The sequence below is a fragment of the Haloarcula salina genome (assembly GCF_049603855.1).
Taxonomy (GTDB): Archaea; Halobacteriota; Halobacteria; order Halobacteriales; family Haloarculaceae; genus Haloarcula; species Haloarcula salina_A.
Genome location: NZ_CP187149.1, coordinates 1 through 114,373 on the forward strand (window position 1 = coordinate 1; position 114,373 = coordinate 114,373).

Consider the following 114,373-nt stretch of genomic DNA (forward strand, 5'->3'; position numbering starts at 1 on the left):
TAGGTGATGTGACTATCCAGATGACGCAGAAGACAATTGGACAGAACACCGGCCAATCGGGCCGGGTGAATCTGTCGGGACCAGAACTCGATAAGTTCGATGCGGAGGTTGGAGACGCTATCAAGGTCGATGTCGCCGAGTCGAAGGGGATCGCCAAGGCGATCATCGAGAACAGCACGGAGTGTGAATTCGTAATAGTCTCGAAACCAGAAGCTGATTCCTCACCCACGGAGGAAATCGATGAGTAGTGAGTATCCCTCTCTCTTCGAGAGCTGCCAGCCCCGAGACGATGTCTTAGACGGCTCGCTCCAGGAGGAACAGTTCGCTGCGAAACTCTCGACTGTGGTCCACAACCCTGAGAAGGCAGCACCAGTCTATCGAGACCCCGACTCGTTCTACGATATGACCTATCCCACGGAAGGTCTCCGCACGCTGCTCTCCAATCTCACGGGGCGTTTCTTGGCGACCACAAAGTACGACCCCGGCTCGTATACTTCGAGCATTCTCTGTCTCGACACACGGTTCGGTGGTGGGAAAACGCACGACCTCATCGCCTCTTACCATCTTGCTGAGAACCCGGCAGATATTGACGACCTCTCACACTACCTGCTGGACGGCGACGAGGAGCTTGCGGCCGACTATCAAGATGCGGTGGCAGATGGCCTCGATATTGCGACGGGAGTCTTCATCGGAACGAAGGCTGATAGCAAGGATGCCCGCCATGCCGACGATGACCCGAATGCTCCGAACACTCGGACGATGTGGGGGGAGCTCGCGTACCAGCTCTACGGACTTGAGGGCTACGAGTATCTCAAGGACTACGATCAAGACCAGGACGCACCCGGTGAAGGGACGCTCTCGAAACTCTTCGCTCAGTACGACCAGCCGGCTCTCATTCTGATCGACGAAATCGCCGACTACATGAACAAGGCCGCGGGCACGCCTGTCGGCGACAAGACACTCGCCGATCAGACGCTTTCGTTCGTGATGGCGCTCCTCGAAGCGGCTGCCGAATCGGAGCACGTCACGGTCGTCTACTCTATCGCGGATACGGCCTTTGGTGAGCAGGCTGACCGGGTTCGTGATGGCGTCCGTGACCATATCGAGGAGGTCAATGAGATTGGCCGGCGGCAGCACAAGACGGTCACGCCGACCGACGAAAACGAGATCGGACAAGTCCTTCAGCACCGACTCTTCTCGGAAGTTCCAGAAAACGCCGCGCACGAAGCCGCCGACTCATACTTCCAATTCTATGACCAGGAAGACCGGCAGTATCCACAGGAAGCCACCGACGCTGGCTACGTGGATGTCCTCGCTCGCGAATACCCCTTCCATCCCTCCTTAATTGACGCTCTCACGGACAAGATCGATACGATCCCTCGATTCCAGCGCACGCGTGATGCCCTCCGCTTGCTTGCTCGAGCCGTCTACTACCTCTGGAATCACCAGCCCGACAGTTACGACCGCCACTGGATTCGGATCTACGACCTCACAGTCGCTGATGACGATCCTGGCGGTGGGATTCAGACGATCCTTCGTGAGCGCCTATTCGACTTCGTCGATCTCGGTCCCGCAGTGACTGCCGACATCTACGACGACGACGGTACCGCGCACGCCCAGCTTGAGGACCGAAAATGGACCGAAAACGGTCTCCCGCCCCTTGGAACCCATCTGACAACGACAGTTCTCTGGCACAGCCTCGCATATGGTGAACAGGCCGCTGGCCTAACTCACGCCGATTTGAACCTCGCCATCGGTCATCCCGATCTGAACTTCGACGACTACGATGCCGCACTATCCGCCCTCCGAGGCGACGATATGGACGTCGCGTGTTACTTCCTCTACGAAGAAGAGCGCCTCCGGTTCAAACAAGAACCAAACCTGATCCGAATCATCGACCAGCGGATCGAATCTACCCCCGAAGCGAGCGCTCATTCGCGTTTCGAGAACCGCCTCACCTCGAAGGAAATTGGGGATGGTGGCTTCCAGCCAGTGGAGTTCCCTGAATCGCCGGCGGATTTACCGGATACACCGGACACGCCGAAGCTTGCGGTAATGCATCCGGACACCGCTGCTGTCGAAGACGGCGGCGATACGCCGCCGAACCGGGTAACTCAGCTCTACGAGCAGCAAGCCGCAAAACACGACGGAGAGACTGAGACGCGAATCTACAAGAACTACGCTCTGTTCCTCGCCCCTGACGCTGATCGAATGGATGCAGCGATCGACGAGGCTCGGCGTCTCGAGGCCATCGAGGCCCTGCTTGATAGCCCTGAGCAGAAAGCCGACCTCTCCTCAGAACAAATCGAGGAGCTTCGAGAACGGAGCGACGAGGCACAGTTGATGCTCGGAGAGCTCGTTCGGAACGTCTACCGGCACCTCTACTACCCAGACCGGGACGGGCTTACCCACATCACCATCGGTGCGACCGAATCAAACGGCGGGACGACACTGGTCGACGCTGTCCAGACAACGCTCGAGGATAAGATCGTGAAACGCGACGCCGGCGCTCGTGGGTCCGCTCACGTCCAACAGAAACTCTGGCAGCAGACCCAGGACGCTATGTCCACCGAAGCGCTGGTCAACCAATACGCGAAGAAGCCGGGGCTGGACTACCTCTTCAGCACAAAACCGATTCGAGAGACTGTCTCCTCCCTCGTTAGTGACCACGGGTACGCATACTGGGATGGCGAGTCTGGGACAGCGTACTGGGTCGGGACAACGGAGCCTGAAACGTGGCCGCATCCGGAACCATTCGCGAAATCCCCCGATGTCGACACCTCGATTCGGGACAGCGATGTCCAAATCGGGAGTGCCTTCGTCGTTTATCGAGATATCGACGCGCTCGTCGACGATCACCTCGACGAAATCGACCGGCCAGAACAGACGGTTGCTACCTGTGCCGAGTGTGGGGCGGAGGTTGAAAACCCAGAAGGCAGCGAACCCTACTACTGTGAGGAACACCAGTCCGATACGACCTGTAGCTCCTGCGGAAAAGAGGTCGCTAGCGAGCAGTTGCTGGACGCACGCGGACGCTGCGAGGAGTGCCAGCCCGACGAGTCCTGGGAGGCGAGTAAGAAGATGATGTCTGCCTCACGGGCGTTCTCGGAGGTCCGTCGCGAGGCGGAATCGAAGGCCGGGACTGACCGGACGCCGCTGATCGAAGAAGTGACAATCCAAGTCGGTGGAGAGGATCCCTTCCAGGCGGCCAAGTTCGTCAGCCAGCGCCCCGGATTCAAAGCCCGTGAGGACGCGGTGACGGTCCGAATGCAGTACGAAACCCGAACTGACGACGGGACGTACAGCGCAGAATTCACAGGCTCACCGAGCCGATTCCGGAATGTGATCGACCAGCCCGGCTCGTTCGGCGATGATCGAGAGACCATCCAGTTCCGCTTCCAGTTTGACGAGCCCGAACCAATTACTGACGAGGGTGATGACCTCCTCGCTGCCCTCGATAACGACCTTGATGCGGGCAACATCGACGTCCGGGTCGAAGGGCGTGGCCCGATCCGGTCGAGTTCGGAGGTGACGGTCTGATGGCGAGTCGCGGTTCGAAATTTGAGACCTCACCCGGCGAGGGAACAGAGGAGGACCGGCTGGTTCGCTACGGGACGAGTATGTTCGGTGGACGCCCAACGTTCACGCTCGTCCGACGAGAGACCGACGGTGGCGGAGAGTGGACACTCCATGAACTACTCCCTCGCGAACAGGCTGAAGCCCGCCGTGATCGCTTGGAGCGGGATGGTCGTTCGTTGAGTATCACACCAGTTGAGGATCTCGTCTCGGACATCGCTGGGGACGACCTCCTTTCCAAGCTCGATGGCTGGACGTGGGATGAGTGGGCCGGCGCAAAGGTCGCACGGCTTGACCCGACCCGCGTCCGTGCGCTCCAGGATGTCGTCCGGGAGGCGATTGAAGGCACACCAGGAGATTCATCAGAAGTTCTCACTGGGGGGGCTGGGTTCGTGTTCCTACCCGAAACGGCAGGCGTCCGGCTTGCTGTTGCGTTCCGTGGCGTGAAGCCGATCCAGCGTATCGACCGGATGCGGTCGCTGGCTCGAGGCGTTGCACGGATGAGCGATGAGGAGTGTTACTACTGGTACGCAAAGTGTCGGTCTCCGTCGAGTCCGAACGGCGAAAAGGCCCTTCGAGTGTTGCTGACGGACCACATCAAATAGAACAATGAACGAGAACGAGTCTAACCCGGATGCTATTGAAGGACAGAATCTTGCAATAGAGGGGAAACTCCCGCTGAAAGCCGTAGGGATAGAGAACCTGAAGGAGGCAAATCCCAAACATATGCCTCCCCATCGCTACCTTCACCCTTGGTTTGCCCGTCGCCCTACACCTGCGGCTAGGTTAGCGACTTTGGCCTCAATCCTCCCAGAAGATGTTGATTCTGATCAAATACTTAGCTGGATTCAAATTGGCCCCAAAGAAGGAATTGAAGGGGATATCTCGGAGTACGTTGAACAAAAGAAAGCTAGTGAGGGCGATAGAAGCGGTTCTCTGGGCGACCATTACGGTTATCCACGTCCATTTACACAATCTCCGAATAAAAAAGAGAGAGATGAAATCCATGAAATACTGGAAGAGACGTGGGATGGTGAACTTCCAACCGTCTTAGACCCTTGTGCGGGTGGAGGTGTAATTCCATACGAGGCGATCAGATACGGTTTGCCGACTAAAGCTAACGAGCTAAACCCCGTTCCATCGGTAATATTACAGGTATTGTTGAATTACGCACCAAGCGTTGGGTCATTAAAGGACGATTTAGAGCGGTGGAGCCAGCGTATTGATAATCTCGCGGAGGAGAAACTGGAACAGTATTTCCCCTCGGAAGGAGAGCATGACTCCGTTGATTCTTATGTCTGCGCTCATGTCGTTACTTGTCCCGATTGTGGGACAGACATACCGTTAGTTTCGAAATGGTCCATTCGTACCCGAAGGAGTGCAGATACGGTTATCTCTGTTCCTGAAGTGGATGAAGATGGCTCGATCGAGTACGATTGTATCATTGAGCCGACGGAGGAGGAACTAGACGGATTTGATCATAAACAGGGGACAGTTTCTCGAGGTGGTGATGCTGAGTGTCTAAATTGTGGGATAGTCACTGAATCGGAGGATATCGTAGATATGCATCAAGACGGGGAGTTCAGTTATGACATTATCTGTGTCCGTTATATGGACTCCTCTGGTAACTACAGCTTCCGAGCACCTAATGAAGCTGATTATCAAGCTTTAGAGAGCGCTGAAGAACGTATTGAGTCTGATTTTGATCTTGCGTCCTTCTTGACTACTCCTCTCCCAGAAGGCGAAAAGACTCGGGAACCACGGGAACATGGGATTCATGAATGGAGAGATATGTTCACTCCACGCCAGCTGGTTTCTCACTACGAGTATTATAGGGCGTTTGAAGATAGGAAAGACGAAATTCAAGAAGAGCATCCGGAAGATGAAGCAGAGGCGCTTCTGACTGTTCTCTCCTTAGTCCCGGGTAAACTCGTTGACTATAATTCCCGCTTTTCACCGTGGCATACTGGGAAAGGATATCCCTCAAACGCAATGGGGGGCAAACACCTGTCCCTTGCTAAATCGTTTGCAGATATCAATATGTCAGTCGGTGGTATGGGGAGCTATCAATCTGCTATTGGGAAAATAATTGAATCTTATGAAGAACTAGTATCTTATCTTCCCGATGATGCTTCTCCCGCGGAACTATCTACGGGGGATGCTGCGAATCTACCTTATCCGGATAACGAGATCGAGGCAGTTGTGATAGACCCTCCCTATTATAGCAGTATCATGTACGCTGAATTATCGGATATGTTCTACGTCTGGATGAAGGAATATTTGGACGACGTCTATCCTGACCAGTTCCAGTCAGATCTCACAAACAAGGATGACGAAGCGGTCGCGAATCCCAGCCGATTTGAAGGTATTGCTGGCGGCTCTGATTCTAAGCGAGAACTAGCAAATAATGAATATGAGCAGAAAATGAGTGAGATATTCTCAGAACTATACCGCGTTCTCGAGCCTGGTGGAGTAATGACCGTGATGTTCACTCATAAAGAAACAGATGCTTGGGACACCCTCACTAAGTCCTTAATCAACTCTGGGTTCACAATAACATCAACACACCCGATTTCTAGTGAAATGCCGGCTAGAATCGACACTCAGGATAGCGGATCGGCTGATAGTACTCTGTTGCTTACTGGACGGAAGACTACCCAGGGCTCATCCCCACTTGATAGCGATGTGCCGACTCTTTGGAGCGATGTGCGCGCCGACACAAGGTTAGCCGCGAAAGACGCTGCACGAGACCTTCTTGATTCAGGCCTCTCTCTCACGAAGACTGATGTTATCATTTCTGCATTCGGGCCAACTCTAAAAGTGTACGCTGATGCCTATCCTGTTGTTGATGATCAAGATGAACCAGTACCACCGCGGCGTGCATTAGAGGAAGCGCGTGAAGCGGTGACACAGATTCTTGTCGATGAGTATCTAGAGGGAGAAGGTCTTGGTGAATTGGACGACATTACAGAGTGGTATGTCCTCTCGTGGCTTGTTCACGAGTCAGACACATTCAACTACGACGAGGGGCACCAATTAGGACTCGGGATTGGGGTTGATATCGACGATATCAAGCGATCAACCAAACTCTGGCGAAAGCGCCGAGGAGACATCAAATTGCGCGGTTACGACGATCGAGTTCAGGATATAACTCTCCCAAAAGAGGACCGGTCTAGCCGGAAACCAGTCGATCCAGATGCTATCTCATTCACAATTGCACTGGATGCGGTTCACGCGGCGATGCATGTTTACGAGAAGCAAGGTGAAGACGTTGCAATTGATTGGCTCAAGGAACGGAATTTCGATACGGATGCTCCGTTCAAAGCCACTTTAAAAGCACTCTTGCAGGTACTCCCCCAGGATCACTCTGAATGGGAAGCTGCTCGCGACCTGGCCTTAGGCCGGACCCACGATGCGCTTGGTCTGGAATTCACCCCCACCGATTTCACTGACCCCTCGGAAAACACCCTAGAACAGAGCGAACTCGGTGACCACGCCTAACTCGAAACCCCTCCAGTATGACTAATCTGCGTGACCGCGAGTGGCAGTCGATCTACGAGAGCAAGCCCGAGCAGGGGCGAGCCCACTTAGTCAAGGACTTCTACGAGCCCGCACTGGAACGCAGCCAGCAATACGACCGGATTGCGGGCTACTTCTCCAGTACGGCACTCGCGGCTGCTGCCAACGGCATTCATGCCCTCGTCGAGAACGATGGTGAAATGCGTCTCATCGTCGGCACCGAACTCTACGAGTCAGACCGTCCGGTTCTAGAGACGCTCACCGACCGTCTCGAGGAAAATCTTGAGGACCTCGATGACGAACGCCTGGATGCGAACCTCCGTATTCTCGCGCGTCTCCTCCGCGAGGGACGGATCCACATCAAGGTCGCCTATCCACGCTCTCCCTCTCACGACTGGGAGATCTTCCATCCGAAAGTTGGACTCTTCCACGATAGCGACGGAAACACGATTTCGTTCGAGGGCAGCGTCAACGAGACGGTCGGCGGCTGGGCTCGCAACTACGAGCGGTTCAAAGTCCACCGTTCGTGGGTTCCTGAACAGGCGGACTACGTCGCCGGCGACGAGGAGACCTTCGAGCGACTGTGGAGTGATGAACACCCCTTTGTCGAAGTGTATGACCTCCCCGAGGCGATCGAAGAGGACATCATCGACTGGAAAGCCCCAGATACCGAGAGCGATCTCCAGGAAGCGATTCAGATCGCGAACGGTACAGCTCCGCCGACCGAGCGCGACAAAGCGAACATCATTCAGGATGGACCACTCTCGCCCGGTGGGCTCGCACTGGCCGAGGAAGCGAGCACGATCACGCCGTGGCCGCATCAACGAGTTGTCTCGGACACACTCGTCAATACGTATCCACAGAGCTTCTTGCTGTGTGATGAGGTGGGACTCGGGAAGACGATCGAGGCCGGCCTGACGCTCTCCCGGCTTGGACTCACCGGCGAGCTTGAAACCGGGTTGTTGCTGGTTCCGGCGAGTCTGCAGCGGCAGTGGCAGGAAGAGCTCTGGGAGAAGTTCAACATCAACGCCGTCCGATTCGACCGGGATACAGCGGGCGATCACGTATTCCGGGACGTCCGCGGTCGCGACCACTATCCACCATCGGCAACGGACCTCGACCTCACTGGGAAGCGCGGATGGGCGGACAGCCCCATCTGGCGGTTCCTCTACGAACAGCAGTCGACTGATGCCGATGCATCGTCGCCGCTGGATGGGCCGACGGTCGTCATAATGTCCTGGCACACGGCTCGTCTCGACGACCGGTGGGATCAGGTCGCTCCCTTAGACCGGGTATCCGACCGGTCTCGGGACGTCATCCCGGCAAGCTGTCGCGGACGCGACCACGATACGGAAGACCGGATGGGCGTGTGGGACGCCGTCATCGTCGACGAGGCGCACAACGCTCGGCGTGGCAGTAATTTCTACGCTCTTCTCGAACAGCTTCGCGATTATACGCACGCCTACTACCTCCTGACGGCTACCCCGATGCAATTGCACTCTGGCGAACTCTACGATCTGATGCAATTGCTAGATATTCCGGGTGGTTGGGATAACCGAGATACCTTCATGGAGTTCTTCGAAACCCGAGACGGGCTGTCGCGGGCCCTCAACGAGGTTCTCGACAACCCCAGTTCAGAGTCCGACGAAGCGGAGGCTTCCTGGGACACGCAAGCCACGCTCGATGGACTGGAACACCAAGACCGGCTCCCGACGGACCGATCATTCTCCTCAAAAGTCTTCCAGCACCTTGCAGACGAGCTCGAGATCAATGAGGACAGACAGGACCGTGCCATTGCCAAAGAGCGTGTGCTGACCGCGTGCCGGCTCGCACGAGCCTATGGAGACGCCTACGACGGCTATCTCGACCATGTCGACGACGCGATGGCAGATTATGACATCGACCGCTTCGAGGCGAGCGAGGATACGAAACTCAAACGGCTCCTCTATCCTGAAGACGCCGACGAGTGGTTGATGGCGTCCCGCAGCGACCGACAGGACGCACTTGACGAACTTTCCCCGGGCGGTTGGCGAGTCATCCGCGATGTTCTCGCAGAGTCCACGCCCGTCGACGCGCTCATCCACCGGAATACACGGGATACACTCCGGAAGTACGAGGCGGTCGGTCTCCTCGATACGACCGTTCCGAACCGAAATCCCGAACAACGGAAAATCGAACTCACCGAGGAGACACGGGCGGTCTACGACCAGATCGACGAGTACACACGTGAATTCTACAAGCGAGCCCAACAGACTGACGAAGCCCAAACACGCGCCATCGGGTTCGTGATGACCACGTACCGACAGCGACTCACGTCGAGTGTCTATGCGATCAGTCAGAGCCTGAAACACCGGCTTGAGACGCTTCGGGCTCAACGAACCGTGCTTGCCGGACGGGAACGCGCTCGTGATCGGGACTATGGTGATGCGGAGCAGGTCGTCCTCGAAACGCTACAAAACGCGGACCTCGACGACGGGGACGTTCTGGATGAACTCGACGCTAGTAGCGACGACCTGGACCTCTCTGAACTCATCCCGAGCGTGACTGAAGAGGGGAAACAGCTTATCGAGGAAGAAATCGAGGCCCTGGAAGCGTTCGTCAACGACTTAGACTTGGTTGATACAGACCCGAAGATTCAGCAGCTGTACAACGACCTCGACGAGCTGGACCGTGCTGGCCACAACCGGGTGATTGTCTTCACGCAGTACGCGGACACAATGGACTTCATCCGGGACAGTCTCGCAGACCTTCTTGGTGCAACAATCGCGACGTACTCTGGTCGTGGCGGCGAGCTGTACGACCCCGATTCTGAAACGTGGGAGCACGTCGGGAAAGAGCGCGTGAAGCGTGAATTCTCACGTGATGATGGGCAGGTCGATATCCTCGTCTGTACCGACTCCGCGAGTGAGGGGCTAAACCTCCAGGAGTGTGGGGCGCTCATCAACTACGACCTGCCGTGGAACCCGATGCGAGTTGAACAGCGTATCGGTCGGATTGACCGTATCGGCCAACGATTCGACGAGATTCGCATTCTCAACTACAGCTACGAGGATACGGTTGAGACGGACATCTACGATCGACTTGACGACCGGATTGGCCTCTTCGAAAACGTCGTCGGTGAGATGCAACCCATACTCTCCGGCGTCAGCCAACAGATTCGGGATGCGACCTTGAACGCGGACAGCGCTGACGACCAGTCTGCGGTCGAATCAGCTGACCGCGAGTTCTCTGAAGAACTCGAAGAACGCGATCAGGGCGACCGCGTCGATGTCGGAGAGTCACTCGAGGACGTCGACGACCTCGTCGCTCAGGACGTCGTCGACGAAGCAAAACTTGATGCGTGGCAGTCCTACAGTCACCCGGATCTCGTCGACGTCGGCGAGGAGGAGTACGAGTATCAACCCCCGTTCGAGACACCGAGTCTTCAGTCAGTGTTGGTCGATAACGATGCGCTTGCCGAGGCCGGTGTTGAATTCACCCCGGTTCACGAGATTGACTTCGAGTACGATGACGGGGACTTCGACTTTGCGGACAGTACATATCGCCTCTCAGTAGGTGATGCACCGATTGAGGTCCCAGCCGGGGATGGGGAACAGACGATTGCACAGGCTATTGCGACTGCTGATGATGAAGTCGCGGTGACGTTCTCGGCTGTGTGTGCTGACGAGTTCCCATCGGTTCAGCATCTTGCACCAGGTCATCCACTTCTAGGACAGCTCCTCACAGTACTGCAGGATGTGAGTGAGGATACGTCGCGACTCCAACACCGAATCGTGACACGACCCGACCAAGAACAAGAGCCAGTCGTGTGTGCGTGGGGGCGGGACGGCGTGTTTACCCGGATTGCAGGCGATGGGACTGTGACTGAAAATGGACCGATGGATTCCCTTCCGACGTGGTGTGATCAATTCCTCGATAACCGAGAGAAGTCAACAAAGCAGCCACAGTAGCTGGGTAGTTTTGTAAGCATGGACTTCCCAGATGAACCAATAGATGCCAAATACTGCTCTTGAAGCAAATCTCCGCGCTATCGGGGATGGTGCGAGACTGGAACAGTTAGCTGTTGACTTGCTTGGTCGAGAAGGATACGACGTCGATCCAACTGGCGTGAGGGGTCCGGATGGCGGGAGGGATGCACTTCTTGAGCGTTCGGGAAAATCTGGCGTGCTCCATTAGCTATCTCTTTGTGGCTCCGATTAGACTCGGACAATATGCCGAAGCCGGATATTGAAGTCCTCGACGACGGCGACGCCTATCCATATTCATCGCATATCAGCGTAGACGGTACAGAACTCCAGCTGGGCGATCTTCTCCTCGTGTTTGATTCTCCCGACGACAATAGTGTCAGCTTCTTCGAGCGTGTCTATGGGTTTACTTGGCCGGGAGTTATCACTCACGTCGTCGATGGGCCGGTTCCCGCTGAGTTCCACAATTTCGAGGACTTTGCTGCGGATCTCGACAGCGGGAAGATCGCGGTCGCCAGCAAACGCGAACAAACGAGCTTCTTCGTCGACGAAGACACCGTCCGCACGATCACCCTCTACCGATACCAGTACCAGGGCGGGTGGCAGCCGATCGTGATTGATGAGCGACGAGATCCACTGGAAAACACCCCCTTCAATGAATCAATTACTCTCTGTGAAGATGGAGAGCAGGTAATTGAAGAACTACTCGGGACGAGTTCCCCTGAGGAGAAGCAGGAGGTTGAGCATATCTGCGAATTTCTGCGGTCTGCTGGTTATCAGCTAGATCCAATCTCTGATTCAGACGAATAAGCCTCTCACTCACCGATTCACATATAGTAGAAATACTGTGGCCGAACCTCTGAAATGGACTCCGTATCTACCTCGGAGAGGATTGTACCGACACGCTTTGCAACACTCACGGTTGCGGGCATCCGAATTGCGTAGTCCGATGTATTCCAGTCGAGTTTTGTGAAAAAGAGAATCTCCTTACAGATCTCTAACGAGGGTGTCTCACAGATCTCGTCAGGTCGGATCTCAATCGGTGATGGTACTCCACTCCCCTGATAGGTCGTCTCTTCCGGGACATATCCGGATGTGTAGAGATAGTGGACGTCGTCATCAGGGACGCTCAGGAGGGTTCCCCGCATGGCGGGATAATCCGTAGGCGGGAACAACCTGACCTTTGGCCGCCTACGAACCCAGACTAGATCTAAATCGCGAACACCGTCTGTGGCATCAAGCAACCCTTCACGTTCTTCTTCCCAGAAGACAGATGGCTTATGTAGGACGAACCGGCTGGGACGTGTCCCTTTCTGAGCTTCGTAATATTCCAGAATCTGCTCACCTACCTGCCTAGCCGCCTCATATGAGAGGTGGGGAGATCCATTCTCGTCCTCGGTGATATCCGGGAGTGGATCGCTCTGGAGGATAATATGGTCCCGTCCGTGAAAGACGTGAGCAAGAGCAGCTCGAATTACATCATCTCCTTCGTCTCGCTCTCTGTAGAACGAGAGTCCTGCGTAGCAGTGCCCATCTTCGATCTGCCGAGTTTTCCAGGGATGCCCTCGTTGTGACTTGTATAGAAGTCCAACTGTGAGATTCCAGGCCCGAGATGCTCGCTGTCGGTCAGTACGGATTGCAAGTGTGGATGGCTTAATCAGCTGTGTGGGGATTCGAGCCTCCATCCCGATCAGCTTGATTCGATTTCGCAGGTCAGAACCTTCCGACTGGATTCGCGCATGGTCCTGGTTCTCAGGAGTACACGCGTCCATCACTTCTTGCGGAATACAGACGATGATTGCGTTCGGCTGAACCGAATCCCGTTCGATTATCTCTATGTCTTTCCGCACTAGCTTCAGGAATCGCTCCATCCGATCTCTGGGGGTCGATTTACTCGTAACAGATTGGATGTCTCGTCGGCGAATTTGGCGTCTCCAACCCTTCTTTGCATTGATGGAGAGATTGAGCGGGGAACTCTTACCAAGGCCGGGATACGGAACCTGCCACGGATTATCACTCGTTCCTGGATGGATCCCGACCTCCATATCGTGAAGTAGTTCGGTCAACCGGCGGATCGAATCTCGATCGCCGATAATCCCGAGTTTGATTGTGTGGTGTCCTTCTTCATAGAGCCGTGGACCATATCTGATAAGGCCACGTTTGGGAGAGGTTTCAGTACCTCCTTCAAACTGAATCTCTGGCTCCTCGAGGTGACGAAGCGTGAACGGGGAATCTTCAGGCGTCATTGTTCAATTCCACCTGTGTTTTCGAGATCAGACGCTGACTCGATGAGCTCATCACGTTCGTCTCCGTCTTTGGGCGGGCGGACATTGAGGGACAACGAGTCAACTCTGGTCACTTCGAGTTCCTTTACGACGGGTATCTTTCCACCCATAAATCGATCAAGCTGGGTCTGATCCGACATCAGCAACTCTTCCCAGACACGCAGCTGGCGGTCGTACTTACTATTCTGGGCGTGGAAACGATTTGGCGAGAAGTCGTTTTGGAGCCGCGATTTACGCTCGCCTGTTACAGGCCGACGACCGTCAGAAGTGAAGACTTGTGTGGGTAGCAGAACGTAGTAGTACTCTTCCGCATAGCGCCGCACTCGTACTTTGACACCACGATGGATGACATCGGGGTAGGAGTCTAACTCCTTTGCAACCCACGATCGACCTAGTTTTCGCTTGGAACCGTGCTGTCTGCGGTTTAGTTCCGGGTATACAGTTGTTCCCTTCTCACGGTCGATGAGACAATCGTTATCTCTCGCAACGAGAGTGAAAATTCCCCTGAGAAGCGATCTTACGATGTTTTCACGCTCCTCTTCTTGAGCCCGCGTTCGGAGGAACTCCTCGAACTCTCGTGTTTCGAAACGGTCCTCATGTATGTAATGACGAGTAGACCCCGGAAGATGGTCCGGATGAACGAGCGAATATAATTTCCGCTCGTGAAGCTTGATGGGGAACGCTTCGTTGTTGTAATTATAGACGCGAGCAGATTCGGCTTCCTCCGTCGTATCTATGATGTACAGTGTCTCAGGGTAGCGGGTTACCTGAAACAGATTCGTCGCATATTCTGTTTCCTCTGAAACTGGTTCGTACGAGTGAAGATATGGTTCGTACTGGAACCGTTCTGTTTTCTCGAGTTGATGAGCTTGTTGACGGAGATCATCGTATGTACCGACGAAAACATGGGTATCGATAGCAAAATCCCGGAACTCATCTACATCAGTATCATCTAGCCGATCTACGACCTCATCGTTAACGCTGTCTTTGAGTTTTTCGTAGAAGTCGACCAGTTTCTGATTATCGGTGACATCACGATCGAACAGGGCTTTCCAGAGCTGGTCATTAGAAAGTGTCTCCGTAAAAATATAGAAGTCAAACCGGTGGGGTTGGGGTTGTTTGATATATTCGAGGAAATACCGGGCCAATTCGTCTCTAAAATCGTTCGGGCTGAGGCCTGTGGAATACGCTTTTGCCTCGGCTACCACTTTATCGCCCGTAGCTTTGTTTACAAACTGAATATCGTCAAGCGTAGAGTGGAAGGCTGAATCCCGCTCAACCATGTAATTCAGCCCTTCCATGTACTCGATGACGACTTCCTTATAGTCCTCCCCGCGTCGCGCCGTCCCTTCCCGCTCTTTATATAGATTGTAGATGGGCACGTTGTACCTCGTTACAAGGAAGTCTCGTGTGAATTACTTTTCCCTCAGTCGTTGGATAGTCTACTGGGATCCGACGGTACTTCTATAATCCGAGCGGTATATATTGGGGATAATGAACCGCGGGGACTTGGGAACGACTCTGCGCCTCCTCAATCATGAACGAGGGGCCGCGGATGCGCTGCCGAAAAAGTCGCTTCACAAGCTCCTCTATCGTATTGACGTCAAATCTACAGAGCAAGATTTGGACATCGAGATTCCGTATTATTGGTATCTCTTTGGTACTGTCTCCCCAGCAACGCCTTCGACTGTCCCCTCAGCCAGTATTAACGAGCCCGGACTTGAAGATCGCCTACGTTCTGTTGTCTCAGAGGCTCTCGCTGAATATTACGAACATGGATTAGAATGGCTCACAGACCGAATGTATGATGATGCACCGTATCAGGTTCAGCGGGATTTTCGGGAGTTAGATAAGAAGATACGAACGTTACATACGGAGTATCACGATTTCTTTGAGGTTGACCCAAGCAGAGAATCGGTACTCCGCTCCGTCCACGACACTTTTGAATCATTTCCAAACGACCGATTTCCGGAGTATGATCGACCACTAATCAAGTGGTATAACGCGGTCACTCGAGAACTCCATTCGCATTCTCCTGACCCCTCCAGATTGATGACGGTGAATGTAACGTTCTGGCGTATCTTTGCACTCGAGCTTGCTCAACGGCATGCCCAGGGAATGTCTCCGGAAGAGGTCCGTGGGAACCTCGGTATAACCTCGTTTGAGGAGGCTCGGAGTTCTGCGATCCAGAAACTTGACGAATTCGAAGAGGAAGACCTTGATGCGAAATTTTCTGGATTAGCGACCGAACTCGAATCTGAACGGAGTGCAGCTGACGAACTTGTTGCTCCGATTCTTGAACGCCGGGGAATTGCGCACGAAGATCTCCATCCGGGCCAATGACTCGATACTTCGTAGACACTAACGTCCTCATTGGACTCACGTTTTCTCACGACCGGTGGGCCGTAGAAGCAGAGCGTATCCTAGACGGTCATAACACGCTCTTCACGAGTGAGTTTGTGATCTACGAGTATTGCAGCCGTCCACAAGGAGCGCCTCGAGTTGTGTCCGACCCCGATCAGCTACAGGTTGACCCTGACGATACCGATGGCGTGTTCGGGACCGTTCTTGAAGACTTTCAAGAGAATGTCGAGGATAATATCCCAATGTACAACCGAGAAATCGATTTGCAGCGCTACGATGGGCTTTCCTTTGAGAGGACCTTAGAGATTTTCTTCGATAATATTGAGGTTCGAAGTCAGGCCAAGCCACACTTTGTTCGGCACTTCCAGAACTACTTCTCCTCGCGCGAAATCACCCCACGGAATGCGAAACGGTGTGTCGAAGATCTTCGAGATCGTATTCTCCACGACGCAAAGGAGCGGAAAGACGCACTAATGGATGCTGTCCACGTCATGTCGTCAACTTATGACGATCAGGAGCGCGCTCGCAGTCTAGTCAAGGAGCACATCGGAATTCGAGAGTCTCGGATCCCTCCAGTAGACTCTCAGTGGCTTCTTGACGCAATAGGGCTTGCAGAACGCGATGTGCTTCAGCGTGTTGTGACCGGAGATAAGAAAGACATCGTCCGATATCAGCAACAACTGACGTCATTATTTGATGTTTCAATCCTCTATATTTTGGATGAGTTCCATACTCGTTCCCAAGTCGGTCAGGATTCACACGAAATCTTCTGATTACGCAACGACTGGTTAGAAGGTACACTGTCGCTGGAGCTGAGGTCCACTCTGACATGAAGTACTTATGGGTGCCCTCCGGACGAAGCGTATGGGACTCTTTGAGACCTTATTTAGCTCATCCACCGGGGATACTGATCCTCAGGCACAGCAACCGAGTCAGCACGAAATCTTCCCCGAGGACAAGTACAATGTCGCATATGCTGTAGCCGCTCGGCGTGAAGAAATTCGGGCGTTAGAACACCTTCTAGAAGCGGATCAGACCTCACCTACCGCCTTGGAGGCTGAGCCTTTCCTTCAGGATATAATCGAAGATATGGAGCGGGATCGGGAATACTCCCTCCGCCTTCGCACCTCCGGGGAGGAGCTCGTCGACGATATTCGTGAACTCATAGAGCATTGGGATAATCAGGTAGATGAGCAGATAGGGACGATTTGGTGGCCTATCGGAGCAGATACGACGTTCAGGTTGTACCTCCATTATCTGGAACTCCGTGCTGACGCGGAGGATGACCAATTTTCGTTCCCGGAGTCTGCTGGACAGGTTCACACTCTCGTCCAGCGTGGTCTTAGTACAATGGAAGATGATGACGACTCGAAGCTCGCTGTAGTCCACAAGCGAGACATTCCTTGGGAAGAACCAGCTGAGGACAGCTGATCCAGTTCGCTCCTTCTCAAAGAGACCGATTAATTGTATCCAGTATCAAAACCCAGCTATGGTAGAAATCTCAGACTCCCTGTGTTCGCTGTTCACTGCGAAAATTAAGGAGGAGGATGGCACATTCGTCATCGAGATTCCTCCGAGTGAGATCAAGCATGGTGCGCTGACAGTTGATGAAACCTACCGCATCGCTCTTCTTGATTCATCCTCCGAAGCTGAATCAACATCTCCACAGGCCCCACGGCATCCCGCCTCTCAGGGGAGCACGAGCCATGATTCATCTGGTCCTCCTGTTGATGAGGGAGAAGTGCGCGACGTGACAATCGAAACCGTCGGTGATCAAGGAGACGGTATTGCGAAAGTCGAACGGGGGTACGTCGTGATCGTTCCCGGCGCTCAGCCCGGCGACGAGCCAACAGTCGAAATCGAACAAGTTCAGGAGAACGTCGCGTTTGCGAGCATTGTCGATAGCGATCCGCGAGCACTCTAACCTGTTGTCCCTTCTGTGGATCGGTCTTCTTCTCGGTAAACCATCGGTGTGAGAAGGCTCCGTTCGAGTTTGTCTGATGGAGGTGGTTCTGAAAGTCACGTCACGTTGTCTTCACGCGTTCGCGATGGCACAACCTTCCAAGGCCGAAATTCAATCTATGACAAAGGAACCGATTGAGGTACTCGACGACCTGGCCGACCAGGTCGCCGATGAGTTCGAGGGGTATAGACAGCCGGACGAATTCAAGGATGTCTCGCTCGTGATTGAGAACAGCGACAAGGAGCGTCCGACGCTGATCGTCCACGTCGATAGGGAGGATGCGGAGGCCCTTGCCGACCGTATTGATGAGTTCCTCCGCGAGCACGGTGTTCGTACTGAACGGGAACGACACTCAGCTACGGATGTCCGTGTGTTAGCGACGGTCGACTGACACCGCCCTCCAATTTTTTGACTGACTGCAAGCACCGCTGAAGGACCCTATCTTCACTTCCGATCAAGGGGGTCCCGACCGCTTCAGCTCAGGTGGTTAATCTGTGCAGACAGATACTCTTGGAGAGCGGTGACCGTTTCTTCTGAGACTGCTGAGGCCCCGAAGTCACTCCGATACCCGTGCTTGAGTTCATCGCTCTCTATGATCTCCAGTCCACGCTCAAGCTGCTCCCGTAGCGCATCGTCGTCCCCTCGCCGAAGGTGAGGCGTGACAGCGTCGAGATCGATTTCTTCTGCTACTGCCAGGACGTCCCGGAGGTCTGTTTCACGGCCGCTATGGAGCTTTGCCGCGACGAGGACTGCCCCATCGATGACTCTGGCTGTGGTCGTCACTGTACCTCCGCTCACCTCCTGTTGGTGGCTGTGGTCGTACAGGTAGTCGAACGACCACTGTGCCTCCGTCTGGCGACACCCGAGTCCGTTTACCAGGAGATCGAAGCCGATCGGCTGCTGCGGCGTGAGCCGCTTCTCGTACTCGATTACTTCGGTGTCGTAGAACCATTTCTTGGCGTGACTGTCTGTTTCCTCGAATCCCTGCTGTTGGAGGAACTCGACGAAGTCAGCCTTGGAGTCCGGCGCGACGACGATATCGAGGTCCGTGGAGAAGCGAGCATTGAACGCTGAGACAGCGTAGCCGCCAACAAGAACGTACTCGTGACCCTGTTGGGTGAGCTCCTCGAGCAGTTCGATGAGCGCGTCACTTCGGTTGGTGAAGCTCATGGCTGTGCCCGTTCGGTCTCCCGATACGTGACGCCGAGGTCGAGGTCCTCGTACATCCGGTCGAGCATCGCCAGCCCCGACTGGAACTGGGCGTAGTTCTCACGCATATACTCGATTGTCTCTGCCCTCGGGATCACCGGGTACCCTTCGACGTGCTCGATATCGAGTGACGCGCGTGGCTCGAGGACGATCTGCAGCGGTCCGTCCAACTCGTCTCGGGGCTGTCGTTCGAATGCGGTCGGGAGGTCGAACCACTCGAAAAATGTCTCCCAGGCGTCGACGTCCTGCTCACGAACAGCAAGGAACAGTGGATAGTCGTCGGGCTCGCGACCGACCTGGTAGCCGCCCTGAGTCCACACGTAGACGGCGTCGATCCGCGTGAACGCGAACGGCCAGTCACTGAACTGTGGGATGACGTACGTTTCCTCGATGGAGGGTGGACTGACGCCGGCGCTGGCAGCGACGAGCTCGAGCGCTGCGTCGTGTACGCGCTCGTCGACTACAGTGAGGCCGTCGTCATAGGAAACGTAGCCTGCGTCTTCCAGCCGATTGACGGCCTGTCTCACTGTCTCGTAGGGCGTGTGGAGGTGTTGGGCGACACGGCGGATGGAGTCACCACTCTCGATGGCGAGGATAGTCTGTGCCGCCGTGTCGTCGAGAACCTCATACATCTGGTGGTTACCAATAATCCGGTAACAGTTAAAAGTCTTACTCGACTGGCCGTAAAGCACGATCTCCCCACTTGTTTCGAAGGTAGTCCAGATCCCCGCTGAAAACACGCGGAACGACTATAACGAATTCAACGAGCAAAACGAACAGAACGAGAAAAATGAATGGATTGAACGCATTCTGAGGAACGAACTGGTTGAGGATGAGCTGGCCGGCTTCTACTCGATGAACAGAACGGGTGAAACGAACGTAACGAATAGAACGAATGCATTGATGGCAACGATAGTGTTTGCCTCAACGAGCGAAACGAACAATTGGTTTTAACATCGTAGTATTCCTCTCACCGAGTGAAACACCCTCACCGAACCAAACGAACAGAACGACCAAAACGAACGGAACGAACACAACGAGGTAAACGAAAGAAATGACCGACACCAACACCGCACGAATCACCGTGGCGAATCAGAAGGGAGGCGCGGGGAAGACAACCGACGTCATTCATACTGGCGGCGCACTCGCCGCCCGAGGCCACGACGTCCTCCTGGTCGATATCGACTACCACGGGGGGCTCACCTGCTCGCTTGGCTACAACGATCTGTACTACGACACCGACCGTACAACGCTGTTCGACGTCCTCGACTTCGACCAGATGGAGTCGGTGAACGACATTATCGTCGAGCACGAGGAATTCGATATCCTCCCCGCGAGCGAGAAGCTCGCGAACAACAAGAACATCCAGACGCTGCTTGAGGCACCGAAGAGTCGCGAGCGGTTGGAGATGACTCTCGACGAACTCGAGAAGGACTACGACTACATAATCGTCGACACGCCGCCATCCCTGAACGTCCTCACCGACAACGCCCTCGTCGCGACCGGCAACGTCGTCATCCCTGTCATTCCCGAGAAGCTTAACGCCAACAGCCTCCAAATTTTCGCAAAGCAGCTGAGCTCCCTCGAACAGGCGTACGGAGACATCAATCGGCTTGCGATTGTCTGTAACCGTGTCGAGCAGAACGCCGAGCATCGCGACACTATCGAGGAGATCAAGTCGGCGTACTCTCTCCCAGTGTTCGAGATCCCGAAGCGGACTGACCTCTCCCAGTCGATCGGCGAGGGGGTGTCCGTCTTCGGCTTCGGCAAGGAGAACCAGCGCGTCGAGGATGCACGCGACTTGTTCAACGAGATCGCCGACCTGTTCGACGAGACGTTCGAGAAGACCGCGCATGAGGAGGTGAAAGCATGAGCGACGGCTGGGGCGATGCTTCCGGCATCGAGGGCAATTACGAAGAGGAGGACGATGAGGTCGATTCCGGTGAAACGAGTGAGGTGAGTGAAACGGTGGAAACTAGTTCATCGACCGAAACGACCGAACCGACTTCAACGAGTGAAACGAACAAAACGAGCAAAACGAAGACGAACATCAAGGACGAGTGGAATGGGCGGACGATCTACATTCCCGACGATGTCCTCGACGAGATGGAGGACACTTACCTCGAGTCCCAACTGAAGCTCCGCAAGGCGGGCCAGGACGAGTTCAAGAAGAACCGCCACTTCTACCCGCTACTCGTTCAGTTCGGTGTTGAGGCGCTCTCTGAGGCGAATGCCGAGGAAATCAAGGCTCGGCTTTCGGAACTCGGCGACGAATGACCTCGTGCAGAGCGAGGCCTGAGAGTAGTTGAGACTGGCACTCTCAATGCATATGACTTAAGCTCCTGTCTGCTCAGTACTTCAGAGTGCGTCGATTCTGATATTTCTATTAATAATTGTTATTTTTATGTAAAATGGTATAACCCTAAGCATTCAAGAATCATATTTAATACCAGTCAGAAATAATATGGAAATGCGTTGTCGAAAAGCTGAGATGGCTGAACCAATAAGGGTAAAGGATCCAATATGAAAGAAACCATCAACGATTCGCAAAATTCAACGAGACGGACTGTGATAAAGAATATCGGTCTCAGCGCCGCATCAGTTTCAATTCTTGGAACTGGAATATCATCTGCTACAGGAACTTCTCCAGAGGAGGATGGCAGTAGAAACGAAACTAAGATTGGGGGCAGTGATGCCGAAGTGGAGCCTGAGGCTATTACCAATGCCCAGGCTAGTTTCTCCCCGTATACGGTCGAAACAGGAGAGAATACAACTCTCAGCTGCTCATGGGATTTCCAAGCCATAATCCCACCAGCCAATTGGTATCAGATTGATATTCTTGTTGAAAAGGGTAAAACCTCTCAGCCTGAGACGGTGTCGCAGAACATTGGTGAAGCTGACGTCACTAAAGACTGGGTGTCCGCGGAGGACACGCCCGTCGGAGATGCTTGGCACTGGCAAGGCAAGTTCTGGACCGCAGATATTCTCGGTACACATGCAGCTGTTGATGCAGAAATGGAAGCAGAGGAAACTGGGGAAGTGGAGGCGAAGGCAGGTACCTACCATCCTCTACAGGCTTGGTCAACCACCACACTCGATATTGAATAAGGAACCTCATCTCTACAGGCTGAAGTAGGAACACGACTTGAAAAATACTTAGAGGAGTGGTATCGGCTACGTTCGGTTCCTTTCGTCTACAGGCATTTTTACGGATTCAAGTTGTTCTATCCGGCACAGAGCATCCTACAAGGGCCAATGCCCCGTTCGCTCTATGCTTTACGTACGTGATTTATTCAGTTTCGTTACAGTAGAGTTCTTACTTCCAATACAATAGCAGGAATATAGATAGGAGAACAAAAGAAATGCCGCCAAACGTTACTCCTCTTACTACGGCATTGAGAGGTGGGTCCCCATCAAGTAAAAATGCTCCTACAGTAGCCAACATCAGCGCTGCTGCTAGTGTTTGTAATATTTTCAAGCGGCGTTGCTCTATGTTCAATGGTGCCATACATTCCAAATCTGAATTCTAAATACATATTCTTTTTGATATTCCCGGAATTTCACGTTGAAGGGGGTATGGGAACGGTAGTGGGGGACATGAGACTAATCACGAACTTTACAAATCAAATCTCCGGCGGTTATTCTCCGTTGTATTCAGCAACGGCAATAACTGTTCTCTCAACCGAATCCAAAAATCATGCCAACTGTTCGATGATACCCTCGAATACAGGCTAAGTCCACCTAGCGTCACTCACCTGTTGTTTCTGCTTGAAGTCCACCGCATATTTTTCAAGTATTGGCGACAAAAAAGTGATGCGGTAATGTTCGACTACTTTGTGTGACCAACTCAAAGATGCGAAGGCCGAGTATGAGATCCGTTGAGCTCCTCAATATCAGTTAGACGGATTTTTGGGCGTATCGTGGCCAGTCTATCGCAGTGGTTGCGAGTTGTGACTTTCAACGCACTGTCTTTCGGCGAATCGCACTACAATCATTCGCTGAATGGCCAGCATATGATTCGACGCCACTCTATGACCGGAGTTCTCTCGCCGGCCTGAAAGAAGACATCCGTACCGTTGCGTCCACGTGGTTCGACCACCAGGCTCACCACTCCGTCGACGAGTTCGTATCTCACTGCCCAGTTGCGTATGTCGAGTTTCGATCACACGACTGGTATTCGGGAGCTACTCAGTACGAGATGGCCCAACTGTTCCGACTGTTTCTGCTCAAAGAAATTCACGGCTGGACCCACGAGACGGCACTCCTCACGTATCTCACTCACCATCCTGAACTCCGTGAACAACTAGACATAGAGACGGTCCCAGACCAGTCGACGCTGTGGCGAAGCTGGCACGAACGATTCACTACAGAGCTTCGCGAGACAATTGAGGCAGCTGCGCGGACGATTCTAATCAAGGCTCAGAACGCAGGCGTTGCTGTTCCGCGCGAGCCAGAACGTAGCTTTCCATCGCAAGATGACGAAGAAGAACCAGTCCCAGAAGATCAAGCCGTCCTCGACGAAGCGGCATCAATTACGAACCACATCAGTCACGTCGTTTTTCCGGCATTCTCACTGAATCGCGACAATGGCTGTGAGATCCACGAGAACGCCTACTGGGACTTACAAACATATCTCGGACTTCGTGAGCGGTTAGCTGCCAATGAAGGAGCCCGCAGTTTCGTCTATGAATCGAATCGGGATCGGACGCCATTGGGCCACGCCCATCGCGATCAGATTCGTGACCTCTCTATTGAGCAGATTCGGGAGATGTACCGGCAGGCTGTGACTCGACTGTTGGAGGAAGCAGCGGAGACGGAGGAGTTCTTCCGAGCAGGAATCATCGCTATCGATATTACTGAAGCAGACCCGTTCACAGGCGACAGAACCGGACACGAAGATGAGATTATTGGGACAAAGGAGAAGACCGATGAGTACGCCTATCAGTGGGCTACGGTCCAGTTGGTCGGCAATGCGGTTCCGATTGTCCTCGATGCCCGTCCTGTACGAAGAGGTGAATCACGGAAAGAGATAGTGGAGGATCTGCTGGATTCAGCCCAAGACGCCGTTCACGTCGATAATGTGCTGATGGACCGGGAGTTCGACAGCCAGCACATTCTGGAGATGCTCAGCCAACGAGGGCTTTCGTATGTCGTCCCGAAACGGATGCAGACGAGCGAGAAAGCCCAAGCAAAGCGACTCTTGCAGCGAGGCCAGGGTCGGTACGAGACCGACAGGAAGCTCCACCTCGGGAAGAACGAGTGGCACGAGACGACACTGATCTACCGCCGGAAAGAAGACTCTGAGCACGGGGACTATCGACAATACTCGGTATTCATGACGAATACCAGCAGTGCCTTTCTCACCGAGTATGGGTATCGCTGGGAGATTGAGAGCGGCTATAGGTCGATCAAGCGGTTCATGGCTGCCACCACGTCAAAAGATTTCGGGCTTAGATTCTTTTATTTCGCGTTTGCGTGCCTGCTGTACTCGATTTGGCGAGCAGTGGATCTGCTCGTGCAGGTCGAGTTGACTGGTGAGTACGAACACTCGCCAATTGTGACAGCCGACAACACGCTGACGTTGTTGAAAAAGGAGACAGGAATCGGGTAGCAGGGTGCTTGATTCGGGTTAGCGCGGTGTTTGAGTGGCTACACTGCTGGAAGTCTCGAAAATTTGCCCATTTGACTGGCAATGTACCAAGAATAGCCATCTGGAGAGTAATTTGAGCCAGTTCCCGATCACTGAAACAGCCGAAAACACGCATTACAGTCCCGCTAAACCCCCTGTAGTCTCAACTCACAAGGCCTGAGATTTTGTATATCGATATACGATATATAATATCCTGTGGTGCGGAATTCCGGGGGTAAGAGGCTCCAGTTGCCGGTATTCTCCTGATGGGGCGAATACAGCAAGTGGTCCTGATTATGCTCGTAATCACGACCACTTTGAAGTACCCCGCCGCCGTCGGTGAAGCACGAATGCTGCAACCGCCTCACAACGGCACTTCCCCCAGGGTAGAGGCACCGAGACCGGGCCCGCAGGACGGTGGAGGGCCGGTGGATGCCTGACCGCGCGCTTTCGACGCCGCTCGACGACAGCTTCGAGCGCTACCTCCAGGACAAGGGGAAAGGCCGCGGTGGCGACGGTGGGAACTACCGACGTAACGCTGGACGCGAGCTCGAACGGTTCGCTGAGTGGGCTGCCGGCGACCGCGGTGCCGACGACTGGACCGGGATCGGCCCCGACGACGTCGACCGAGAGCCGACCTTCGACGATCTCGACGAACGCGTGTTCCGGGAATATGCCCGGCATCTTGGTGGCGACCGAGGACTCAAGCAGAACACGGTACAAACCTATTACCGCTATATCTCTGCCTGGTGCGGGTGGTGTGTCAACGAGGGGTATCTCGAAGCGCATGACGCGCAGCGGGCGAGTGCGATGGCGCCGCTGCCGGAGGACGACGGCCGCAAGCCGGGCGACCAGCAGGCTTGGACGTCCGAACACCGCCACGCCCTCACCCGCCACGTCGACGAACGGGCCCGCGACGCCGTCGAGGCGTACACGACACTTCCGGAGGGTACTGACCCCCTCGACAAGCAGCGAGCACGCTACGCGACGCTGAAGGCGGCTCGTGACCGGGCGCTGGTGTTCGTTCTCGCGTACACAGCTGTCCGCGTCGGGGAACTGCTCCGGGATCCGAACGACCCGCGCCGGCGCGGCATCCGCTGGGAGGACCTCTCCCTTTACGACGGGAGTATGGATGTCTACCGAAAGAAACAGCAATGGGACGCCGCCAGTCTTCCCGATCCGGTGATCTCGCCGCTGCGGAGCTACCGTAAGCTGATGGACCCACCAACGGAGCGCTGGCCTGTGTTTCCGACATTCGACCAACGGACGCTGGCAACGCTCGTACAAGACGAACTAACCGATCGAGGGGATCAGCCCGATGTAATCGACGAGCGACGTAACGAGTACGCTCGCGACCTTCTGCTGGCGCTCGATGAGGATATCCGGCCGCCGTCGATTACGACGGACGGCGCACGGTCGATCCTCCAACGGCTCTCGGAGGCCGCAGAAATCGACATCGCCAATCCGAAACACGATTATCTTGCCCCACATGGTGGTCGACGCGGGATGGGTGAGGTCCTCGTCCGCGCGTTCGGGTACACGGTCGCAGCTCGGTATCTCGACAACTCGGAGGAGATGGTCCGGGAACGGTACTCCCACATTGAGGCAGGGGAACTTGGCGACGTGGCCACCGAGGCCCTCTCGGAAATCGACGGATAGCTGGTCCCGGAATCAATCGGACCGTGGGTAGGTCGGTGATTCAGCGGTCACAGCGCGGAGAGGACGCTCAAAGCGATTGTTCACGTCGGCCTGCCCCTCATGGCGACGGCGACTAGCAATTGAGACGATCAGCAGGATGATTTATGACCTATCCCTAATTTCGTGTCACTATGGATAGTAGAAGTGTAGGGGTCTCGATCGGCGCGGGAATCACGGTCTTCTTGGTTGTCGCAGTCACGGTCATTGAGCTATTAAATGTCGAGTTTTCTGCGCTCGTCGGTTTACCCGTAGGACTGCTCGCCGGCGTCGCTGTCACTATCGTCGTCGCGATACGGTACGACGTGCTCGGCGGTCCAGCGCGGTATGCAGTAGACGCCGCGGCTGGATTCGGGTTCGCAGTTGTCGCCCTCCTTGCGGTCAGTTACGTGGATCTTGCTGGTCTCCGGTCTGAACTCTCGACGGACGTAACCGTCGGTATTGCACTTCTCGCGGCAGCATCCGCAGCACTTGTGTCTTGGCGTATCGCCTCATAACTAACCAACCTCATACTAATGCCGACAGGAATATCGGTACTCCTGATTGGTGCCCCCTATCACTATTTGAGGGCCGGCTGATTGCCACGTATACACGTATGTTTCTTCACTCGTCGAGCAGCACCGTCCTACACGAAGGGCACGTAACATGACGGTTGCGCGATCGTCGGTATTCCTCGCTATCGCAGTTGCGGCGACGGCCGTCGTCGCCGCCCTGCCAATTCCAGGGCTGTCCGAGGCCGGGTCGTTCGCGCTCGCAACGATGGCGTTCGCGGCCGTCCTCTGGGTGACCGAGGGGCTGCCGCTGCCCGTGACCGCGCTGTGCGTGCCGATCCTCCTGACGGTGTTCGGCGTGTTCCCGACGATGGCGAGCGCGCTCCAGGGGTTCGCCGACCCCATCATCTTCCTGTTGCTGGCGGGGTTCGTGCTCGCGGAGGCCCTCCAGAAGCACGGCGTCGACCGCCGCATCGCCTACCACTTGATCGCCGCGCTGGGCACGTCGCCGCAACGGCTCGTACTAGCGATTATGGCCGCGACGGCGGGCCTCTCGATGGTCGTCTCGAACTCAGCGACGACCGCGATGATGGTCCCCATCGCACTCGGCGTCGCCCGCGAAATCGCCGGGGAGTCGATCGCGGCCGAACCCGGCGAGCGAGGGCCATCGAACCTCGAAATATCGTTATTGCTGGGGACAGCGTACGCCGCGAGCCTCGGCGGCGTCGGCACGCTCATCGGGACGCCCGCCAACGCCATTGTCGTCTCCCAGCTGGACGCCCACCTCGGCTACACCGTCGGCTTCCTCGACTGGCTCGTCGTCGGACTGCCGCTGGTCGCGGTCAGCCTCCCCGTCGCGTGGTACCTGCTCATCCGGCTGTACCCGCCAGAGGCGACGGACGTTGCGGGTGCGCGCGACCACGCTGAACAGACTCTCTCCGAACTGGGGCCGCTGTCGTCAGCTGGCAGACGTACGCTCGCGGTCACCGCGCTCACCGCGGGCCTCTGGATTCTCGGCGGCCTCGACTTCGCCTTCGAGGCCGTGCTCCCGCCGGTGTACTACCACACGCTGTTCGGCGGCGCCGGCAGCATCGTCGGCACGCCCCACCAGGGTGTGCTCTACTATGTGCTCGTCGGGCTGGCGGCTGTGCCCGCGCTGGTCGCGGGCGGCTGCGTCGACTGGGACGATGTCCAGAACATCGACTGGGGGACGCTCGTCCTCCTGGGCGGCGGGCTCGCACTCGCGGACGGCCTAGCCGCGACAGACGCCACGCGGTGGCTCGCTGACGCTACGTTCGGGAATCTCGCCGGCGCGTCGATTCTCCTCGTCGTCCTTGCGGTGGTCGCAGTCACAGTGCTGTTGAGTGAACTCGCGTCGAACACTGCCGTGGTCGCCATTTTCGCACCCGTGCTCATCACCATCGGCCCGCAGTACGCCGGCGCGCTCGGCACCACCGGTGAGGGCGCGGCGGTCTTCCTCGCGATTACGGGTGCGGTCGCTGCGAGCTTCGGGTTCGCGCTCCCCGTCGCCACGCCGCCGAACGCCATCGCGTTCGGCACTGGCGCTGTCGACCGCGAACACATGTTGCGCGCGGGCTGGCGGCTTGACGTCGTGATGGCCGTGCTCGCGACCGTCGCGATGCTGGTGACGTTCCGGGTCGCGTGGCCGCTCGTGTTCTGACCGTCAGTGCGCGGTCCAACCGCCGTCGACGGGAATGTTCGCGCCGGTGATGTAGGACGCCTCTTCGGACGCGAGGAACGCGACGATGCCGCTGATCTCGTCGGGTTCGGCAACCCGGCCCATCGGTGTCTGCCCGCGGACGAACTCGTAGAACTGTTCCTCGCCGAGGTAGACGTCGGTCATCGGCGTCTCCACGAACCCGGGACAGACGCTGTTGACGCGGACGCCCTCACCCGCGTAGTCGACGGCAAGTTCCCGTGTGAGGTTCACAACGCCGCCCTTCGCGGCCGAGTACGCCGGCGCACCGGGGCCGCCGACGAGTCCAAAGATCGACGCCACATTCACGATACAGCCATCAGACTCCCGGAGATGTGGCATCGCCGCCCGCGACCCGTACATAACCCCTGAGAGGTTGACGTCGAGGACGGTCTGCCACTCCTCGACGGACATCTCCTCGATCGATCCGGACTGGCCGATGCCCGCGTTGTTCACCACGATGTTGAGCCCGCCGAATTCCTCGACGGTCGCGTCGACGAGCGCCTTGACTTGGTCGTAGTCGGAGACATCGCACTGCACGAACTCGCAGCCTAGTTCTTCCGCCGTCTCGTGGCCCGCAGCTTCCGACCGTGCTGCGATGACGACGTTGGCACCATTTTCGATGAACTTCGCAGCGATTGCCTTCCCGATGCCTGTGGAACCCCCCGTAACGATTGCTGTCTTGTCGGTCAGCATACGTACCTGAATTGGATGGTCGGATTATAAACTATCCCGCCGGCCTACTGAAGGAATCCATCGATTGTGACTTCCGCTCTTCACTCAGATGCGAGTGTACGAACGCCATCGATCACTAACCTGTCGAGTGAGTGTCAAATTCCGGCCAGCGCTTGGCGACGGTGATGGCGCGGTAGGTGTTCTGGCGGTTCGACCGCTTGATGAACATGCTCTTGACCTTCGATTGGCGGCAGTTCGCGAAGAAGTCCAGCGGCGAACTGCTGGGCTCGATGCCCTCGGGCAACTGTTCGGCGTCTTCCTGGTGGTCGCTATCGGCTTCGAGCTGATGGGCTTTGGCGATGGCACTTTTCGCGACGTCGTGGGTCGTCTCTTGCTGCGTTTCAAGCTCGTCGAGACGCTGGTCGTTCGTCGCGGCGTTGCCGACCGCCGTGGTGGCAACGTCATGGGTCTGTTCGAGATCTGCCTCCAGGTCATCGACGCGTTCCTGGAGGTCCTCGATGGTCGCGACCAGCAGCTCAAGAACACTCGAAACGGGGGGTGACACCTCGTAACCGAGGTCACTGACGAGCGACTGGAGGGCGTCGATGGCTACCCATCTTGGCCGATATCCATGCCGAGTTCATCGGCGAGCGCCTGGTCGGTGGCTGTGCTGTCGGTCCCGCTGTCGGCGGGGGTGGTCTGTTGGGACATTGTGCCCTCAGTTCCCGTGCGCGGAATCGAACCGGGCAGTGCCGACCATGGCACGGGCTATCGGTGACGCGGCTGGCGCTATCGGGGTTCGAGTGCCGTTGCTTCGTGGCAAGCCGACGCTGGCTGGTGGGTCTACCTCGTGGCAACAGGCTGGACGCGACCACTAGCCGCCATGGCGCACTGCTCTCCGGTCGTGCTACTCCGGAGCCATGGACCCGCCCATGCGGGCGCTGAGTCGCCGTCAGTCCTGTGGCGACTGATTGAATGGGTCATCACTGGCCTCCCTCCTCGAACGGCCCAGGGCGGTTGCTATCACGTTCGTCACGCCGACACTCCGTGACCGGCACCTCGAACGTGGGAAGCGACGCTGCTTCCTGAATCGCCGTGGCGAGTTCGGCGCGGCGCTCGTGATCGTCCACGGACTGTTCGAGTCGCTGGAGGGTGGCTGCTGCGAGATCAGCCAGCAACACGCCGCTGACGTGGTCATCAGTGATGCGACAGACCAGCAGTGGCGGCTCGCTTTCAACGTCGGTGAGGGTAACGACCTCGCCAGGGTCAGGGCGGGTCATCGGATCCCCTCTGCTGGGCAGTGAGTGGGGTCGGTCTTGGCCAACGGTGCGAGCTGGCTCTGTGGGTCGCTGTCTGGTTCGCGATGAGTGGCGACAAGATGTTCAGAAATAGTGATATACAATCCCCAAAATCGGGTGGCGAAAAGCTTACAATAACTTATTGGAAAATTAATACTGGGCCGCGGGCGACTATGCTGCTGGCGCTCTGGGAATCTCTTCACCCCGACACCCACCACCCCCTTTCGCAGTCTCCCACCGGCGTTGGTGGCCCCGGTCCACTGTTTCGTACTGGCCTGAATCTTCCGTCGAGCGCTGCGGTCGATATTTGCGACTCTGTTGTGGGTGGGTCGAACAATATCGCAACAACTTTGATATGCTATCAATGAATTGCTAAGCGAGTTCAGGACCCTGGTTCGCTCCCAACTGACCCACGGTTGATTACCTACCCCCCGGGGATCCGGAACTCGTTGTCTTGAATGACTCACGCGACTGGTGGCCATCATTCCGTTCCCCCCAGGTGGCCACCAGTGGTGTGTGGACACTCCTGATCGAGATGCACGGCCAGTGAGGTCTGTTCTGGGAGTGGGGCCTCACAGAACGGGCAGGCCGTCGCAACGACAGTACGGAAGTCGTTGCGATGGTCCAACGCCATCTTACTGCACCCCCTGATTTGAAAGGTATGCTATCAGTTGTGGAGTTAATATCAATCGATAATTACATTTACATGGAATCCTATCCTTGAAACTGCCAGAACAGGGCTGGTTGCTTTGTCCTGGTAATCTGTCAGAGGCACACGAGAACAGCCCCCGTCGCTTTCGGCGGCGGGCTGTATCTTGGCCCAAACCGGCTATATAGCCACCATAGCAACGATTATCAGGGAGTCCCTCATAGTTCCTCATAGGGCAACAGTCGGTCTTCACCTGCCCAGTGAACACGTGCCTCTGACAGCATTGACCGACTGTGCCCCCGTTTCTGATCGGCGAGCGGCGGTACTGCATGGGTGTGATGGCCATCACTGGTCACCTCCATCGAGTTCGCCGGTGACCTGGAACGCGACGTTGTGCGTGGGGTAGTCGTAGTAGTCGGCGGGTCGGGATGCTGGCGAACGCCGAGTTACTGCCCAGGAAAGAGAACACAGTCACGCTCGATCACTCCCAAACGGACAACTTCGGAAATCCTGTGCCCGACGTCTCATGGAACCTCAGGTCACACGTTCGCGAGACGATGTCCTACGCTCGGGAGATACAGCGGGACATCATGGACGAACTGGACGCGACGATTACCGCAGAGAGTGACCTCGCGAATCCACGACAGGCCTCGCACAAACTGGGGACGACCGCATGGGGGCCGACCCGAGTGAGAGTGTCGTAGATCCGACGCTCCGGACGCACAATCTGAGGAATTTGTACGTCGCATCCGGCAGCGTCTTCGGTACCGGCGGCGCGACGCATCCGACACTGACGATTGCCGCGCTCGCACTGAAGGCTGCCGATCACGTCGATAAGAGGCTGTGACTATCCGATTTTCGTTGGTCGTTTCTATGGTAAGCTCCGTGCCGTTGTCGTCGTAAATCCATAGATTCGATGCGACGTCAGCGTCTACGTCCGTGTCCGCGGGAAACGAGAGATGGAACGTGGCATTTTCGATCGTCGTATTCGTGCTGATAGTTGGGGTAGTTCACTCGGCAGGGTCCGAATCAGCTTCCGGTGAGAGACCGGCGTCTTGGGGGGTCGGCGGGTCCCGATTCGCGAGGCGATCAGCACCGTAGACGACGACTAGGAGAATCGCGACCAACACGAGGGGAAGTGCGCCGGTGACCTCAGCGAGCAGATTAAGCCAGGGATCTGGTACACCGTCAGGGACGAGCGCGTCCGGGTCGGCGGGGTGGAAAATGCCCATGGAGTTGATGCCGGCGTGGAACACAGCGACGGCGAGGACACTCCCGCCGGTGCTGTTGTACATCCACGTCCAAAGAATGGATCCGGCGAGGATGGAGACCATCCACAGAAGTTGCTGGGAGAGCGGCCAGCCGCCGTGGGTGGTCGTGGCATTCAGGAACAGCGGGAGGTGCCACCCGGCCCAGACGATTCCTACGATGGCACTCGAAGTCAGCGCGCTGTAGGAGTCTTGCAGGATCGGGAGCATGAAACCACGCCACCCGAGATCTTCCTGGCCGCCACCCCAGACGGTCCCCCACGCCATCGCGAACAGGTAAATGAACGGTGACCCTAAATCGGAGAGGTTGACCGGGCCACCGGCGACGACGAACATGAGGACGCCGAGCGAGAGGATGATGAACGGAAGGCCAAGCGCGAGTGCCCACCATTTCGCCCCGATTCGCCACTTGAACATCTGGCCGATCCAAGTGCGGAGGCTGCCACCGGAGGCCAGATGACGACCGCCGCGCCGATCGGCGGACCGAACCCGCCGAAGCCGATCAGGATCGAGTGCGTCCAAGACGCTTCCATGCCCGAATACGCGAGTCCTCCCTGAATCGTCCAGGTGAACGCGTACGCGATCGCGACGAAACTCAGTAAACGATGACGATCGACCCACGCTCGAACACTGCGGCCCATTGTCAACTTCCGTGAAAGAGCCGTCACGTAATTATAATTCTGCCGAACCGAGCCTGAACCTGCTGGCCATGACGATTAGGATGAGAGTGGGGAGTAGCTATTTGACAACGTGTTGTGTTATCGAGACGTATGTCGGGGTCCGCAGGGTCGGTAAAGCGGCGGGTGCTGGAATTTTTCGCCTTGACGTTCGTCGTGTCGTGGGCGCTCTGGGGACTGGGGGCCATTTTTGGGACGGACTCGGGAATATGGCCGATTCTCAGTACGCTCGCCGGATTCGGCCCACTCGTTGCCAGTGGCGTATTGAGCTGGCGTGATGGAAACGTCCGTTCCTGGGCGCAACAGGCGATCCGGTGGCGAACTGGACTTCGGTGGTGGGCCGTCGCGCTAGTCGTCGCTCCCGTACTGTCGCTCGTCGGGTACGGTGTCTATCTAGCATTAACGGGTGCTTCGCTCGGGCTAACCGACGATCCGATCGTTGTCGTCTATCCGATGCTCTTCTTCTACATTTTGTTCCTTCGGGGCGGATTCGGTGAAGAGATGGGTTGGAGAGGCTACGCGCTCCCACACCTACTGAAGCAGTATAATACGACGATCGCCGCCCTCCTGATCGGCATCGGGTGGGCCGCTTGGCATCTTCCGCTCTTTTTCATTCAGGGAACGCGTCAGAGCGGCTTATTCGCCCTCTATCTGGTCGGTGTTATCGGCCTTTCCGTCATTATCGCGTGGCTCTATACTCGATCGCGTGGGAGTGTCCTGCTCACGACAGTCTTCCACGCACAGTGGAACGTCTTCGATAGTGGCGCGCTTTTCTCCGTCGGCGGTGATGCTGCCCTCGTGGGTCCGGGTGCATCGGCGCTCGTTATCTGGCTATTTGCAGGAGTGTTGATCGTCGCAGACAGCGAAACAATGCGCTCGGTGCATCCCAGTCTCTCTCCGTTCACCGAATCATCAGCTAGGACGTAGTGGTCCGCTATCCCGTCGAGAGCTGTCACCACCCCGTACGATTTGCGATTTCCCAAGAGAACATCGAGAGTTGTCGTCCGGATCCGCACGGAAGACAGAGTCACTGGCACCAGGTCGGAGTGGTGAGTCAAACGTCGGGCGGAGACTGTTGCCAGGACACAACCAGGATGGTTACCACGAGCGTGACACCGAGGAGGTTGAACGGTTGCATCTCGGGGGCGAGCCCGATCACCAGGCCAGTGAAGTTCATCATCCCGTGGAACAGGAGGACCGCCAGGATACTCCGCCGTGTGTTGTTGTACACCCAGACGATGAGTATCGTCTGGACCACGATAGACGGGAGCCACCACCAGAGCTCCGGCGAAAAGGTCAGATCGGCGTAGTACCCGGGAAACCAGACGAATGGGGTATGCCAGATTGCCCACGTCCCGCCGTTGATGACACCAGCGATCGTCGGATCGAAGCGGTCCTGTAACTCGTCGAGATAGTAGCCACGCAGTCCGATCTCCTCGACAAGCGGGAAGACGAACGACAACACCAGTGCAAATCCCATCGCTCTAGGATCGGTCAGGAGGGTCAGATCGATGGTGATCGGATGATCGCTCACGTTCAAGAGGACGGCAACACCTGCCATCAGAAGGTCGAATACGAGCCAGAATCCGAGCACGATAGCCCACCACTTCGGTGCGATCCGGCCGACATCGACGATCCGATGCCAGAGATCGCGTACTCGCTCTGGCCCGCCGGCGACATACGCCATCGCGACGCCCGCGAGTAACGGACTCGCCCCGCCGACGAGGAAGAAGAGAACCTTGGGAAACGACCAGACCGACGCCTCGGAACCGAAGATGGGGAGCCAGAACAGGTACGCCCATCCGAGATAGATGATTGGAAACCCCCACGGTGTCATCGACCGTCCGAGTGATCGTATTCGGCTGAGTGCCACCATATCTCTCAGTGTTTTGGAGACGATCACCTGCTGAGATAAGTTCTTCTTCTGTGACTCTCTCCCTTGAGAACGGGGCATTAGAGCCTGATTGTTAGGTAACCGAAGAGCTAGCTTGGCAGGGCGTTATCCAGCCAGCGCTTGTCCGTGCAGGGGGGGATACTGTCCGTATCCTCGTCACAGCCATCGTCATCACAGCCAAGCATACACTTCTAGACGTCTCTATTGCTCGTGTGCCGACGGTACTCGTATCGGCGCTTGTTCTCGGATTTGGTTCGCCATCGCTGGGGGACGATAGCGAGCACGGTCGTTCACGCGGTTGTCTATCTCACGAGCGTCGGTCTCCTCGAAATCTACGTACCTCTGAACGGACCCCGTCTGCCTAATTTCCGTGGATAGACGAAGGATGTCTCGGCTACAAAGATTCGATAGTGAACAGCGAGTTGTCGCTGAGGACGACTTGTACGCGACGATGCCAGGCGTCAACGAAGGCTTCCCGTTGCTGGTCGCTCGCCGACCCGTCGAGGATCCCTTGGAGGTTCCCGATTGCGGGTCCACCGTCAGGAACGTCGCTGACTTGGTAGGTCACTTCGACGGTCTCGTCCGTGTCGGTTCGCCGGAACCGGAACGTCGGATCCGCCGTGTCCGGGTCGAACGCGTCGAAGACGAGGAGGTCGCGGCGACCACCGTAGCCGCCGGCGAGCCCGCTGAATCCGTCGTCTTCGGTCGCGCCAGTAACGTACGAGATGATGCGGCTCATCACGCCATACGCAGCATCGTCCTGCGGGCCGGCCGCCTGCATCTCGATTTCGCTCCGGACTGGATAGTCGTCGGGATACAGGTCGTCGAGCCCCAACTGGACGATCCGGTAGGCGCCCGAGGCAGTCGGACAGGAGTGTCCCGCCTCTTTCACCGCGTCTCTATAGGTGATGACGAACGGGTCGCCCGGTTCGAGGACGCCGAGGGCCTCCGCGACAGGGTCGCGAATTTCGATCGGATCGGCGTCGTAGTCTACCTCCCAATTGGTTCTAGTCTGGGTCTCGGCAGTCGCAGTCGAGTTCGATGTCATGAGTGGTGGTGATGATCGTATCTAGTGGTCAGTGGCGAAGCAGTCGCATCCCGTTGAGGATGACCGCGAGGACGCTGGCTTCGTGGATCAACATTCCCGCGGCGAGGGTGACGTAGCTGGTGAGCACGCCCGCGAGCAGGACGGTCACGGTCAGCACTGCGAGCCCGACGTTCTCGAGGACGTTCCAGCGCGTCGCCTTGCTGAGTTTGACCGCGTACGGGATCCGTTCGAGGTCGTCCGCCATCAGCGCCATGTCCGCCGTTTCGATGGCGGTGTCCGTCCCGGCGGCACCCATCGCGATGCCGACGTCAGCGGTCGCCAGTGACGGCGCGTCGTTGATGCCGTCGCCGACCATCGCGACGACGTGTCCGTCGGCTTGGTAGGCCTCGATGACGGTCTGCTTGTTCTCGGGGAGGAGTTCGGCGCGGTACTTGTCGATGCCGACCTCCTCGGCAACGGCGGCGGCCGTCCGCTCGTTGTCGCCGGTGAGCATCACCGTCTCGATGCCGACCTCCTGAAGCGCCGCGACGACGTTAGGAGCTGCCTCCCGGACCTCGTCCCGCAGTGCGATTGCGCCGATGATGTCCCCATCGCGGATGACGTGGACGACCGTTTCGCCGCGTTCCTCACGCTCGCGGACGTAGTCGGCGATTCGACTAGGGACGTTGATGTCGCGGTCCTCCAGCAGTGCGCGGTTGCCGACAACAACTTCGGTGCCACCGGTATGGGCGATAACGCCCTTACCAGCGACCACGTCGAAATCGTCCGGATCGGGAATCGACTGGAGGCTGGCGTCCGTATCGTCCGCCAGGGTGACCGCCGCCCCACCGTCCGTCGCAGCAGTCGGGCGCTCGCGGGCTGCGTCGACGATGGCGTCGGCGAGGTGGTGTTCGCTCTTCTTCTCGGCGGTCGCCGCGAGCGTGAGGACCTCGTCATCGGCGATACCGAAACCTTCGATGTCGGCCACGGTGGTCTCGCCCTTCGTGAGGGTGCCGGTCTTGTCGAAGGCGACGAGGTCGATCTTGCCGGCGCGTTCGAGGTGTTCGCCGCCCTTCATCAGCACGCCCGATCGGGCGGCGTTGCCGATGGCCGAGACGATGCTGACTGGCGGCCCGATCACCAGCGCGCCCGGACAGCCGATGACCAACAGCGTCAGCGACAGGATCGCGTTCTGCGTGACGGTATATGCGCCGATGGCCAGCACGATGACGGCCGGCGTGTAGTACTTCGCGAACCGGTCGATGAGACTCTCCGTGGGCGACTGGACCTCTTGGGCCTCCTCGACGCGACGGATGATACGTTCGAGCGTCGTGTCCGAGCCCGCACCCGTCGTCCGGATTTCTAGCGCGCCCTCCTGGTTGACCGTCCCGGCGTAGACTTCGTCGCCGTCGGCCTTGTGGACGGGCGCGCTCTCGCCGGTGACCGGCGCCTGGTTGACGGCGCTTTCGCCGTCGACGACCTCGCCATCGACCGGAATCTTCCCACCCGGCTTCACGACGACGACCTCGCCCTCTTCGACCTCCCGGGCAGGAACCTCTTGGAGTTCCCCGTCGCGACGGACGGTCGCCGTGTCTGGCGTCATCTCCAGGAGCTCCTGGAGGGCCGTCCGGGTCTTCCGCATGGTCCGGCCCTCGAGGTAGCTGCCGAGGCTGAACAGGAAGACGACGGCGGCAGCCTCCCAGTACTCTCCGATGACGATGGCACCGATAGCGGCCAGCGTCACCAGCGTCTTGATGCCGAGTGTCCGGTTCGTGACCTCGTGGTAGGCGGTCTTGGCGATGTCGTAGCCACCCACGATCGTCGCGAGGACGAGGATGGCGGTGCTTGCCATCTCGAAACTCGTGAGGTAGCCCAGACTCCAACCACCGCTGTACAGCAGGCCGCTCGTCGCCGTGACGATGGCCTTCCGGTGTTTCCGGTAGTACTGCGTGATCGATTGTTTGTTCATTGTGTTAGGCGAGCTGGGGCGTGTAACCCTGGTTTTCGATGGTCTGTGCAAAGGCGTCGCGGTCAGCGACGCTGTCGTCGTACTCGATTTCGACGCGGCCGGTCGTGTAGTGGACTTCGACGTGCTGGACACCGTCGACGTTCGATAGGGCGCGTTCGACGGTGCTCGCACAGGTCGGGCAGTCGAAGTCGAGGACACGGAACTGGGTTGTGTCGCTCATAACAGTTTGAGGTAGTGCCCGTACCTCAATAAGTATTTTTTAGATGATATGTTTGAATACGGATATAGGTGATTGGAACAGTCAAACGGGTTGTCTAGGGCTTTCGGTATCGCGAACCCAGCGACCTGAGTTCTAAGCAGCGTCCCGCTAGCTTTTCCCGCCTGCTCATACTCAGTTCTCGTATGAGTAGTTCCAGCACCGACCACCGGCTTGAGGACATCGCGGTGCGAGACACGCGGGTTTCGGACGCCATCGACGAACCGATGCGGGCGATGATCCTCGACATCCTCTCTGAGGAGGCACTGACCGCAACTGAGGTCCACGACCGTTTAGAGGACCGCGGCGTCGACCGCACGGAGAACACGGTCCGTCATCACATCAACGAGTTACGGGATGCCGGTCTCGTCGACGTCGTCCGCTTCGAAGAAGGGCGCGGTGGGACGACGAAGTACTACCACGCGAATACGATCGTCCTCTCGTACTCGCTGCCGGAGTCAGCCGATGACGCTGTCGAGGAGCTGATCGAGGCCGTTCAGCCCCAGATCAGGGACTCACTCGATACTCTCACAGAAGACCACGACGACGCGATAGCGGAGATCGTCGCAGATATGCAGCCGTGTGAGCACTGTCAGACCCAGAAGTACGAAACCTACGTGCTCCTGACTGTCCTCCGCCGGGCGTTCGTTCGTGCGCACCTAGAGTCCTAAGCGACAAAACCCGGGGTTGTTGGGCTGCATCAATAAGGCCACAATACGAAATAACCGGTCGCTGAAGGCTGTGCATGGACTGAGATCACCGATCAGCAACAAGTGGTGTCGTCGGGAGCCCACTCGCACATTCCCAGTAGTGAGGTCGTTCTCGTCGATATATGCGGAGAGGCAGGCGTAGATACAGAAATACGTTGGTGAGCCACAGTCGTTCTCGCAATCGCGGACGCAGATCGGCTCGTGGTCGAAAATCCGGGATTCACAGTACATACATGTCTCGTCTGCGCCGGGTGTGGAGACTGTCGTTGACATACTTGTGCTGAGGGACTCTGACAGAAAACGTTTCTTCGGGCTGTGATACGTGAGCGATCTCGATCACCCATTCTCCAGTCAGCAGTATTCTCATCGCGATTTCTAGCATCGCTGAAAACGGCCAGCTGCTACAATTCCTCAGCCCCGGCGTCGCGACATCCGTCGATAGCCTTCGTACAGGGCGGGTAATCCGAGTGGAAGTGCGAGTAACCCAAACCCAAGAAGGGCATATCGGTCTGTATCCTGGTATCGGACGACGAGGATCGTCGCGACGATGCCGAATAGCGCAATAACGTATGCGGTGTTGCTCCAGAGCACGTCGTAAGTTGAACAGTACAGCCAGCAAACGAACGTGTAGGCCGGGGCGTTCCAGGTCGGTGGATGGAGCTTCGACCAGAAGAACCGGCAGTAGGTGGTCCAGCCCAACATCGCCAGGGTCGGCAACCCGACGAGCCACACCGCTGCCCCTCGGTTCCCGTCACCGTATCGCCGGTATCCAGCGAGGAAGAGGGCGGGAAAGCAGAAGACCCACAGCCAGATGCCGATAGTGTAGGTCACCGGCCAGTGCTCGATTCGGGGCTGTACAATCGGTAATCGTAGAGACTCGGGCAGAGTCGCCCACGGGAACGAGGGGTCGGGGACGGGATTCGTGAGGAACGCGACCAGACAGAGTCCCGTCCCGACGAGGAGTCCGTATACTCCCAGCGTCGTGTATCGGTCGAGCCACGCTGGAAGCTCCGGCCGCGTCGACTGTTGACGGTGGTCGGGGAAGTCGGTCATCGTTCAAGTTTGCCGGACGGGAATCAGGTATCTCGTTCGAGTGCTTCGCGGCGCTGTTCGTATTCCTCGTCGGTCAGCTCACCGCGGGCGTAGGCGAGCCCGTGCTCCTCGAGGGCTTGGTCTGAACTACGCTCACTTCCCGTAATCGCACGGTAGATGAGGTAGCCACCGCCGACGAGGGCGGCGAGGAACAGTAACTGCATCACGACGCCGACGATGAACATCCAGCCAGGCATCGTCCCGTCACCCCACATCCCGCCCATCATTGGGCCGAACCCCATCATCCCGAAGCCCATGAAGAACAGCGGGAAGATGAATACGGCACCGATGATAACGAGGGGGAGCGTAACAAGTCGCGTATCGTCTGAATTTGTCGGCATAGGCCCTGTTGAAACCCTCTTCACGTCTTGCGGTTTCGTATACGGATGAGTTTCAGCCGCTTTGCTCGTGAACGGCGAAGAGACCATTTCTACTGAATGTCAGCAACGAAGGGTTTCAACAAGGCCGAAATTCGGTAGTTCCCATCGAGTCAGCAGATAGTCACAACTGACAAGGTTAGATTCTCAGGAAGCGTCTAGATGGGTGTTTTGAATTTTCTTTACCATCCAGACACTGTTCTTACAGCTTCTGACCTTGAAACGTTAGCCGCGTGACTTCTCGCAGAGATACCAATCCCCGGAGTCGAAGCCGCAGCCTTCGACTCCGGGATTGTCCGGTAGACACTTCTCCAAGCCACCGTTGATCAGAAGTCTATCAAGGCCGTCACCGATACCACTCGTGGAACGTATTCTGACGACTACACGCTCGCACAGCTTCATACCGTCCCATCTGATGACCTCGAAGTCATCGTCAACGATCTTCTCGTCGAACAGACGGCGATGATCCTCGGCCCCGGCCCGAGGATCATCTGACTCGACTTCGTCGACATCCACTACCACGGCTGTCCACACGCTAACGCTGGTGAACTCTGCCACACGAAACCCCGCGATGGGACCTCTCAGTGCCATCGCTACCTCGCTGGATTCGTCCTTTGTCGAGCCAAGCCACTCGTTGTCGCAGTCACATCCGTCCGTGGTGATGAATCGAAAAGCGACGCGGTCGAGCGATTGCTCGACCACGACGCGGCCCTTCCATTCGATATCTCTGGCCTGATTGCTGACCGCGGATTCTACGACAGAACGTCGATTGAGCGACTGGATGCAATTGCCCCAGTCGCTCTTCCGATCATCTGCCGTGGGAAACAGATGGCGGAGAAACTGGACACGACAGTCTCCTACTGGACGGAGTACGTGATGTACGAGGGAAGCGAGCGGGAGCTGCGCTTCCCGCTCGCGGTGTGTGTGTCTCCTACCAGCAGGGCAACCGCGGGAAACATGGCCTGCTTCTTCCGTGCGTGGCGTGCGATCTGTCAGATCGCACGCCGAAGGAAGTCGAAGCTCTCTACCAGAAACGCTCAGCCATCGAGACAGCCTTCCGGACGATGCGTGAAGCACGTGCTCGCACGAGTACAACTGATCCAGTCGTTCGGTTGCTGTTCATCCTTGTGAGCTTCCTGTTGCGGAATCTCTGAATGATCGTTCGATGGGGCGTGCTCGCCACGCCGCGACGCGGCGGGCGAGCACTGCCCGTCTGGTTCCGTTTTGAGGTATTCCGGGAGTGGATCGATCACGCCCTCGACGACACGTTGTGACGGAAGTGGGAAGCACCGACCAACGGTGTCGGTATCCCAGCGACCTACAGCGAGCTGGACGCGGGCTGAGGCCGCCCGCGTCCAGCGGCAGCCCTGTACGTGAGCGACAGCTTCGCCTCCTATCTGGACTGACGGCGCTCTCACGCCAGTGAGAACGCCGTCTTTGTTCGACTCGATGAATCGGTCGCTCTGATCTCGTTCATGTCTCTCCAGAAATTGAGTCAGCAATCAGAAATGATGAGAACTACCGATTTTCGCTCGGTGCGTGCGGTAGACCTCAACTATTTGAATCTTCTGTGTGATGACGTTGTCGGATCCATCCTGACACTAATGGGTCAGGTATTCTCCTCGATTCTGTAGACTTCACTATTGGGCCGCCCGCTTTTTTTATATCGCGTTTGATTGTGTTCGATATGGATGATGAGTCTTCGGATCATGTAACCCAAGAAACGGCGGGTGATACTACGCAGGAGGGATCCGGCGACGTCGAGACGGAACTCTCCCGGGATATGAGTCTCTTCGACATTACGTTCATCGGCGTCGGTGCGATGATCGGCGCCGGTGTCTTCGCCCTCACGGGCTTCGCTGCGGGACTCGCCGGGCCCGCATTGATTCTCGCGTTCGCTCTCAATGGGTTCGTTGCGCTGTTTACCGCTGTTTCCTACGCCGAACTCGGAGCCGCGTTCCCGGAGGCAGGTGGGGGCTATCTGTGGGTAAAAGAAGCACTCGTCGATCCAAACGGCTTCTACGCAGGTTGGATGAGTTGGTTCGCCCATGCCGTCGCCTGTTCGCTATACGCGGTGACGTTCGGCGTGTTCCTCACCGAGTTTCTGGTCTACGGTGGTGTTCTCGCAGAAGAATTCCAGCTCCTCGGATTCATCGGTCGTGGACTTCTCGATAAGATTCTGGCAGTCCTGATGATTTCTCTGTTCGCCTACATCAACTACCGTGGCGCCGAGGAAACCGGCAAGGCCGGCGTCATCGTGACGTTCATCAAGGTCGCTATCCTTGGCGTTTTCGTCGCGTTCGGCATTCTGGCGACGATTCAGACACCAAACTGGCCCGCAAAATTCCTCAATAGTCCTCGGTTCGCACCGAACGGTATCGTCGGTATCATTGGCGCGATGGGCTTCACGTACATCGCCTTCGAGGGGTACGAGATTATTGTCCAGTCTGGCGAGGAGGTCGTCGATCCGGGAAAGAACGTCCCGAAGGCGGTCTTCTACTCACTGGCAATCGTCGTGCCGATCTACATTCTCGTCGCCTTCGCTGCGATTGGTGGGATTGAGACGATCCCCGAACTGGCCGAACGGGCGGGCGTCCCAGCCGGTGCGCCCACGTGGCAATTGCTCGGGAATCTGGGTGAACTCGGCATCATCGAGGCAGCCGGCCAGTTCGTCCCTTACGGCGTCCCGCTACTCCTGGTCGCTGGCCTGACGGCAACGATGAGTGCACTGAACGCGACTGTCTACTCCTCGTCACGCGTCTCGTTTGCAATGGGGCGTGACAGAGCGCTTCCCGAACTATTCAGTGAGGTCCACCACGAGAAGCGAACACCTCACTGGGCGATTTTCCTCTCGGCCGTGCTCATCGCACTGATGGCGGTCGCACTCCCCATCGAATCGGTTGCGGCGTCGGCGGACATTATGTTCATCCTGCTGTTCGTGCAGGTCAACTGGACTGTCATCAAGATGCGCAAAACCCACCCTGACCTGCCACGCACGTACGAAGTCCCGTATATGCCGTGGCCCCCGCTCATCGGAATCGTCCTCCAGTTCCTGTTGACGCCGTTCCTCCTGTCGGCGCTGGGCATGGAAATCGGGGTGGGACCGGACTCGCACGGGTTCATCGCCCTTGTGACGACCGCTATCTGGATGGGGCTGGGACTCCTCCTGTATTACGGCTACTCCCAGCGGAAGGAGGAGGAAAAAATCGAAGAGGAGACACCGACTGTCACGACCGAGCAGGCGCCCGCCGAAAGACGACGGGGACGCGAGCAGCGGATTCTCGTCCCAGTGGCGAACCCGGCGACCGTCGAGCAGTTGATGCGAACAGCACTGGATCTCGCCGAAGAGCGAGACGCCGAGATAGAAGTGGTGAGCGTCGCCACAGTTCCGCAACAAACGCCGCTTTCGGAGGGTCGCCAGTTCGTCGGTGAGGAACACGCTGTGATCAACCAGGCGATCGACTTTGCGGACGAAGCGCGCCCGGACGTCCCGGTGAGTGGCAAAATCCGCATCGGCCACGACGTGTCCCAGGCAATCCTCAATACGATCGAACAGGACGACATAGACCTCGTGCTGATGGGCTGGCGGAGCCGTCCTCGCCGTCGTGACCTCGTCCTAGGGAGTAACGTGGACGAGGTGGTGACCAAGGCCCGTTGTGACATGCTGGTCGAACGGGTCGGCCCTGCCGCTGACAGCGAGTCTGTCGGGAGCGTAGACTCAATCCTCGTGCCGACTGCTGGCGGTCCGCACGCCGAATTTGCAACGGAGATTGGTCGTGCTGTTGCCAGGCGCAACGATGCTCATATCAAGGTGATTTACGTCCGGTCGAATGACTCAGACCGTGACGGCGATGCGCAATCGATTCTCGATTCGACCGCCGCGGAACTAGAGAACATTGAGGCAACGACGGAGATCATCGATGGGACAGAGATCGCTGATGCCATCGTCGAAGAATCGGCCAACCACGACCTCACTATCATCGGGGCGTCCCGAGAAGGACTCCTCCAGCAAGTCGTGTTCGGGGCCATTCCTGAAGAGGTCGGTCAGCGAGCACAAAGTACGGTCATCATGGCAAAACGGGACCTCGGAATCACGTCACGCGTGACTCGATGGTTCAAAAATCGCCGCATGTAAAACGGAATCGTGAGAGAAGGGGTCGGTATCCCTCCCACATCTCTCCCGAGAACTCCATAGTGAGTGTATCCTAGAGTGCTCACGCACCCCGAGAAGTACATTAGAGCCAGCTCGACAGAAACGCGAGACTATGCGGGAGAAGAAATCGTAATGCAGCCGCTCCAGATCCGAGCCCAATATAGCTCATCAGGAGAACAAGCTGTGACTGTTCGCCGTCGAAGCCGGCAAGGAAATGAAACAGGATAAGTGACGTGGTTGCCTGCACGACGAATAGCGATACGAGGGACCCTGTCATGACGAATCTGGGGTCACCCGTCAGGGAGAGGTATTCTGATGGGGCCCACGGACTCTCGAGTACTGTAAGAACCCACCCAAGCACAACGTACCCCACAAAGAAAATAGCGCTGATGAGCATTCCCCGGATACTCCAAATAGCCGACAACCGAAGCCAGCGCTCGAGGAATCCAGCCATGCGGGCTCGGTTCGAACGCGGGGGTCGCTCACTGGTCATCTGTTGAGGTCGGTGATTCCTCCTGTATCCCTTGATACAGAGTGTACGTGACGAATACGGCGAGATATACGATCGCGAGGGCCTCAGTGAATAGCGACCGACCAAGAACGACGATCAACCCAATGACGAGTGGCCCAACGAGAAGGAGTGAGTCGAAGATCCGGTCATCCGCACCAACCTCGAACACGTAAGTGATGACTGGGATGTCACGGAGTTTCATCGGTAGATCCCCCCACGCTTGAAGATCGTTCGGAGCATCACGAGAACCGGGATGATTTCAAGCCGCCCGATCCACATGTGAAAGAGGAACGCGATCTTCCCTATTGCCGGGAGTGACTCGGGGCCCGTAATCCCCGACGAAAGTCCCACGTTCCCTTGGGCGCTAGCAACCTCGAACACGACGTTGGCGAGTGAGTACTTCTCGGACGGAAGTATGAGCAGCAACAGGAAGGTACCGACGATCAGGAACGTAATCCAGAGGACGACGATGATCGCCGCTTCCATGAATTCGCGACTCGCCTCTTCCTCGTTCAGTCGGCGGCCGTTGATTTCCAGTCGCCGGACGGCAGTCTTGGGATAGAACACGTCCGCGATTTGGTGCCGAATCCCCTTTGCGAGCGTCAGCCCTCGGATGAGTTTGATGCCACCCGCCGTCGACCCAGCCGCCCCGCCGACGAACATGCCGAACGTTACCGTCAGCTGGGCGTACGACGGCCACCGGCCGAGTGCGACGTTCGTCGTGTCGACGGCCGTCTGGAATCCGGTACAAGTGGCAGCCGAGACGAACTGGAACAGGCCGTAGCGCAGAGCAGCAAAGGGTGTCTCGTAAGGGCCAGCGAAGTAGAGGAATGCCCACAGAAGCAGCGAGCCAATTCCCATGTAGCCGAACACCCATCGGGTCTGGAGATCCGAGTAGAAGTTCCGCAGGTCACCCTGCAGGATGAGGTAGTGAACGGGGAACGCGATGCTCCCTAGCAGCATGACCGGGATCAACACGAAGTCTATTGCGACGCTATCGTAGGTGGCAATCGAGTTGTCCGTGATCGAGAACCCGCCGGTCGCCAGGCCGGTCATACCGTGATTGATCGCTCCCCAGATCGGCATGCCCGCCAGCCACAGCGCGAGGATAGAAACGAACGTGAACAGGATGAAGATCCACCAGATCGTCCGTACTGTCGAGACGATGCTCGGGTGGATCTTCTCCGAGCGTGCCTCGCTCTCGTAGAGTGTCAGCGAGCCACTCCCGGGCCGTGAGAGAATCGCCGTCGTCAGGACAATCACGCCGACGCCGCCAACCCATTCGGTGAACGTCCGCCACCACTGGAGTGTGCGTGGAAGGACTTCCTCGTTGTCGGTCATCGTGAGTCCCGTGCCGGTGAATCCGCTCATACTCTCGAAAATGGCGTTAAGCGGCTCGGTGAACGCTGCGAGGGTCGCCGTCTGCGTGGGAGTCGCGAACCCGGGAACTCCGAGCTGAACGCTCCATGCGATCAGGAGGAACGGGAGCGAACCAAAGAGGCCCACGGAAAACCAGCCTGACGCCGCGACGATCATCCCATGGAACCGACCCGGGGCTTCCGCATTCTGGAATCGTCGATAGAGCATCCATCCGAGTCCCAGCGGGATTAGCGCCGAGACGAGCAATGCCGGGAGCGCATACAACTCGCCCCAGACGATCGGCACGACGAGCGAAATGAGTATCACCCCCCCAAGCGCCTCCAGGATGCGACCGAGGTCCCGACCGACTGTTTCGACAGAGCCGTTCATACGTTCTCTTTGGTAGCGATCAGACAGGTTGCAGTTATCCCAGCATTCATCATCGTCAGCTCACTCGCCGCTGTCTTCATAGTGACCAAAGATATCAGTAATCTCCGGATCAGCACCAACGCCGGAGTATACAGTCAGTAGATCTCCCTCCTTGATTTCCGTGTTACCCCGCGGCGTGATCGGTTTCGAATCTCCTTCGCGTTCGATCGCTACAATTAGTATCTCGTCGGAGACTAAGCCCGCCTGTGCGGCTTCATGGAGCGTCTTCCCCGCGATTGGCGCCTCGTCAGTGACCGTAATCTCGAACACTTCAGCGTCCTCTCCGATCCGCATGTAGTCGACAATCGCAGGCCGAGCGACGGCCCGGTACAGATACTCAGCGATGAGTTGCTGAGGATTCTGCATCGTGTTCACGCCAATCTGCTCAAACAGCCCCATGTGCTCGGGATTGTGGACGACCGAGAGGATCGCGGGCACCTCGAATTCCTTTGCGAGGAGGCAAGTCATCACGTTCGTCGCGTCCTGATCGGTCGTCGAGATGAGGGCATCAGCCTGGGCTGCCCCGGCATCCTCCAACGTGTCCTTCGACGTGGCGTCGGCGTTCAAAACGAGACAGTCGAATTCGTCGGCAGCTCGATTTGCTCTGGTCTCGTCGCGCTCGATGACGACGACCTCGTTCCCGGACTTGGTCGCAATATCGATGAGCGGCGTGCCGATATCCCCAGCACCGATAATGATGATGTACATCGTGATTACACCTCCAGTCGCCGCAGGAGCGCTTCACGGACCGACATCGCCGACTCCGCTGGGCCGCGAGCCATCACGACCGTCTTGTCTACTTCTTCGCCGATGGTCTCCGGAAGTGATCCGAACACTGCCTGCGAAATCGTGCTGGTTCGAGTTGCCCCAACACAGATCATATCGTATTCCGCTGCCGCGTCGAGAATTGCCTGTTTGGTATCCTCTGCAACTCTAATCTCGGTTTTGTAGGACATATGTTGGATTCCTGCGCGTTCAGCTAATTCTTCGATCACCGCTTCACCGCGCTCGGTAGGGGAGTTCTCCTCGTCAGGATCGGTTTCCGGTGACTGTGCGTTAAGCAGTGTCAGCGAGGCGTCGTCAGCCGCTGCGACGAACTCCGAAGCTCGTTGAGCTGCAATCGGCGCATGTGGACCTCGTCCGGCGAGAACCATGATCTCATCCTCGCCATGCCCACCTTCGGGACCGAGCTTCACGAGCGTCGCATCACATGGTGCACGCCCCACGACGGGGTCGATCGTCGATCCGAGAACGTGCTCACGCCGACTCCGGGTCCCCTGCCAACCGAGGAGAACATGATCTGCGTTCTCCTCCTCGATGACATCCAGAATGGCTGACCCAGCATTGCGGCCGACGATCGCCCGCGTCTGGAGACCGATATCGAGATCGGCAGCGATGTCGCGAGCGGAGTCCAGCAGCTCCTGTTGCCGTTCGACGCGTTCTTCCTCGAATTCGAGGTCCTGTGAGAGCGACGTCTGGCGGGGGACCTCGATGACGTTCACGGCGATGACCTCGGCGTTTTCGTCTTCGTGGGCGTGTGCGCTGGCCGCCGCCATCCGGAGCAAGTCTTGCTCGGTCTCCGGGTTCGCAACCGGAACGACAACTCGGTAGCGGTCGTCACCGTTCGCGACTACCGTTGGCTCGGGGGCGATCGCCTCGCCGACGAGGCTCTCACTCAGGGCACGATCTCGCGCGTAGAGATAGTACCAGCCGATGCCGAAGGCGACGAGAACCGTCCCAATGGCACCGACTGGCGTCGGTGTGACGGGCAGGGCAAGTTCGACCGGTCCGAGCGTGACGACAGCCGGGGCGAACTCGACCGACATCTGGACGAGGACGGCCAAACACGCTAGCATCCCGACGACCGGGACGACTGGATACAGGATCGACGGGATCTTGAACGCCGGATCGTACGCCTCTGGATTCGCTCGGCGTAGGACGACGACAGTGACGTGCACGAGAGCGTACGTGACGAGGTACATGAAACTCGCCACCTCGGCGAGCGTCCCGATCCCGACGCCGATAGCGATCAGCACGAGCGTGATAATTCCTGTTGCCGAGATTGCTCGGTAGGGCGTCCGGAACCGTTCGTGAACATCGTTGAGCCAGTTGATGAGAATCCGGTCCCTCCCCATCGCGAAATTGACCCGAGCGGCCGATAGGATGCTCGCGTTCGCACTCGAAACAGTCGCGAGGACCGCACCGACGATCATCGCGAGCGCGCCGAGCGATCCCATAAATTCGGTTGCAACGTCGGCTACCGGGACTTCGGACGTTGCGAGCGCCTCAATCGATAATGTGCCCGTCGAGACGAACATCACACCGACGTACATCAGCGTCGGCGTCACCACCGACGCAATCATCGCGAGCGGGAGGTTTCGACTCGGGTTCTTGATCTCCTCAGCGCTCGTCGCAATCACCTCGAAGCCGATGAACGTGACGTAGACCGTCCCGATCGTGGCCGCGACAGCAGGCCACCCGTTCGGATTGAATTCGCCGATGGTCGGGCCACTGATGAAACCCAGCCCGAGGAAGGCCACGATGAGGCCGACGAGCGTGAGGACGATGACGTTCTGCAGCGAGCCGGTCTCCTTGACGCCGTAGTAGTTGACAGCGGTCAGCAGTGCCGCCATCACGAGGGCAGCGACAGTAATCCCGACCTGGCCCCAGCCAGCGAGGAAGCCGACGTACTGGCCGAGCCCGGGGAGGAGATACTGGCCGAAGCCGATCATATAGAACGCCGACGCGAAAGTGAGTCCAGCCCACATTCCCCAGCCAACGATACTCCCGAAGAACGGGCCGAGCGCGCGGTTGACGTAGTAGTAACTGCCGCCGGCTTTCGGCATCCCTGTCGCCAGCTCTGAGAGGGACAGTGCCGCTAACAACGATACGAGTCCTCCTGCGAAAAACGAGATCATACTGGCGGGGCCCGCTTGCTCGGCAGCGATGCTCGGGAGGACGAAAATCCCAGCCCCAATCATCGTCCCGAGGCCTATCGTGTACGCCTCGAGGAAGCCGAGGTCGCGCGCGAGTTCTTGATCAGCCTCACTCATCCGGGATCACCACCGCCGGGGGCGTCGATCACTGTGCACATCGGTGATTTCAACTTAGACATCATTCGTGTGTGGGCTCTTCTGGAAGTGCAATCACCGGCCGATCTGCGTCTGTGACGAGCTTGAGTGCCGTATCCCCGGACAGGAATTGGACGAGGCGGCTGCCGCCCCGTGGTCGAAACGCGATAGCGCTGGCATCGACGTCAGCTGCGACATCGACGATGGCACTGACCACGTCCCGGCGGTAGGCGGCTTCCGTTTCGATCTCCGGAATGATCTCTCGAAACGCCACAAACGCGTCCGCTGCCCGTTGCTCGGCCTGTTCGACGGAAATCTTGTCAGGAACCCCCTCTCCTTTCTCGATGACGTGAACAACAGTTACGCGGTCATATTCGTACGCGTCGAGTGCCCGTGCGGTTTCTCGTGCATCCGCTTCGTTCGCAACCGGGACGACGAGATGTGCTGTGAGTGAATCTGGCATAGGTTATTCCTCTGTGTCAGAATGGGCGATATCGTCACTACCACAATGCGGGCAGGTATCGACATCGTCGGCGAGCGTTCGTCCGCAGGATTCACATCGAGTCTGTGCGCTATTGTGGACATCCCCAAGATACGCCCAGTGCAGCGATTCCAAGCCGTCGGGCTGAGCCTCCCGTTGCACGTGATAGAGGGAGGTTATCTCCGTATTCACGCCGTCACCATCTGGGTCGGGTGGGTGTTTTTCTACGATTGCGTATGCACCGTGGTTCTCGATGGCGAGAATCTCCCCTGCCGCGTTCGCCTCGATTTCTTCTTCGATAGAAGTTCGTAGCGCGTTGATGCGCTGATCGATGTACGACAGGAGAGATTTCAATTCCGGGAGCTCCAGCGCGTCGATCCGCTGAATCAACTCCTCGGACAGATCGTCAGGTGGTGTGGGCCCTTCATTCGAGTTTTCCATCGGCTTACCTCCGCCCGGGTGGAACTGTGAAGTCGTCCGGTCTGTGTGCCCATCCAGTCAAGAGAAGCGATAGTAGCTGTTTGCATCCGGATCCCCTACAGGTATGCCGGCGGACCATTCTCTTCCCCGAGTCATTCAGCGACTTCGTTATGGAAGCTGGTGCGGTGAAGATTGTCTCTGGAGTCATACACAGGAATATATTTTGAATTGGTAAATAATCTCCGTATTTGCAAACGATAGTCTCCTTACATACCTACATAATTTTCCATTCGTTCGAATAGGAAGTTAGTGGCTCTATCGCGGATTTTCCGTGGTTGAAGAGAAGATACGAAAGGATGGGTGATGAGGCAACATCAATATCACAAACAGATACTTATCGATAATATAAAAGAGTCTTCGGAGTCAATGGCGCAGTATAAATATGCCCATTCAAATCGATTCAGTCGACGAGCAGATCCTGTATTATCTGTCCCAGGAGGCTCGACACACCTCTGCGCCGAACATCGCAGAGAAAGTCGACGTCTCGGCACCGACGGTGCGTAACCGGATCCGACGCCTCGAGGAAGAAGGAGTGATTCGAGGATACCACGCCGATATTGATTATCAGAAGGTTGGTGGGCGGCTGACCAACCATTACGTCTGTAGTACAGGGAATCGGGACCGTGAGGAGATGGCCCAGCGCGTTCTCGATGTCCCGGGCGTGATCAACGTCCGAGAGATTATGTCCGGGAAAGGTGGCCTCCGGATTACGGCCGTCGGGAGGGACACCGATGCCCTCACGCGTATCGCGCAGGGGATCACGTCACTCGGAATCGAGATTGACGACGAGGACCTGGTCCACAAAGAGTATTTCCGCCCGTACGCCCCATTCGGGCCTCGCGACGAAGAGGGAGCCTCACCAGTAACTGGTGTCGCGGGGCTTGCAGGCGACGCCAACGTCGTCGAAATCATCGTGAGGGAACAGGCCCCAATCGCCGGGAAAACGCTCAAAGAAGCGAACGAAGCGGAACTCATCCCCTCCGACGTGCTTGTCGTCCAGATCAACCGTGACGAGGGGACCATCACTCCAACGGGAGAGACGTTGATCAAGGAGGACGATTTCGTCACGATCCATTCCCGTTCAGGCGTCGCTGAAGAGACACTCGAAGCCTTTACTGGTGACTGACGAACCCATCGATTGTGGGCGCTTTGAGAGTGTCGTCACGGGGGTGGCGTTCGACTCGCCGAACTGCTACAAAGAATCAGCAGAACCCGATGACAGGGTAGTGCAGCTTATTCTTCGTCGGAAACGACCTTCCCCAGGAACGTCCAGTGAAAGTGTGTGCCACCCTCGGGACGAGGCTCTTCTCGGACGTGATAAAGATACGGACCGTGCGGGCAGTCGTCACAGCCCTCAGTACATGAATACTGTTTCACAACTTCGGTGTAGCCCTCGTGTTCGGTCACCCGAATAATGTCTTCTCCTGGCCCTGGCTCGATTGGCGAACTACTCTCCTCTTGAAATTGGAGCAATTCCTGTGCGTGAATAATCGTGTTTCGGAGTTCGTCGGGGGTGAGTTCGTTTAGTTCTGCAACGACCCGGTCGGGGATCCCTTCCGGAGGGGTCGGCGCGTCCGAAGAATCAGTCATAGTAGGAGATTCGTTCTTGACATACATAATACGTTGCCGACCACAGAGAGTGTGCTGAACCGAAATTGGAGAGACAAAGACCGCTCACTCGCTCCAGTCCGGATCGATGAAGACCGTGATACCGATGGACAGGAGAAAGACAACAATAGCCTCTCCGTAGAGGTAGCTGTATCCCAGCGGAATGGCATGACGATGGCGAGATTGACGTCGTTCTTCTACAGGCGGAACAGGCCGAATGCCTGGGGGACAAGCCCCGAGGCGGTTCACAGTTTATTGCTAGCCTCCTCCAGTGAGGCGATTGCAACGAATATCACCACATGGTCCCCACGCTTAACAATAGTATCGCCCCGAGGACTGATCAATTCTCCGTCACGGGTGATCGCTCCAATAACCACGCCATCTGGAAGATCACTGACTGACTCACGGATTGGCCTGTCCACAAGAACGCTCTCTTCATCGACTTCGATTTCGAGAACTTCTGCACGGTCGGATTCGATAATTGCGACGTTTTCAGCCTGGTGTTCCCGGGTAAAACGTGTTATTTCCTCAGCAGTTGCCTCACGGGGATTGACTGCAACGTCGATGCCAACCTCCTCAAACAAATCGACATACCCACCCGAGTCAACGACGGTAACAGCTCGCTCGGCGCCAAGTCGCTTGGCGAGTAGGCCCGCAAGTAGATTCTTTTCGTCGTTATCGAGTGCAACGATTACAATGTCAACGTCATCGATTCCTTCCTGTTGGAGGAAGACACGGTCGGTTGCGTCAGCCTCTAGTACCGTAGTTCCATCGAGTGATTCAGCGAGTTCCAGAGCTCTGTCTTGATCCTGTTCGACAAGTCGAGGTTTCAGTCCGCGTTCCTGTAAGAGACGAGCGGTGTGATAGCCAACATCACTCCCCCCAACAATGAGGATATTGGGTTTTCCTTCGGTGTCGGGGACAAGTTCGTGAGCGAAGATTTGAACACTCTCGGGACTTCCAATAACGATCACATCATCTCCCGGCTTTAACACAGTGTCTCCGCGAGGTATGATGACGCTGTCTGCACGCAACACCGCCGCAAACGTAAGTGACTCGTAGCGATCGGCTTCTTTGACAGTTACGTTGGCGACCGCACTCGACTCCGAGATTTCGAATTCGGCCATCTGAACGACCCCATCCGCGAACACCTCAACGTCTTGTGCTGCCGGTAAACCGACGACTCGTGCAATAGTCTCAGCAGTCAGAAGATTCGTCGCGACCATATGATCAATACCAAATGCACGCTCCGATCGCTGCCACGTCCGCAGATATTTCGCGTTCTTGACTCGGGAGATAGTGAATGTCTCGGAGACCGTCATCGTGGTGCTACAGGTGACGATGTTCGTCTCGTCGTCGTCCGTGCTGGCGATGAGAATATCTGCCTCGTCGATGTTGGCATCCTCTAGAGTATCAAGGTCCGCCCCATCGCCTTCGATACCGAGAACGTCAGTATCATACATCAGGTTCTCCACACGAGTACCATCGATATCGATGACGGCGACATGGTGGTTGTCAGCAAGACTGGCAGCGATTGCTGACCCAACTTCACCCGCACCCACAATTACGACGTACATCGGTGTCCCTTCAGATCAGACATACTAATTTGATTTACTGGGGAGGGTGAAGTGCATTTCCCTCATGCGCCTCACTGAGGGGTGTTTTCCCACGGTGGTCAATCGCTCGCTCCAATGCGGGGAGAGCGTAGGTGAGCAACTTCCCAGATGCTGGTGGTGTGGTCATTCCACGTTGTCATCTAATTCTAATAGCTTCCGGAGAATCAGTCCGTCGAGCTTGTAGAGACACTCTGCGATCGGGCTGTCGCCGTTGAGCTGGTACCAGGTATTCGGACCGGTTTCGCGTGTTTCTCTGACGATCCGTGGTTAATCAGGAACTTGAGATGATTGTAGGTCGTGGAACGTGCGATGCCCGCCTGCCGAGACACCTCAGAAATCGAGAGGCCGTTCTTCCGTTCGTTAACGAATACGGTCAGGAGTTTCGTTTTCTCTTCGGTAAAGAATTGCATCAGATGGGCGTCATCGGCGAACACCGGATCAGAGCCCATATCTTTTGAAGAGCTGAGCTAGATAAGTACTTTCTTAGTGGTTCAAGCGGCGTCACAATCGAATTTGGGAGGGTTATACAACATTCACATTGTGTTGGCTTCAACAGTAGAGAATGAATCAGCCACTCGGTAGACTATGCATTCAATGTGCGTGGGTACCCCTCGCGTGCTACAACGGTACTACTACCTTCACCCCAATGATAGGTAGAGTATGTCTATCATGGTTGAATTCACCATCGCGACTGAGCGGTTTGAACTCGGACAGATGATCAGTGAAAAGAGTGGGTTAGATGCTGAACTCGAACGGATTATTCCAACCGAAGAATGCGTCATTCCGTATGTCTGGGTCACAGGACCACCGCTACAGCTGGATGAGTTACAAGAAACGTTGCGTCAGAGCGACGAGGTGTCATCATTCACAGCACTTGATGAGCTGGTTGTTAATGGAACTGACAAACGTCAGCAATTGTTCCGCATCAACTGGGTGCTTCCTGAACTCGACATCATCAGGGGAATCATCAACGCCGATGGCGCGATTCTCGAAGGACAAAATACCGACGGATACTGGCTACTCCGATTTCGGTTTTCTGATCACGAACAGGTCGCGCAGTTTTATCAGTACCTCACCGATGAGAATATCACGGATTTCCAGATTGACAGCATCTACGAACTGGAAGCCCGATCCGAACGTGGCAAGGTGTTTGATCTCACACCCGAACAGCGAGAAGCAATCACGCTCGCTGCCCAACGCGGGTATTTTAGCACACCCCGAAAGGTTACGCTCACGGAATTAGGGGATGAACTCGACATCAGCGAACAAGCATTCTCACAACGTCTCCGCCGTGCGACAGAGGAAGTCATTCACTCGGCACTCAACATCCCCCACATCGAAATCGAGTAGTTGGCCTTGATTGAGAGCCTGTTCTAACAAGGTTGTTCCAACAGTTGGCTTGATACCATCCTATGTAGCTATATCAGTATGTCAATACCAATGGACGAACAAGTGTGTTCCAAGGAGTCGCTCGCTGACAGACGACATCGCCACCTTCTGTACTGTCTGTACATGTACACACCGCCGTTGACCCTCCCAGATATCGCTGATCAACCTACAGTCTGGGAATACAGTGGACGGGGTGACGACTATTTCCAAGAACGCCTTGACATCTACGATAGCCTGTACTACGACCACCTTCCGGTCCTGCAATCTGCTGATATTGTCACCTATGAACAGGGCAACGACATCGTCAGACTTGGTCCGACTGCCGAGGAATATCGTTCACTCATCGAGACAGAGTTCAAGACGGAGATCGCAGGGTTGGTAAAAGGTGAGCGCCAGACATTCGAGTCGCTCACTCAGTGAGGTGTATCAACACTACGTCCGCGGGCCGATTTGATCTATCGGAGGGTGCCAACACTGCTTCGTTCTGCTGACCTGAGAGAATCGAACCGGAAAATCCCACCCAGAACCCCACTTGGAGCGGATGAGTTCTGAATCGGTTCCCTATTGGGGAAGGAGCAGCGGTCAACTGTCCCCGAAACCATGCTTGTCAGAGGCACGGTAATCGCAATCTCCTTCCCCCACACAATAATTACTATTCTGTTATGTGTGAAGGTTATCCTTGTTATGACATCCTTTTTTTATTATTTGGTAGTTGTATCAAGTGTATTGAGTTATACAGTCCGATCTGAGGGAATTAATGATTCAAGTCAGTGCCGACCTATGGTAACCACACACGATCTGTTGATTGTTCAGTCGTCAGCCAGAGAATCCCGAGCGGTACCGCCTCCTGGTGCTGATTGTTCCTGGGTGAGCGTTTTGTACAGCATGATTAGCATGGAGGTAATGAGCGCAAGTCCCCAGAGGAACGCGGTTGGCATCAGGAAATTTAGCCCAGCTCCTTCGCCGATCCAGACGACACCCGGAACCCCCCACTGACCTGCGATGAACAGGGCTGTAACAGCGGTGCGGAGCTGACCTGTGACTCCAATGGCGGGGACAGCAAACCCCATCACAATTGCGAGAATGGATATGACTCCGAGGTGTGCGTGCCCGCCAATCATCCAGCCAGGGACACCGGTGCCATCTGAGAGTAAAATAAACTGGTACAGACCAACCACCATCATCGTTGCAAGTCCGAGGAATCCGCTTGCTTTGAGCGGTTTTGTCATATCCGAATGAAGCGATATTTCCCTGACTATTAAGAGTTGGTGAATAAATATTAGTATTCAACATGTAATCGCTGAGTCTCCGAGTGAGACCAACCGATGAACCGCTTCACAGTGTCAGTAAATGAATTTCGTTGCTCTTGTTCGTCTTGATGCGTTCATACACACTATTGTCCAAATGGGATTCATCCTCAAGTCCAAAGTCAGTCACGTGTGGTGGCCTTCCGCGCCGGCGAGCGGTGAGGCGCCTTCCAATGGATCAACAGTTCAAGCAGGGTTACCGGATGCATCGTATGCTCAGCAATCTCAGACGGCTTGACGTCGACCAGTTGGACGATGCAGATCAAGAGCGAGTCGAAACTGCGGAACCCTCTTAGAAGAAGTGAGTCTCCTCACACGGCCAGACAACAGAAACGGGACAGGACCCACCCAAACTCCTAGCTGGATGGCCGTCCACGTCAAGGGGCACCTCTAGAGTCAGTTTATCTCCCCCCAAGATGGATGCGGGGCGATCCAGGTGCAGTCGCCTCTCGAGGTGATTATACATGGGATTTCGTCGATCGAGACGTTGTCTGGACTCTGTTATTGACTCACTGGAAGGAACCTCTGAGAGCTTTCGAAGGAGTCCTCACCCTCTCTAGGGGCACGAAAAAACAGGTCGCGAAGTCACGCTGTCGGGAGGTAGACGCTCTGCTCGCCGGCGTGCTTTTTGAATTAGATGGCTCTGCTGAAATCCTTAAAGAGTGATGGGTTCTATTCCGGTGCGGTCAGTACAGGGGATCCACGGCTCGCTCAAGATACACAGATGGTCCGGCGAAATCTCGTCAACACTCTCCAGCCGCCGTATCTCAAACGGCCCTGTGCAGAGTGCTGGAAACCAGATCTCGAGGAGTTTCTGGGAAAGGATTTCGATGGTGGACCTGATGAACCCGAATTCACTCAACCAGGGTGAGCTGTGTCCTACTGCCCTGATTCACCCAACTTTCGATCGAGTGGAAGGGCGACGAAATCAGCGCCGACGCCAGGCGATGTATCCACCTACTGCAGCAATACCGACCACGATGGCAGCTATCGACTGATAGACTGTTGACGCGGGATTCCTCCGTGAGTTCCAGTCTTCCATCCAGTCCTCTTCGAGTGATTCGGACCGGTCTTGGACGTCATCCAACGCAAAGTCGTCGAGACCAAGTGCTGCGGTTTGGTTTGCAGCGACAGTCGACTCGTTATGAACCCGCCAGAAGTGTTGTGCCGTCTCGTTTCCGCGTTCAGGGACAGACGAGACGTTCATCGCGATGGTCTCACTGGTGCTGGCCACCTCGCTGAGGGGCTCGGCAATACTGTCGAATCCGAGATGATCCGAAACGTCGTTTTTCGCGTTGAGTGTCGCCGCGTACTGAGCGTAGAGCCGCTGCGGATCGACATCAGTTCCGTTCTCCCGCTGCTCGAGCAGGTCAATGAGGGTTGTCGCATTCGATCGGTACGCGGCCGAAGCGTTCTCGAAGGAGCGAAGTTGCGGGTGCAGTTCGCGTGCTGTTTCGTTGAATTCGGTGATCTGGGGTGCTGCCTCGACTGACGCGTTATAGACCGTCGTCCCGTTTTCGCGGACCGTTTTCATCCGCTCCATGTACACGAGCGTCTCGTTGATCGCAGTGGCCGTCGATGATACGTTGGTTGCTGCCGTGCTGGTGTTCTGTGACGTCGTACGGAGTTGACTGATGTCCTCCGCTCCGAGGTCTTGAACGGCCCGTCGTTGTGCGAGTGCTGTCAGGACCGCTTCAGCAGTCGATTCCGAGGTGACACGCTCACCATTCGTGTAGATGTCGATGCCACTGGCCCAGGAGAAGACGTTCTTGTGTTCGTAGACGCTGTACTGCTGTCCGTCAACGGTGATGTCCGCAATATGGGTCGTATTTTGGTCCAGCAGTACTGGCTGGGGATCTGACGCTCCCTGCGCAAGGGCGCCCATTGGCGTTGCGCCCATCAGGAGCATTATTACAACAAGACTGGTAACCAGTTTTTGTCCGTTCATCGTCTATGTGTAACATTACGGTACACCGATAAGGAAGAAGATGGAGAGTTACAAATGGCGAAACTGTGGGGAGTCACCGAGATGCTACGTACTTTATGCTGACCTGGCTTTCGGGGAATGAGAATTGTAACGAAGGAGTGTGATCATCTCTGCTCACGATCCGGTAGCATAGCTTAGCTTCAAGGATTGAAATGGATTGTTACCTTCTCACAGTGTGGCTCTCTTCGAGGCTATTTGATCGCGATGAGATCCACAGCCCGAATCTCTCGACAGTCGCCGCCGAACTTGATCCGCGAACGTACTCCCGTTGAACCACTGACGATGCCTTCATTCGCGTTATCGGCTACAGGTTTAGAGAAGCCTCGTAACAGGAGACCCCAAATGAAGTGGATCCCCATCTCGTTTTCGACGTATCCTGTCAGTATCGAGAGAGCGCGTAAAAAATCACAACGAGTCCCGCAGTAATCAGCAGGCTATCGATCGTTTGCAGCGCGAGTGATTCACGCCCTCCGAGATGGTAATCTCGACGAATTCCGAGTTGATAGATGATATCAAGGAGTCCACCGAACGTGATGAGTGCGAAGCCCCCTGATGCGAGACGGAGACTGCGTTCCTGGACGCGAATGTAGGCTCGATAGCTGAGTGCCGTCAATGCTCCTCCAGCGATGAACAAAAGTGAATTCGCTACGAGGAAACTCCAGAACTCCGGCGGCTCAGCCATTTTCACCCACCACTGAGATCAGAAGATGAATCATCACCGTGAGGCGAGTTTACGTTCGCATCTTTCGAGATGTCTTTTGCTCCCTTCTCCAAATCGTTCCAGAAGTCCGTGAATTTGTCACTATAGTCTTTCTTGAGCTGGATATCGATATCGAACTGCCCGTCGTCAACCCGGAACCGTGCTTCTTTAAGAGTCGTTTTGAACTGCTTCGAGTGGTGGCCATCGTCGTCGAGGTCCATCTGTTCGTCCAGCATATCGTATTCCTGGAGTGCGTGAATCCGTCGATAGATCGTTGGCTCCGAAACATCACAGTATTCGGCGAGTTCGGTGGCTGACAGGGGTTTGAGGCTGGCTAACGCAAGAATTTGCCGAGCAACCTCGCCCCCGAGCACGTCGAACACGTTCTCTGGCTCCCATTCTTTGCTCACGTCGATAACACCCCTGTTGATTCCTACGTATGTACGATTGAGAGTCTGGTTTCACAATCCGAAGCCGCCCCTCAACTGCTCGGATTGAGATATTGATACGGTTATCGTATCAATCTTTCCCAATATGGTTTCCATAGTGGATAGGGTAGGGAGCGACAGAGAAGGGTGGCACGATGACTCGACTCTCTAGGATCTGATTTCCACTGGTTGGTAGGTATCGTGATACCGCTGTTCACTGTGCTTGGTCGGATCGCTATATCCAACTGTCTGTTTGTCTTGTCCCTTGTTAATCAGTCTCTGGCGTTCGCGTTCCGAAACCATGCCAACGGTGATACACGCGGAAAATGATTTACGTACTGGGTTGCCAGTACAGAGTGTCATACTAAACAGTCCTCTTTACGAAAATACGGGTGATCTCGCTTAGTATGTATACCCAATGAGCAGGTATGTCTGGTGAGAGGGTGTGAAACAAACGTCGGTCAGAAGCCAATCGGTTCCCAGCTAACCAACGGTTACAGGTATTGGTCAACTATTGTTGGTTAGCCCTTTTCGCTATACTGTCGCCACGATATGCTGATACTTGGCCTGCAACGGCGTCAGATGTAACGTCAACCCGGCCAACGCCAATTCCCGAAGTACCTCAGGGGGAACCCCATCACACCTCGTAGCACTGCATCGAGCGTCCATTCACCGTACTGACTGGCACTCGGCGCAAGCACATCAACCGACTCAGTAGCCACTCCGTTTCGAATCGCCCAAGCGGCCCGCCGCACCCGCCGCCGGTCTTCCACAGTGCAGCTCACGCCCCAGCACCTCGCACGAGTTCGCCGACCAACGACCCGACGGCGTGCGGCCCAATGTCCCAATTCAGAAAGTACCTCGAAGGACATCTCGGCTAACACAACCTTCTCAGCCTTACCATCCGCCGAAACAACAGCCACGGCGAACTCGTAGCTGTTCCAGTAATGGGCTGCGCCGTCACCGTCGCTGCCCATGAAGAACGGCGGCTGGGTCAGTCATTTGCGAGCGTACTGTTAGTACAGAACAAGGATTTACCGACACCAACTAATGGCATGTCACTGGATGACAAGCCATTGTCAATCCCCGGTGTCACTATTTAAGTTGAGGAGCCACGACTGCACACTGTGCGTTCGTGCCCCAGTTATGAGGGGCCGTTTGGACCGGATATTGGGCGTGCAGGCAGTCTCCTTGTTCCCCCCGCGTGGAGTTGGGCGGGACGCATCACACAGACGTGTGTTCCGTAACAACCGGGCCATGACTCGCTCCAACAGCGACACAGAGAGTGAAGAAGGGACCCTCGACCAGATATTTTAGTGTCTGCGTGCGTCCCCTCGCCGTCGTATTTTGACGACGCTGGTAGAGCATAACCCACGTGGTAAAGAGGAATTTGGCCCGACCGACTTCGTCCCGGCTGACCAAGAGGTCGAACAGTTCGCAGTAAACCTCTATCATACCCATCTTCCCAAGCTGGAAGAGGCCGGATTCATCGAGTGGGAGAGGGACTCCAGCACCATCACACACGGCCCGGACTGCGAGCAGATATAGCCGCTCGTCCAACTCATGGACGACCATGAGGACGAACTTCCAGAGGAGTGGCCACAGCTGCCTGATAAGCACATCTACTGACCGGCGTATTCGATTCTCCAAGGCTGAAACGAATCTCCATCTGCAATAACGACTTCTCAGACAAGTTGCTGTCCGGTCAGTACAGACGAAGGATGTAACGCAACGGGGTGTACTACTCTCACTCCTTGTCAGAAACTGTGTGCGGGATCCAGAGGAACCAGATACCACGCCGACCGACGGTTTACTAACCACTTGTCAAGAGTGGCCTGCTGTATACGGAGACCGATATTGGAGAACCAAGAGAAGAGAGGACCTATCCTGGCATTAGGACCTGTCACCTCTTGCGTCTTCGTCCTCGAACGTGATTTCAGCAATCCGCGTCCCGTATTGATCTGGTTTCTCACTGTCCTGAGGCACATCGTAATCAGGCGAATACTGCCCTGTCATCCAGAAGTGGTCGGTCTTCGGATGAACTGAGATCCCCATGTAATCACCCCATTTAACAGGATCTCGGTCACTGAATTTCGTGGGATGTTCCATCGGTGATTTCCCCTCTTGAATGACAACGACATCTTCCATCTCGCCATCCGGCACGTCTGTCGTCCGACCGGCAGCCTTGATGCTCGGATAGGTATCCGGCCCACTCACGTTATATCCCAGGAGCGTCCGATCTCCGGACGTTTCGATACGTGGGATAAAATAGGACGTCCCGGGCTCCCCGTAGGTACCACTCTGGAGAACTTCGGTAGTCGTGGGGTCGATCTCGTACCATCGGATAGCTGTGACGTACTCATCGGGTCCGTCCTCCCAATTGTACTTGGTCGCGTGGGCAGTCCAGAGCGACCCGTCACTGTAGTCGAGATTCATTAATCGGTCTCCGACCGGATCCACTCTGACATCGGTGTCTGGTTGTCGAACGCCGTCAATCGCCGGGTCCGATCCCCCGAGGCCACTGAACGGATCAACAGTGATGACCGAACACGTCACAGATGGCTCATCGAGTGGATCGGTCACTTTCCAGAGAGTAAGTCCGGTATCAAAGATATCGAAGAAGACTTGCTTGTGCGTCTGACTGGCCATGAGGTAATACGTTCCAGAGTCCCCACCGGAGAACGGCTGGAACGCTGGTTGGACCGTGAGGTGGAGGAGTGGAACTCCACCTGTAATCGGCACCAGAAACAGGCCCGTGAAGTTACTTGCAGGCAGATTATCGCCTCGATACGCCGCCTGCTTGTCTAGGATGGTTAACGTCACATCGAAGTTACCGAGTGCGAACTCATCAGGGATGAACAGTTCAGTCAGGTAGATGGCATCTCGATCAAGGCCGAGCACCGGGTAATCAGTGAAGCCAGGAATATCGATGGGCACGGAGATCCGATAGAGATGCCAGGGTCCGTTTGGATTACTGCTATCCGACACAGCGAGGAACATCGCCCCTGAGACTGTCGGATAGTGTCGCCAGAGGGTACTGACCACAAAGCGATCCGCGTTTGGATCATACCGTACCCGTGGATCAACCACCTTCGGCATGCCGTCCAAAAACCTCTCTTCGGTGATAACCGGGTCGAACATATTTTCGAGGGGTACCTGCAGTTCGATATTCCCAGATCGCTGATTGAAAATAGCGAGCGAACTGTTGACCACCTGGACGGTCTTGCTCCGACCCACAGCGACTTGGGCGTCCGATGGCATCGCCACACGCCTCCCCTCCGCCCCACTCAAAACGAACGCATCTCCGATACCGTCATACTCGGTACCGATGTCGAGGAGTCCGTTTGAATCCGGGACTTGCTGCGCACTGGCGGCTGGGGGGATCTCCTCATTCCCCTGCTTCATGTTCTCAAGCTGTTCGTCCGATGGAGGATCTTCTACCGGTTTATCACTTTCCTCCCGTTCCTTCCGACCGTTGGCGATTTTTGAGACGTTGATCGTTTCCGCCTCGTATGTCCGCTCAAACGGTCCAGAAACGCAATCGCTATCTGCGCGTGCCGTACCACTGACAGTAGCGGCCATCGTGAGACTACCTATGCCAACTCCGGCCATCTGTAGCAGGCGACGGCGATTGATTCGGCATCGTCTGTAGTTCGAATCTGATTCGTTGGGTGACATTGGGCTCTCCCGCGTGTCCAGTATCCATCCCCCTCGGCTGATGTTCCGACTTTTCTCTGTCTTGAACACCCCTTTGTATATTGGAATGTTCTTTGTTAACTCTTTACGGGATTGGTAGTGCTTCAGTCCAGAATGCACATTCGCGCTCTATCCGGGGCAAATTTTCGAACATTATTTTTCACGGAAAGGGGACAAAATGATCTCCCCTCTGACTCACCAAGCAGTTATTTCACATCCGCTGATGAATAAAGAAACCGTATGAATAACGGCTACTAATCCGTCAGTAGCCGATCCAAAACGACATTCGTCCCGTCCTCGGTCCGGGGAACTGTATTCTCCACCAAGTGCTCATCATTTTCATCGACGTCGAGAATACCGGTTTCGACGATACGGGGACCGTCCTCTCGTTCGGCGGTGAGGGTCGGGCACAGCTGGCCGTCGACCTTCCCACCGACAGCCGAGATCGACGCAACTGTGTCGGGAAACGAGACGGTTGTCCAGCTATTGGGTTTCCGGACCCGCAATTCGGTCATCAGTTCTTCTTCTCTCGGAAAGCAGTATCTGCGCCCTGGCTGGGGTACGGGTGATTTTGTGCCTCCTCGTGGCCGAAGGAGATCATGAGTACCACAGCGCCTTCCTTCGAGAAGTATGACTTCGACCGCGGTGATCGCGTCCGGGTCGACTGGACAGACGGCGACGGCCCTCTGGATGAAGTTGTCGGAACCGGTGCAGATATCTCGCGTTCCGGCGGCAACGTGATCGTCTCTGTCGAGGCTGACGACGACCAGTATCCCGAACACTCGATCTACGGCGGCACACACGATTGCGCTCCCGAGTGGGTCGAGCCGCTAAAGCAATCCTAGTCTGACGACGATACTGAGGCAATTTTGTGTCCCCCCAGGGGTTGAGGGGTTTTCAGAAATGAGTACCGAACAGCAGTCCGTTGACGAACAGTCTTCAGACACCGAAGCCGACGAGGGACAAGACATTCGTTCCCAGCATCACCAGGCACAGGCCAGTGGTGAAGTCTTCCAAGGCCGCCCTCACGGTGAGCGATGATACCCTAGATTGTTACCGGTCCCCAAACAGCGGCAGCGTGTCTAGAAGCGTACCATCTCGATAGGTAGGCTACGACCTGATCCTCTATCAGGACACAGTCTTCATTCGCTTCGTGGTAACTGGTGGTCCATAGAGTGAAGCCAATGAAGAAGCGTCACAACAAAAAGTCACTCAGTGGGTTCGTCGTCTTGAACCGGTTCCCCGGTTCTTGGATCATAGTAATCTTGACCAAAAAACCCGCGTAGTGCCATTGCGCAGCCGATATAGGTGCCGGCCACAAGGAGGATAAATCCGATAATAACATCCCAGACCATACGAAATCATTCTATCGATTCTGTAAATATCTGATTGTTCAGTCCGGACTTTTATGCATCACTGTTTTGGGCGAAACTGTACCTGAAGAACCGTATTCCAATAGTACCGACTACTCGTAGTAACTCAGCCGTTCAACAACCTCCGCAAAGGCGACGCTCTCTCCAACGTCAGTAATCTCGATGACGACACGCTCTCCAACGTCGGTATCCGGAACAATGACCACAAATCCACGTTCGACTCGGGTGATCCCATCGCCCTGGTCGCCAATGTCCTCGATTTCGACAGTGCGTTGCTCTCCCTCTTCGACCGGAGGTTTCGGCGGTCTACGTTCGGGCTGTGACTCCGTATTGGCTTGTTCGGTGTCATCATCCGTCGATGCCGATAGCAGCGCGACACGGTACGTCTCACCCTGCTGCAGGTCACCAAGCCGAAGCTCTTTAGCTGGCACTTCGATCACGTAGGAGTCGTCTCGCTCTTCGACAGTCGCAGCAAATAGACACCGTAGCTGGGTAGGAATATCCATGAGTATTCTGTACGAGACACTCGGGTAGACGTACTTGATTCTGCCTGAACTCACTCCGGCGCAACAACGTCTTCACACGACGGACACTCTGCCCAGATACCTTCTGTGCCGTCATCCTTCTCGTATTCAACCAGAATCCACGCGGTCGTGATATGTTTGTCGCAGTCCGGACAGCGACCAAGACGTTGCGTGTCGTTTGGCATGGAAAGGGGACGGAAGGAGCGTGTGGCACTGTTCCTTCCAGTGGAAATTCTAATTGCCTCGAAAATAAGTGTTTGCCGGGTTTCTAAGATGAGCAGTCCACATATTGCATTGCGATGTTCTCAAAGTATTGCTGCGGGTTGAAACGAGAAAATTCGCGGTCGGCCGTATGAATTACTACCTCTGGGGTATCCTGTGGATGAGCACACTGCCGGGCAAAGACGACGATCGGGACGTCTTTGTTTTGAATATTGAATGCCTCTCCCATTGCTTGGACACGAGGGTCCTGGCGGACTGAATTCAGATCCATTTCGCGGATTTCTGTCTGAGTTGGCCCGTGAATGGTTGGGTTTCCGTAGACGATGTCAGCAAAGCGGGTTTGCACTCGCTCGATTAGTTTCTGGTCGTGGTCAGAACGTTGGAGATTGTGCATCACTTCTTCGAAAATATATGCGCTCACACCGACGTGATAGGCATTTTGAATCGCTTTGTCAACAAGCAAAACCGCTTCCTCACACGTCTGTGTCAGGCCGAATATCCAGATATTCGAGTCAAAAACATCCATTCAGAACTTACTGTGGCAGTTCACGGTCCGCATCAGTAGATGTAGAAGACTCAGACAGCATCCGCTCAACATCCCAGTCGATATCCTCGGAGAGAGATTGCAGGTCCTCCCATGCCTCGACTGAGGAAATTCCGTTTCGGCGTGCTCGATTGTAAATTCGTGCCGATTCCTCGCTCATATAGTTGGTATACCAGTTATCATTGAATAAGCGTTGGGGTAGAACTAGAATTTCACTGGACAGGCGGTTCGATATCCCCTGAAGCAACAATACTGACATAGATACGGTAATCTCTGTGCCAAGGCACTCCGAGACCTCGATCAGATCGTACGTTTCCAGCTTTGTCAGCGTTCGTCGATAGCGCTACTCCTTCAGTCCTCTTGTACCATCAGTCTTGACGGGACTGAAACGGGACTCCACCAGGAAAAACGACACATATCGGAGCCATACGCGGTTAGAGACGAGAGTGACACGACTTATTACCGCTGGCAGTCGGTCCCTTTCAGCGTGGGGCAGACGGCCGGGCGGAACGGATTGACGCTTGGTGGATAGCAGCGTGGGGCTGGCAGGCCGGCTGAGAACCCGAGAGACCGGTGTGAGTCGGCGTGGGACTGACCGCCGGGCAGGACCGGATGGCTGCTGGTGTGACGCCCGACCGGCGGACAGCCGCCGCTGGGCGGCACTCTCGCTCTTGCTGGAGCCGGGACGTGGGAAGAGAGTGGACGAAGCTAGCGCAGGCAGGGTGTGTCTCGTGTGCGATGGGCGGAGAGTTCTGCGGCTGCTGGGCCTGGAGTCGAGTATTATGACACTCGTGACGGTGTCGAGGGCGGCAACACTTCGGACAACAGGACTCGTGGCACTGTTGGCGGCGGGACGCATGGAGCTACTGATGGCGAAACTACCGACCGTAGCGGGACTGCTGGGGCTTGCGGTACTGAAACCACTCCAAACGGGATCGCGGCGACGAGTGCGGTGTCGGCTCAGCACATCTTGAAATCCCCACGCCGCTGGCGGTCGCTCAGCGACATATCCGCGCAAACCGCCCGCGGATAGGGGCCGCTGACACGACCACAGCAAGCGCCAGCGGCGTGCCCCTTTCAGTCCCACCCGACTGCTACAGCACGGCACAGCAGGATTCGACGCGCACGTTGAAGTCGCGCGCGATCTGGGTGAGGAACCCGTGGGGCCGGCGCTCCCTCGCCGGAACGAGGACGGGCACTGCGTGCCCTGTGTTCCGGGCTGCTCACTTCGTTGCGCTGCCGGGCTTTCACCCATCCGGCACTCGCTTGGCCCCTCGGGATGCTGGCTCACCGCAACCGCACACGATGAGACCGCCCGTCGGAGGTGTCAATCTCACACCGTCTTTTATATACTAATTTCCCTCGAAATGCGAACAAGAATACGTTGTTTAGAGCCACTCAAACACCAGAAAACTACACTTGAAACAATCCAATTTCTTCGGTGTCTTTAAGTAGTAGACACTTCTGTCAATAGATACGGAAAGACGCGACACACGCGGCGCTGATGAAGCAGTTTCACGCCGCAGAAATCGGGTGATAGTACACCCGACAAGTGTCTTTCCGTGGTGACGTGAAAGACAATGTACGCTAGCAATTCCAGCGGCAAGAAAGCATCGGCAAGCAACCAGACGGTTTCCCTTTCGGCCCACGTCGAGGGTGGCCCCGAGCAACTTCTAGAACAGGTCGCAAAGACCGAAAACGGCGACGAACTCGATTTCCGGATGAACAAGGGCAGCGATAGCCGTGGCAACTACTACGCCCGTCAGGAAGAAGCATACGACTGGACCCGCTCGACCGAGGTCGGACCAAACCGACGCTTTGGCGAAACGCTGCGACAGCAAGAGGAACGCCACGCCCGCGAAGCCGAGCAAGCCCGACATTCCGAGGTGGCACGCGCTCACGTCGACGGTGTGGACCGAGAAGCGGGCACTCGACAGCTCGCAGACGCGATTAGCCAGCACCCGGAGAATTTCGACCACGACGATCCACGGGCCGACATGGACGCCGACACGCTGGCCGAGGTCAACCAGCAGGCCGACACCATCGCAGAGCAGACGACCATGACCCGAGCGGCTGCCAGTCGGCTCCTTGCAGAGTCTCTTGACGACGGCGAAGACCTGTGTAGCGCTGCGTTTTCCACCCAGCTAGATGCCCGGGCCGCAATGGACGCACCGACGCCTATCGCGGATGTCTCGCCCTACGGCTGGGAGTGTACCGTTGAAGGCAAGGTTACCCATCTCATTGAGGAGCCAGACGCCCGCAATCAGTACCAGGTGGCCTACATCGAAGATGACGAGGGTACGACGGCGAAGGTCACGGTCTGGGGCAAGTCAGTCCACGGCGGTGAGATGGTGCGGACGCTCCACGAAGGCGACCGGGTGCGAATCTGCGGGGGCAAGCCCGGCGAGTACAACGGCATGACAACGGTGGCCGTCACGAGTGACACCCTGCTGTGTGTCATTGAGCGCGGCGACGGTCCCGCACCGACCGGACACGGGAGCAGCATGTTCGGCTCCGCCGGTGATAGCCCGACGGTGGCCTCGTGGAATGCAGAGTCAGACACGCATCAGTGGGCCAACGAGCGAGATACTGATCGGGCGGTTGCTGTGACGCTGGGCAACGCCCACTCCAAGGCGAACTAACGCCCGGCGTCGGCTGGGACCTCCCCCACCGAAGGGGGTCTCTCGGACGCTGTGGGAGGTGCTCGCGCACGCGGCCTCGTCGCCGCCACCGGCACGCCGGGCGGCGACGAGACAACCACGCGCACGGACTGGAGCACGACAGCGACGGCGGGTCGACGTGGGTCAGTCTGGCAGAGGCTGTGGGAGTGCTGATGCCCTGGTGTGTGCGTGGCCGTGGGCCAGCCGGCCCGGAACAAGGTCGGGCGAGTGGCTAGTAGGTCGTGACAGCGCGCGACGCCGACGGGGCGCTGCGCTCGACGCTATCGCGCGCCTCGCGGCGGTCCATCGTGCCTGCGGTAGCGGGCGCGATCCCGGCCTGTCGCTGGGACGTGGAGGAGACTGCTCTTTCGCTAGTCTCTCGGCAGTATGCGACCCTAACTGGAGTCAGGTATCTGAGATAGCAGCGAGAAGAGCGTCTCACAGAACGGATCTCATAGTCTCTCTATCCGAGTCTTGTCAAGACTTGGGTGCAAGATGGAGGGCGCGTATCGCTCACCAGTTCCTCACCCGATTTCATCGACTCGAATCGCTCAGTACAGGGCACATGTGCGGTGGAACTCGTACTGCCGCTACGGATTCGTAGCCAAACAAATAACAAAGTAGCGACACAGCACTTGTCCGGGGCAACTACGTGATGTCCTCTCGATCCCATGCGTCGATCCCCTCGCTTGTCCCCACAAATGCGATCGTTACGCTGGACGGGCTTCGATAGCAGTAATCATACCGAAGAAGGCGGACGATGACTCGATAGTCGTTAGTGGTGACTCGGCGACAACGGCGAGTGGATCCTGATTCCACCGACAGCTGTGTTTCTCGAAATGTGCGTCTGCCCGCCAGTCTTGGAAACGGGCGATGGGTCCGACGCTGCTTCGACCGTGCTCTAACAGTAGAATTCGTCCATCCGGCGCACATACGCGCCCCATCTCCGAGAGCGCCTCGACCCGGTTGGGAAACGTACACGTCGACAGTGAGGATATGACGGTATCGAAACTATCGTTTGGAAAGTCGAGATCTTGGGCATCCATCTCGTACAGTGTCGTTTCCTGTGGGCTGTCGTCAAGACGCTGCTCCGCCTCTGTGAGCACCGCATCACTGATGTCGATGCCAACATACTCAGTATCTCGGCCGAGATACTGGGCGCTGGTCCCGACGCCACAGCCCACGTCGAGGACTCGGCCGGTCGCATCGCCAAACAGGGCTCGACGATACCGACCAGTGAACGCCTGATTGAGCCAGTCCATATTGGCCATTGTCGTAGCCTGCTCACGGTAGGTCTCCTTGACATCGGCAAGAGTATGGTCCCGATATCCGGTGAGCATGGACGGTCTAGTGTTATTTTTGCTCATCGTCACCCTCCGTGGTCAGTGCTCGAGCGAACGCTGTCGCACCTGACATCGGCGTGGCTACGGTTGCGGCGGGGACGGCATCGGCCCACGTGTCGTACGCATCGCGGTCGGCAAAGGCCTTGACGTATGGACAGATAGCAGCATAACTGTCCTGAAGCGTCGGGTCACCGCCTGACTCTTCGTGAGCCTCCAGTCCGATTCCCAGTGAGAAGACAGCCGTTTCGGGGTCGACCGACAGCTCCTCGTTACCCACCGCGTGGGCTTCGATAACCACTCCGTCGGGGCTGACCGTGTGAACGTCAATGGGTTCGTTTTCCAATGCAGCGAGGATGATTGCGTCGTAGAAACACCGGAAGTGGTGACGGTCGCCAGTTACCTCACCCCAGTGGTCTGTTTCCTCATCGGTGTGGCAAAGCTGATCGACGTCGATGGAGCCACCGCCGGTTTGCCGATGGATCTGCTCGCTCCATTCGGCCAGCGTATCCACTGATTCGACGCCGAAGAAGCGTCCGAGCGCGGTTCGCAAGTCGTCGGGGAGCCGCTGGTCAAGCCCGGCTTCCCCAAGCCAGTGACCGGAGCCACCCCCGGCTTTCGTTTTCTGTGCGTTGACGCCACAGCATCCATCGGTGACGTCGACTGTCGTGGTATCGCTGTCTGTGTCACACATCGCAGTTAATGATACGAGAAGCTACAGCGTCGTCTTTGCTCCCCGTGATTTGGGCTGGTTTATACTGAACAGACGCAATAGCACGGCGTTCACGCGGTGGATACGCGCCGTCGCGGGAGCGCATCCACGTTTGAGAGCACTCTGAGTTTCAGAATACTGGCGTTTAAGCGACAGGAACCCCTCTCAGTAGGTAGGAATCGGTCGGAACGGAGCGGATTCCGAACCGTCCTTCGGAGGCGGCCTGTCCGCCCTCGTAACGAGGTAGTATCCGAAAGGGTAGTCGGTGAACGCACATCCTTGAAGGGTGTGTCTGTGCCGACTGCTCAAAGCGAATCAGACGATATCCCCAACTCTGCCGACGCCTGCTGGCGTCCCTGTGGCAAAAACAACACCGGGACGCCGTTCATGGTCGAAGATAGGGGTAACGGCAGCTTGGCACCGCCAGCAGTCCACCAGCCCGATACCATGGGACTACCCGTGCTCGAAAGGTCTGGTAGTCCGTCGATTGGACTGCAAACCTGAAACTCTCACCGCTCGGGATTTCTCCGCGTTTACGCGGAGGAGGATGTCAATAGCAATAGTGTGTCATACTGCGCGGGATGACGAAAGCAGGACATTCCGCTGTTCATGTCACGGTATCCATACCAACTATTGTATCCACGAACACCCGGTGGGATCGTTTCGGTCCGCTGTACAACCAGTTTCGTCCAGAGCGGGGTAAATGTCGGCGGATTCTGGCTGGAGCCAGCCTCGTCTCTGTGCAAAATGCACGGCACGTAGTCACCATCCTTGAGGACGGTATTCCTCCGTATGACCGATGTGAGCGTCTAATAAATCCACCCAGAACAGTGGGCGTCAGAGAAACACCCCAGTACGGCGTCTGTATTCTTGAGGGGATAACCAGTGCATATCCAACCTCCACCCCAGAGAACGCGCGCCATCACGCACACACAAGAGAGAAGCAGTCAACGTGCTCCTCCGCTACTGACATCGCTGAGTTATGCGGCTATCGTCCCTGCGACGCTACTGATTGTCTCGGCCCTCCCGACGCACCCAATACTCGTTGTGAGTGCGCTCTGGCTGAGTGGCGGAATAGCCGTAGTGCTTGTCGTACGTTCCAGTGACAGAAATTGTCAGCGCAGTCGGTCGAATCAAGCCTCGAACGCTTCATCAGATACGTCTGCCGGCCGTAACGCCAGCGGCTCGGACATCAACACGACTTAAATCTGCCCAGCAGATGGGCAGATATCCCGATTAGACTCCCGTTCGAGTTATGGACTACGGTGAGACAACGTGGCAACTGAATCAATCAGACCAGGCACCGAGCGGACGACCAGCGAGCTGATCGCCGATATGGCCCGGAGGGAAGGGACGGCGTTTCTCTGTGGGGCGAGTGCGTTCTTCGCGGGGAGTGCCGTCCTGACACAGAGCGGTCAGCCAGGCGCATCCACACCAGTACCGTGGATGCTGAGTCACGTGCTTTGGATCGTGGCGACGGCATTCGTCGCTATCGGAACGGTACGGCTCGTCGTCACCCGTCCTGCGTCGCGGACTGGTATCGTCGGCTATGTGGCTAGTGGCCTCGTCGGATTAGGCGTGCTCCACACGCTCCAATGGGCGACGTGGGTGTATGTGGATGTGATCGCCTATCAGCAGAACGCTCACGAGATGCTGTCACTGCCGCTGCTCCATCCCTTCGGTACCGGTCACATGCTCATGTTCGCGATCATAGTCGGAAGTGCGATCACGGCACTCGCGGTGGCGCTGGCAAGGACGCGACTGACCCATCGGGCGCTCCTCTGGCTCGGTTGTCTCGTCGGCGTGATGACTGCGCTTGCGGGTGTCGTGGCACTCGTAACGTTTGCGCCCGTCCGGTCCCCGGCGAGTCTGGTGGCTATCGGTTCACAGGCACTTAGCTTCGTCTGGCTGTTCGTCGTGGGCGTCACGCTGTATCGTGATAGTTCCGAAGCCCAACAGGAAACCACAGTATGACGGTCTCAAACTGGTGGAATCGGACCAGATACGGACTGTACGCGCCAGTCTACGACTGGGGTGCGAAACCGCTGGAGCGGGGCCGCAAACGTGCTATCGAACGGCTTGACATCCAGCCCGGCGACCGCGTCCTCATCCCGGGATCCGGAACCGGCATGGATCTCGAACACCTGCCAGCCGGAGTGGAGGTCACCGCCATCGACGTGACGCCAGCGATGGTGCGACGGACAGAGAGGCGAGGCGACTCGGTAGGGCTGGACGTGGACGCACGAGTCGGGGACGCCCGGTCGCTTTCCTTCGAAGACAACTCCTTCGATGTCGTATTGCTCCATCTCATCCTGTCAGTGGTTCCAAATCCCAAGAGAGTCCTCGCCGAGACAGCACGCGTTCTCAACTCCGAAGGACGTGTCTCCATCTATGACAAGTTCGTTCCCGAGGGCACAAAGCCGTCGCTTCTGCGTCGTGCGATCAATCCAGTTGCTCGGTTTCTGTTTGCGGACCTCACCCGTCGTCTAGAACCGATGACGGCCGATACCGACCTCGAACTCACTACCGAGACATCGTTCCTCGGTGGAATCTACACAGTTACGATCGCAGTCCCCTCTTGCGGGGAGTCCTCGAACACGACAGAGAACGTGTGACTGTAGGATAGCCGAGAATACCGGACCGTTTCACGAAACAACGACCACAGTCAGCGGATTATCACCGCGCTCCGAATTTCTGAGAGAGGAGGTTCCGTTCGGCCCGCTGAAGATGTTCGGCCACCGTCGAGGCGTCTAAATCCAGTTCAGCGGCCACCTCTTCTGTCGACACCTCACGGGGAACTTCGTAAAACCCCATCTCGTAGGCAGCGTACACGATCTCTCTCTGGCGCTCTGTGAGCGCATCGAGGTCTGTCTCGGTGCCGTCGTAGTCGCCGAGTTTCTCCAGTTCCGGCGAGATGCCGGCAGCCTCGTACTCTCGGAGAGTCTCGCTGATCGTCTGCTGGGGACCGACAAGTTCCATCGTGGCACCGTGCTCGGTCATCGAGGGATCACAGGTCCCGACCAGCTCATCGCCGTAGTCGGTAATCTCGTCGGTCAGATCCGGCGCGACTATCTCGATCAGATAGAGATAGGTATGTTCTTTCTCTGCGACGAACTCCCACTGGGAGACAGCCTCGAACGCTGAGAGGCGCTCGCCATCGAGTTTCTCCTCGACTTCGAGTTGCATCACGCCGCCGTTTCCGTGGCAGTCGAGTTCCTCGAGTTCACGGACACCGGCGTCCCTGGTGTAGGCAACCAAGTCACCGAGCCCCATCTCCTCGAGTGCTTCGTCACTCATCGTGACGATCGCTTCGCGCATTGTACGAACATAGACGCGTTTTTTAATAAATCCTACTCCAGTCTCGTAATGTTCGAAACAGGGTTCGCAGACGCTGGCAACCAACTATGCTCTACGGACTCCTGAACAAATCGCAGGCGTGGGTCTGCCAGCCGGGGCGCATCTGGGATGGGTGATTGGTGGAGCGCACCAGCGCGCGATGCCACTGACAGACTCCCGTTGGTCGTCTGTCGAGCCCTCGTTCGCTACCGCTCACGAGGACGACGGAACGCTCCGTTCGGCGCTATCGCGCGCCTCACGCCGGTCCATCGTGCCTGCAGTGGCGGGCGCGATCCCCGCCGGGAATCGGCTGGTTCTCGGCTGAATGCTACACTAAATTATAGTATTTGTAAAGTGCGAAAACAAGGTGCATTGTACCTGTTGGAGATCGGATATAAATCTCCGGACAAGGTGGTGTAGTTCCTAGTCGGTGAGCGACAAGGTGTGCGCCATGAGGAGCCCAAAGCGAGCGAGGGTCGAGCGTGGGTCTGCCAGTTCTGGCTCAGTTCGAGTGTGGTCGTGATCGGCGTGGCCTTGGACGTCGGTGGCCGCCGCCGTGCTTGGGGCAGTGGACTCACATGATGCTCGGTGGGGTTGGCCCGTCGTGTGCAGTCCCGATCGGACTCTGGGGAGTGAGTCGAGACATATCTGCTCCCCAATAGGTGTGAGTGCAGGTGGCCTGAACGGATTTCACCCCTGTTTGTATCGGGCCTATCGACCCACGCACCCAATGTTAGATTGACTATACATTTCTCGCGAAAATCGCTCTCAGACCGCCCCGCAAAGCACGGCAAGTTAAAGAACCGATTATTTTGTGAATCACACTTCCCACGTATTGCGATTTTTTGTGAATTGGTCACTCAGCTAATAGAATCAGATAGGAGAAAAACCGGCGCTATCTTGCGATTTTATCCAGAATCAGTTAGCTGGAGATACTTTACTGGAGGTCTGACAATGGCTCTATTGAGGTACTACGGTCAGAGGACTCTATCAGTGAAGAAACAACGAGAGATCGAGAGGGCATCCGCAAAAGTATAGATTTTCTAAGACTCTCTCGCTACTCTGTGGAGAAGCAGTCACATGAACCCAGCCGGGTCGTGCCCTCTTTCTTCTGACTCTGTTTTGTCTTGATCATCAGTCTCAGTTGCGTCTGATTCTGAGGACGATTCAGGGTCTACTTTCTCAGCGGATTCCGTCTCATCATCGGTGGGGTTCGGTGACTCGTCAGAGGAGAAGTTACCACCATTGTCGTCCGACTGCTGGTCGTGATCGCCACCGTCGTACTCATCTTCTTTATCTGATATATCTGGGTCGTCCGTGTCCGGGAATGTGACGGCAGTGTTTGCTGTTGTCTGGTCGAGTGGGTCGCTCGACCCGTCGTCGCCCAACCCGTCTGTCGCGTCGACGGTCGGCTCAACTTCGGGGTCACGATCCAGGCCACGATCTCTGGACGCATCGTCGTGGGTCTCACCAACGGACCCACGGAGTACATCATGGAGTCGCGCCCGAGTGAACGAGAACCAGCTGTCACTCTCTATGTCGGTGTCATCTGCAGTGGGCTCTGGTTCCGAACTGCCCGGCGACTCCGCACCCTGCGCCGGGAGGCTATCGCGAACATCCGCCAGTTCGTAGGACTGACCGTGGACCCACGTCGTTCGGGAGACGGCAACGCACTCGCCGGGCTGGAAGTCTCGGAGCAGGCCGGAGGTAATCGGCGTTTTGTCCTTCTCTCGGTAGGTGTCCCGAGCCTGTGTCCGTGGGTTCTCGCCGCGCCCCTGGTGGCTCATTGAGACCATCTCGGACCGGTCATACTGGCGGCTCTCGCCGAGTTCGTCGAGGATGAAGTCCGTCGACTCGCTGTCACCAGGTCCGAAGTAAACGCCTTGCGGGCAGTTGCCGACAATCCCAGAGATTGTACTGTATGTGTCCTTGAGCTGGCCGATTGTCTGTACGCCGACCAGTGCCCGAGCCTTGTGTTTCCGCCCTCGGGCCGTAAGGTTCGTCACCTGAGTGAGCGCCGGCAGCGCGTCAATCTCGTCGAGGATGTGGACCGTCGAGTTTGAAGAATTCATCGCGTAGCGGATCGACCAGTCTACGAGCAGTTGATACATCGGCCCGAGCGTTTCCAGTTCGGTTGGGTTCGAGTCGATAATGAGGACCCGGCCTTCCGGGTTCTCGATGTATTCTTGCAGGGAGAACTCCCCGTACTCTCCGAAGTCACCGGTGAAGACGGGGTCGACGTTCTCCTTGATCGTCTGGTAGACGTTCTGTGCGCCTTTCCCCTTCTCAGGGTCGATATGGCCCGAGTCCAGTCTGTCGAACTCATCAAGTGCCTTCTTGAGCGCGATATGGCCCTCCTTGAGCAACGAGACGATATCAGCATGACAGAGCGCGTGACGGCGATTGTTCTTTTGTGCGCTGAGATGGAGGTACATTAGCATCTCCGCGAAGGTCTGTTTTGCGGGCCGATGGAATGGGTCGTGGCCGTCAGCCTCGCCGAAGATCGCGCCGGCGACCTCACGGAAGTCCGACTCTGAATCGGCGTCCTTGAACAGATTCCAGACCACATCGCTATCTTCGTGGCGGATGCGCTGAACCTCAAATCCTAGATCCGCATAGAACGTTTGAAAGTCCTCCCCGGTATCGTGAGCGATGACTGCCGTGTTACTGTAGTACGGGAACTGGTAGGCCAGCAGCTTCATCATTGACGTCTTTCCCGAACCAGTCTCGCCCACGACGGCTGTAGAGACATCCTGATCGAGCGTGAACGGCATCTCGGCCTCTTCGTGTTCGTGAGAGACCTCTTCCAGTGGGACAACCGACTCCCCGTCGTCGTGATCCCACCGGTTCATCGCGAGCATTTCCGGCGAGGTTCGACGAAGCAGTTCCCCGGAGAACACGATACCGATTGAGATGGCATACAGGATCACCGTGGTCGAGTATGAGACCATCGGCAGTGATAGCCCGGGGACTGTGAAGTCAGCGAATAGTGTCCCGACCGAGATGGCAGCCAGAACGTGTGCGAACGGGAACAACAGCGCTGAGCTGGGTGTCTGAACAAGCACGTCGTAGAAGAATGCCGCGCTGATGAGTCCGAAGCCGAGGTAGATGTAGCGCCACGCCCAGAATCGCTTCGGGAGGACCTTGTCACTATCGACGATCATCGGCGGGAACAGCAGCATGAACCCGGCCCAGACGAACCCGACGACGTTGTCGTACTTGAGACTATTCGGGACCTCTCCGGAGCGTTGTCCTGGTGGTGCAGAGGAACTAGAACTCACTGCCACCACCCACGCTTGCGTTCGGGGTCAGCTTCGGGTTCGCGTTCAGTTGCCGCTTGCTCTTCACCCTTCTCCGCAGCACGCTCTGAGAGTGGGTCAGTTTGGCGCTCATCGCGCGCTTTCTCAGCCGTGGGCTGTCCGACGTCTTTCTGCTGCCCCTTCTCAGTTGCCCGCTTGAGTGCTTTTTCCGCTTGGGGGTTCAACGACAGTTCTGCCTCGTGGTACTGTTCCCGAGCTTCTCGATCCACGACCCGGCCGGGATTCTCCGGAGCATCGCGAGCAGTTGCCGTTGGGTCTCGTGTTCGAGTGGGTTCTTCAAATACGGTCGCTGCTTGTTCGCGTAGTTGTTGGATATCCTCTCGATCTAGTTCCAACTCTGCTGGTTCCCCGGTCACCGCAACGTGTGCGTGTGGGAACTCCGTATTCTGGTGGACACCGTACACGTAGTCAGTTGTCGGCTGCCGGGCGAACTCGCGGTTCATAAGTTCCCGAGTGTTGGCATTCACCTCTTCTGGTGAGTATTGTCCGGTGGGGTCAGGAGAGACGATCATGTGCCGCTGGAATCCGAACTCTTGACTCTTGTCGACGAACCGATTCACCTCTGGGTCGGACAGTTCTCGCCCGGCCGGATTCCGCAGGTCAACTGTCGCGCCGGCGTTCTGGTCCCGGTCGCGCCGGATGTAGTCAACGAGATTCCCTGCTCCACTCCGCTGATAATCCGTTGGCAGTATCATGCACCGTCACCCCCAGCATTAGTCGCCACCGAAGACTCACGACCCTGCTCTCCTGAGTCTGCGTCACTCCCGTTTGTTGTCTCTGTAGCTGGCTCCCGTCCAATGCGGTCGGTCGCAAATTTCATCGCTAATCTGAGGTGTGCATCATCGTGGTCCTCCTGCAGCAGTTTCCAGATGGCGATGGTGTATGCTGTCCGGACCTTCTGGACCATCTTCAGTTCCTCTAGCGTTTCGGATTTGAACTCGTCTAGCTCATCCATGATGTCACTCCGGATATTCTCCATGACGAGTTCGAGTTGCGTATCGGTCCCGTACCGCTCAAACTGGGTTGCACCAGTTTCGCGGTCAATATACTCTTCAACGAGACTGTGGCCGATATCCGAGATCGTCTTCCCTTCTATGTCAGCCCGCTCTGTGATCCATTCCTTGTTTTCGCTGGTCGTGTATATCTGAAGAACTTCATCTCGCTCTGTCATCAGTCATCACCTCCGCCAACTTTCGCTACCTGCTCCTGCAACTTCTCTGGTGCTTCCTCCATTGCGGCAGCCCGAGTATCAGCATCATACTTACTCGAAATCAACTCCCACAGTGCTACAGTGTGACACAGTTCTTGATCTGTGTCGATATCCGTTGCAGCGCTCACTTCGCCAGTGACGCTATCAGCAAGGTCTTGCAGTTCATCTGCAACCCCCAGTTCGTTAGCACGTTGCTCCTGCAGTTCACGAGATATACGCTGTTCTGCCGCTTTAAGCAGGAACTGAGTTACCGTTTCGTCGTTCTTCTCAGCCTGCGTTACAATCTGTTTCTTTTTCTCTGCGCTCATCGAAAATGTGATACTTTCACTCATGTGAATCAGTCCATGTAGTCAACTGGTGTTGGATCGTTCTGTTCCTCGATACTACCATCAGCGAGAACTGCATCCGGCTGTGTCTGGTCAAGTGCCACAGACACAATGTCTACCAATTCCTCTTCGCTGAGTCCATTGAGGACGTGTTCAGCCTGCTCAGGCGACAGTCCGTGGTTGGTTAGCTCCTGCTCGACTGCTTGGGAGCGCACAAACTCTTCGAAGTCTGCAACGTGGGGGTCAACCTCGTGAGCAACAACGTCAAGCGCATCTTCCGCGTCAGCGTCGAGGTCAATGATTTGCTTTTCCTCCCACGACGTCTTGATCGTCAGCGGGTAATCGCCGTGTTCGTCGACGCGGACCAGCGCTTGTGAGTAGCCTTGACCGTCACCCAGTGACTCTTTCCCAGCTTCCGCGTGCTGGATGTAGGACTGCTGTTCGCTCGTCAGTCCAGCGCTTGTTGCTGTCTCGTCGCCTAACTCCGGCTCTCGGTGATGGACCTTGATCGGGCACATCCCCGCGATTTCCTCGGCTGCGCCCTTGTCCTCGAACTCCGAGAGCGTCTGGGACAGCATCACCAGTCGCAGTCTGGCGTGGCGCTGGTGTCGAGCAATCTGGTTCAGCGACTCCAAATTCGCGTCGTCGTTGAACAGGTAGTGGGCTTCGTCGATGATGATCTCCACCTTCTGTTCCATGTTTTTCGCCTGCTGGTACAGCGTGCTCAGAAGCAACTGCATAATGAACGACTGCTTGCCGAGGCCACTGCCCGAGCCTTCGACTTGCTGGAGATCCAGATACACGGCCTTGCTGCTATCGTCGATCAGCCGCAGGTCCGACTCTTTCGAGAGGTTGCCAAAGGTACTCCCCGGCCGGAACGGATGCAACGCAATCGAGAGTTCATTTGCGTACTGCTGGATTTTCTCCCGGGAAGATTCCGTCGTCGCTCCCGGGAACATACCCGGCTCTTCTTGGAGGCGGTCAACCACTTCCAGGAAGTCACTCAGGTTGGGCGAGTTCTCCGGCGTATGCGTCGACGGGTCAGTCGGGTCGATCTCGGACTCGGCGAAGATTGTGTCGATCAGGAACGTGATGAGTCCGCTGTGCATCTCCAGATCGACATCCCGAGATTGGAGGAAGTTCTCGATGACCCCGTAGACTTCGTCTTTCTTTGCGGAGACAGGCTGCATATCCGGCGATTGTTCGAGGACATGCTGAGGCGTCGGATGCATCTCGCACGGGTTCAGCGGCGTCTCGCCGCTGATTGTGATCGTCTTTGCATCCAGCATCTTCGCGCTGCCGTGCATATCCCCGACCGGGTCGATGTAGATCTGCTTGACGTCCGACCGCTTTTTCAGCATCCGCATCGCCCGAGCCTGCGTGCCGTGTGTCTTCCCGCCCCCGGGCATCCCAGTCACTAGCTCCGAGTGGCCGGTTTCGAGCGCCCATGGGTCGATCAACAGCGAGGAATCATTGTGCCCGTGCAGTCCGTACTCGATTCCGTTATCCATCCGGAGGTAGTTCGACGAGAACGGGAACAGCGATCCGAGGGCGTCCCCAGTCATCGAGGAAAGCCGGTTCTGGCCCAGTTCGTTGGCCCCGATCGGTGAGACTGTCACCAGTCCTTCTTCCTGCCGGCGGGTCGTTCGTTTGACCCCGCAGTTCGATGGTGAATCCCGCAGCAGCGTTTCGAGCCGGTTCGTTTGCTTGCGGAGTTCTTCTTCGGTCTCCGCGGTGATCCGGATGAACACCCCGACACGGAACAGCGACGTGTGATTGCGCCGAACCATCTGTCGGATGTACTTCGCCTGGTTGACCTCCTGTTCGATATCTTCCGCTTCAAGCTCTCCCTTGTCGTTTTGCAGCATCTTCAACGAGGAGATCCACTCTTTCATCACCGACACTGCTGCATCAGAATCGTATGGGTCGATGTGGATTGAGACATCGACAGCAAGCTCCGTATCCAGCAGCAGTTGCTCAAGCATCCCATTGGTCGGATGCTCGGGATATGTCTCGATCCAGAAGCAACGCGTGTACGTCTCCTGATCGATGAGGGCATGGTCGGCTGCCCACTCGATATCCGTCGGCGCGACCAGTGACCGATGATTCTCTCCTGGCCTGTGTAGTTGGGAGACGAAGTCAGTCTCATCGACCTCGTAGTCGGTCCCGCCGACATCGTCAGTCTCCATGCCCTCCGCAGCGTCGTGGGCTGCAGCACCGTTCCCGTGCTTGATGAGTTCCCGTGCAGAGTACGTCACCGGGGAGACTGAGGCCGCCTCTTCGTACTCGCGTTCAGACCGGGTTTCACAGGCCCAGTAGTCCTCGGTCAAGTGTGCCAGCTCGTGGGGGCTGACCGAACGGCTACGACACCGATACAGGTTATTGACTGCCCTATCGACGGTCCCGAGCCGGTCGTGGAGTTTCTTGGCCTTGAACTCCTCTCGCTCGGCCTCAGTGAGCGTGTCACTGTCGAAGCGACCGAAAACCCGTCCGAAAACGGGAATCCCGGCTAGATAATCCGCGATGGAGTCGCTGTTCGTCTGGAGGTCATGGATATCCTTGTCGGTGACCCAGACGACGATGTAGTACTTGCGCTGAATCTCAGTCTCGGTCTCGACGGTGCCGCTGTCGTCGGTATAGCGGTTGACGAACTCTGTCAACACCCCCCGGAAGATTGGGTGACTCTTCGCATCGGGATCTTCAAGTCGGTGGATGTGGGACTCGATATGAGACTCGTTGTCGACCTCGGCCGTCGTGACGTGAAGCTTCGCTCGCCCAGTCAGTGATTCAGACAGCCGTGTGAGCGATGTGACGGCTTTGTCCCATTTCTCGTCGTCCTGCAGCGCCATGTTGGCGGGCTCAACCTCAACTGCGCCGACGTACGCTCCGTCGACGCGCTCAATGCCGTGGGGCATGATCCGCTCAAGTCGTGTGACTTGGCGAGTGTCCTGATTGCCCTGGTCGTGGGTGTAGTGGCGCTTTTTGACGAGCCAGAACAGTCTGACTCGCAGCCACTCAGTCAGCCGGTAGTGGTCCGGGCGGACTCTGTGGAGGATATAAAGGAATACTTCGGCGAGCGCCGCCAGTCCCAACGCTGGGAAGAACAGTGCTGCTGGTACGAATGGCATTCCCATCGCGACGAGGAAGCCAAACGGCGGGATGAGGAACAGAATGAGTTCCCCGAGCGTGTAGTCTCCCCAGAAGTTAGTCGTATCTCCGAGGGATTCGTGGATGATGTTCGTGTTGTAGTCTTCTTGTGAGTCAGCCATTAGCTATCGTCCTCCGAGTATGTGTCTGGCAGGCCGTCTCGGTACACATCCGGCCCTAATACATCGTCATCAGTTGCAAACACATCCTTGAGCGTGTCATACGACTCGGACGCATCGGTATCGGTCCCTGAACTGTCGTTTTCAGCGAAATCCTCGTCGGAGAATGGCGGGTCGACGTCAGACTCGTAGACCCTGGTATCGCCGGAGTTGATCTGTGTCTGGCGCTCATTGATTGAGTCGCCGTCAGATGGACTGGTTCCAGTGGAGTCGCCGGACGCAGAACTCCTGTTGCTGGAATCAGTGAACTTGCGGTTGAGAGCACTTCCAGCAGATGAACCGCTGGGTCCGCCACTACCATTGGAAGGCGATGTGGGACCACCTGAGCCACCGGATCCACTACTACCACTGCCGCCAGAGGGTGGGGCGGAACCACCTGAGCCACCGGAACCACTGCTGCCGCCACCGCCGGACCCGTTGATACTACTTCCGCCACCACCGGAGCCGTTAGTACTGTTTCCACCGCTCCCAGCTCCGTTGGTACTGCTGGTATTGCTCCTCATGCCAGCGGGGTTGGCTGCCATCTGTCGATGGACCATCTGAGCACCCGTGGCAGCGCCGCCGACGCGTCCTTTGGCGGCACTTGAGGCAGCTCGAATCGTGCCACCTGTCGCCATTGCTGCGCCAGGTCCACCGACCGCTCCCGCTCCAGCTGTGGCCGCTGCGCCAGTAGCTGCCGCTCCAATCTTTGCTGGTTTTGCGACCGATTTTTTGCCGCCGGCAAGCGCCTGCTCGCTGACTTGAATCGCAACGCGGCTACTGCGCTGGATGAGGATCTTCTGGGACTTCGCCGCCAAGTACAGCGTCACGAGGCTGATGAACAGCGACAGCTCAGAAGCCAGTCCCCAGTTTGTCGCTTCGAAGCTCATGCGTATCAGGATTGCAGGCGGGATACCCGCAACGAGGACTCCGGGGTACGCGCCGGCGACCTGTTTCGCCAGTCCTGAGAAGCGGTTCATTGGCCAGACTTCCACCGCCCAGAACGTCGCGACCAGTGGCATCGACAGCGTCAGCAGGAAGACCAGCAGCCATCGGGTGATGAAGATGAACGCCGCCTTGAGGTAAACGTACAGTCCGACAATGATGAGGACGACGAAGATCCCAAGGCTGAGTTCCGCAATTTGCTCGGCTGAACCGATTAGTGCGGCTGCCTCCGTGGGGGTGTGTGATCCCTTGTATAGTGTTCGGCCAATCGCATCGAAGAACTGCGTCCCCAGCGAGGCTACCGGGAGCCAGAAGAACAGCGAAAGGAAGGCAACACCGAGTCGGCGAAGGAGCTTCTTCCGGATAACCGGGTTCATCGACCCGTATCTAAGCCCGATCATCGCCAGAACAGAAAACTGGATGCTGAGCGCTAACCCAACGATTGCATCGAAGTATATATTCGAGATTAACGCGTCCCACGGAGCATTACTCGCAGACTCAAATGCAATGTCGACAGGAGCTGCTGAATTCGGTCCTTCGGGAGAAGGTGTGCCTACCATCGGGTCAATAAGCCACTCAAAGAACCCCTCAAAATACCCAATTATGTCTGTTCTGAGTTGATCAAGGAAGCCACTGATACCAGCTGTAATTGCCGACGAGAGTTCTCCAACCACCCTCTCGACAACCTCCTTCACGATTTCCCCAGCAATTCCCGACTGCATTGCTACGTCTCCGTCTCCGTCTTCGTCGGGGTTGTGATGACTTCCTCTGGCTCACCAACTAGCGACTTTTTGCACCCATCAGTATTGTTATATTTGATGGTATGAGAAACTGTAACTGTATCACTCCAGAGGAAGTTAACTGCCAGATGGTGGTTAATATCAGCTATCTCACCAGCTTCATCAGCTCTTGCACATATTCCTGGGCCATCCTTGAGGAGAAAATCAAATTTAACGGCAGCAGATTCACCGGGCTCCACTGGTACAAAGCGATCACTTCTCGTTTCACCATCTAGAAGCGTCTGTGATGCTGCGTCTGTGCGTTGGCCCACGTTCCGCACAACCATCGCCAAGCTACCATCGACGAAGTCTGGATATTCAGTCCCAGGGATAACCTCCTCAAACTCAAACGTGGTGCCCAGTTCGAGTGGGAGTTCAGTTTCGACGTCATCACCACGGAGATAGAGCGTGTGCTGACCCCGAGGCAGCGGTTCATACGAGTCCTCTCCTTCTGTTAGCGAGAGGCGTGTCCGGGTTTCACCAGGACTGAAGTAGTCACTGGAGAACTCCCGACCGGACTCTGTGATGATGCTGACCGATGACGGCTCGATCTCATTGGTCACAGCCACTTCCAGAGCCAATTGGCGGCCGTTCTCTACAATCTCAATCGATGTCTCTTCGATGTAGTCGGACTGCTTTTCTGGCGGGCCGGCGCTTCCGTCACCTCTGTCACTGCTATCAAACAGCCCGCCACTGCATCCTGCAAGCGCGGCAAGACCCCCACTAAGGAGCCCAAGCACTGTTCTGCGGTCGATACTGCTGTTTTGTGGTATATCTTGCTTTGTCATGGATTATACCAACCAACAAATTTGCCTCTCGTCCAGACGTCGTAGCCATACAGCGCCAGCACAGCCGGCAACAACGTCAGGAGCGTCACTACAGCGAGGTCGATGAACTCCGCAAGGTCCGGGAGGTCGAGTTCATACGTAACCCGCTCTTGGGTGTCTCGTACCGGGACAGCACGCCCTTGCTCCCACCAGATTTGGGTCGGGCTGTACTGGATGATCGCCGAGGAGACTTCGCCCTGGTCGACGGTGACCGTAATCTCATCATCGCCAGACAGTGACCGTTCGACCCGGGACTGGCCCGTTGCGACAGTGACGTTCCCTGCCGCAATCGGGAAGCCAGCTGTCGGTTCGACCCGGACCAGCAGTTCCGTCGAGTTGTGGGTCGAGTTGACGACCTCGGAGGTGATGTTGACCTCGCGGATCGGCGTCGGGTTCGTTGAGTCCGCTGGCTGTTCGATGCTGTTCCCGCGGACGAGTCCGCGGATCTCGAAGTCCTCCGTCCGGAGTTGTTCCGCACTCCGAATGGTAAATCGGTCCGCCGTCGTGAACGTCTCCGAACGGTTGATCCGAATCTCCGGCGGGAGCGTCGTCCTGTTAGTCGCGTTCGCCGTCGTGTTCACAGTCGCATTCGTCGGATACGTCGCTTCGAGCGATGGGACGAACCGCCAGCCGTCGGAACTCTCATTTTGGACGCGGTTGACCGTGACCTCCGGGCCTTCCGTCGTTCGGACAGCGTGGGTTTCGAGTGGTCGTACTGGCGTCGTCGTGTTCTCCGACCAGTTCTCCCAGCCCGGCGGTGAGCGAGTGTAGAACCGCCACTGGCTCTGGACCCCATATCCGGCATCGAAGCGGACGCTTTGCCAGCTGCCGGGGATTACAGTCCCGATCCGATACTCGTCGGTTGTGGCCCCTCGGCCGTTGGGGACGACGCCGGGTTCAACGGTAATCTCCCGCTCGGAGAGATTCTCTACCTGGACCGTCCGTGAGTCCGTGACCGTCAGCCCATACTCGGTGACCCCGTCACCAATACGATTCGAGAGGTTCACCGAGATTATCGTCTCCAAACGAAGTTCGGTGGTTCCGTTGATCCCGGTATAGTTGAGCGTGGGCTGGGCGGCAGTGCTGTTGTCCATCTCCGTCCCGTTAGCGTACAGCGTCGTCTTCGTCGACGTGTTCACCAGCCGATAGTCATCCTCGACGAACTCCGAGAGGTCTATCCGGTAATCGTGGATCGCACGGACAGTCCCATTCGGACGGACCAGACGCCCTGTCCCCGACTCCTGATGGACAACTGTCGACGGCTCGACGCTAAAAAACGCGACGTAGGCGTCACGAATCCAGAGTCCAGAGCGAGTATCGGTGACGTTCACTGGTCGTGAGGAGGTCTCGATCCCAGTCCGGAACGAATCGTGTTCGGGCCGATTCCACAGCGCCACGTTTGATGGTTCACGAGAGACCATATCTCCCGTGCAGGAGGGCAGAACGGCTAGCGTGCCGTTCTCAGCCGCTGACCGGTCGGCCCGTGTGAGGTTCGGATGGTCTGGGTCGCCAGACCACAGCGCACGGAAGAACGTGTGATTGTGGTTGTAGGACCGGTTCGGAGGCACGACGCCTGCTGTCGCGTTGTCCCCAACAGAGGCATTGACCGGCGGATTCGAGGCGTTCTCATAGCACGAAACCTGCGCGCTGAGGTTCTGTCGCCTCGATCCTACTTCGACGGATCTGTTCGCTTCTGTTTGGTCCGCTGCTGACCCTCGATCAACGGTCTCGTTGCCCTTGGTTCCGTTGGCTGCTGTCCCGTTGTTTGCTGGCCCTCGGACTCTGGATTCATCGTTTTCAGTGTCGTTCGCTTGCGATCTCTCTCCGCTGGAGCCATTCGGTGCAGTGGCGTTTTGTTGGAGTACCCCCACGCCACTGAGACTCCTGTCGGTGAGAGAGTGTGCCGTCCCCCGCTCAATCTGGGCCGGGTCGCTGCCAGTGGCAGACGTAGGCCCCGCAGCCGCAGCTGTCGAGAACAGCGAGCAAAGGGCCGCGATCACCAGCAGTGAGCGGAGTGTTGGCATCGTATTTAGAATGGCGTCACGCAGTCCGAGAAGCCAAAGCCAATGTTGTCCCCGAACTTCGTGATGAGTTCTGGGGCCACGATTGCTAGCACGACAACGCCAAGGCCGACAAGCGAGAGGATGAGGTCCCGACGGGCCTCGTTTTGCTGGTTCGGGTTCCCCGACGCGCGCATGTACGAAAGACCACTGCGACCGACGAACACCATCGTTGCTGGGAGGCCAAGGCCAGCCAGTGCCCCGAAGACGACGTCGACACCGTCTTCAACCGCAGTATCACAGTAGATGTTCCCGACGTCGGTCTGGCCCATTGCAGAGCCAGCAAACAGTGTAAGGAGCAACAGTAGCTGCGTTGCCTGTCGCACGCCGGGCGTGAGCCAGGCTTGTGCGAACCGTCGCTTTGCGTGAGTGTAGAGTGTTGATTGTGAAGCCGATGCGTTCGATGCTTGTGTTTGGGTTGACATGGATGTCTCTGTTCGAAGCGTCTTGCTTACCCACCGATTCCCCACCGGTGATCCGCTGTCGCCGTTATATTTATTTTCTTACACAGTTGGTAAATTCCGCCTTGAATTCACCAGCATGTATTGATATTGGCCTGAATAAAAAACCTGTGAACGAACTATAGGGTTCTATTTTGTGATATGTAGTGTTAGACGGCAATGCCTTAATTTTCTAGTTGCATGACTTATAATGCTATCAAAAATATTTATTAGTTTACTAACTAATAAGATAATTTAATATTTCTGCTTTATCAGAATATCCAGAACTTATGCTATAATCAGTGCGTCATCACCGTCTAAATCCGCCGTGTTAGGGGTAGTTCACGATCCAACGACGACTCAGGCTTCGCCTGGCGGCTCTACAAACTAATCAGGAGTCCGGGATTCCGGATGTTTTTCTGGATTGTTTTTCTCTCTGCTCAGATAGGCTTGATTGAGGATACCTGAACGCCTGTATCAGTTTGTTATTGTAGGCGGAGGACTTGACGTAGCCACAGGCCACTCAGATGATACCAGGCGGGGCTTGCAGCGCGCGACAGCGTGCGCTGCGTGACTCATTATGCCTGGTCCTGATCCGTACGACGACACGAGTCGCGACTACGAACAGTTCGAGAAAGAACAGCTCGCCCAGGACCGCGACGCCACCAGCGTCAACACGGCGGACATCGACGACGCGACGGCCCAACGCCTAGTCAGCGACCTCGTCGACGCGGCCGTCGTCACTCCGGTTCCCGAGGACCACGTTCTGGTTCACGAACCGAGCGTCACCACGTTCGACTCATCGACGCAGCTGGCCGTCTTCCACCGTGGCTGGACGGCCGGCCGCGACGCCGACGGGGAGGGCGAATGATGCAGCAGACCCTCGGTGGCTGTGCCTTTTGCGACGCGCCGCCCGGTACCGAGACTGGCGAGGCCCATACCTTGGGGCAAGACGAGCGGGTCACCCACCCGATCTGCATCGACTGCGCGATCCAGACGGAGCCAGATCCCGACGAGCGCGATCACGTCGCCTGTGACGGCTGTGGACTGGTCGTCGACACGCTCGCGGCGCTCACCCGGTTCCGGGTCGAACTCGGGCATCTGGAAGGCCCGATACAGGTCTGTGCGCCCGCTGTAGTCCGGGCGGGCTCGCGACATACTGGACGCGCGATCTCGAGGAGCATCTCGTGTCCGAGTGACGCTAGGCCACGTGGGCTCACATTGTACACACGAAAACGGCTAAGTGCGTTGGCTCACAATGTACACATTATGAGCACCGATAAGAAGCGCGTGCAGTTTCGGGCCCCCAATCGGCTCATCGACCGGGCCGACGCACTGGCCGCAGTCCTCGGAGAAGACCGAACAGACGTCCTCGTGACCGCGCTTCGGGAGTACCTCCAAGACGCCGCTCACGACGACGCACTCACCCAGGAGATCGCCGCCGCCTATTACGACGATGAGATCAGCTTCGAGCAGGTCAAAGCGCTCGTCGGTGCCGAGGAGGCGGCAAACCTCCGCGTGTTGAAACAGCAGTTGGACGAGGACTTCATCGACGAGGTCGCCGACGCATAGATGTCGCGGCTTATCGCAGACGCCTCCGCCCTCGTGAGTCTCGGAATCGTTACTGACGACGACCCCGATCCACTCGCACTCTGTCTCTCCCGGTACGAGGTCGTCGTCCCAACAGCGGTCATCGATGAACTCCAAGAGATCGCCTCGTACGATGACGTCCATGGACACGCCGCGTCCGCCGTCCTCGACCAAACAGAGTCATTCACGACACAGTCGGTCGACCTCGATGCCGAGTTCCCCCTCGATGACGGTGAAAACGCGGCGGTCACGCTCGCGAACGATCTCAATGCTACGCTCTTCCTCTGTGACGAGTTCAACCAACTTGGCTTGATCCACGCCTCACTCGCTGATACTCGGCTCGTCACGACACCGACGCTGCTCTCGGTTCTCGTTCGAGCTGAACACCTATCAGCTGCCGATGCGCGGCTGCTCCTCGATGCGATCAGTGACGCCCGTAGCTGGGGCGCGAACAGTTACGTGCAGCGAGCTCGCTCATTGCTCAAGGAGCCCTGACACCGTGGAGGATCCTTCGAAGTGATTTGGAATGCCCGATAACGACGCTCTCTACGACGTTTGTGAACGAACCAAGAATCCCGAGCACGCATCAGTTGATGACGTGGTCGAACTCATCCTCGAGCGCGCACAGCATCCCCGGACGGAGCACCGGGACGCACATCTCGACGAGATGATGGCTACTGTCGTCGATAGGTACGGGACCGGCCCCGTCCGAACTGTTATCCATCGCGTTCTCGTCGACCACCACCCCTTTCGGACTGCCACGCATGACCTCGAGATGCGTAACGTCGACGGTGTTCGTATCGGGACAGCAGCCGGCCAGTTCCTGACAGAATTGAACGCGCAGCACGACGATTGAAATATAGTTTCTGAAAGCCCTCGGCCGCTCGGCATCCCGCGACCACCGCTGCGCGCCTCGTGCCTGCGGTGCTTGCGGGGTCGGGGGACGGCCGAGGCGGCCTCGCCCTTTCTGAGTCCACCAGGACGGTAGCTGGATCGCCGAGTGTCGCGGCCGGCTAGACTGGTGTGTCCGTTATGGCCCGCCCCGCTCGCCGCGTTCCGCCCTCCGCGTCGCTCGCGACCGACCATTCCGGGCGTGCGGGCGCTCTCCGCACCGCCCGCGCCCGTTCCGGGCTAAAATGGATGTGCCCTCGGCGCCAGCGGGTATCCCCGTCGGTTGCGCCCCTTGCGGGCTTTCGCGTTCCAGCGCTTTGTGCCGCCTGCGCTGTCGCGCGCCACACTGCGGCGCGCGTTCTCGGCGACAGTCGCCCTGGACACGGACCCGCACATCGGGCCGGACACGAGCGGGCATATCCCGCTGGCCGCTCGCTCCGGGCGGGTCGGTGCGCGGTGCTGGATGATCGTCCGCCTCGGGCGCGCTCTCGCTCGCGCCCACAGGGCGCTCGCGAAGGCGCGAGCGAGAGCGCGCAGATGGTTCTGTCGGTTGTTGTCGTCGAGGAAATCCGCGATGTTGTAGCATCGCGGTGTCGGGCGCGTGAGCGCCTTCAGGAACCAGTGAGTTCCAATGTCAAGTAAGAACGTCTCCAGTGAAGTAGTTTCGGTCGATGAACAGGCTTTCGAGAAACACGATGAAGTTGAGGTCGACGAGGATGGGTTCGAAGTCGTCGACGAGACCCCGGAGTTCCGGGCGACGGTCGACATGGAAGTGCAGGCGAAAGTCGATTCCAACCACCCAGATGCGCGGGTCAAGGAAGGCCCGGATCACATGTTCGGGAAGACTCTCGAACAGGAGGAGCGAATCGAGGCCCGGGAAGCCGAGCTGGAGCACATCAGTGCCCAGGCGGAACTCAGTCAACAGGAGGGACGCGCGAAGCGGACGCGGGAGGTCGTCGTCGAGCAGTGTGGCCTGGATGAGCCCGAACCGGTGGAGCGCACGGATCCACGGGAGAAACTGACGCAAGACGAACTCGCAGCGGTGAACAAGCAGGCGATGCGGATCTGCGACGAAGTGCAGGGCGGCTGGTCGAGAGCAGTCGTCGCGAAGCAGTTGGCCGAGAAGGTGCAGCGCGGAGAGGACGTGACGAAGGCGGTGCTGGAGACGTTGGAGGAGCAGAAGGCGGTCCCCGGTGCAATCGTGCCCATCGCGGATGTGCCGGACGTGCCCGTCGGGGAAGTGACGGTCCAGGGTGAAATCACTGAGCTCTGGGCTCCAAGTGACAACTCAATTCAACAAGTCGGGCTCATCGAAGACGAGAGCGGGCGCACGAAATTCACGGTCTGGGAGAAGAGCGGGAAAACGGTGGTTCGAGAGGGGCAGACGGTCAGATTCAGAGCGGTCAAGAAGAACTGGTACCAGGGCCGGTGCAGTCTCGCGATCACGGGCTGGTCGAGGATCGAATTCCCAGAGCGCGGTCGGTGGTGGGAAAAATAGCCAGTTAGCCCAGCCTTCTTTTTTTGCTGTGTGCCGGACCGGCCCTGACCCCCCCGCCCCACCCTCCGCTCCGTGCTCGCTCCCTGCGGTCGCTGCGCGCGCAGCCACAACCGTGGGGTGAATCGCCCCTGCCGTGCGAAATTGGGTCTGTGATGTGGTGTGTTTGCGGAATGAGCTGTGATTAGACGTGTTACTGACCCTAGTGTTTTATTACTTTGGGGAGAGTACGACAGTTTGAATAGAAGGGGTACTGTACGAAATCCATGGTTGATTCCGATAAGCAGCATCGATTCGAAGAAGCATTTGCACGCGGGCAACAGGGCGATATCAGCAACTACGAGGCCTGGCTACAGGACCAAGATATCCGCCCCGACCGTGTGACAGAAGGGTTCGTGTCACAGTATTTCCGGGAGCAACCGGAAAACGCACCCAACCACGACGCTCAGCTTGAGGAGATCGCTGAGTTCCTCGGGTTTTTCTCTCGACGAGAGGGACCTCATCATATCCCTATTGTCGGAGTAACCGGTATCGGGAAAACCCAGCTTCTTGCGACTATCCAGCATATGCTGGACCAGCTAGAAACCGGATTACCGTCCCGAGAGTATTCCGCGGCCCAATTCAAGGAGGATACAGAGGAGAGCGAACCATATTGGGACGGTGTTCTTGCTGAACTCAGCGACTTGGAGAAGGCCATCATCCTATTAGATGATTGCGAGGAGGATAAGCGGATTGAGCATTCGCTGGGAACGATTAGTAGCCGCATTGCAGATGTGTTCGTCGTGACGACATGGACGCCTGAACGATGGAATATGGTGAAAGACGAGATCAACGACACGCTCACGGTCTCACAGGTGGTGGAGCTTTCACCGCTAGATGAATCGACCACGATCGCGGCATTGGATGCGACGATGCAGGCGTTCAGTACAGCCCCAATCGAAGTATCCACAGATCTGTACCAGCGTATCTACGAGTACAGTTCTGGTATTCCCGGCCTGTTCCATCAACTCCTCCGTGAAACACTAAAAGAGACCTTTCTCAACGACCTGGAGCTTGGTGACGTTGGTGCAGTTGATGCAGCTGCACGGACGCTCCACCTAGACGGTGCAGCGGAACGTATCTACGAGTTATCGGAAAAACAGGTGCTAATCCTCAAACATGTGCTGTTGGCCCGGCATCCGCAGGGACGTCGACCTTCGGAATTGGTCGAACTCCTAGATCGGGACAAGTCCACAATCTCGTACCATCTCCAGAATCTCTTCGATGATTCGTTGTTAGAGAAAGAGAAGTCTGGTCGGTCCGTGTTTTACCGGGTGGCTGCCCCAGTGAAACCCTTAGTGCAGCGCCGCATTGCGCAGGAGGGCGAATTCCATGCCTAGTTACAAATTGATACCAACACCCCACGACGATCTCGATACGGACGACGTCGAGGATCGAGTTGCACAGCTCTCAGCCCGAGAATCAAACGCGGACTTAGGCCGGGGAACACTTCCAGAGACGTTAGACAGCGTAGCGACTGACGTCTTCTGGTTCGAGTACGCGATTGAACGAGAGTTTGAATACGAAACGCTAGGTGGTGAACACGAAACGAAGATCCTAGAGAAACACCCCGTTGTGTTCCTAGGCGGTGACTTCGTTGCCATCGGTAACTGCAACAAGGAAGTCGAAAACGAACTCCAAGAGTTCCTTGAGACCAATTTCGTCCCCGGCTACTCCCTCGAAACCCTCAACTTCGAAGAAAGCACGCTCCAGCAGATCATCGAACAGGCGCCGGACATTGTCAAAGCAGACCTCAACCCGACGCAGACCTCAGAGCCAGAGCAAATCTCAGGCCGAGACCGGCGCAGCCTGAAAGCCACGGACTTCTGGGACCGGTACGAAGGCGAACCCGTCTCCAAGGTCAAGGTAAAGCTGCCAAACGAGGGTACTGAAATCACGGTCGGGTTCGATAAACGCGGCATCGTCATCCTGTATGAACAATCGCTGACCATGCGGGAACAGGTAGAGGCGTTACAGTACGTTGCGGACAACGTCCTCTCTCGGTTCATCGACCCGCATTATCAGACGACGCTCCTCGGAGAGTGATCTAACCAATGACACAACACCAGATCCCCACTGAAAATCACCAGGGATTCAACATCGCATCGACAGACGAAGCACCAACTGGGCCTGTCTTACTCATCGAACGACAGGAAGCCCACGATCGCTTCCACAATGACCACCCCCGCCAGTTGACAGTGCTGCTTCGGATAACCGCTGTAAAAACGTTAGTCAACAAGGGAGAAACAGCTGAGTCCTATTTCGGAGAGCGTATCACTGTCATTACGACCACGACGATCAACGACCGCCTGCTCTCCGACCTCGGATGGGACGACGAACTCGCGTTGATCCAGCAATTCCAACCGGACTTTCACATCCCGTGCGACTACCCCGTTTACAAGGAGAACGACCCGCTGCTTCGGCGAAAGCACGTGCTCCAATGCCTCAAAGGAACGATCTGGATGGCCAGCAATCTCTACGGCGCTAAAACCCGGATCATTCCTCTGCTGAAAGGTGAGACGCCGCATGAGCGCCGGCTCTGCTACCAGGTCTTTCAGTATCTCGGGGCCCGATATTGCGTGTTCTACGGTACGCAGTACTTTACGGCGAACATCGGGTTCTACCAGCTCCAAGAGGATCTGCGAACCGTCGTCTCCGAAGCACCCGATCTTCAAGTGATGCTTATCGGCCTGCAAGCCACGCATCGACTGGAACAGCTTCCACCACAGATCGTGGCCGCTGCAGGCCAACGCTGGATTGACGAAGTCCAGCTCCGCGACATTCCCTACAAACAATCACAGGAACGCTACACACAGATGGAGGCCAACATCAATGGTGCGCTCGGACGTGGACAGATGCCGATTATGGCCTGGTCGAGCAGTGAGGAGGTGACGGCATAAATGGGGGGCGGCTACAATTCCACCGGACAGACGTACTCACATAGCGGCCGCGAACCTGGAGACACCGGCGGAGCTGGCCAAGCACTCCATGACGCCATTTCCGGCGATCCCGAACCGGAGTCCAAAGAGGAATCGGAGAAGGACGAAGTCGAGGATTGCTACGAGGATCACGTCGAGGAAACCGAGATCACTGACCGTCAGACAGAGACGATCTCTGATCGGCGCGACGTGCTCGTCGATATTCTGAGCGAGGACATGGAGATAGAGGACAGCCAACTAATCGGGTCCTACACGCGGGGCACAATGACGGCTCCCTTGAGCGAGGATTCGGACGCTGACGTGATGATCGTTCTCGATGCTGACGAACACCGGCAATGGATCGAACAGGAAAATGGACCACGCAACTGTCTGAATGCTATCAAGCGGCGTATCGAGAACGACCCCCGGTTCTCACAGACCGAGGTGAAGGTCGATCAGAACGTCGTCCAGGTCAAGTACCATGATTCGACCATCGAGATCGCACCGGCCTTTCACTATAGTGAGGTGCCCCATGCGGACCATCCACGGGGGATGTTCGGCCTGTTCACCGACGCAAGCGATGGTTATGCCATTCCGGATACGCATGGCGGGCAGTCGTGGCAGGGCACCAATCCCCGCAAGTACAAGCAGATGTTCGATGCTCGGGACCAAGCACACAATGGGAAAGTCTCCGGGCTAACCCGAACAATGAAAAAATGGGCCGAGACCACCAACGTCCCCGTGCGCTCATTCCACATGGAGACGATGGTCTACAATTACTTCGAGGAGAAGGCCCGCCGCGGTGAACCGGTCCCGGACACCTACCAGGAAATGACCCGTGAATTTGTCCAGACCCTGCCCAACCGGGTCAAGAGCCAGACAAAGGAGCCCGTCTATGATGAACGGGTCGACCAGGGAATGAGCCGTAGCGAGCGTCGAGAAGCCGCGAAAAAAGCGAAGTCGGCCAAGAAGAAACTAGAAGAGGCGAAGCAGCTTCAAGAAGAAGGAAAGACCGAGGAGGCGAAAGAAAAGCTGCAAGACGTCCACGGAGACGACTTCAGCTAGACAACAACGAAGGTGATGCTGGATGGATGACGATGACGTTGATCTCGATTTCCGTAACCGGATCTACAATCGGGCATTAGAGGAACAGAATAGCAACCTCTGGAACTTCAAACGATTCTATACAGCCGCCAGTTTTTGGGGCTGGATCGACGTCGGTTCAGCAGTCCTCACCGCGATCATGGGCGCAATCCTCACCTATGGATTAGCCTGGCGAACCATCCCACTCTGGAGCATGGTTTCGCTCTCCCTCCTCGTAGGCACTATTTCACTCGCAAAAGCAAACCGGAAGCCGGGGCAGCGCGCAGAAAAGCTCCACGACATGGGTCGGAGTTACCAAGAGCTTCACGACGAGATTAAAGATTTCATCGAGCTCGATTTGAAGGACGGAAATCGGGACAAGGAATGGCTTCGAGACAGATTTGAAGAACTCGCCGTCAAGCGGCATGACCTGAAGTCAGAAGCGAAACTAAGCGGACTGTGGTACCGATGGCTGAAATGGCGACGCGAGGACGAAATCTACGAAGAAGCCACGACCACTGACGAGGAACGACAGTACTTAGATTCGGAAGGATTCAACGACGGTCGCGATAAGAAATTCTAAGGAAGTATTGAGTGCGACACCGCGTAGCGTTTATTGACCCCTCGATAGGTGAGGGGCTTGCCGTACTGGCAAGTTCCCTGAACACGGTGAGAACCATGGCAACCAGAGACATCTACGAAACTGGCTTTGACGAAGACGTCCGAACGGAATCGAGTGCGAACCAGTGTCCCGAGTGCGACGGCCGGGTCACCACCAACGCAGTCGAAACCATCTGCGAGGATTGTGGCCTGGTCATCGACGAGCAGCGGATCGACCACGGGCCAGAGTGGCGAGGGTTCGACGTAGACGAACGGGAGCGCACGGGTGCTCCGTTGACGGCGGCACGACACGATCGAGGGTTATCGACGGAGATCGGCCGCGGGACCGATGCGAACGGGAACGAACTCTCAGGACAGAAGCGACGGCGGCTCGCTCGGATGCGGCGTGAACAGACCCGTGGGCGGTTTCAGTCGAAAGCTGAACGCAACCTCGCACACGGGCTTAGTGAAGTCCGCCGGATCAGTAGTGCGCTCGAACTATCTGAGACGACCCGTGACCAGGCCTGCCAACTATTCCGTAGCGCTCAGAACGAGGACCTCCTGCAGGGCCGGTCGATCGAGGCGATGGCCGCCGCGAGTGTCTACGGCGCGTGTCGGTGTAACGGGCGGCCGCGAACGCTCGACGACATCACCGAGTCGGCGCGCGTCGAGCAATCGCGGGTGACGAACGCATACACGACGCTGAATACGGAACTTGGCCTGCCGGCCCAGCCGGTGACGCCCAGTGCGTTCGTTCCGCAGTTGGCCTCGGAGCTCGACGTCTCCGATCAAATCCGGCAGCGGGCTCGGCAGCTGGCAGAAGCATCGGAATCAACCGGGGCAACCACGGGAGTTCGGCCGTCCGGGTTCGCCGCAGCCTGTCTGTACAAGGCCGGACGCGAAGACGGACGGTGGCTCACCCAGTCGGACGTCGCTGACGTTGCGAACGTCTCGGTAGTCACCGTGCGGACCCACCGCGATGCGCTGGACGAACTGGCTGTCTAACGCCCACACTGCTGATTTTCGTTTGTATGTCTGTAGGCTGATTGATGTGAGAGCCATTGTTTAAATCCGAAGACGAAGCATGATACGGCCAGATCACTCTATGACCGACCAGTACGCCGACTACGAAGCCCTCCGACCGCTCGGCGAAGCGACCCACGTTCCCGACGATCAACTCGCCAGTAGTAGTGGCGAGCCCCGGCGGCAACGCTCTGGTGGCGTCGACACGGACTATCCAGATGGCCCGACAGCAGATGAGACCGAGTGCGCTTCCTGTGGAGCGTCAATCCCCGCTGGCCAGTCGAAGTGCCGATTCTGTCTCACGAACCATCTCGAAGCAGCCGACGATCAGGACACATCGACTGCCGAAACGACTCTCCTCCACGTTATCCAGCTGCTCGTCGAGGCGTCGACGTTCTACGGCGCCGTCGGGAAGGGATCTGCTGCGGCCACCCTCCTCGCGAGGGCAGATGATGACCCAGTAGTCGATGACTGCAAGCTAATCTATGATCTCGACGAGGAACCGGCCCCACAGCTTGTCGATCAGTGGCCCTCGCTCCCCTCGGCGACACAGGTCACGTCTGAATGTGGTAATCAGCTGCTCGCGGCTGCTCGTGAGCGGACGGCGTGGACAGAGACGACGCAGTCCTGTCACGACGGCGAGCACACGACGGTCCTCTACGAGGAAACCGGGAGTGGGGTTCACTCCGAAGAGCGTCTTGCAAGCCTACGTGAGGACGCAGACGACGACCTCTGGCTGGTGCCGGCGATTGCGCTCCAGGAATCCGTTGGCAAGACCGATACCGAACAGCCACAACGCGAGCACCCAAACAGAACTCACCTCGAGTGTCGGGAGTGTGATCGGGAGACTAAGCATCGATTTCGCGATTTCGAGGCTGCCCCCGATGACGAATGGACCGGGCAGCCAATGTGGGGCTGTCAGCGGTGCGGCACGCCACGCTACGGGCCCGAACCCGAAGCCGGTCAGTAAAGACGACGTCAAATTAACCAACAATTCTGGTGTCGGCTCGGAGTTGTTGGTTAACAGAAGCCAGCTCGCGACCACCAGACGATACCACACCTGCTGACTGCCCGCCGGTGTTTTTCGGCGCCGAGAATCGGCGGAGGCGCACATATGGACCCACGAGACACACCCGGCTACCGGCTGCACCGCGCGCTCAACAATCTCACCAGTATCGACGGCGAGCAATTGGAGCCCGCCGACCGAGAGCGGATCAGCACAGCAACGACGCTTCTGGAGCAGGCAGAACTCCTCACCCGGCCGGATGCGACGGCAGACGACGACACCAACGGAGAGGCCTGACCGCACGACGCATCGGCAATGCGGCGTCCTGTGGCTGACACAGCGTGAGCGGTTGTTCGCCCCCTGAAGGGGTGCGGGGGCGCGAGACCGCTCCCGAGAACAACCCATGGCAACACTCCAAGCCGCAACGACATCGACCGGCGCGCTCGTAACAGACTCACAGGCAGTCCGCGAGCTCTGTGAGAACCACTGCTTCGGGACGCTCAACTGGGAGGTGGACGACGACGGCGAACTGATCATCTGGGGCTACGACAGCTTCGAAGTGTACGAGGCCCGTGAGAACGGACTTCCTGACTACGACGGTGGCATCGTCACCCACGAGTTCCTCCGGTCGCTCGCGGAGTATCTCGAACCGAACGAAGAATTCGACATTCAGACAGCCGGATTTACCAAGTGCCGATTTCCCGTGCTGGCGAAACGGTACGTCGTCCGCGACGGTGAGGTGCTGTACGCGGACCTCAGTTCCCCCGACCTGATCGACGAGTAGCGTTGTTCGTCCCCCGGGAGGGGTGCGGGGCGATCCAGTCGTGGGTCGTCCTGCAAGGTGATTGTTCAATGGGCCACCGCGCACTCGTTGCGTACGAACGAACTGACGGACAGTACACGCTCCACTACTCTCATTGGGGTGCAGCGAATCTCAAGCTCAAACACCGAATTTCGGCTGAAACCCCGTTCGGTGGCGAAGACACCGACTCGAAGTGGGCGAAACAGCTGCTGGCGGAACTGGCCGATGGCCTCGAAGCAGATGCCGTCGACGGCTACCTCGCCGGCGAAGACCTCCCGTCGACGGTCGTCGAGCCGAAGCCCCGCGCCACCGGCCTCACGCTCGAGGAGATTATCGCTGACCATCTCGACTACCTCCATCACGAGGCGTTCTACGTGGTGTCATCGACCTTCGAGGTGACTGCCTACCGGACACTGTGGTTCGGCCTACAGTACGACTCGGAGACAGTCGACCACGACGAGACAGTCGGCAACGGGGCGCTCGCCACCGTCCGATGGCACGACGGCAAGCCGGTCGGCGACGGCCATCTGAAGGGGCAGTTCCGGGCACTGAAAGACGTCGTTGGCGATATGGTCGACAAGGGTGTGTTCACCCAGTCGACGGCCCGCCAGTATCTCAAGCAGAAACTCGGCGAGTGGGTCGGGAACCGCCAGGAACTGCGTATCCCAGGCGGTGAATCACCGTCCCCGGACGCGACACTCAGCCGCTCGTAGACCGATCTGCGTCGAAGCAGATGGTGGTTTTTCTGGGGCAGAAAGGACTGAGCCCCACCGTAGGCTCGTGATTAGATGCCCGAGAAACCAGACGACGACCCATTCCACGATTGCGAGTTAGGTCCCGACGCAGTCCTCGGGACCCGTACCTTCCACGATGTCCTGTTCACCAACGATACCGAGACGCCGGTAAACGTGCTGACCGGCGAGACGCCCGCACATTCGCAGGCGACCGTCGAGGAAGCGAAGGCGTTCGCTGCGAGTATCGACACGGACACACCACAAATCGCGCTCCCGGCCTCTGTCGAGACGCAGGTCGAGACCCAGAGCAAGCCCTACACCTCAGCTGCGTTCTTCCACTTCAAGGCGACGGGGTCACTCGAACTGCACCGTGCCTACCACGCCGCGTACGACTCGGATGCGTTCACCGTCGACTTCGAGGCCGACTACGCGTCGGGCGATCTAACCATCACAGTCGACCGAGCGAACGAGTCCTAAGAATCGACCGCTAGATCAGGTTTTTCGAGCGCCGGCGATGGGTGCCGGCGCAGCAGGGGTGAGCGAGCAACGACTCCCGGTGCGTCGGCGCTTCGAGGTGTTCGAGATGCACATGGTCATTTACAGTCTGGTAGAAGCATCGACAGAAGACGAAGCACTATCCACCGGAAAGACGGTGTTCGACCGCCTGGTCGGCGCGGACCCACACGCTGGCGCCGTCTTCGACTACCACGTGACGTTCGACGAGGAGGATACGTCCGTTGCGGGGAAGGCGCGATGGGGTGAGTTACCGACTGCAGCCCCCGTCGACTCCGATGACGGCCAAGACCTGCTTGAGCGTGGCTGGGAGGCGACGAAAGAGGAGTTCGAGCGGAATCTCGAACGGGTGAGGGAGGCACTTGACGAACTTTCCGATGAGGAGATCATGCGCGACGAAGATCTCGCTCGGCACGCCTTCCACCAAGTCGGCGCCTACGACGGGCCAACGATCTTCTTGTACAACGAATATGCGAACGGTATCCGTCACCGTGAGCAGCTGGATCGAGTGCTGGAGGAGAGTGAAGAGCTCTGGGTCGTGCCCGCAGACGTCCACTTCTAACAGATGCCCCGGATCACCAACTGGCGACGCGAGAGCCGCACGCCCACACTCGCATACCGGAATACCGAGACCGGCGCTCGGGCGGTCTTACACCGAGCACCGGATTCGTACCGCTACAAGTGGCGTGGCGTAATCCTCGTCGACGGCTACCCAGTGTGGTCGCGGGGGTACGAGACGAAGGACGCGAAATCGTTCCGTGATGAGCTCCGGGAACGGCCAGCGCCCGAACTGAGTTGTCCCGAGTGTCCGAACAGCGACGTGGCAATCGGTGGGAAAACGGCTGACGGTGCGAAGATTCAGCGCTGGTTCGAGTGTCGGAACTGTGGGTACGAAGCATCCTCGCGAATCGTGTACGGCGCCGAGCGCTGATTGATAGGAGCGTATCTGTGGTGACGTTTATTTTGGGCCGGAATGGGTGGCCGGTCTCAATCGGGCCAGATCCATAGATGAGTCTGGAAGTCATCGACCGCCACAGTGAAGCACTGTTCGAGTTCCTCTGGTGTCCGGTCTGCGGGCACGAGATATTCAGTCACATCCCCTTCGAGGGGATGTTCTGCAAGAACTGCAATACGCAGGTTAAACTGCAAGAGTCACGGGAGACACGTGGCTACGAGGAGGCCGTCCTCGCCTGCTTCGACACCGATTCGACGTGGAACCTCCACGTCGACGAGAAGCTCCGTCGCGATCTTCCGGATGGGTCGGCGCGGGTGAAGGTCCTCGGTGCCCCAGGCGACTATGAGGTCGATTGGTGGAGTCCGGAGCCAGGTGAGGATTGGGAGCCTGTCGAACGCGGCGAGTTCGACGACATCGAGGAACCAGAGAAGGTGTCACATCTGGCGTAGTACCTTGTTGGACACCTCAATCGGTGATAGGTTTCAGTGACCGGGTGTGACCCAGAACAGATAGGAGTAGAAGGGACGATCGGTTAACCGACCTGCAACGTTATTCTGCCAGCCAAACCATCTACATTCAGTTTCACTCTCCACCCCCCACAGTGATTTATATGGAGCATAGAGACATGTATAATGACACTTAGCAATCAGACAGAAAAGCACACCACTCCCATCCAGCCGCCGAACCAAGAACTCAGGGAACGGAAGTACTCCCCCGATATAATCGGTTCATGAGTGAACCAAACAGCGAAGTTACGACCGGTGAAGACCCAACGAAAGCTGTTCTGAGCGAGTCAGGGCTCAACAGCAAGCATCTCTGCGACTACGTTGTGAACGTCGCCACCGGCTGCCGTCATGGATGCAAGTTCTGCTACGTTCCTTCCACACCAAGCGTTCGAACCCGGCCGGAGATGCTGAAAGAAAAGGCAGATGTCGATGACGCTCAACGGGAGTGGGGGCAATACGTGCTCTACCGCGACGGACTAGCCGACCGATTAGATGATCAGCTCAGTCGGAAGCAATCGTGGAAGCGGACTCCACGCGGTTGTGGCGTTGTCGGCATTTCGTTCTCTACCGATTGCTACATGGACGGCCGGGCGGGGAAGATCACCCGAAACGTCGTGGATACACTGGCTGACCACGGGAAGTATGCTCGTGTACTCACGAGGAACCCGATACTCGCGCTCCAGGACATTGAGACGTTCCAGAACGCCGACGAGTACGTCACAATCGGCTCATCAATCCCTTCGATGAATGCTGACCACGTCGGTGCGATTGAACCACGAGCACCAGCACCTGAGCATAGACTGCGTGGGTTGAAAGAATTCAGCGATCAAGGGGTGCAAACCTTCGTGAGTATGAGCCCCACGTACCCAACACAATCTAGGGAGGATCTCAAGAACCAATTAAAGAGACTGGCACAGTGCAATCCGTCGGTCATCTTTCACGAACCGATTAATCCCCGCGGCGCGAATTTCGAAATGACCGTGAACGCGGCACGAGAAGCCGGTGAAACGGAACTAGCGGATTCTCTCGACGAGTTACGTGAACGTTCTAATTGGGTTGAGTACTCCGTGAAACATCTGTACTGGGTACAGGAACTTGGAGAAGAACTTGATTTACCAGTTCATCTCTGGCCGGATAAACAGCTGCTGAAGCACGTACCAGAGGAGATTGGGGAATGGTTGCGTGCGTGGCGTAACCGTCAATCCCCGGAACCATTCGGAGAACGCACCTTACCGTCAAACGAACCGCCTACGGTCAATCGGAGTTTCACGACAGCCGACTAAATTTAGAAGAACCCACTCAGCCCTGGTTGCCCCATCCGTTCGCTTGCCTTCTCCCACAGGGAGTCTTGTTCCATTATATCTTCCATGATTTCTCGTACGCGGTCGTTTGTACAGGCGAAAACGAGATCGAATCGTTGACGGGCATCGTTCGGGGACACGAGTTCTTTCGTTTTTACCGGTTCAATCGATTCATTTTCTTCAAGTTTCTCTTTGTACACTTTGACGTATTCCTCAGCAGTTGCAGCATTGGGCCAGTCATCATCACCCATCGTTCGAGTTACTGCGCCATGGGCGTGCTCAGCGCCTTCAGCAGCACTTCGAAGGACACCCGTGGTTTGGTACGTGACTAAGATGTCCATGTTTGATCTTTCGATAAGGGTGTCCAGTGTGGCCTTCTTCGCGGTCAGGCCTTTCGGGTCGATAAACGCGAACCAGTGGTGATGATCGTTCGCTTTGTCGGCAAGAAAAGTTGTACCCCTGTTTGAGTCCATTTGCATTATCCGAATGTACGGGTCGTCACAGCGAGCTACGAGGAAATCTTCATCATCGACTGCCGTCGGGTAAACATCGAATTCGAAGCCGAACCGGTCCGACAGAGTCTCGTGTAGCGTGTGGAAATGGTCTTCGTCAAGTTCGTATAGGTAGAATCGATCGAACGAGTCAGCGTAATTCTCGATTGCGAGGATTGCTGATCCGTCGATTGTGACGCCGTTATCGTTTACTTCGGTTTTTCCGGTGCCAGCGTGAGAGTCGATGTACCACTTCTCACCTCGCCAATTCTTGTCCATAATAGTCGTGTAGACATCGAGATACTCGTCAAGGATGACCAGCTTGGCTGCAGTTTTCAGATCTCCCCCGCTGAAATGCTCCTTCATACCGTTACTCCTGTAAACAATCCTCAGGATTCATGATAAACGTTCGGTCGGCAAACACGAAGTCCATAGTTCTCGGAGGAAGTACTCGTTCGCCAAAAGCCGCCATTTGACTCGGTATCTCAACCGCTGATGGTGGTGGTCTCAGAAACCTCGACGTTTCAAGTCGACTCAGAGCCCGCTATTCAACACAGTAGGATAGAACCCAATTCAGTAGCTGAATAGATTCTCTATGTAAATCAGCCGGTTCTATCAGGGTGTGCGGACTTCAGCTGAGTCAGTGGGATGAAATTCACGCAGTCTACGAGTTCGTGGGGTGTTTTCTGCGCCAGAGATGGGTGCCGGCGCACACGCGCCGGCGATGATCGATGTCGACACGAAGTCAACTCCGATTCGTCGAACGAGTGGACCAAGACGGCGAACCAACCGATAACGACCGCGTCGCCCAGGTGTACCGACATTCGGACGGCTACCCGGAGAGCGTGCTTCGCGATCTTGCGCAGTTGAAGGAACTTCTCGACGCGACCCGCGCCGAGCGAGGACCGGGTTACACGGCAGCGTCGTTCGTGTTCCTCGACAAGCTCTCGACAGTCGACCTGTATCTGGATGGTGACCCAGACCGAACAATCGACGCAACACAGCCAGCGGATCTCCTTGACGCGTCCAATATGGAGCATCTGGACCAGCCACTGTTCCTGCTTGGGCATGGCGTCGAGAATCCAGCCGACGGTATCCACGGCGACGAGGAGTACCTCTACGTCGTCGAACTCCCGACACAGAATCCGTTCGAGGAGCCATCCAAGTGGACGGTCAAGGTGAGCGGTCACTCCGCGTTCCCCCGCTGGGATGGCCCGACCGAGGAAGCCTTCGAGCGGGCTAGCTGGCAGTTCCACGGCCCGCTTGAGCACGCGCTCGAAGAGATGGTCACTGAGCCGGCGTGAACACCGAGCCCGCTCAGATGATGCCGCCGATGACGAGTAGTCCGACGACGAGCAGCAGCGTCGCGACCACGCTCCCTCCGGCCAGTAACTTGTTCTCCATCGCCTTCTCGTGGATCGGCATGTCGGCGTACTCCGCGCGGAACGCCTCGAGATTCTGTTCGTCGTAGAAGTACTTCGTCTTCAGCGCGAACCGTTCCGTCACCGCACAGCCCGTACAGACCGGCTCGCCTTCCAGCCGCTCCGTTTTGGTGTGGCTGGTGCAGGCAATTGCCCCGCAGTTGGGACAGTAGGTGTACGTCTCCTCGACACCGCTCTCATCACAGTGAACGCACCGATGAATCCCGTCCTCGGAGGTCACTCTGGACGGGCCCGCTGCGTAGTACTCGTAGGGGTAAGTATACTCCTGGATGTCAGTGGTCTGCCGAACCTCGGGGAGGTACACTGGTTCGATCGACTGGACGGAGATGTCCGAGCGGTTCGGCTCACAGGTCTTGTTGTACGTGACGTTGTTGTCGCCGGTGTAGGTAACCGTCGTCGTGTGGTGGTTTTGGAGCCGGTCGACGGCCCACTCCTTGTACTCCGTTTGAGTCTGCCCGAACCGATGTTCCCCGACATCGTCGAACACCTCTCCGAACTGCTCGGCGTCGAGGTCGACCGTGGCGTGGAGGTTCTCCGTGACCAGCGTCGCGACGTCGTCAGCAGCGACCTGTGGCTGCCCGCGTTCGGCGTGAACGATGAACCGCGTCCGCTCGTTGATTCGGTGGATGATGCCCACCGACGTCTCGAAGACGGCGTTCGTGTCCGCGGTGACCGCGACCACCGGGCAGAACGTCACCGTTGAGTGTGGGTCTGGGAGGTCGGCGGCCTCGATATTCTCGATGTCGCGGAACGCCTCCATGACGGGCGCGTCGACATCGGCGGCCGGGTCGTGCGGGCGGAGCGTCTCGTCGCAGAGGATCTCGATGCGACCGTTGTAGAGGTCGAGGCCGATCTCATCGGCGATCTCCCGGAGGTCCTCGCCATCGAGCAACTCGATTGGATGGGGATCATCGTTCTGCTGGAGGCGGTCAGCGTACTCCTGAGCGGGATTCGTGAACCGGCCGGTCGTGACGACCATGCCGCGTTTGGGGCCGTCGAAGTCGAACGTCGCGATCGCCGAATGGAGCTTCTGGACGACCGGCCGCCCGACCGTCCCCGTGTGCTTGCACTCGACGATGATCGCACGCCGCGTGCCGTCGACGACATCCTCCATCAGGACGTCGCGGCCCTCGTCGGCCGTCTTCTCGGCCTGGCGGACGTTCTCGTAGCCGAGGTTGCGGAACACGTCCTCCATCACGTCCTCGAACTCGAACCCCGAGAGATCGTCCAGTACAGCCATCCCGATATACCTGGACAGTGCGTTGCAACTGTCAAATACGTTGTCGAACACAGCCCGTCCTGTTTTTTGAATCCCCGAGAGGGGTGCGGGGGTGAGCGAACGAGGCTCCCGCGAACCAACCTATGAGTGGAATCATCGACCCACGCTCGCATGTACAGTCACGGACCTCGGCCGATCCCGACGTCATCTACGTCGGTTACCGCCGTCGAGGCCGCGCCATCGTCGAGAAGCAATCGGATCAAGAACAGCTCACGCCAGAGCAGAGTCTCGAGCTGGCGAATCACAGTCCTTCGGGATTCGAATGGGGATATTGTGGCAGCGGGCCGGCCCAACTCGCACTCGCCCTTCTGCTCGATTACACGGGCGACGAGGCGTTCGCCCTCGATCACTACCAGGAGTTCAAAACCGAGGTCGTGAGCCAACTCGAATGTACAGGCCCCGACGGATGCTGGCGCCTCACCGGCAGTGACATCGACGCAGTCCTGCACGAAACATTCGGAGAGCCGGTCGCACCTTCCATCTAAGTATCAATCACCGAGAGTAATCCATGTCAGAACACAACCAGTCGTCTCGTTCGAACGGCGAATCGACCGAAGCCAGTGAACAGCGGACACGAACGGAATACGTCGAACGCAGTGATGTCGGCGTCTCCCTCACCGTGAAGCTCAAACGGGGAACCGGTACCAGAGATCAAGACGAAGTGATCGCGAAGGCGAAAGGCAAGACCCTCGAAGACGCCCGCAAGGACATGGAAATCCTCAGAGAGTACATCCACGATCTCGCTGAGGACGCCCGTCAGATTCAGCCGGGAGAAGACGGGTAGCGGAGAGCGCTGTTTTTTCGCGCCTCAGCAGTGCTGGAGGCGATCATCTGTGACCAATCCTGATGGACAATCGACTGACGCAAACGAGCTTTCACCAGAGCAACGGCTCGAAGCCCCGAATACGCGACTCATCAACGCCGGCATCGTGACGATCAACGATATGGAGACGCTACGAGCCTGCGTCGCCTACGAGAACGCGAATCAGCAGCGCGTCCAGATCCTGCGCCGACTCGAGCATCGGGCCAGCGAAATCCGCGCAGAAGACGGTTGACCCAACACCCGGAGGTGTCTGTTGGAGCCTCGGTGGGTGGAAGCTCAATCCAGATGAGCGATCGAATCGAAATCGAGATTCAGCGACAGACAGCGTTCGGTGACGATTGCCAGCTCGAAGTGACCGAAGCGAGCGTCGAGACCTCACTCGAGAATTTCGGTGCCGACGTGGATCACCGCGACCGGATTCGCGGCTTGATCGCCCCGAGCCGAGTGAGTTCGGCGTCGACGACCGACCCGAAGTTGAGCAAACATCGGAGGGTGATCAGTCGACCCTCTTCGCTGATACAGACGAAGACCAGCAGACCCTCGCTGGTGATGATGGGGTCAGCCGCTGTCTCTTCGAAGAATAAACTGCCCCTGTTGATTAGTTATCCGCCGAAATATTATAGTCTGAACTATAATAGTCTGAGTTCTAACTTTGAAGCGACGCTGAGGGCCTAATAGCCGGTGGTGGTTTTTCGACCCCCAGCAGGGGTGCGGGGAATCCGAACGCCCGCATTCAACCGATGGAGACGGATCCGACCACCGACCCACGAGCAGTCGTACAGGATGCAAATGAGCGATGGCAGGCGAGTACAGACCGCGTTGAGTACGTCGGGATGCGCGTCGACGGAACGCCAGTTGTCCTGAAACTCACCGCACACGAACGCCTCACCCCCAATCGAAGTCACAATCTCGTGCGGCATAGCCCGGCAGAATTCGACTGGGGCTACGTTGGGAGCGGACCGGCACAGCTCGCCTGTGCGCTCCTCCTCGATTACACCGACGACGAAACCATCACCCAGCAACACCATATCCAGTTCCGCGACGACGTGGTCAGTCAGTTGGTGTGTGATGGCCCGGCCGACTGCTGGCACCTCACCGGGGAGGATATCGAGGCGGCACTCGCCGAATTCGAAGAGTACCGAGCACTCACGCCAGATGGTGGGACGCCGTCATCGTCACTACCGGCGAATTGGAGTGCGGTGAGCCGGACAGATCGGACAGTCTTCCAACGTCGGGATATCGACCACTACGTCGTCCTCGCCGAAGGGAGCGAAGAGTGGTTGATCATACTTTGTGCGCAGGGGGACCGGGCGTATCCCGCCCCGCTTGACCATCGAACACTTCCGGTCGAGAACGATCCTGCTTCAGCCGTGCAGGCACTCGTCGCTGAGAGTAACGATCTCGTCGAGCCAGAGGGGGAGACCTGATGGAGAACATCCGACTCTCGCGAGCAACGTACCAACTCATCGAACGCGCCGTCACGGCGCTGGAGTGCATCGGCCGAGAACTCGAGCGATACAACGACCGGCACGAGCGAACAGCTGGGAAAGACACAGACGAGACGAATCCCGGCGAATCATGACTGGCGAAGCGACGCTTGACGACTTCGAGAGCGAGAATTCAGCTGGTGAGTCCCGCTCGCTCACGCTGGAAGAGCGACTCCTCACCCCGATCTCTCCGTCCATCGGTCTGCGAGTGATTCCCGGTCGCGGCACTCCGCTCTATCTCCAAAATCGGGGAAGCGAGCGGTATCTCTTCCGCGACGACCACGATCGGTGGTTCATCCTCCAACCGTCGGCGAAAGACTCTGAACAGGCGTTCATCCGCTGGGTGTATCTCCCAGCAGACAGGCCCGAACGGCTGGTGCAGTCGGCGCTTCGTCGACGGACGGTGATCGGGTACGACTACGTCCGGCGGTCGGTTGCACCAGACCCAATCAGATCAACGGTGACGGCGATGTTCGTCACGGAACGCTGGCCCGAGACAGCCTACGAATGTGGATCGTGTGAGACGCTGTTCGATACGGCACGAGAGCACGCCCTCCATTGCTGGGATGTTCATCCCTGGGTGCCGAATCCAGAGCAGGTACGCCGGCGGCGTCAGCCCGACGAGTGAGTTGGAAAATCCTGGGCAGGTATCGAAGCCGTCCAGATAATTAACCAACAAAGTGCGAGTTCTGGGATTTAATGTTGGTTAATAGCGGACCGCGGCTCCGTTTATTGCCCCTCTGAGAGGGTGCAGGGCGGGCGGATTCGCCCTCGCAGACCACATTCATGTCGCTCGATATCAGCCCCAGCAGCAGCACTGAACGCGAGATTGCCGCTGCCAGACAAGCCGACAGCGTGGCGTTCCTTCATCGAGCGCCGTTCTCTCTGGATGCTTACAGGCTCGGCTACCTACCTGGGTTCCGAGAGGACTGCGGATATCAGCAGACTCAGTTCAAGCATTTGGACATCCCCGTCGGGATGTTGGATAACGACTTTCGGAATCCCGATCTGGATCGATACGTCGCCCGGTTTTTCGAACACGAACCCAAGGTCGGCGTGATTGGAGACGTGTACGACCCCGACGACGTCGATAGGTACGTGGCCGCTGCGCGCGAGATCCAGGCGAGCTATCCCGATGCAGACCTCGTCATCGTCCCCAAGTGCCGCAAGGTGATCGACATGATTCCCGACGACCTCGTGCTCGGCTACTCACGAGGGTATGCCGACCGATTGGCCCACGAGTTCTCCGAGCCGACCGACTGGCGGGGCCGTCGTGTTCATATCCTTGGTGGAAGCCCGCCGAAACAGCTCGACGTCATCGAGCAACTGACCCGACCGACGCTCACGGACGATCCACCGGCCGACATTGCCGGTCTCGACTGGAACGGCCTGCATCGCGGGGCGCAGTTCGGAGAGTTCTGGACGGCTGACGGGTGGGACGACAGCGGTCGCGACACTGACCACGTCACGGTTCGCAAGACGGTCCGCCACAGTCTCGCCCGTCTCAAGGAATTCTGGCAGGCCCAAGGTGTTTGGCCCGAATCGACACCACAGGACGACTCCTTCGAGATCGAGTATGAGGGGCCATCGCCGGGGGATCTAGATGGTGCTGCGTGTACCGAATGCGAAGCCAACGTCTGGATGACTCAGCGCGGTCCATTCGTTGCCGAATACGATACTGGGGCTCTCTGTGGCTACTGCAGCTACGACTGCTACTTCGCCCACCGCCATCGAAATAACCTTGAGGAAGTCGCCGGCGAGCAGAGCGTCTACCTCCCGCCGGCGTGACGCAGCGAGCTGTTTTTCGCGCCCTCCAGAGAGAGCGAGGGCTCGATCCAGAGAGTCCTCAGAGATGGTGATTTTCCGTGAGTCAACAACAGCGTCCGAACGATGTCTCGATTAACGACATTCCAGTCGACGTATCGAACACCCAATCAGGCGAGGTCGATCCCGCTGAGGTACCCGAGGAGATCCGGTCGATCACTCGTGGACTCGCGAGCGAGCAGCCGCCGACGAATCCGCTCGTCGTCCTGAAGGCCGCCCGCTGGTGGTATATACATGGCAAGGGCGGAACCGATCCTGCGTTCCAGTGGGCCATCGAGTGGGCACGACACCTCGCGGCGGACACGCCGAGCGATGTCGACCAGTTCGACGCGTTCCTCGAGTATCTCGTCACGGTCGGCTTCGCTGACGAGAAGACAGCGCTTCGATAACCGATCCCCCATTCACACTGCGGGGTGTTTGACCGGGGACTATCTCGAACAGAAACGAGTCTGACCGCAACCTGTGCAGATAGAATAACATTCACTTAGAATTGGTAGCACACAACGTCTTCTCCACCACAGGTCGGACACGTTTCGGCGTCTTCGGAAAGGGTCGTTCCGCAGTGTCGGCACTCATACAGGGTAGACGGGCTGGACGTGCGAGTCCCAACGACCCCGCGGAGCGTTTCGACGAGACCCATTCTCCCGGTGATTGTGTCGCACTGGTTGTTAATCCCAGCCTCCGATAGCAACCCCGACATAAACCCCGCAGTCGCGCCGTCGTTTATTGTGCGCCCCCGAGGGGTGCGGCGCGTCCTGACCTGACGCAGCGCCGTCGTACTCGACGTGATGCAATCCATGTTGACTGCCAGTGAGACGTCGGTCTCGTTCGAGGAAACCGACACACGGAACAACGAGATGCACAGCACCATCGAAGACTGGATCGACGAGCTCGTCGTTGATGTCGACGAGGCGAAAGCCAGCCAGCAATTCCAGGAGTGGCTCGACGTTCAGTCCCGGTTCCATGACTACTCACATCGCAACACACTCCTGATCAAGCTCCAGTGTCCCGAGGCGACCCGCGTTGCGGGCTACAATACCTGGCGAAATGAGTTCGACCGGCACGTCCAAGAAGGTGAACAGGCGATCTGGATCTGGGCACCCATTATTACGAAGCAGTGCCCAGAGTGCGAGAATTCACCGAGTTACCACGAGCAAAGCGACTGTGACTACGACGAGACACCGGCCGAGGAGTGGTCCGAAGGACTGGTTGGATTCAAACCAACGGCAGTCTTCGATGTGTCTCAAACCGAGGGCGAACCGCTCCCCGAGTTGGAAACCGAGGCAACTGGTGACGCCGACGACCTGGTACCAGCACTCCTCAATGCAGCAACTACGCTCGATATAGACGTCCGTGTCGTCGACGCTGCTGAATGGGAGCATGGCGACGCGAAAGGCGTCTGCAAACACCAGAACCTCCACGAATGCCAACCCGTCGTCGAAGCGAAAGCCCGCCCGAATCAGGCCGACCTCGCGGTCACGTTGATTCACGAGTATGCCCACGCGCTGCTCCATTTCGAGGGCGACGACGAGCCCGAGCGCGCAGAACGCGAGGTCGAAGCGGAAGCCGTTGCGTACATCGTCGGGCGGTATTTCAACCTGGATACGAGCGGGTCAGCGTTCTATCTTGCCGCGTGGCAGGACGACGATCCGGAGAGCATTCAGGAGCGTCTCGGCCGGATCAGTTCGACCGCTCAGGAGATCATCGACACAGTTGTAGAGGGCTGAACACCCCCTCCCCGGCTGTTAACCAACGCCTTGGGGTACTAGCCCACTCTGTTGGTTAATTCGTTCGGCGTCCGACCCTGCGTGTTTCGATCGGTCCCAAGACATACCCCACCGACAGTCGATGTTATCGTTCAGAATCGATTCGGCGCTGCTGGTCACGAAGGAACTCAACGACGGCATCGATATCCTGTTCGGGAACCGTTTGCTGTTCGAAGACTCCTTTGAACGCGTCCGCAAAATCTTCCGACGTGAGTCGGTCGAGAACAGTCTCGATGCGACCAGCGAGCTTCTTGGATTTCCCGCGATGCAGATGGGTCGCGATCCGGTCGAAATCCGCGCCAGCAGCCAGCACCACCAGATCCCGGGAGTCCGCCTTGCGGCCACTGTGAAGTTTTACTGCAAACAGCAACTCCCGTTCCGGAATCCTGGCTGTTACCGGGCGCCCGGTTCGCAGTTCCTCGGTGACAGAGTGCTGGGCCAGATAGCGATACGACCATTCAGCTTCCGTCTGGCGACAGCCCAGCGCGTCCACCATCGCGTCGAACTGAACCGGATTCCCGATATCTTTCGTAAACCGGATAGTCCGGCCCTCGTAGAGTTCGTTTCGCTCGACATCGGCCGTTTTCTCGTAGCCGCGGTCGGTGAGAAGGTCCGTGTAGTCGTCGACCGCTTGGGCCGGAATGACGACGTCGACGTCCGTGGTGAAGCGCTGATTGAACGCCGCAATCGCCCACCCACCGACGAGGACGTATGGCAGGTCAGCGTCAATAACGGCCTCCAGCGTATCCAGCAGCTCGTCTTCGCGTTCACCGAGACTCATACGTTCAAACGCGGATCCTCGTGGGACGCGTCGATATCGCGGTCGTACTCATCGGCGATCATCTCCAACGCCGGCTCGTAGTTCACCCGGTACTCCAACATATGCTCGATTGCCTCGTCCAACGGAATAACCGGATTGCCGTCAACCCACTCGCGAGTGATCTCCCCACTCGTCGGGAACAACACGTACGAGACGGTCGCGTCGTAGTCGGTCGCGTCCGGCCGCTCTTCGATCCGGCTCGGAATCCCGAACTCATCAAAGAATGCCGTCCACTGCTCGACATCCCGGTCGGCGACCTGGATGAAGATCGGATAGTCGTCGTGGCCGCGGGCGATCTGATAGCCGCCGTGGGTCCAGACGTAGACGCCGTCGATTTTCGTGTACGCAAAGGGCATCCCGGCGAAGTGCGGAATGACGTAGCCCTCGTCGATCGAGGGGGAAGCAGCGCGAGAAATGGCCGCGACGAGATCGTAGTAGCGATCCCTGACAGCGTAATTCTCGATGTAGACGCCGTCCTCACGCCGGATGAAGCCTGCGTCCTCCAACCGCTCGATCCAGTCGTAGACCCAGGAGTAGGAGCCGTCGATCTTCTGAGCGATTCGACGGATCGAGTCGCCCGGCCGGGCCGCGACCATGATTTTCGCCGCGGTCTCGTCGACGTACTCCATCATCGCTAGTTATCGGTATCGCATCTAACGGTATTAGTCTTGTCCCCCGTATTCCCTATGACGTTATCGCCATACAGATATACCATTCTTAGCCCCGGTAGTCCGATCCGGCTCAGCATTCGAGCAGAGAGGGGTTAACCAACAGAGGATACGATTGATCGGTATTTGTTGGTTAAGTTTTTCAGCGCCCGCCGAGGGGCGGAGGCGCACTTCCGTCTCCACCGACCCATGACCGACCAATATCTAACGACCGTTCTCGACGAGGCAGAGCGAGTCGCAGAGCACCACGAGCAGGTCGCCCAATCTTCAGACAATCCGAATCACGAGTATCTTCGGTACGCCGTCCTTCGGCTGCTCGAAGACGAGGCTGACGAGACATCGGTGGAGATACCGCAGATCGACGGCCTGACCGTTGGATACGGGGAGGATAAGGCGATGTGCGAGAGCTGGGACGACGACGTCGAGTGGTGGGAGACGGTTCCGCCGCAGACGGAATGTACTCGCTTTCGGATGTTCTACCCCGAGAAGCACGAGGCTGTTCCCCGAGTCATCGTCGACGTGATGGCAGCACTCGGGGCGTGGCGTGTCTGGACTGGGAGCGCAGCCGCGTGCGGCTCCTATGACCATCGCGAGCGCCGCGAGGTCCATTACCTCTGGCCGGAAGGCCATCCGGTGGAGGAAGTGCTCCACGAGCGGCTTAGTGGCCCTGCGGAAGCCGTCGCTCCCGACGGTGGCCGAACGGGCGACGTTCGCGACCGACTGGTCGTCGACGAGAACCCAAAGTCACAGGACGATCTCGAGCCCCGCACGAAGCGTGCCGTCGCTGAAGCGATGGACGTCTCGCTCCTCTCGAAAGGTGGCCGCTACGAGGTACAGTCCGCGTCCGGCAACAGGTACGAAGTCGACGTCATCG

Annotated in this window: 110 protein-coding genes and 9 pseudogenes (1 of these 119 cut by a window edge); 65 read left to right on the top strand and 54 right to left on the bottom strand. The window is 57.2% G+C overall.

The window, feature by feature from the left end; all coding sequences use genetic code 11:
- Positions 1-20: 20 nt before the first annotated feature.
- The 6 genes from ACOZ4I_RS19195 (at position 21) to ACOZ4I_RS19220 (ending at position 11,870) form a co-directional block, all read left to right on the top strand.
- A complete protein-coding gene (locus ACOZ4I_RS19195; protein WP_424005487.1) occupies positions 21-248 on the top strand; it encodes a hypothetical protein in 228 nt (75 codons plus the stop codon).
- Entirely contained in the window at positions 241-3,540 is a 3,300-nt protein-coding gene (locus tag ACOZ4I_RS19200) for an ATP-binding protein (RefSeq protein WP_424005488.1), read from the top strand. The genes ACOZ4I_RS19195 and ACOZ4I_RS19200 overlap by 8 nt, the downstream gene beginning before the upstream one ends.
- Positions 3,540-4,181, top strand: coding sequence for a DUF7680 family protein (locus ACOZ4I_RS19205; RefSeq protein ID WP_424005490.1), 642 nt, complete (start codon positions 3,540-3,542; stop codon positions 4,179-4,181). The genes ACOZ4I_RS19200 and ACOZ4I_RS19205 overlap by 1 nt, the downstream gene beginning before the upstream one ends.
- Positions 4,182-4,185: 4 nt before the next feature.
- Positions 4,186-7,077 (top strand): DUF1156 domain-containing protein, encoded by a 2,892-nt coding sequence (locus ACOZ4I_RS19210; RefSeq protein ID WP_424005491.1) that lies wholly within the window; start codon positions 4,186-4,188, stop codon positions 7,075-7,077.
- A 17-nt stretch (positions 7,078-7,094) separates the two neighbouring features.
- Positions 7,095-11,045: a helicase-related protein gene (locus ACOZ4I_RS19215; protein ID WP_424005493.1), complete on the top strand. Its 3,951-nt coding sequence runs from the start codon at positions 7,095-7,097 to the stop codon at positions 11,043-11,045.
- 261 nt (positions 11,046-11,306) lie between these two features.
- Entirely contained in the window at positions 11,307-11,870 is a 564-nt protein-coding gene (locus ACOZ4I_RS19220; RefSeq protein ID WP_424005494.1) for a hypothetical protein, read from the top strand.
- 17 nt (positions 11,871-11,887) lie between these two features.
- Here ACOZ4I_RS19220 and ACOZ4I_RS19225 read toward each other — a convergent pair whose 3' ends face one another.
- Positions 11,888-13,306: an argonaute/piwi family protein gene (locus tag ACOZ4I_RS19225; protein ID WP_233255205.1), complete on the bottom strand. Its 1,419-nt coding sequence runs from the start codon at positions 13,304-13,306 to the stop codon at positions 11,888-11,890.
- Complete coding sequence (locus ACOZ4I_RS19230; protein ID WP_424005495.1) at positions 13,303-14,727, bottom strand: hypothetical protein; 1,425 nt, start codon at positions 14,725-14,727, stop codon at positions 13,303-13,305. The genes ACOZ4I_RS19225 and ACOZ4I_RS19230 overlap by 4 nt, the downstream gene beginning before the upstream one ends.
- Positions 14,728-14,839: 112 nt before the next feature.
- Between ACOZ4I_RS19230 and ACOZ4I_RS19235 the strand changes: the two genes are divergently transcribed.
- The 5 genes from ACOZ4I_RS19235 to ACOZ4I_RS19255 all read left to right on the top strand — a co-directional run bounded on the left by ACOZ4I_RS19235 (position 14,840) and on the right by ACOZ4I_RS19255 (position 18,063).
- Positions 14,840-15,688 carry a hypothetical protein gene (locus tag ACOZ4I_RS19235; RefSeq protein ID WP_157687632.1) on the top strand — a complete coding sequence of 283 codons (849 nt, stop codon included), beginning with the start codon at positions 14,840-14,842 and terminating at the stop codon, positions 15,686-15,688.
- Positions 15,689-15,849: 161 nt separating this feature from the next.
- Positions 15,850-16,482, top strand: a complete 633-nt coding sequence (locus ACOZ4I_RS19240; protein ID WP_424005497.1) for a hypothetical protein — start codon at positions 15,850-15,852, stop codon at positions 16,480-16,482.
- Between the two features lie 91 nt (positions 16,483-16,573).
- Positions 16,574-17,140, top strand: a complete 567-nt coding sequence (locus ACOZ4I_RS19245) for a hypothetical protein (protein WP_233255207.1) — start codon at positions 16,574-16,576, stop codon at positions 17,138-17,140.
- A 58-nt stretch (positions 17,141-17,198) separates the two neighbouring features.
- Complete coding sequence (locus ACOZ4I_RS19250; RefSeq protein WP_157687635.1) at positions 17,199-17,633, top strand: TRAM domain-containing protein; 435 nt, start codon at positions 17,199-17,201, stop codon at positions 17,631-17,633.
- 76 nt (positions 17,634-17,709) lie between these two features.
- Positions 17,710-18,063: a hypothetical protein gene (locus ACOZ4I_RS19255; RefSeq protein ID WP_424005499.1), complete on the top strand. Its 354-nt coding sequence runs from the start codon at positions 17,710-17,712 to the stop codon at positions 18,061-18,063.
- Positions 18,064-18,146: 83 nt separating this feature from the next.
- Here ACOZ4I_RS19255 and ACOZ4I_RS19260 read toward each other — a convergent pair whose 3' ends face one another.
- Both ACOZ4I_RS19260 and ACOZ4I_RS19265 read right to left on the bottom strand, forming a co-directional pair.
- Positions 18,147-18,842, bottom strand: a complete 696-nt coding sequence (locus ACOZ4I_RS19260) for a nucleotidyltransferase domain-containing protein (RefSeq protein WP_424005501.1) — start codon at positions 18,840-18,842, stop codon at positions 18,147-18,149.
- Entirely contained in the window at positions 18,839-19,513 is a 675-nt protein-coding gene (locus ACOZ4I_RS19265) for a helix-turn-helix domain-containing protein (RefSeq protein WP_285266028.1), read from the bottom strand. Before ACOZ4I_RS19265 ends, ACOZ4I_RS19260 begins: the two co-directional genes overlap by 4 nt.
- Before the next feature lie 422 nt (positions 19,514-19,935).
- On the opposite strand from ACOZ4I_RS19265, the gene ACOZ4I_RS19270 reads away from it, so the two are divergent.
- The 7 genes from ACOZ4I_RS19270 to ACOZ4I_RS19300 all read left to right on the top strand — a co-directional run bounded on the left by ACOZ4I_RS19270 (position 19,936) and on the right by ACOZ4I_RS19300 (position 28,377).
- Positions 19,936-20,754, top strand: a complete 819-nt coding sequence (locus tag ACOZ4I_RS19270; RefSeq protein WP_424005503.1) for a ParA family protein — start codon at positions 19,936-19,938, stop codon at positions 20,752-20,754.
- Entirely contained in the window at positions 20,751-21,158 is a 408-nt protein-coding gene (locus tag ACOZ4I_RS19275) for a hypothetical protein (RefSeq protein ID WP_424005504.1), read from the top strand. Before ACOZ4I_RS19270 ends, ACOZ4I_RS19275 begins: the two co-directional genes overlap by 4 nt.
- A gap of 246 nt (positions 21,159-21,404) precedes the next feature.
- Positions 21,405-21,989 carry a hypothetical protein gene (locus tag ACOZ4I_RS19280; RefSeq protein ID WP_424005505.1) on the top strand — a complete coding sequence of 195 codons (585 nt, stop codon included), beginning with the start codon at positions 21,405-21,407 and terminating at the stop codon, positions 21,987-21,989.
- 829 nt (positions 21,990-22,818) lie between these two features.
- Positions 22,819-24,492 (top strand): transposase, encoded by a 1,674-nt coding sequence (locus ACOZ4I_RS19285; RefSeq protein ID WP_424005507.1) that lies wholly within the window; start codon positions 22,819-22,821, stop codon positions 24,490-24,492.
- Positions 24,493-24,942: 450 nt separating this feature from the next.
- The gene (locus tag ACOZ4I_RS19290) at positions 24,943-26,169 is read left to right on the top strand and encodes a tyrosine-type recombinase/integrase (RefSeq protein WP_424005509.1); all 1,227 of its coding nucleotides are present in this window, start codon (positions 24,943-24,945) and stop codon (positions 26,167-26,169) included.
- Between the two features lie 170 nt (positions 26,170-26,339).
- A complete protein-coding gene (locus ACOZ4I_RS19295; protein ID WP_424005511.1) occupies positions 26,340-26,702 on the top strand; it encodes a hypothetical protein in 363 nt (120 codons plus the stop codon).
- A 148-nt stretch (positions 26,703-26,850) separates the two neighbouring features.
- The gene (locus ACOZ4I_RS19300) at positions 26,851-28,377 is read left to right on the top strand and encodes an SLC13 family permease (protein ID WP_424005512.1); all 1,527 of its coding nucleotides are present in this window, start codon (positions 26,851-26,853) and stop codon (positions 28,375-28,377) included.
- 3 nt (positions 28,378-28,380) lie between these two features.
- Here ACOZ4I_RS19300 and ACOZ4I_RS19305 read toward each other — a convergent pair whose 3' ends face one another.
- The 3 genes and pseudogenes from ACOZ4I_RS19305 to ACOZ4I_RS19315 form a co-directional block, all read right to left on the bottom strand.
- Positions 28,381-29,109, bottom strand: a complete 729-nt coding sequence (locus ACOZ4I_RS19305) for an SDR family NAD(P)-dependent oxidoreductase (protein ID WP_424005514.1) — start codon at positions 29,107-29,109, stop codon at positions 28,381-28,383.
- A gap of 121 nt (positions 29,110-29,230) precedes the next feature.
- A pseudogene (locus ACOZ4I_RS19310) lies at positions 29,231-29,799 on the bottom strand (hypothetical protein); the annotation flags it as partial.
- Positions 29,800-30,071: 272 nt separating this feature from the next.
- Positions 30,072-30,368 (bottom strand): hypothetical protein, encoded by a 297-nt coding sequence (locus ACOZ4I_RS19315; protein ID WP_424005516.1) that lies wholly within the window; start codon positions 30,366-30,368, stop codon positions 30,072-30,074.
- Positions 30,369-31,547: 1,179 nt separating this feature from the next.
- Between ACOZ4I_RS19315 and ACOZ4I_RS19320 the strand changes: the two genes are divergently transcribed.
- Both ACOZ4I_RS19320 and ACOZ4I_RS19325 read left to right on the top strand, forming a co-directional pair.
- Positions 31,548-31,739 (top strand): hypothetical protein, encoded by a 192-nt coding sequence (locus ACOZ4I_RS19320; protein WP_424005577.1) that lies wholly within the window; start codon positions 31,548-31,550, stop codon positions 31,737-31,739.
- The gene (locus ACOZ4I_RS19325; protein WP_424005518.1) at positions 31,709-31,882 is read left to right on the top strand and encodes a GMC oxidoreductase; all 174 of its coding nucleotides are present in this window, start codon (positions 31,709-31,711) and stop codon (positions 31,880-31,882) included. The genes ACOZ4I_RS19320 and ACOZ4I_RS19325 overlap by 31 nt, the downstream gene beginning before the upstream one ends.
- A 163-nt stretch (positions 31,883-32,045) precedes the next feature.
- On the opposite strand, the gene ACOZ4I_RS19330 is transcribed toward ACOZ4I_RS19325, so the two are convergent.
- Positions 32,046-32,720: a CPBP family intramembrane glutamic endopeptidase gene (locus tag ACOZ4I_RS19330; RefSeq protein ID WP_424005519.1), complete on the bottom strand. Its 675-nt coding sequence runs from the start codon at positions 32,718-32,720 to the stop codon at positions 32,046-32,048.
- Positions 32,721-33,073: 353 nt separating this feature from the next.
- Between ACOZ4I_RS19330 and ACOZ4I_RS19335 the strand changes: the two genes are divergently transcribed.
- Complete coding sequence (locus ACOZ4I_RS19335) at positions 33,074-33,907, top strand: lysostaphin resistance A-like protein (protein ID WP_424005521.1); 834 nt, start codon at positions 33,074-33,076, stop codon at positions 33,905-33,907.
- A 127-nt stretch (positions 33,908-34,034) separates the two neighbouring features.
- On the opposite strand, the gene ACOZ4I_RS19340 is transcribed toward ACOZ4I_RS19335, so the two are convergent.
- Positions 34,035-34,883: a lysostaphin resistance A-like protein gene (locus tag ACOZ4I_RS19340; protein WP_424005522.1), complete on the bottom strand. Its 849-nt coding sequence runs from the start codon at positions 34,881-34,883 to the stop codon at positions 34,035-34,037.
- Between the two features lie 80 nt (positions 34,884-34,963).
- Here ACOZ4I_RS19340 and ACOZ4I_RS19345 point away from each other — a divergent pair.
- A pseudogene (locus ACOZ4I_RS19345) lies at positions 34,964-35,239 on the top strand (hypothetical protein); the annotation flags it as partial.
- 29 nt (positions 35,240-35,268) lie between these two features.
- On the opposite strand, the gene ACOZ4I_RS19350 reads toward ACOZ4I_RS19345, so the two are convergent.
- The 3 genes from ACOZ4I_RS19350 to ACOZ4I_RS19360 are packed head-to-tail and all read right to left on the bottom strand — an operon-like array spanning position 35,269 to position 38,090.
- Positions 35,269-35,922 carry a hypothetical protein gene (locus ACOZ4I_RS19350; protein WP_424005523.1) on the bottom strand — a complete coding sequence of 218 codons (654 nt, stop codon included), beginning with the start codon at positions 35,920-35,922 and terminating at the stop codon, positions 35,269-35,271.
- Between the two features lie 28 nt (positions 35,923-35,950).
- On the bottom strand, positions 35,951-37,870 hold the full coding sequence (locus ACOZ4I_RS19355; protein WP_424005525.1) for a heavy metal translocating P-type ATPase: 1,920 nt from the start codon (positions 37,868-37,870) through the stop codon (positions 35,951-35,953).
- Between the two features lie 4 nt (positions 37,871-37,874).
- Positions 37,875-38,090: a heavy-metal-associated domain-containing protein gene (locus ACOZ4I_RS19360; protein ID WP_424005526.1), complete on the bottom strand. Its 216-nt coding sequence runs from the start codon at positions 38,088-38,090 to the stop codon at positions 37,875-37,877.
- A 182-nt stretch (positions 38,091-38,272) separates the two neighbouring features.
- Between ACOZ4I_RS19360 and ACOZ4I_RS19365 the strand changes: the two genes are divergently transcribed.
- Complete coding sequence (locus ACOZ4I_RS19365) at positions 38,273-38,797, top strand: ArsR/SmtB family transcription factor (protein ID WP_424005527.1); 525 nt, start codon at positions 38,273-38,275, stop codon at positions 38,795-38,797.
- Positions 38,798-38,889: 92 nt separating this feature from the next.
- Here ACOZ4I_RS19365 and ACOZ4I_RS19370 read toward each other — a convergent pair.
- From ACOZ4I_RS19370 to ACOZ4I_RS19385, 4 genes and pseudogenes are all read right to left on the bottom strand, one after another.
- Positions 38,890-39,109 (bottom strand): annotated as a pseudogene (locus ACOZ4I_RS19370) (hypothetical protein).
- Between the two features lie 138 nt (positions 39,110-39,247).
- On the bottom strand, positions 39,248-39,889 hold the full coding sequence (locus ACOZ4I_RS19375; RefSeq protein ID WP_424005528.1) for a hypothetical protein: 642 nt from the start codon (positions 39,887-39,889) through the stop codon (positions 39,248-39,250).
- A 23-nt stretch (positions 39,890-39,912) separates the two neighbouring features.
- Positions 39,913-40,269 carry an SHOCT domain-containing protein gene (locus ACOZ4I_RS19380; protein ID WP_424005530.1) on the bottom strand — a complete coding sequence of 119 codons (357 nt, stop codon included), beginning with the start codon at positions 40,267-40,269 and terminating at the stop codon, positions 39,913-39,915.
- Positions 40,270-40,530: 261 nt separating this feature from the next.
- Entirely contained in the window at positions 40,531-41,007 is a 477-nt protein-coding gene (locus ACOZ4I_RS19385; RefSeq protein ID WP_424005531.1) for a hypothetical protein, read from the bottom strand.
- A 985-nt stretch (positions 41,008-41,992) separates the two neighbouring features.
- On the opposite strand from ACOZ4I_RS19385, the gene ACOZ4I_RS19390 reads away from it, so the two are divergent.
- Positions 41,993-44,440, top strand: coding sequence for an amino acid permease (locus tag ACOZ4I_RS19390; RefSeq protein WP_424005532.1), 2,448 nt, complete (start codon positions 41,993-41,995; stop codon positions 44,438-44,440).
- A gap of 100 nt (positions 44,441-44,540) precedes the next feature.
- On the opposite strand, the gene ACOZ4I_RS19395 is transcribed toward ACOZ4I_RS19390, so the two are convergent.
- The 7 genes from ACOZ4I_RS19395 to ACOZ4I_RS19425 all read right to left on the bottom strand — a co-directional run bounded on the left by ACOZ4I_RS19395 (position 44,541) and on the right by ACOZ4I_RS19425 (position 50,750).
- Positions 44,541-44,912: a hypothetical protein gene (locus ACOZ4I_RS19395; protein WP_424005534.1), complete on the bottom strand. Its 372-nt coding sequence runs from the start codon at positions 44,910-44,912 to the stop codon at positions 44,541-44,543.
- Positions 44,913-44,940: 28 nt separating this feature from the next.
- Entirely contained in the window at positions 44,941-45,171 is a 231-nt protein-coding gene (locus tag ACOZ4I_RS19400) for a hypothetical protein (protein WP_424005536.1), read from the bottom strand.
- Complete coding sequence (locus ACOZ4I_RS19405; protein ID WP_424005538.1) at positions 45,168-46,718, bottom strand: TrkH family potassium uptake protein; 1,551 nt, start codon at positions 46,716-46,718, stop codon at positions 45,168-45,170. Before ACOZ4I_RS19405 ends, ACOZ4I_RS19400 begins: the two co-directional genes overlap by 4 nt.
- Positions 46,719-46,778: 60 nt before the next feature.
- Positions 46,779-47,465 (bottom strand): potassium channel family protein, encoded by a 687-nt coding sequence (locus tag ACOZ4I_RS19410; RefSeq protein WP_424005540.1) that lies wholly within the window; start codon positions 47,463-47,465, stop codon positions 46,779-46,781.
- A gap of 5 nt (positions 47,466-47,470) precedes the next feature.
- Complete coding sequence (locus ACOZ4I_RS19415; RefSeq protein WP_424005542.1) at positions 47,471-49,810, bottom strand: amino acid permease; 2,340 nt, start codon at positions 49,808-49,810, stop codon at positions 47,471-47,473.
- Positions 49,811-49,871: 61 nt separating this feature from the next.
- Entirely contained in the window at positions 49,872-50,291 is a 420-nt protein-coding gene (locus ACOZ4I_RS19420; protein ID WP_424005543.1) for a universal stress protein, read from the bottom strand.
- A 3-nt stretch (positions 50,292-50,294) separates the two neighbouring features.
- On the bottom strand, positions 50,295-50,750 hold the full coding sequence (locus ACOZ4I_RS19425; protein ID WP_424005545.1) for a zinc ribbon domain-containing protein: 456 nt from the start codon (positions 50,748-50,750) through the stop codon (positions 50,295-50,297).
- Between the two features lie 421 nt (positions 50,751-51,171).
- Between ACOZ4I_RS19425 and ACOZ4I_RS19430 the strand changes: the two genes are divergently transcribed.
- Complete coding sequence (locus tag ACOZ4I_RS19430; RefSeq protein WP_424005546.1) at positions 51,172-51,915, top strand: winged helix-turn-helix transcriptional regulator; 744 nt, start codon at positions 51,172-51,174, stop codon at positions 51,913-51,915.
- 107 nt (positions 51,916-52,022) lie between these two features.
- On the opposite strand, the gene ACOZ4I_RS19435 is transcribed toward ACOZ4I_RS19430, so the two are convergent.
- The 3 genes from ACOZ4I_RS19435 to ACOZ4I_RS19445 form a co-directional block, all read right to left on the bottom strand.
- Entirely contained in the window at positions 52,023-52,379 is a 357-nt protein-coding gene (locus ACOZ4I_RS19435; protein ID WP_424005548.1) for a hypothetical protein, read from the bottom strand.
- 263 nt (positions 52,380-52,642) lie between these two features.
- Positions 52,643-53,974: a Trk system potassium transporter TrkA gene (trkA, locus tag ACOZ4I_RS19440; RefSeq protein ID WP_424005550.1), complete on the bottom strand. Its 1,332-nt coding sequence runs from the start codon at positions 53,972-53,974 to the stop codon at positions 52,643-52,645.
- A gap of 203 nt (positions 53,975-54,177) precedes the next feature.
- Entirely contained in the window at positions 54,178-54,462 is a 285-nt protein-coding gene (locus ACOZ4I_RS19445) for a helix-turn-helix domain-containing protein (protein WP_424005552.1), read from the bottom strand.
- A gap of 220 nt (positions 54,463-54,682) precedes the next feature.
- Here ACOZ4I_RS19445 and ACOZ4I_RS19450 point away from each other — a divergent pair, with 220 nt between their 5' ends.
- Both ACOZ4I_RS19450 and ACOZ4I_RS19455 read left to right on the top strand, forming a co-directional pair.
- Complete coding sequence (locus tag ACOZ4I_RS19450) at positions 54,683-55,363, top strand: helix-turn-helix domain-containing protein (RefSeq protein WP_424005553.1); 681 nt, start codon at positions 54,683-54,685, stop codon at positions 55,361-55,363.
- 90 nt (positions 55,364-55,453) lie between these two features.
- Positions 55,454-55,822 carry a DUF7344 domain-containing protein gene (locus tag ACOZ4I_RS19455; RefSeq protein WP_424005555.1) on the top strand — a complete coding sequence of 123 codons (369 nt, stop codon included), beginning with the start codon at positions 55,454-55,456 and terminating at the stop codon, positions 55,820-55,822.
- A gap of 389 nt (positions 55,823-56,211) precedes the next feature.
- Here the strand turns inward: ACOZ4I_RS19455 and ACOZ4I_RS19460 are convergent, their stop codons facing one another.
- The gene (locus ACOZ4I_RS19460; RefSeq protein ID WP_424005557.1) at positions 56,212-56,631 is read right to left on the bottom strand and encodes a hypothetical protein; all 420 of its coding nucleotides are present in this window, start codon (positions 56,629-56,631) and stop codon (positions 56,212-56,214) included.
- Between the two features lie 251 nt (positions 56,632-56,882).
- On the opposite strand from ACOZ4I_RS19460, the pseudogene ACOZ4I_RS19465 reads away from it, so the two are divergent.
- Positions 56,883-57,103, top strand: a pseudogene (locus ACOZ4I_RS19465) (hypothetical protein).
- Positions 57,104-57,637: 534 nt separating this feature from the next.
- On the opposite strand, the gene ACOZ4I_RS19470 reads toward ACOZ4I_RS19465, so the two are convergent.
- From ACOZ4I_RS19470 to ACOZ4I_RS19505, 8 genes and pseudogenes are all read right to left on the bottom strand, one after another.
- The gene (locus tag ACOZ4I_RS19470; RefSeq protein ID WP_424005558.1) at positions 57,638-58,609 is read right to left on the bottom strand and encodes a hypothetical protein; all 972 of its coding nucleotides are present in this window, start codon (positions 58,607-58,609) and stop codon (positions 57,638-57,640) included.
- Positions 58,610-59,075: 466 nt separating this feature from the next.
- A complete protein-coding gene (locus ACOZ4I_RS19475; RefSeq protein ID WP_424005560.1) occupies positions 59,076-59,378 on the bottom strand; it encodes a DUF7521 family protein in 303 nt (100 codons plus the stop codon).
- Between the two features lie 2 nt (positions 59,379-59,380).
- On the bottom strand, positions 59,381-59,806 hold the full coding sequence (locus ACOZ4I_RS19480; RefSeq protein WP_424005562.1) for an ArsR/SmtB family transcription factor: 426 nt from the start codon (positions 59,804-59,806) through the stop codon (positions 59,381-59,383).
- 552 nt (positions 59,807-60,358) lie between these two features.
- A pseudogene (locus ACOZ4I_RS19485) lies at positions 60,359-60,609 on the bottom strand (hypothetical protein).
- Positions 60,606-60,810, bottom strand: a pseudogene (locus tag ACOZ4I_RS19490) (hypothetical protein); the annotation flags it as partial. The pseudogenes ACOZ4I_RS19490 and ACOZ4I_RS19485, both read right to left, overlap by 4 nt.
- A gap of 238 nt (positions 60,811-61,048) precedes the next feature.
- Positions 61,049-61,399, bottom strand: a complete 351-nt coding sequence (locus ACOZ4I_RS19495) for a hypothetical protein (protein ID WP_424005563.1) — start codon at positions 61,397-61,399, stop codon at positions 61,049-61,051.
- Positions 61,400-61,717: 318 nt separating this feature from the next.
- Entirely contained in the window at positions 61,718-63,406 is a 1,689-nt protein-coding gene (locus ACOZ4I_RS19500; protein WP_424005565.1) for a hypothetical protein, read from the bottom strand.
- Positions 63,407-63,774: 368 nt separating this feature from the next.
- Positions 63,775-64,035, bottom strand: a complete 261-nt coding sequence (locus ACOZ4I_RS19505; protein ID WP_424005566.1) for a hypothetical protein — start codon at positions 64,033-64,035, stop codon at positions 63,775-63,777.
- A gap of 84 nt (positions 64,036-64,119) precedes the next feature.
- On the opposite strand from ACOZ4I_RS19505, the gene ACOZ4I_RS19510 reads away from it, so the two are divergent.
- Positions 64,120-64,365, top strand: coding sequence for a hypothetical protein (locus ACOZ4I_RS19510; RefSeq protein WP_424005568.1), 246 nt, complete (start codon positions 64,120-64,122; stop codon positions 64,363-64,365).
- Positions 64,366-64,985: 620 nt separating this feature from the next.
- On the opposite strand, the gene ACOZ4I_RS19515 is transcribed toward ACOZ4I_RS19510, so the two are convergent.
- From ACOZ4I_RS19515 to ACOZ4I_RS19525, 3 genes are all read right to left on the bottom strand, one after another.
- Complete coding sequence (locus ACOZ4I_RS19515) at positions 64,986-65,399, bottom strand: TRAM domain-containing protein (protein ID WP_424005570.1); 414 nt, start codon at positions 65,397-65,399, stop codon at positions 64,986-64,988.
- Positions 65,400-65,685: 286 nt separating this feature from the next.
- A complete protein-coding gene (locus ACOZ4I_RS19520) occupies positions 65,686-66,165 on the bottom strand; it encodes a hypothetical protein (RefSeq protein ID WP_424005571.1) in 480 nt (159 codons plus the stop codon).
- Between the two features lie 7 nt (positions 66,166-66,172).
- Entirely contained in the window at positions 66,173-66,343 is a 171-nt protein-coding gene (locus ACOZ4I_RS19525; RefSeq protein ID WP_424005573.1) for a hypothetical protein, read from the bottom strand.
- Positions 66,344-67,763: 1,420 nt separating this feature from the next.
- Between ACOZ4I_RS19525 and ACOZ4I_RS19530 the strand changes: the two are divergent.
- Positions 67,764-68,807 (top strand): annotated as a pseudogene (locus ACOZ4I_RS19530) (SOSS complex subunit B family protein); the annotation flags it as partial.
- A 746-nt stretch (positions 68,808-69,553) separates the two neighbouring features.
- Here the strand turns inward: ACOZ4I_RS19530 and ACOZ4I_RS19535 are convergent.
- Both ACOZ4I_RS19535 and merB read right to left on the bottom strand, forming a co-directional pair.
- Complete coding sequence (locus tag ACOZ4I_RS19535) at positions 69,554-70,210, bottom strand: class I SAM-dependent methyltransferase (protein ID WP_424005402.1); 657 nt, start codon at positions 70,208-70,210, stop codon at positions 69,554-69,556.
- Positions 70,197-70,877, bottom strand: coding sequence for an organomercurial lyase (merB, locus tag ACOZ4I_RS19540; protein ID WP_424005403.1), 681 nt, complete (start codon positions 70,875-70,877; stop codon positions 70,197-70,199). The genes ACOZ4I_RS19535 and merB overlap by 14 nt, the downstream gene beginning before the upstream one ends.
- Positions 70,878-72,170: 1,293 nt before the next feature.
- On the opposite strand from merB, the gene ACOZ4I_RS19545 reads away from it, so the two are divergent.
- Both ACOZ4I_RS19545 and ACOZ4I_RS19550 read left to right on the top strand, forming a co-directional pair.
- Positions 72,171-72,869 carry a hypothetical protein gene (locus ACOZ4I_RS19545; RefSeq protein ID WP_424005404.1) on the top strand — a complete coding sequence of 233 codons (699 nt, stop codon included), beginning with the start codon at positions 72,171-72,173 and terminating at the stop codon, positions 72,867-72,869.
- The gene (locus ACOZ4I_RS19550; protein ID WP_424005405.1) at positions 72,866-73,510 is read left to right on the top strand and encodes a class I SAM-dependent methyltransferase; all 645 of its coding nucleotides are present in this window, start codon (positions 72,866-72,868) and stop codon (positions 73,508-73,510) included. Before ACOZ4I_RS19545 ends, ACOZ4I_RS19550 begins: the two co-directional genes overlap by 4 nt.
- Before the next feature lie 61 nt (positions 73,511-73,571).
- Here ACOZ4I_RS19550 and ACOZ4I_RS19555 read toward each other — a convergent pair whose 3' ends face one another.
- The 10 genes from ACOZ4I_RS19555 to ACOZ4I_RS19600 form a co-directional block, all read right to left on the bottom strand.
- Positions 73,572-74,213: a helix-turn-helix domain-containing protein gene (locus ACOZ4I_RS19555; protein WP_424005406.1), complete on the bottom strand. Its 642-nt coding sequence runs from the start codon at positions 74,211-74,213 to the stop codon at positions 73,572-73,574.
- 1,094 nt (positions 74,214-75,307) lie between these two features.
- Positions 75,308-77,512 (bottom strand): type IV secretion system DNA-binding domain-containing protein, encoded by a 2,205-nt coding sequence (locus ACOZ4I_RS19560; protein ID WP_424005407.1) that lies wholly within the window; start codon positions 77,510-77,512, stop codon positions 75,308-75,310.
- Positions 77,509-78,246, bottom strand: a complete 738-nt coding sequence (locus ACOZ4I_RS19565) for a relaxase/mobilization nuclease domain-containing protein (RefSeq protein WP_424005409.1) — start codon at positions 78,244-78,246, stop codon at positions 77,509-77,511. The genes ACOZ4I_RS19560 and ACOZ4I_RS19565 overlap by 4 nt, the downstream gene beginning before the upstream one ends.
- A complete protein-coding gene (locus ACOZ4I_RS19570; protein ID WP_424005410.1) occupies positions 78,243-78,722 on the bottom strand; it encodes a hypothetical protein in 480 nt (159 codons plus the stop codon). Before ACOZ4I_RS19570 ends, ACOZ4I_RS19565 begins: the two co-directional genes overlap by 4 nt.
- A complete protein-coding gene (locus ACOZ4I_RS19575) occupies positions 78,722-79,093 on the bottom strand; it encodes a hypothetical protein (protein WP_424005412.1) in 372 nt (123 codons plus the stop codon). The genes ACOZ4I_RS19570 and ACOZ4I_RS19575 overlap by 1 nt, the downstream gene beginning before the upstream one ends.
- 5 nt (positions 79,094-79,098) lie before the next feature.
- Entirely contained in the window at positions 79,099-82,356 is a 3,258-nt protein-coding gene (locus ACOZ4I_RS19580; RefSeq protein WP_424005414.1) for a VirB4 family type IV secretion system protein, read from the bottom strand.
- Positions 82,356-84,059 carry a hypothetical protein gene (locus ACOZ4I_RS19585; protein WP_424005416.1) on the bottom strand — a complete coding sequence of 568 codons (1,704 nt, stop codon included), beginning with the start codon at positions 84,057-84,059 and terminating at the stop codon, positions 82,356-82,358. The genes ACOZ4I_RS19580 and ACOZ4I_RS19585 overlap by 1 nt, the downstream gene beginning before the upstream one ends.
- A gap of 2 nt (positions 84,060-84,061) precedes the next feature.
- The gene (locus ACOZ4I_RS19590) at positions 84,062-84,904 is read right to left on the bottom strand and encodes a hypothetical protein (protein WP_424005418.1); all 843 of its coding nucleotides are present in this window, start codon (positions 84,902-84,904) and stop codon (positions 84,062-84,064) included.
- Positions 84,901-86,967, bottom strand: coding sequence for a hypothetical protein (locus ACOZ4I_RS19595; protein WP_424005419.1), 2,067 nt, complete (start codon positions 86,965-86,967; stop codon positions 84,901-84,903). The genes ACOZ4I_RS19590 and ACOZ4I_RS19595 overlap by 4 nt, the downstream gene beginning before the upstream one ends.
- A 5-nt stretch (positions 86,968-86,972) precedes the next feature.
- Positions 86,973-87,428 carry a hypothetical protein gene (locus tag ACOZ4I_RS19600; protein ID WP_424005420.1) on the bottom strand — a complete coding sequence of 152 codons (456 nt, stop codon included), beginning with the start codon at positions 87,426-87,428 and terminating at the stop codon, positions 86,973-86,975.
- A gap of 595 nt (positions 87,429-88,023) precedes the next feature.
- Here ACOZ4I_RS19600 and ACOZ4I_RS19605 point away from each other — a divergent pair.
- From ACOZ4I_RS19605 to ACOZ4I_RS19705, 21 genes and pseudogenes are all read left to right on the top strand, one after another.
- Entirely contained in the window at positions 88,024-88,314 is a 291-nt protein-coding gene (locus ACOZ4I_RS19605; protein ID WP_424005422.1) for a hypothetical protein, read from the top strand.
- A pseudogene (locus ACOZ4I_RS19610) lies at positions 88,314-88,642 on the top strand (DUF7558 family protein). Before ACOZ4I_RS19605 ends, ACOZ4I_RS19610 begins: the two are co-directional and overlap by 1 nt.
- A gap of 70 nt (positions 88,643-88,712) precedes the next feature.
- Positions 88,713-89,015, top strand: a complete 303-nt coding sequence (locus ACOZ4I_RS19615; RefSeq protein ID WP_424005424.1) for a hypothetical protein — start codon at positions 88,713-88,715, stop codon at positions 89,013-89,015.
- Positions 89,016-89,528 carry a hypothetical protein gene (locus tag ACOZ4I_RS19620; protein ID WP_135823107.1) on the top strand — a complete coding sequence of 171 codons (513 nt, stop codon included), beginning with the start codon at positions 89,016-89,018 and terminating at the stop codon, positions 89,526-89,528.
- Positions 89,529-89,559: 31 nt separating this feature from the next.
- Complete coding sequence (locus ACOZ4I_RS19625) at positions 89,560-89,889, top strand: hypothetical protein (RefSeq protein WP_135823106.1); 330 nt, start codon at positions 89,560-89,562, stop codon at positions 89,887-89,889.
- A 666-nt stretch (positions 89,890-90,555) separates the two neighbouring features.
- On the top strand, positions 90,556-91,422 hold the full coding sequence (locus ACOZ4I_RS19630) for a DNA-binding protein (protein WP_135823105.1): 867 nt from the start codon (positions 90,556-90,558) through the stop codon (positions 91,420-91,422).
- Between the two features lie 263 nt (positions 91,423-91,685).
- The gene (locus ACOZ4I_RS19635; RefSeq protein WP_424005426.1) at positions 91,686-92,798 is read left to right on the top strand and encodes a winged helix DNA-binding protein; all 1,113 of its coding nucleotides are present in this window, start codon (positions 91,686-91,688) and stop codon (positions 92,796-92,798) included.
- On the top strand, positions 92,791-93,504 hold the full coding sequence (locus ACOZ4I_RS19640; RefSeq protein WP_135823103.1) for a hypothetical protein: 714 nt from the start codon (positions 92,791-92,793) through the stop codon (positions 93,502-93,504). The genes ACOZ4I_RS19635 and ACOZ4I_RS19640 overlap by 8 nt, the downstream gene beginning before the upstream one ends.
- A gap of 8 nt (positions 93,505-93,512) precedes the next feature.
- Positions 93,513-94,358 (top strand): hypothetical protein, encoded by an 846-nt coding sequence (locus ACOZ4I_RS19645; protein ID WP_424005427.1) that lies wholly within the window; start codon positions 93,513-93,515, stop codon positions 94,356-94,358.
- On the top strand, positions 94,359-95,441 hold the full coding sequence (locus ACOZ4I_RS19650; protein WP_424005428.1) for a CBASS oligonucleotide cyclase: 1,083 nt from the start codon (positions 94,359-94,361) through the stop codon (positions 95,439-95,441).
- Positions 95,442-95,463: 22 nt separating this feature from the next.
- A complete protein-coding gene (locus ACOZ4I_RS19655) occupies positions 95,464-96,042 on the top strand; it encodes a hypothetical protein (RefSeq protein ID WP_135823101.1) in 579 nt (192 codons plus the stop codon).
- A 95-nt stretch (positions 96,043-96,137) separates the two neighbouring features.
- Positions 96,138-97,064 (top strand): transcription initiation factor IIB, encoded by a 927-nt coding sequence (locus ACOZ4I_RS19660; protein WP_135823100.1) that lies wholly within the window; start codon positions 96,138-96,140, stop codon positions 97,062-97,064.
- A gap of 100 nt (positions 97,065-97,164) precedes the next feature.
- Entirely contained in the window at positions 97,165-98,052 is an 888-nt protein-coding gene (locus tag ACOZ4I_RS19665; RefSeq protein WP_135823099.1) for a hypothetical protein, read from the top strand.
- 144 nt (positions 98,053-98,196) lie between these two features.
- Positions 98,197-98,385 carry a hypothetical protein gene (locus tag ACOZ4I_RS19670; protein ID WP_135823155.1) on the top strand — a complete coding sequence of 63 codons (189 nt, stop codon included), beginning with the start codon at positions 98,197-98,199 and terminating at the stop codon, positions 98,383-98,385.
- A gap of 106 nt (positions 98,386-98,491) precedes the next feature.
- A complete protein-coding gene (locus tag ACOZ4I_RS19675; protein ID WP_424005431.1) occupies positions 98,492-98,872 on the top strand; it encodes a hypothetical protein in 381 nt (126 codons plus the stop codon).
- Between the two features lie 68 nt (positions 98,873-98,940).
- Complete coding sequence (locus ACOZ4I_RS19680) at positions 98,941-99,603, top strand: DUF6735 family protein (RefSeq protein ID WP_424005432.1); 663 nt, start codon at positions 98,941-98,943, stop codon at positions 99,601-99,603.
- 75 nt (positions 99,604-99,678) lie between these two features.
- Positions 99,679-100,101: a hypothetical protein gene (locus tag ACOZ4I_RS19685; protein WP_424005434.1), complete on the top strand. Its 423-nt coding sequence runs from the start codon at positions 99,679-99,681 to the stop codon at positions 100,099-100,101.
- Between the two features lie 106 nt (positions 100,102-100,207).
- The gene (locus tag ACOZ4I_RS19690; protein ID WP_424005575.1) at positions 100,208-100,699 is read left to right on the top strand and encodes a hypothetical protein; all 492 of its coding nucleotides are present in this window, start codon (positions 100,208-100,210) and stop codon (positions 100,697-100,699) included.
- Positions 100,700-100,702: 3 nt separating this feature from the next.
- Positions 100,703-101,068 (top strand): DUF7568 family protein, encoded by a 366-nt coding sequence (locus ACOZ4I_RS19695; protein ID WP_424005435.1) that lies wholly within the window; start codon positions 100,703-100,705, stop codon positions 101,066-101,068.
- Positions 101,069-101,145: 77 nt separating this feature from the next.
- Entirely contained in the window at positions 101,146-101,541 is a 396-nt protein-coding gene (locus ACOZ4I_RS19700; RefSeq protein ID WP_424005436.1) for a DUF7567 family protein, read from the top strand.
- Between the two features lie 281 nt (positions 101,542-101,822).
- Positions 101,823-102,881, top strand: coding sequence for an SPL family radical SAM protein (locus ACOZ4I_RS19705; protein WP_424005437.1), 1,059 nt, complete (start codon positions 101,823-101,825; stop codon positions 102,879-102,881).
- 2 nt (positions 102,882-102,883) lie between these two features.
- Here the strand turns inward: ACOZ4I_RS19705 and tcmP are convergent, their stop codons facing one another.
- Positions 102,884-103,756 carry a three-Cys-motif partner protein TcmP gene (gene tcmP / locus ACOZ4I_RS19710; protein ID WP_424005438.1) on the bottom strand — a complete coding sequence of 291 codons (873 nt, stop codon included), beginning with the start codon at positions 103,754-103,756 and terminating at the stop codon, positions 102,884-102,886.
- Between the two features lie 365 nt (positions 103,757-104,121).
- Here tcmP and ACOZ4I_RS19715 point away from each other — a divergent pair, with 365 nt between their 5' ends.
- The gene (locus tag ACOZ4I_RS19715) at positions 104,122-104,694 is read left to right on the top strand and encodes a hypothetical protein (protein ID WP_424005440.1); all 573 of its coding nucleotides are present in this window, start codon (positions 104,122-104,124) and stop codon (positions 104,692-104,694) included.
- Between the two features lie 13 nt (positions 104,695-104,707).
- Here the strand turns inward: ACOZ4I_RS19715 and ACOZ4I_RS19720 are convergent, their stop codons facing one another.
- Positions 104,708-106,072 (bottom strand): restriction endonuclease, encoded by a 1,365-nt coding sequence (locus ACOZ4I_RS19720; RefSeq protein ID WP_424005441.1) that lies wholly within the window; start codon positions 106,070-106,072, stop codon positions 104,708-104,710.
- A 122-nt stretch (positions 106,073-106,194) separates the two neighbouring features.
- Between ACOZ4I_RS19720 and ACOZ4I_RS19725 the strand changes: the two genes are divergently transcribed.
- The 10 genes and pseudogenes from ACOZ4I_RS19725 (at position 106,195) to ACOZ4I_RS19770 (ending at position 111,972) form a co-directional block, all read left to right on the top strand.
- On the top strand, positions 106,195-106,596 hold the full coding sequence (locus tag ACOZ4I_RS19725; RefSeq protein ID WP_424005443.1) for a DUF6166 domain-containing protein: 402 nt from the start codon (positions 106,195-106,197) through the stop codon (positions 106,594-106,596).
- 23 nt (positions 106,597-106,619) lie between these two features.
- The gene (locus tag ACOZ4I_RS19730) at positions 106,620-106,895 is read left to right on the top strand and encodes a DUF7389 domain-containing protein (protein ID WP_424005445.1); all 276 of its coding nucleotides are present in this window, start codon (positions 106,620-106,622) and stop codon (positions 106,893-106,895) included.
- A 49-nt stretch (positions 106,896-106,944) separates the two neighbouring features.
- Positions 106,945-107,166 carry a hypothetical protein gene (locus ACOZ4I_RS19735; RefSeq protein WP_321168183.1) on the top strand — a complete coding sequence of 74 codons (222 nt, stop codon included), beginning with the start codon at positions 106,945-106,947 and terminating at the stop codon, positions 107,164-107,166.
- Between the two features lie 53 nt (positions 107,167-107,219).
- Positions 107,220-107,518, top strand: a pseudogene (locus tag ACOZ4I_RS19740) (hypothetical protein).
- Between the two features lie 156 nt (positions 107,519-107,674).
- Positions 107,675-108,361, top strand: a complete 687-nt coding sequence (locus ACOZ4I_RS19745; protein ID WP_424005447.1) for a DUF6166 domain-containing protein — start codon at positions 107,675-107,677, stop codon at positions 108,359-108,361.
- Entirely contained in the window at positions 108,361-108,516 is a 156-nt protein-coding gene (locus ACOZ4I_RS19750) for a hypothetical protein (RefSeq protein ID WP_416010408.1), read from the top strand. Before ACOZ4I_RS19745 ends, ACOZ4I_RS19750 begins: the two co-directional genes overlap by 1 nt.
- Positions 108,513-109,049: a hypothetical protein gene (locus ACOZ4I_RS19755; RefSeq protein WP_424005449.1), complete on the top strand. Its 537-nt coding sequence runs from the start codon at positions 108,513-108,515 to the stop codon at positions 109,047-109,049. Before ACOZ4I_RS19750 ends, ACOZ4I_RS19755 begins: the two co-directional genes overlap by 4 nt.
- 158 nt (positions 109,050-109,207) lie before the next feature.
- Positions 109,208-110,209 carry a DUF6610 family protein gene (locus ACOZ4I_RS19760; protein WP_424005451.1) on the top strand — a complete coding sequence of 334 codons (1,002 nt, stop codon included), beginning with the start codon at positions 109,208-109,210 and terminating at the stop codon, positions 110,207-110,209.
- A gap of 77 nt (positions 110,210-110,286) precedes the next feature.
- Entirely contained in the window at positions 110,287-110,634 is a 348-nt protein-coding gene (locus tag ACOZ4I_RS19765; RefSeq protein WP_424005453.1) for a hypothetical protein, read from the top strand.
- Positions 110,635-111,042: 408 nt separating this feature from the next.
- Positions 111,043-111,972 (top strand): ArdC-like ssDNA-binding domain-containing protein, encoded by a 930-nt coding sequence (locus tag ACOZ4I_RS19770; RefSeq protein WP_424005454.1) that lies wholly within the window; start codon positions 111,043-111,045, stop codon positions 111,970-111,972.
- A 124-nt stretch (positions 111,973-112,096) separates the two neighbouring features.
- Here the strand turns inward: ACOZ4I_RS19770 and ACOZ4I_RS19775 are convergent, their stop codons facing one another.
- Complete coding sequence (locus ACOZ4I_RS19775) at positions 112,097-112,792, bottom strand: nucleotidyltransferase domain-containing protein (RefSeq protein WP_424005456.1); 696 nt, start codon at positions 112,790-112,792, stop codon at positions 112,097-112,099.
- The gene (locus ACOZ4I_RS19780; protein ID WP_424005458.1) at positions 112,789-113,460 is read right to left on the bottom strand and encodes a helix-turn-helix domain-containing protein; all 672 of its coding nucleotides are present in this window, start codon (positions 113,458-113,460) and stop codon (positions 112,789-112,791) included. The genes ACOZ4I_RS19775 and ACOZ4I_RS19780 overlap by 4 nt, the downstream gene beginning before the upstream one ends.
- A gap of 228 nt (positions 113,461-113,688) precedes the next feature.
- Between ACOZ4I_RS19780 and ACOZ4I_RS19785 the strand changes: the two genes are divergently transcribed.
- Positions 113,689-114,373: the 5' portion of a hypothetical protein gene (locus tag ACOZ4I_RS19785; RefSeq protein WP_424005460.1), read on the top strand. Its footprint extends 131 nt past the window's final position; the window shows 685 of its 816 coding nt (coding positions 1-685); it begins with the start codon at positions 113,689-113,691; the stop codon falls past the right edge of the window.

Coding starts and splice junctions, on each gene's coding strand:
- ACOZ4I_RS19275 (WP_424005504.1), top strand. CDS start 20,751: ATGAGCGACGGCTGGGGCGATGCTTCCGGCATCGAGGGCAATTACGAA.
- ACOZ4I_RS19575 (WP_424005412.1), bottom strand. CDS start 79,093: ATGAGTGAAAGTATCACATTTTCGATGAGCGCAGAGAAAAAGAAACAG.
- ACOZ4I_RS19395 (WP_424005534.1), bottom strand. CDS start 44,912: ATGGCTGGATTCCTCGAGCGCTGGCTTCGGTTGTCGGCTATTTGGAGT.
- ACOZ4I_RS19305 (WP_424005514.1), bottom strand. CDS start 29,109: ATGCTGACCGACAAGACAGCAATCGTTACGGGGGGTTCCACAGGCATC.
- ACOZ4I_RS19415 (WP_424005542.1), bottom strand. CDS start 49,810: ATGAGTGAGGCTGATCAAGAACTCGCGCGCGACCTCGGCTTCCTCGAG.
- ACOZ4I_RS19445 (WP_424005552.1), bottom strand. CDS start 54,462: ATGGGCTCTGATCCGGTGTTCGCCGATGACGCCCATCTGATGCAATTC.
- ACOZ4I_RS19600 (WP_424005420.1), bottom strand. CDS start 87,428: ATGTCAACCCAAACACAAGCATCGAACGCATCGGCTTCACAATCAACA.
- ACOZ4I_RS19535 (WP_424005402.1), bottom strand. CDS start 70,210: ATGAGCAAAAATAACACTAGACCGTCCATGCTCACCGGATATCGGGAC.
- ACOZ4I_RS19400 (WP_424005536.1), bottom strand. CDS start 45,171: ATGAAACTCCGTGACATCCCAGTCATCACTTACGTGTTCGAGGTTGGT.
- ACOZ4I_RS19350 (WP_424005523.1), bottom strand. CDS start 35,922: ATGACATCGAACTCGACTGCGACTGCCGAGACCCAGACTAGAACCAAT.
- ACOZ4I_RS19250 (WP_157687635.1), top strand. CDS start 17,199: ATGGTAGAAATCTCAGACTCCCTGTGTTCGCTGTTCACTGCGAAAATT.
- merB (WP_424005403.1), bottom strand. CDS start 70,877: ATGTGTGACACAGACAGCGATACCACGACAGTCGACGTCACCGATGGA.
- ACOZ4I_RS19750 (WP_416010408.1), top strand. CDS start 108,361: ATGGAGAACATCCGACTCTCGCGAGCAACGTACCAACTCATCGAACGC.
- ACOZ4I_RS19355 (WP_424005525.1), bottom strand. CDS start 37,870: ATGAACAAACAATCGATCACGCAGTACTACCGGAAACACCGGAAGGCC.
- ACOZ4I_RS19260 (WP_424005501.1), bottom strand. CDS start 18,842: ATGAGCTTCACCAACCGAAGTGACGCGCTCATCGAACTGCTCGAGGAG.
- ACOZ4I_RS19210 (WP_424005491.1), top strand. CDS start 4,186: ATGAACGAGAACGAGTCTAACCCGGATGCTATTGAAGGACAGAATCTT.
- ACOZ4I_RS19255 (WP_424005499.1), top strand. CDS start 17,710: ATGGAGGTGGTTCTGAAAGTCACGTCACGTTGTCTTCACGCGTTCGCG.
- ACOZ4I_RS19755 (WP_424005449.1), top strand. CDS start 108,513: ATGACTGGCGAAGCGACGCTTGACGACTTCGAGAGCGAGAATTCAGCT.
- ACOZ4I_RS19270 (WP_424005503.1), top strand. CDS start 19,936: ATGACCGACACCAACACCGCACGAATCACCGTGGCGAATCAGAAGGGA.
- ACOZ4I_RS19195 (WP_424005487.1), top strand. CDS start 21: ATGACGCAGAAGACAATTGGACAGAACACCGGCCAATCGGGCCGGGTG.
- ACOZ4I_RS19745 (WP_424005447.1), top strand. CDS start 107,675: ATGGAGACGGATCCGACCACCGACCCACGAGCAGTCGTACAGGATGCA.
- ACOZ4I_RS19510 (WP_424005568.1), top strand. CDS start 64,120: ATGAGTACCACAGCGCCTTCCTTCGAGAAGTATGACTTCGACCGCGGT.
- ACOZ4I_RS19625 (WP_135823106.1), top strand. CDS start 89,560: ATGCCCGATAACGACGCTCTCTACGACGTTTGTGAACGAACCAAGAAT.
- ACOZ4I_RS19555 (WP_424005406.1), bottom strand. CDS start 74,213: ATGCGCGAAGCGATCGTCACGATGAGTGACGAAGCACTCGAGGAGATG.
- ACOZ4I_RS19220 (WP_424005494.1), top strand. CDS start 11,307: ATGCCGAAGCCGGATATTGAAGTCCTCGACGACGGCGACGCCTATCCA.
- ACOZ4I_RS19680 (WP_424005432.1), top strand. CDS start 98,941: ATGGGCCACCGCGCACTCGTTGCGTACGAACGAACTGACGGACAGTAC.
- ACOZ4I_RS19715 (WP_424005440.1), top strand. CDS start 104,122: ATGTCGACACGAAGTCAACTCCGATTCGTCGAACGAGTGGACCAAGAC.
- ACOZ4I_RS19520 (WP_424005571.1), bottom strand. CDS start 66,165: ATGGATGTTTTTGACTCGAATATCTGGATATTCGGCCTGACACAGACG.
- ACOZ4I_RS19635 (WP_424005426.1), top strand. CDS start 91,686: ATGGTTGATTCCGATAAGCAGCATCGATTCGAAGAAGCATTTGCACGC.
- ACOZ4I_RS19390 (WP_424005532.1), top strand. CDS start 41,993: ATGGATGATGAGTCTTCGGATCATGTAACCCAAGAAACGGCGGGTGAT.
- ACOZ4I_RS19730 (WP_424005445.1), top strand. CDS start 106,620: ATGTCAGAACACAACCAGTCGTCTCGTTCGAACGGCGAATCGACCGAA.
- ACOZ4I_RS19565 (WP_424005409.1), bottom strand. CDS start 78,246: ATGATACTGCCAACGGATTATCAGCGGAGTGGAGCAGGGAATCTCGTT.
- ACOZ4I_RS19690 (WP_424005575.1), top strand. CDS start 100,208: ATGCACATGGTCATTTACAGTCTGGTAGAAGCATCGACAGAAGACGAA.
- ACOZ4I_RS19595 (WP_424005419.1), bottom strand. CDS start 86,967: ATGCCAACACTCCGCTCACTGCTGGTGATCGCGGCCCTTTGCTCGCTG.
- ACOZ4I_RS19665 (WP_135823099.1), top strand. CDS start 97,165: ATGACCGACCAGTACGCCGACTACGAAGCCCTCCGACCGCTCGGCGAA.
- ACOZ4I_RS19650 (WP_424005428.1), top strand. CDS start 94,359: ATGGGGGGCGGCTACAATTCCACCGGACAGACGTACTCACATAGCGGC.
- ACOZ4I_RS19365 (WP_424005527.1), top strand. CDS start 38,273: ATGAGTAGTTCCAGCACCGACCACCGGCTTGAGGACATCGCGGTGCGA.
- ACOZ4I_RS19215 (WP_424005493.1), top strand. CDS start 7,095: ATGACTAATCTGCGTGACCGCGAGTGGCAGTCGATCTACGAGAGCAAG.
- ACOZ4I_RS19515 (WP_424005570.1), bottom strand. CDS start 65,399: ATGGATATTCCTACCCAGCTACGGTGTCTATTTGCTGCGACTGTCGAA.
- ACOZ4I_RS19405 (WP_424005538.1), bottom strand. CDS start 46,718: ATGAACGGCTCTGTCGAAACAGTCGGTCGGGACCTCGGTCGCATCCTG.
- ACOZ4I_RS19695 (WP_424005435.1), top strand. CDS start 100,703: ATGCCCCGGATCACCAACTGGCGACGCGAGAGCCGCACGCCCACACTC.
- ACOZ4I_RS19455 (WP_424005555.1), top strand. CDS start 55,454: ATGGACGAACAAGTGTGTTCCAAGGAGTCGCTCGCTGACAGACGACAT.
- ACOZ4I_RS19295 (WP_424005511.1), top strand. CDS start 26,340: ATGGATAGTAGAAGTGTAGGGGTCTCGATCGGCGCGGGAATCACGGTC.
- trkA (WP_424005550.1), bottom strand. CDS start 53,974: ATGTACGTCGTAATTGTGGGTGCGGGTGAAGTTGGGTCAGCAATCGCT.
- ACOZ4I_RS19605 (WP_424005422.1), top strand. CDS start 88,024: ATGCCTGGTCCTGATCCGTACGACGACACGAGTCGCGACTACGAACAG.
- ACOZ4I_RS19420 (WP_424005543.1), bottom strand. CDS start 50,291: ATGCCAGATTCACTCACAGCACATCTCGTCGTCCCGGTTGCGAACGAA.
- ACOZ4I_RS19670 (WP_135823155.1), top strand. CDS start 98,197: ATGGACCCACGAGACACACCCGGCTACCGGCTGCACCGCGCGCTCAAC.
- ACOZ4I_RS19570 (WP_424005410.1), bottom strand. CDS start 78,722: ATGACAGAGCGAGATGAAGTTCTTCAGATATACACGACCAGCGAAAAC.
- ACOZ4I_RS19335 (WP_424005521.1), top strand. CDS start 33,074: ATGTCGGGGTCCGCAGGGTCGGTAAAGCGGCGGGTGCTGGAATTTTTC.
- ACOZ4I_RS19290 (WP_424005509.1), top strand. CDS start 24,943: ATGCCTGACCGCGCGCTTTCGACGCCGCTCGACGACAGCTTCGAGCGC.
- ACOZ4I_RS19360 (WP_424005526.1), bottom strand. CDS start 38,090: ATGAGCGACACAACCCAGTTCCGTGTCCTCGACTTCGACTGCCCGACC.
- ACOZ4I_RS19685 (WP_424005434.1), top strand. CDS start 99,679: ATGCCCGAGAAACCAGACGACGACCCATTCCACGATTGCGAGTTAGGT.
- ACOZ4I_RS19590 (WP_424005418.1), bottom strand. CDS start 84,904: ATGACAAAGCAAGATATACCACAAAACAGCAGTATCGACCGCAGAACA.
- ACOZ4I_RS19495 (WP_424005563.1), bottom strand. CDS start 61,399: ATGGTCGTCCATGAGTTGGACGAGCGGCTATATCTGCTCGCAGTCCGG.
- ACOZ4I_RS19580 (WP_424005414.1), bottom strand. CDS start 82,356: ATGGCTGACTCACAAGAAGACTACAACACGAACATCATCCACGAATCC.
- ACOZ4I_RS19550 (WP_424005405.1), top strand. CDS start 72,866: ATGACGGTCTCAAACTGGTGGAATCGGACCAGATACGGACTGTACGCG.
- ACOZ4I_RS19300 (WP_424005512.1), top strand. CDS start 26,851: ATGACGGTTGCGCGATCGTCGGTATTCCTCGCTATCGCAGTTGCGGCG.
- ACOZ4I_RS19760 (WP_424005451.1), top strand. CDS start 109,208: ATGTCGCTCGATATCAGCCCCAGCAGCAGCACTGAACGCGAGATTGCC.
- ACOZ4I_RS19655 (WP_135823101.1), top strand. CDS start 95,464: ATGGATGACGATGACGTTGATCTCGATTTCCGTAACCGGATCTACAAT.
- ACOZ4I_RS19660 (WP_135823100.1), top strand. CDS start 96,138: ATGGCAACCAGAGACATCTACGAAACTGGCTTTGACGAAGACGTCCGA.
- ACOZ4I_RS19470 (WP_424005558.1), bottom strand. CDS start 58,609: ATGGGCGCAACGCCAATGGGCGCCCTTGCGCAGGGAGCGTCAGATCCC.
- ACOZ4I_RS19700 (WP_424005436.1), top strand. CDS start 101,146: ATGAGTCTGGAAGTCATCGACCGCCACAGTGAAGCACTGTTCGAGTTC.
- ACOZ4I_RS19205 (WP_424005490.1), top strand. CDS start 3,540: ATGGCGAGTCGCGGTTCGAAATTTGAGACCTCACCCGGCGAGGGAACA.
- ACOZ4I_RS19705 (WP_424005437.1), top strand. CDS start 101,823: ATGAGTGAACCAAACAGCGAAGTTACGACCGGTGAAGACCCAACGAAA.
- ACOZ4I_RS19775 (WP_424005456.1), bottom strand. CDS start 112,792: ATGAGTCTCGGTGAACGCGAAGACGAGCTGCTGGATACGCTGGAGGCC.
- ACOZ4I_RS19475 (WP_424005560.1), bottom strand. CDS start 59,378: ATGGCTGAGCCGCCGGAGTTCTGGAGTTTCCTCGTAGCGAATTCACTT.
- ACOZ4I_RS19460 (WP_424005557.1), bottom strand. CDS start 56,631: ATGACAAAACCGCTCAAAGCAAGCGGATTCCTCGGACTTGCAACGATG.
- tcmP (WP_424005438.1), bottom strand. CDS start 103,756: ATGAAGGAGCATTTCAGCGGGGGAGATCTGAAAACTGCAGCCAAGCTG.
- ACOZ4I_RS19410 (WP_424005540.1), bottom strand. CDS start 47,465: ATGTACATCATCATTATCGGTGCTGGGGATATCGGCACGCCGCTCATC.
- ACOZ4I_RS19500 (WP_424005565.1), bottom strand. CDS start 63,406: ATGGCCGCTACTGTCAGTGGTACGGCACGCGCAGATAGCGATTGCGTT.
- ACOZ4I_RS19430 (WP_424005546.1), top strand. CDS start 51,172: ATGCCCATTCAAATCGATTCAGTCGACGAGCAGATCCTGTATTATCTG.
- ACOZ4I_RS19675 (WP_424005431.1), top strand. CDS start 98,492: ATGGCAACACTCCAAGCCGCAACGACATCGACCGGCGCGCTCGTAACA.
- ACOZ4I_RS19380 (WP_424005530.1), bottom strand. CDS start 40,269: ATGCCGACAAATTCAGACGATACGCGACTTGTTACGCTCCCCCTCGTT.
- ACOZ4I_RS19645 (WP_424005427.1), top strand. CDS start 93,513: ATGACACAACACCAGATCCCCACTGAAAATCACCAGGGATTCAACATC.
- ACOZ4I_RS19425 (WP_424005545.1), bottom strand. CDS start 50,750: ATGGAAAACTCGAATGAAGGGCCCACACCACCTGACGATCTGTCCGAG.
- ACOZ4I_RS19315 (WP_424005516.1), bottom strand. CDS start 30,368: ATGACCCGCCCTGACCCTGGCGAGGTCGTTACCCTCACCGACGTTGAA.
- ACOZ4I_RS19770 (WP_424005454.1), top strand. CDS start 111,043: ATGTTGACTGCCAGTGAGACGTCGGTCTCGTTCGAGGAAACCGACACA.
- ACOZ4I_RS19280 (WP_424005505.1), top strand. CDS start 21,405: ATGAAAGAAACCATCAACGATTCGCAAAATTCAACGAGACGGACTGTG.
- ACOZ4I_RS19615 (WP_424005424.1), top strand. CDS start 88,713: ATGAGCACCGATAAGAAGCGCGTGCAGTTTCGGGCCCCCAATCGGCTC.
- ACOZ4I_RS19325 (WP_424005518.1), top strand. CDS start 31,709: ATGGGGGCCGACCCGAGTGAGAGTGTCGTAGATCCGACGCTCCGGACG.
- ACOZ4I_RS19720 (WP_424005441.1), bottom strand. CDS start 106,072: ATGGCTGTACTGGACGATCTCTCGGGGTTCGAGTTCGAGGACGTGATG.
- ACOZ4I_RS19620 (WP_135823107.1), top strand. CDS start 89,016: ATGTCGCGGCTTATCGCAGACGCCTCCGCCCTCGTGAGTCTCGGAATC.
- ACOZ4I_RS19525 (WP_424005573.1), bottom strand. CDS start 66,343: ATGAGCGAGGAATCGGCACGAATTTACAATCGAGCACGCCGAAACGGA.
- ACOZ4I_RS19585 (WP_424005416.1), bottom strand. CDS start 84,059: ATGCAGTCGGGAATTGCTGGGGAAATCGTGAAGGAGGTTGTCGAGAGG.
- ACOZ4I_RS19330 (WP_424005519.1), bottom strand. CDS start 32,720: ATGTTCAAGTGGCGAATCGGGGCGAAATGGTGGGCACTCGCGCTTGGC.
- ACOZ4I_RS19450 (WP_424005553.1), top strand. CDS start 54,683: ATGGTTGAATTCACCATCGCGACTGAGCGGTTTGAACTCGGACAGATG.
- ACOZ4I_RS19725 (WP_424005443.1), top strand. CDS start 106,195: ATGAGTGGAATCATCGACCCACGCTCGCATGTACAGTCACGGACCTCG.
- ACOZ4I_RS19265 (WP_285266028.1), bottom strand. CDS start 19,513: ATGTATGAGGTTCTCGACGACACGGCGGCACAGACTATCCTCGCCATC.
- ACOZ4I_RS19235 (WP_157687632.1), top strand. CDS start 14,840: ATGAACCGCGGGGACTTGGGAACGACTCTGCGCCTCCTCAATCATGAA.
- ACOZ4I_RS19640 (WP_135823103.1), top strand. CDS start 92,791: ATGCCTAGTTACAAATTGATACCAACACCCCACGACGATCTCGATACG.
- ACOZ4I_RS19200 (WP_424005488.1), top strand. CDS start 241: ATGAGTAGTGAGTATCCCTCTCTCTTCGAGAGCTGCCAGCCCCGAGAC.
- ACOZ4I_RS19435 (WP_424005548.1), bottom strand. CDS start 52,379: ATGACTGATTCTTCGGACGCGCCGACCCCTCCGGAAGGGATCCCCGAC.
- ACOZ4I_RS19780 (WP_424005458.1), bottom strand. CDS start 113,460: ATGGAGTACGTCGACGAGACCGCGGCGAAAATCATGGTCGCGGCCCGG.
- ACOZ4I_RS19630 (WP_135823105.1), top strand. CDS start 90,556: ATGTCAAGTAAGAACGTCTCCAGTGAAGTAGTTTCGGTCGATGAACAG.
- ACOZ4I_RS19375 (WP_424005528.1), bottom strand. CDS start 39,889: ATGACCGACTTCCCCGACCACCGTCAACAGTCGACGCGGCCGGAGCTT.
- ACOZ4I_RS19505 (WP_424005566.1), bottom strand. CDS start 64,035: ATGACCGAATTGCGGGTCCGGAAACCCAATAGCTGGACAACCGTCTCG.
- ACOZ4I_RS19245 (WP_233255207.1), top strand. CDS start 16,574: ATGGGACTCTTTGAGACCTTATTTAGCTCATCCACCGGGGATACTGAT.
- ACOZ4I_RS19225 (WP_233255205.1), bottom strand. CDS start 13,306: ATGACGCCTGAAGATTCCCCGTTCACGCTTCGTCACCTCGAGGAGCCA.